This is a genomic window from Nonomuraea sp. B10E15 (assembly GCF_039871615.1).
GTDB lineage: Bacteria > Actinomycetota > Actinomycetes > Streptosporangiales > Streptosporangiaceae > Nonomuraea.
This window is the reverse complement of record NZ_JBDPMB010000001.1, coordinates 1,139,259-1,253,771: the sequence shown is the minus strand read 5'-3', so window position 1 is coordinate 1,253,771 and position 114,513 is coordinate 1,139,259. Positions and strand designations below refer to the sequence as shown.

The 114,513-nt window shown below is 70.7% G+C and carries 103 protein-coding genes and 1 pseudogene (2 of these 104 running past the window's edge); 45 read left to right on the top strand and 59 right to left on the bottom strand.

Annotated elements, in window-relative coordinates:
* On the bottom strand, positions 1–1,403 hold the 5' portion of the coding sequence (locus ABGB14_RS05695) for an MFS transporter (RefSeq protein ID WP_347642467.1). It extends 109 nt beyond the left edge of the window; only the first 1,403 of its 1,512 coding nucleotides appear in the window; its start codon is at positions 1,401–1,403; its stop codon lies beyond the left edge, outside the window.
* A gap of 159 nt (positions 1,404–1,562) precedes the next feature.
* Here ABGB14_RS05695 and ABGB14_RS05690 point away from each other — a divergent pair, with 159 nt between their 5' ends.
* Positions 1,563–4,835, top strand: coding sequence for a BTAD domain-containing putative transcriptional regulator (locus ABGB14_RS05690; protein WP_347642466.1), 3,273 nt, complete (start codon positions 1,563–1,565; stop codon positions 4,833–4,835).
* Here ABGB14_RS05690 and ABGB14_RS05685 read toward each other — a convergent pair.
* Positions 4,820–5,275: an STAS domain-containing protein gene (locus tag ABGB14_RS05685; protein ID WP_347642465.1), complete on the bottom strand. Its 456-nt coding sequence runs from the start codon at positions 5,273–5,275 to the stop codon at positions 4,820–4,822. The two genes, ABGB14_RS05690 and ABGB14_RS05685, sit on opposite strands and share 16 nt — an antisense overlap.
* Before the next feature lie 156 nt (positions 5,276–5,431).
* Between ABGB14_RS05685 and ABGB14_RS05680 the strand changes: the two genes are divergently transcribed.
* The 3 genes from ABGB14_RS05680 to ABGB14_RS05670 all read left to right on the top strand — a co-directional run bounded on the left by ABGB14_RS05680 (position 5,432) and on the right by ABGB14_RS05670 (position 7,989).
* Positions 5,432–6,064 carry a carbonic anhydrase gene (locus tag ABGB14_RS05680; RefSeq protein WP_347642464.1) on the top strand — a complete coding sequence of 211 codons (633 nt, stop codon included), beginning with the start codon at positions 5,432–5,434 and terminating at the stop codon, positions 6,062–6,064.
* 156 nt (positions 6,065–6,220) lie between these two features.
* Positions 6,221–7,507: an ISL3 family transposase gene (locus tag ABGB14_RS05675; protein ID WP_347642463.1), complete on the top strand. Its 1,287-nt coding sequence runs from the start codon at positions 6,221–6,223 to the stop codon at positions 7,505–7,507.
* A complete protein-coding gene (locus ABGB14_RS05670) occupies positions 7,504–7,989 on the top strand; it encodes a transposase (protein WP_347642462.1) in 486 nt (161 codons plus the stop codon). Before ABGB14_RS05675 ends, ABGB14_RS05670 begins: the two co-directional genes overlap by 4 nt.
* Before the next feature lie 381 nt (positions 7,990–8,370).
* On the opposite strand, the gene ABGB14_RS05665 is transcribed toward ABGB14_RS05670, so the two are convergent.
* Positions 8,371–9,213 (bottom strand): alpha/beta hydrolase, encoded by an 843-nt coding sequence (locus ABGB14_RS05665; protein ID WP_347642461.1) that lies wholly within the window; start codon positions 9,211–9,213, stop codon positions 8,371–8,373.
* Positions 9,214–9,285: 72 nt separating this feature from the next.
* The gene (locus ABGB14_RS05660) at positions 9,286–9,924 is read right to left on the bottom strand and encodes a helix-turn-helix domain-containing protein (RefSeq protein WP_347642460.1); all 639 of its coding nucleotides are present in this window, start codon (positions 9,922–9,924) and stop codon (positions 9,286–9,288) included.
* Between the two features lie 254 nt (positions 9,925–10,178).
* On the opposite strand from ABGB14_RS05660, the gene ABGB14_RS05655 reads away from it, so the two are divergent.
* Entirely contained in the window at positions 10,179–10,967 is a 789-nt protein-coding gene (locus tag ABGB14_RS05655) for an inositol monophosphatase family protein (protein WP_347642459.1), read from the top strand.
* Positions 10,968–10,994: 27 nt separating this feature from the next.
* Here ABGB14_RS05655 and ABGB14_RS05650 read toward each other — a convergent pair.
* The 12 genes and pseudogenes from ABGB14_RS05650 to ABGB14_RS05595 all read right to left on the bottom strand — a co-directional run.
* Positions 10,995–11,279 (bottom strand): annotated as a pseudogene (locus ABGB14_RS05650) (ISKra4 family transposase); the annotation flags it as partial.
* A gap of 89 nt (positions 11,280–11,368) precedes the next feature.
* Complete coding sequence (locus tag ABGB14_RS05645) at positions 11,369–12,469, bottom strand: integrase core domain-containing protein (RefSeq protein WP_347642458.1); 1,101 nt, start codon at positions 12,467–12,469, stop codon at positions 11,369–11,371.
* Positions 12,470–12,757: 288 nt separating this feature from the next.
* Entirely contained in the window at positions 12,758–13,381 is a 624-nt protein-coding gene (locus ABGB14_RS05640) for a nuclear transport factor 2 family protein (protein ID WP_347642457.1), read from the bottom strand.
* 16 nt (positions 13,382–13,397) lie between these two features.
* Entirely contained in the window at positions 13,398–14,825 is a 1,428-nt protein-coding gene (locus tag ABGB14_RS05635) for an aldehyde dehydrogenase family protein (protein ID WP_347642456.1), read from the bottom strand.
* 12 nt (positions 14,826–14,837) lie between these two features.
* The gene (locus ABGB14_RS05630) at positions 14,838–15,521 is read right to left on the bottom strand and encodes a 3-oxoacid CoA-transferase subunit B (protein ID WP_347642455.1); all 684 of its coding nucleotides are present in this window, start codon (positions 15,519–15,521) and stop codon (positions 14,838–14,840) included.
* Complete coding sequence (locus ABGB14_RS05625) at positions 15,518–16,180, bottom strand: 3-oxoacid CoA-transferase subunit A (RefSeq protein ID WP_347642454.1); 663 nt, start codon at positions 16,178–16,180, stop codon at positions 15,518–15,520. The genes ABGB14_RS05630 and ABGB14_RS05625 overlap by 4 nt, the downstream gene beginning before the upstream one ends.
* Positions 16,177–17,370, bottom strand: coding sequence for a thiolase family protein (locus ABGB14_RS05620; RefSeq protein WP_347642453.1), 1,194 nt, complete (start codon positions 17,368–17,370; stop codon positions 16,177–16,179). The genes ABGB14_RS05625 and ABGB14_RS05620 overlap by 4 nt, the downstream gene beginning before the upstream one ends.
* Before the next feature lie 28 nt (positions 17,371–17,398).
* Complete coding sequence (locus ABGB14_RS05615; protein ID WP_347642452.1) at positions 17,399–18,481, bottom strand: ABC transporter substrate-binding protein; 1,083 nt, start codon at positions 18,479–18,481, stop codon at positions 17,399–17,401.
* A complete protein-coding gene (locus ABGB14_RS05610) occupies positions 18,478–19,449 on the bottom strand; it encodes an LLM class flavin-dependent oxidoreductase (RefSeq protein ID WP_347642451.1) in 972 nt (323 codons plus the stop codon). The genes ABGB14_RS05615 and ABGB14_RS05610 overlap by 4 nt, the downstream gene beginning before the upstream one ends.
* A complete protein-coding gene (locus tag ABGB14_RS05605; RefSeq protein WP_347642450.1) occupies positions 19,450–20,541 on the bottom strand; it encodes an ABC transporter substrate-binding protein in 1,092 nt (363 codons plus the stop codon).
* Between the two features lie 15 nt (positions 20,542–20,556).
* Positions 20,557–21,423, bottom strand: a complete 867-nt coding sequence (locus ABGB14_RS05600; protein WP_347642449.1) for a hypothetical protein — start codon at positions 21,421–21,423, stop codon at positions 20,557–20,559.
* Positions 21,424–21,458: 35 nt separating this feature from the next.
* Positions 21,459–22,349: a DUF6282 family protein gene (locus ABGB14_RS05595; protein ID WP_347642448.1), complete on the bottom strand. Its 891-nt coding sequence runs from the start codon at positions 22,347–22,349 to the stop codon at positions 21,459–21,461.
* 211 nt (positions 22,350–22,560) lie between these two features.
* Here ABGB14_RS05595 and ABGB14_RS05590 point away from each other — a divergent pair, with 211 nt between their 5' ends.
* From ABGB14_RS05590 to ABGB14_RS05570, 5 genes are all read left to right on the top strand, one after another.
* Complete coding sequence (locus tag ABGB14_RS05590; protein WP_347642447.1) at positions 22,561–23,340, top strand: helix-turn-helix domain-containing protein; 780 nt, start codon at positions 22,561–22,563, stop codon at positions 23,338–23,340.
* A 65-nt stretch (positions 23,341–23,405) separates the two neighbouring features.
* Positions 23,406–24,194, top strand: a complete 789-nt coding sequence (locus tag ABGB14_RS05585) for an ABC transporter ATP-binding protein (protein WP_347642446.1) — start codon at positions 23,406–23,408, stop codon at positions 24,192–24,194.
* An 8-nt stretch (positions 24,195–24,202) separates the two neighbouring features.
* Entirely contained in the window at positions 24,203–25,090 is an 888-nt protein-coding gene (locus tag ABGB14_RS05580) for an ABC transporter permease (RefSeq protein ID WP_347642445.1), read from the top strand.
* 3 nt (positions 25,091–25,093) lie between these two features.
* Positions 25,094–25,855 carry an aldolase/citrate lyase family protein gene (locus tag ABGB14_RS05575; protein ID WP_347642444.1) on the top strand — a complete coding sequence of 254 codons (762 nt, stop codon included), beginning with the start codon at positions 25,094–25,096 and terminating at the stop codon, positions 25,853–25,855.
* Entirely contained in the window at positions 25,852–26,610 is a 759-nt protein-coding gene (locus ABGB14_RS05570; protein ID WP_347642443.1) for an SDR family oxidoreductase, read from the top strand. Before ABGB14_RS05575 ends, ABGB14_RS05570 begins: the two co-directional genes overlap by 4 nt.
* Before the next feature lie 327 nt (positions 26,611–26,937).
* Here the strand turns inward: ABGB14_RS05570 and ABGB14_RS05565 are convergent, their stop codons facing one another.
* Positions 26,938–28,176 (bottom strand): DUF5685 family protein, encoded by a 1,239-nt coding sequence (locus tag ABGB14_RS05565; protein WP_347642442.1) that lies wholly within the window; start codon positions 28,174–28,176, stop codon positions 26,938–26,940.
* Positions 28,177–28,368: 192 nt separating this feature from the next.
* Between ABGB14_RS05565 and ABGB14_RS05560 the strand changes: the two genes are divergently transcribed.
* Positions 28,369–28,749 (top strand): hypothetical protein, encoded by a 381-nt coding sequence (locus ABGB14_RS05560; RefSeq protein ID WP_347642441.1) that lies wholly within the window; start codon positions 28,369–28,371, stop codon positions 28,747–28,749.
* A gap of 258 nt (positions 28,750–29,007) precedes the next feature.
* Here ABGB14_RS05560 and ABGB14_RS05555 read toward each other — a convergent pair whose 3' ends face one another.
* From ABGB14_RS05555 to ABGB14_RS05545, 3 genes are all read right to left on the bottom strand, one after another.
* Positions 29,008–29,769, bottom strand: a complete 762-nt coding sequence (locus ABGB14_RS05555; protein WP_347643126.1) for a glucose 1-dehydrogenase — start codon at positions 29,767–29,769, stop codon at positions 29,008–29,010.
* A gap of 391 nt (positions 29,770–30,160) precedes the next feature.
* Complete coding sequence (locus ABGB14_RS05550) at positions 30,161–31,882, bottom strand: CocE/NonD family hydrolase (protein WP_347642440.1); 1,722 nt, start codon at positions 31,880–31,882, stop codon at positions 30,161–30,163.
* 321 nt (positions 31,883–32,203) lie between these two features.
* Positions 32,204–32,368: a hypothetical protein gene (locus ABGB14_RS05545; RefSeq protein ID WP_347642439.1), complete on the bottom strand. Its 165-nt coding sequence runs from the start codon at positions 32,366–32,368 to the stop codon at positions 32,204–32,206.
* A gap of 357 nt (positions 32,369–32,725) precedes the next feature.
* Between ABGB14_RS05545 and ABGB14_RS05540 the strand changes: the two genes are divergently transcribed.
* The gene (locus ABGB14_RS05540) at positions 32,726–33,181 is read left to right on the top strand and encodes a nuclear transport factor 2 family protein (RefSeq protein WP_347642438.1); all 456 of its coding nucleotides are present in this window, start codon (positions 32,726–32,728) and stop codon (positions 33,179–33,181) included.
* Between the two features lie 196 nt (positions 33,182–33,377).
* Here the strand turns inward: ABGB14_RS05540 and ABGB14_RS05535 are convergent, their stop codons facing one another.
* The 3 genes from ABGB14_RS05535 to ABGB14_RS05525 all read right to left on the bottom strand — a co-directional run bounded on the left by ABGB14_RS05535 (position 33,378) and on the right by ABGB14_RS05525 (position 35,638).
* Positions 33,378–33,509, bottom strand: a complete 132-nt coding sequence (locus tag ABGB14_RS05535; protein ID WP_347642437.1) for a hypothetical protein — start codon at positions 33,507–33,509, stop codon at positions 33,378–33,380.
* Positions 33,510–33,661: 152 nt separating this feature from the next.
* Positions 33,662–35,122, bottom strand: coding sequence for a ricin-type beta-trefoil lectin domain protein (locus ABGB14_RS05530; protein WP_347642436.1), 1,461 nt, complete (start codon positions 35,120–35,122; stop codon positions 33,662–33,664).
* 372 nt (positions 35,123–35,494) lie between these two features.
* Entirely contained in the window at positions 35,495–35,638 is a 144-nt protein-coding gene (locus ABGB14_RS05525) for a hypothetical protein (protein ID WP_347642435.1), read from the bottom strand.
* On the opposite strand from ABGB14_RS05525, the gene ABGB14_RS05520 reads away from it, so the two are divergent.
* Positions 35,621–35,878, top strand: a complete 258-nt coding sequence (locus tag ABGB14_RS05520) for a helix-turn-helix domain-containing protein (RefSeq protein ID WP_347642434.1) — start codon at positions 35,621–35,623, stop codon at positions 35,876–35,878. The genes ABGB14_RS05525 and ABGB14_RS05520 overlap by 18 nt on opposite strands.
* A gap of 76 nt (positions 35,879–35,954) precedes the next feature.
* Here the strand turns inward: ABGB14_RS05520 and ABGB14_RS05515 are convergent, their stop codons facing one another.
* The 6 genes from ABGB14_RS05515 to ABGB14_RS05490 all read right to left on the bottom strand — a co-directional run bounded on the left by ABGB14_RS05515 (position 35,955) and on the right by ABGB14_RS05490 (position 43,878).
* Entirely contained in the window at positions 35,955–38,243 is a 2,289-nt protein-coding gene (locus ABGB14_RS05515) for a phosphodiester glycosidase family protein (RefSeq protein ID WP_347642433.1), read from the bottom strand.
* Between the two features lie 10 nt (positions 38,244–38,253).
* Positions 38,254–39,060, bottom strand: coding sequence for a phosphatase (locus tag ABGB14_RS05510; RefSeq protein ID WP_347642432.1), 807 nt, complete (start codon positions 39,058–39,060; stop codon positions 38,254–38,256).
* Between the two features lie 4 nt (positions 39,061–39,064).
* Positions 39,065–40,192: an ABC transporter ATP-binding protein gene (locus ABGB14_RS05505; RefSeq protein ID WP_347642431.1), complete on the bottom strand. Its 1,128-nt coding sequence runs from the start codon at positions 40,190–40,192 to the stop codon at positions 39,065–39,067.
* A 20-nt stretch (positions 40,193–40,212) separates the two neighbouring features.
* A complete protein-coding gene (locus ABGB14_RS05500) occupies positions 40,213–41,919 on the bottom strand; it encodes an iron ABC transporter permease (protein WP_347642430.1) in 1,707 nt (568 codons plus the stop codon).
* A 4-nt stretch (positions 41,920–41,923) separates the two neighbouring features.
* Complete coding sequence (locus ABGB14_RS05495) at positions 41,924–42,961, bottom strand: ABC transporter substrate-binding protein (RefSeq protein WP_347642429.1); 1,038 nt, start codon at positions 42,959–42,961, stop codon at positions 41,924–41,926.
* A gap of 131 nt (positions 42,962–43,092) precedes the next feature.
* A complete protein-coding gene (locus tag ABGB14_RS05490) occupies positions 43,093–43,878 on the bottom strand; it encodes a GntR family transcriptional regulator (protein WP_347642428.1) in 786 nt (261 codons plus the stop codon).
* A 302-nt stretch (positions 43,879–44,180) separates the two neighbouring features.
* On the opposite strand from ABGB14_RS05490, the gene ABGB14_RS05485 reads away from it, so the two are divergent.
* Positions 44,181–45,353 carry an SGNH/GDSL hydrolase family protein gene (locus ABGB14_RS05485; RefSeq protein ID WP_347642427.1) on the top strand — a complete coding sequence of 391 codons (1,173 nt, stop codon included), beginning with the start codon at positions 44,181–44,183 and terminating at the stop codon, positions 45,351–45,353.
* Positions 45,354–45,590: 237 nt separating this feature from the next.
* Here the strand turns inward: ABGB14_RS05485 and ABGB14_RS05480 are convergent, their stop codons facing one another.
* Positions 45,591–48,410, bottom strand: a complete 2,820-nt coding sequence (locus tag ABGB14_RS05480; protein ID WP_347642426.1) for a glycoside hydrolase N-terminal domain-containing protein — start codon at positions 48,408–48,410, stop codon at positions 45,591–45,593.
* 136 nt (positions 48,411–48,546) lie between these two features.
* The gene (locus ABGB14_RS05475; protein ID WP_347642425.1) at positions 48,547–50,298 is read right to left on the bottom strand and encodes an RICIN domain-containing protein; all 1,752 of its coding nucleotides are present in this window, start codon (positions 50,296–50,298) and stop codon (positions 48,547–48,549) included.
* Positions 50,299–51,217: 919 nt separating this feature from the next.
* Between ABGB14_RS05475 and ABGB14_RS05470 the strand changes: the two genes are divergently transcribed.
* Both ABGB14_RS05470 and ABGB14_RS05465 read left to right on the top strand, forming a co-directional pair.
* Positions 51,218–51,370 (top strand): cellulose binding domain-containing protein, encoded by a 153-nt coding sequence (locus ABGB14_RS05470; RefSeq protein WP_347642424.1) that lies wholly within the window; start codon positions 51,218–51,220, stop codon positions 51,368–51,370.
* A 34-nt stretch (positions 51,371–51,404) separates the two neighbouring features.
* The gene (locus tag ABGB14_RS05465) at positions 51,405–53,039 is read left to right on the top strand and encodes a ricin-type beta-trefoil lectin domain protein (protein WP_347642423.1); all 1,635 of its coding nucleotides are present in this window, start codon (positions 51,405–51,407) and stop codon (positions 53,037–53,039) included.
* Positions 53,040–53,631: 592 nt separating this feature from the next.
* On the opposite strand, the gene ABGB14_RS05460 is transcribed toward ABGB14_RS05465, so the two are convergent.
* Positions 53,632–54,021 (bottom strand): metalloregulator ArsR/SmtB family transcription factor, encoded by a 390-nt coding sequence (locus ABGB14_RS05460; protein ID WP_347642422.1) that lies wholly within the window; start codon positions 54,019–54,021, stop codon positions 53,632–53,634.
* 57 nt (positions 54,022–54,078) lie between these two features.
* On the opposite strand from ABGB14_RS05460, the gene ABGB14_RS05455 reads away from it, so the two are divergent.
* The 6 genes from ABGB14_RS05455 to ABGB14_RS05430 all read left to right on the top strand — a co-directional run bounded on the left by ABGB14_RS05455 (position 54,079) and on the right by ABGB14_RS05430 (position 59,643).
* Positions 54,079–55,158: an NAD(P)/FAD-dependent oxidoreductase gene (locus ABGB14_RS05455; protein WP_347642421.1), complete on the top strand. Its 1,080-nt coding sequence runs from the start codon at positions 54,079–54,081 to the stop codon at positions 55,156–55,158.
* A 93-nt stretch (positions 55,159–55,251) separates the two neighbouring features.
* Entirely contained in the window at positions 55,252–55,401 is a 150-nt protein-coding gene (locus tag ABGB14_RS05450) for a hypothetical protein (protein WP_347642420.1), read from the top strand.
* A 25-nt stretch (positions 55,402–55,426) separates the two neighbouring features.
* A complete protein-coding gene (locus tag ABGB14_RS05445; protein WP_347642419.1) occupies positions 55,427–56,833 on the top strand; it encodes an FAD-dependent oxidoreductase in 1,407 nt (468 codons plus the stop codon).
* 100 nt (positions 56,834–56,933) lie between these two features.
* On the top strand, positions 56,934–58,163 hold the full coding sequence (locus ABGB14_RS05440; protein WP_347642418.1) for an MFS transporter: 1,230 nt from the start codon (positions 56,934–56,936) through the stop codon (positions 58,161–58,163).
* A 32-nt stretch (positions 58,164–58,195) separates the two neighbouring features.
* The gene (locus ABGB14_RS05435) at positions 58,196–58,579 is read left to right on the top strand and encodes a metalloregulator ArsR/SmtB family transcription factor (protein ID WP_347642417.1); all 384 of its coding nucleotides are present in this window, start codon (positions 58,196–58,198) and stop codon (positions 58,577–58,579) included.
* Positions 58,576–59,643, top strand: coding sequence for an ArsO family NAD(P)H-dependent flavin-containing monooxygenase (locus ABGB14_RS05430; RefSeq protein ID WP_347642416.1), 1,068 nt, complete (start codon positions 58,576–58,578; stop codon positions 59,641–59,643). Before ABGB14_RS05435 ends, ABGB14_RS05430 begins: the two co-directional genes overlap by 4 nt.
* 53 nt (positions 59,644–59,696) lie before the next feature.
* Here the strand turns inward: ABGB14_RS05430 and ABGB14_RS05425 are convergent, their stop codons facing one another.
* Positions 59,697–61,163 carry a SulP family inorganic anion transporter gene (locus ABGB14_RS05425; RefSeq protein ID WP_347643125.1) on the bottom strand — a complete coding sequence of 489 codons (1,467 nt, stop codon included), beginning with the start codon at positions 61,161–61,163 and terminating at the stop codon, positions 59,697–59,699.
* 575 nt (positions 61,164–61,738) lie between these two features.
* Between ABGB14_RS05425 and ABGB14_RS05420 the strand changes: the two genes are divergently transcribed.
* Complete coding sequence (locus tag ABGB14_RS05420; RefSeq protein ID WP_347642415.1) at positions 61,739–62,155, top strand: MerR family transcriptional regulator; 417 nt, start codon at positions 61,739–61,741, stop codon at positions 62,153–62,155.
* A gap of 88 nt (positions 62,156–62,243) precedes the next feature.
* On the opposite strand, the gene ABGB14_RS05415 is transcribed toward ABGB14_RS05420, so the two are convergent.
* Positions 62,244–63,452, bottom strand: a complete 1,209-nt coding sequence (locus tag ABGB14_RS05415) for a cytochrome P450 (RefSeq protein ID WP_347642414.1) — start codon at positions 63,450–63,452, stop codon at positions 62,244–62,246.
* 119 nt (positions 63,453–63,571) lie between these two features.
* Between ABGB14_RS05415 and ABGB14_RS05410 the strand changes: the two genes are divergently transcribed.
* Positions 63,572–64,213: a helix-turn-helix domain-containing protein gene (locus ABGB14_RS05410; RefSeq protein WP_347642413.1), complete on the top strand. Its 642-nt coding sequence runs from the start codon at positions 63,572–63,574 to the stop codon at positions 64,211–64,213.
* Positions 64,214–64,270: 57 nt separating this feature from the next.
* On the opposite strand, the gene ABGB14_RS05405 is transcribed toward ABGB14_RS05410, so the two are convergent.
* The gene (locus ABGB14_RS05405; protein WP_347642412.1) at positions 64,271–65,050 is read right to left on the bottom strand and encodes a DeoR/GlpR family DNA-binding transcription regulator; all 780 of its coding nucleotides are present in this window, start codon (positions 65,048–65,050) and stop codon (positions 64,271–64,273) included.
* Positions 65,051–65,188: 138 nt separating this feature from the next.
* Between ABGB14_RS05405 and ABGB14_RS05400 the strand changes: the two genes are divergently transcribed.
* The 6 genes from ABGB14_RS05400 to ABGB14_RS05375 all read left to right on the top strand — a co-directional run bounded on the left by ABGB14_RS05400 (position 65,189) and on the right by ABGB14_RS05375 (position 69,589).
* Positions 65,189–66,169, top strand: a complete 981-nt coding sequence (locus ABGB14_RS05400) for a sugar ABC transporter permease (protein ID WP_347642411.1) — start codon at positions 65,189–65,191, stop codon at positions 66,167–66,169.
* Positions 66,169–67,041, top strand: coding sequence for a carbohydrate ABC transporter permease (locus ABGB14_RS05395; protein ID WP_347642410.1), 873 nt, complete (start codon positions 66,169–66,171; stop codon positions 67,039–67,041). Before ABGB14_RS05400 ends, ABGB14_RS05395 begins: the two co-directional genes overlap by 1 nt.
* Positions 67,042–67,084: 43 nt before the next feature.
* Positions 67,085–68,422, top strand: a complete 1,338-nt coding sequence (locus ABGB14_RS05390) for an ABC transporter substrate-binding protein (protein WP_347642409.1) — start codon at positions 67,085–67,087, stop codon at positions 68,420–68,422.
* An 86-nt stretch (positions 68,423–68,508) separates the two neighbouring features.
* Positions 68,509–69,234, top strand: a complete 726-nt coding sequence (locus tag ABGB14_RS05385; protein WP_347642408.1) for a glycerophosphodiester phosphodiesterase family protein — start codon at positions 68,509–68,511, stop codon at positions 69,232–69,234.
* Positions 69,231–69,374 (top strand): hypothetical protein, encoded by a 144-nt coding sequence (locus ABGB14_RS05380; protein WP_347642407.1) that lies wholly within the window; start codon positions 69,231–69,233, stop codon positions 69,372–69,374. The genes ABGB14_RS05385 and ABGB14_RS05380 overlap by 4 nt, the downstream gene beginning before the upstream one ends.
* Positions 69,371–69,589, top strand: coding sequence for a hypothetical protein (locus ABGB14_RS05375; protein ID WP_347642406.1), 219 nt, complete (start codon positions 69,371–69,373; stop codon positions 69,587–69,589). The genes ABGB14_RS05380 and ABGB14_RS05375 overlap by 4 nt, the downstream gene beginning before the upstream one ends.
* A gap of 100 nt (positions 69,590–69,689) precedes the next feature.
* Here the strand turns inward: ABGB14_RS05375 and ABGB14_RS05370 are convergent, their stop codons facing one another.
* Positions 69,690–70,124, bottom strand: a complete 435-nt coding sequence (locus tag ABGB14_RS05370; RefSeq protein WP_347642405.1) for a nuclear transport factor 2 family protein — start codon at positions 70,122–70,124, stop codon at positions 69,690–69,692.
* A 39-nt stretch (positions 70,125–70,163) separates the two neighbouring features.
* On the bottom strand, positions 70,164–71,246 hold the full coding sequence (locus ABGB14_RS05365; protein WP_347642404.1) for an epoxide hydrolase family protein: 1,083 nt from the start codon (positions 71,244–71,246) through the stop codon (positions 70,164–70,166).
* Positions 71,247–71,357: 111 nt separating this feature from the next.
* Between ABGB14_RS05365 and ABGB14_RS05360 the strand changes: the two genes are divergently transcribed.
* Positions 71,358–71,831, top strand: coding sequence for a MarR family transcriptional regulator (locus ABGB14_RS05360; RefSeq protein WP_347642403.1), 474 nt, complete (start codon positions 71,358–71,360; stop codon positions 71,829–71,831).
* 141 nt (positions 71,832–71,972) lie between these two features.
* Here the strand turns inward: ABGB14_RS05360 and ABGB14_RS05355 are convergent, their stop codons facing one another.
* Positions 71,973–72,704 (bottom strand): alpha/beta hydrolase, encoded by a 732-nt coding sequence (locus tag ABGB14_RS05355; RefSeq protein ID WP_347642402.1) that lies wholly within the window; start codon positions 72,702–72,704, stop codon positions 71,973–71,975.
* Between the two features lie 206 nt (positions 72,705–72,910).
* Between ABGB14_RS05355 and ABGB14_RS05350 the strand changes: the two genes are divergently transcribed.
* From ABGB14_RS05350 to ABGB14_RS05340, 3 genes are all read left to right on the top strand, one after another.
* Positions 72,911–73,963: a protein kinase family protein gene (locus ABGB14_RS05350; protein ID WP_347642401.1), complete on the top strand. Its 1,053-nt coding sequence runs from the start codon at positions 72,911–72,913 to the stop codon at positions 73,961–73,963.
* Between the two features lie 141 nt (positions 73,964–74,104).
* Positions 74,105–74,854 (top strand): beta-phosphoglucomutase family hydrolase, encoded by a 750-nt coding sequence (locus tag ABGB14_RS05345; RefSeq protein WP_347642400.1) that lies wholly within the window; start codon positions 74,105–74,107, stop codon positions 74,852–74,854.
* Entirely contained in the window at positions 74,851–77,226 is a 2,376-nt protein-coding gene (locus ABGB14_RS05340) for a glycosyl hydrolase family 65 protein (protein ID WP_347642399.1), read from the top strand. Before ABGB14_RS05345 ends, ABGB14_RS05340 begins: the two co-directional genes overlap by 4 nt.
* 3 nt (positions 77,227–77,229) lie before the next feature.
* On the opposite strand, the gene ABGB14_RS05335 is transcribed toward ABGB14_RS05340, so the two are convergent.
* The 7 genes from ABGB14_RS05335 to ABGB14_RS05305 all read right to left on the bottom strand — a co-directional run bounded on the left by ABGB14_RS05335 (position 77,230) and on the right by ABGB14_RS05305 (position 86,374).
* Positions 77,230–79,149: an APC family permease gene (locus ABGB14_RS05335; protein ID WP_347642398.1), complete on the bottom strand. Its 1,920-nt coding sequence runs from the start codon at positions 79,147–79,149 to the stop codon at positions 77,230–77,232.
* 87 nt (positions 79,150–79,236) lie between these two features.
* Positions 79,237–79,497, bottom strand: coding sequence for a hypothetical protein (locus ABGB14_RS05330; protein ID WP_347642397.1), 261 nt, complete (start codon positions 79,495–79,497; stop codon positions 79,237–79,239).
* Between the two features lie 335 nt (positions 79,498–79,832).
* Entirely contained in the window at positions 79,833–81,395 is a 1,563-nt protein-coding gene (locus ABGB14_RS05325; RefSeq protein WP_347642396.1) for an amidohydrolase, read from the bottom strand.
* Positions 81,392–82,234: a nitrilase-related carbon-nitrogen hydrolase gene (locus tag ABGB14_RS05320; protein ID WP_347642395.1), complete on the bottom strand. Its 843-nt coding sequence runs from the start codon at positions 82,232–82,234 to the stop codon at positions 81,392–81,394. Before ABGB14_RS05320 ends, ABGB14_RS05325 begins: the two co-directional genes overlap by 4 nt.
* Positions 82,185–83,573, bottom strand: coding sequence for an MFS transporter (locus tag ABGB14_RS05315; RefSeq protein WP_347642394.1), 1,389 nt, complete (start codon positions 83,571–83,573; stop codon positions 82,185–82,187). The genes ABGB14_RS05320 and ABGB14_RS05315 overlap by 50 nt, the downstream gene beginning before the upstream one ends.
* A gap of 4 nt (positions 83,574–83,577) precedes the next feature.
* Positions 83,578–85,029, bottom strand: coding sequence for an aldehyde dehydrogenase family protein (locus ABGB14_RS05310; RefSeq protein ID WP_347642393.1), 1,452 nt, complete (start codon positions 85,027–85,029; stop codon positions 83,578–83,580).
* Between the two features lie 10 nt (positions 85,030–85,039).
* Complete coding sequence (locus ABGB14_RS05305; protein WP_347642392.1) at positions 85,040–86,374, bottom strand: aspartate aminotransferase family protein; 1,335 nt, start codon at positions 86,372–86,374, stop codon at positions 85,040–85,042.
* Positions 86,375–86,461: 87 nt separating this feature from the next.
* On the opposite strand from ABGB14_RS05305, the gene ABGB14_RS05300 reads away from it, so the two are divergent.
* On the top strand, positions 86,462–87,793 hold the full coding sequence (locus ABGB14_RS05300) for an aminotransferase class I/II-fold pyridoxal phosphate-dependent enzyme (protein ID WP_347642391.1): 1,332 nt from the start codon (positions 86,462–86,464) through the stop codon (positions 87,791–87,793).
* Between the two features lie 71 nt (positions 87,794–87,864).
* Here the strand turns inward: ABGB14_RS05300 and ABGB14_RS05295 are convergent, their stop codons facing one another.
* Positions 87,865–89,700: an alkyl sulfatase dimerization domain-containing protein gene (locus ABGB14_RS05295; protein ID WP_347642390.1), complete on the bottom strand. Its 1,836-nt coding sequence runs from the start codon at positions 89,698–89,700 to the stop codon at positions 87,865–87,867.
* A 644-nt stretch (positions 89,701–90,344) separates the two neighbouring features.
* On the opposite strand from ABGB14_RS05295, the gene ABGB14_RS05290 reads away from it, so the two are divergent.
* The 3 genes from ABGB14_RS05290 (at position 90,345) to ABGB14_RS05280 (ending at position 92,094) form a co-directional block, all read left to right on the top strand.
* Positions 90,345–91,025 (top strand): DUF998 domain-containing protein, encoded by a 681-nt coding sequence (locus tag ABGB14_RS05290; protein ID WP_347642389.1) that lies wholly within the window; start codon positions 90,345–90,347, stop codon positions 91,023–91,025.
* Between the two features lie 341 nt (positions 91,026–91,366).
* The gene (locus ABGB14_RS05285) at positions 91,367–91,768 is read left to right on the top strand and encodes a hypothetical protein (RefSeq protein ID WP_347642388.1); all 402 of its coding nucleotides are present in this window, start codon (positions 91,367–91,369) and stop codon (positions 91,766–91,768) included.
* On the top strand, positions 91,708–92,094 hold the full coding sequence (locus ABGB14_RS05280) for a hypothetical protein (RefSeq protein WP_347642387.1): 387 nt from the start codon (positions 91,708–91,710) through the stop codon (positions 92,092–92,094). Before ABGB14_RS05285 ends, ABGB14_RS05280 begins: the two co-directional genes overlap by 61 nt.
* 59 nt (positions 92,095–92,153) lie before the next feature.
* On the opposite strand, the gene ABGB14_RS05275 is transcribed toward ABGB14_RS05280, so the two are convergent.
* Both ABGB14_RS05275 and ABGB14_RS05270 read right to left on the bottom strand, forming a co-directional pair.
* Positions 92,154–93,296 (bottom strand): serine hydrolase domain-containing protein, encoded by a 1,143-nt coding sequence (locus ABGB14_RS05275; RefSeq protein ID WP_347642386.1) that lies wholly within the window; start codon positions 93,294–93,296, stop codon positions 92,154–92,156.
* Between the two features lie 303 nt (positions 93,297–93,599).
* Positions 93,600–94,793, bottom strand: coding sequence for a cytochrome P450 (locus tag ABGB14_RS05270; protein WP_347642385.1), 1,194 nt, complete (start codon positions 94,791–94,793; stop codon positions 93,600–93,602).
* Positions 94,794–94,867: 74 nt separating this feature from the next.
* On the opposite strand from ABGB14_RS05270, the gene ABGB14_RS05265 reads away from it, so the two are divergent.
* Entirely contained in the window at positions 94,868–95,476 is a 609-nt protein-coding gene (locus tag ABGB14_RS05265; RefSeq protein WP_347642384.1) for a helix-turn-helix domain-containing protein, read from the top strand.
* An 88-nt stretch (positions 95,477–95,564) separates the two neighbouring features.
* On the opposite strand, the gene ABGB14_RS05260 is transcribed toward ABGB14_RS05265, so the two are convergent.
* Entirely contained in the window at positions 95,565–96,062 is a 498-nt protein-coding gene (locus ABGB14_RS05260; protein ID WP_347642383.1) for a nucleoside deaminase, read from the bottom strand.
* Between the two features lie 14 nt (positions 96,063–96,076).
* Entirely contained in the window at positions 96,077–96,967 is an 891-nt protein-coding gene (locus ABGB14_RS05255) for a PhzF family phenazine biosynthesis protein (RefSeq protein WP_347642382.1), read from the bottom strand.
* 93 nt (positions 96,968–97,060) lie between these two features.
* On the opposite strand from ABGB14_RS05255, the gene ABGB14_RS05250 reads away from it, so the two are divergent.
* The 5 genes from ABGB14_RS05250 (at position 97,061) to ABGB14_RS05230 (ending at position 100,899) form a co-directional block, all read left to right on the top strand.
* Entirely contained in the window at positions 97,061–97,522 is a 462-nt protein-coding gene (locus tag ABGB14_RS05250) for an Lrp/AsnC family transcriptional regulator (RefSeq protein WP_347642381.1), read from the top strand.
* A 124-nt stretch (positions 97,523–97,646) separates the two neighbouring features.
* A complete protein-coding gene (locus tag ABGB14_RS05245) occupies positions 97,647–98,177 on the top strand; it encodes a hypothetical protein (protein ID WP_347642380.1) in 531 nt (176 codons plus the stop codon).
* Positions 98,177–99,115 carry a DUF4097 family beta strand repeat-containing protein gene (locus ABGB14_RS05240; RefSeq protein ID WP_347642379.1) on the top strand — a complete coding sequence of 313 codons (939 nt, stop codon included), beginning with the start codon at positions 98,177–98,179 and terminating at the stop codon, positions 99,113–99,115. The genes ABGB14_RS05245 and ABGB14_RS05240 overlap by 1 nt, the downstream gene beginning before the upstream one ends.
* Before the next feature lie 18 nt (positions 99,116–99,133).
* Positions 99,134–100,099 (top strand): ATP-binding cassette domain-containing protein, encoded by a 966-nt coding sequence (locus ABGB14_RS05235; RefSeq protein WP_347642378.1) that lies wholly within the window; start codon positions 99,134–99,136, stop codon positions 100,097–100,099.
* Complete coding sequence (locus ABGB14_RS05230; RefSeq protein WP_347642377.1) at positions 100,096–100,899, top strand: ABC transporter permease; 804 nt, start codon at positions 100,096–100,098, stop codon at positions 100,897–100,899. Before ABGB14_RS05235 ends, ABGB14_RS05230 begins: the two co-directional genes overlap by 4 nt.
* A 26-nt stretch (positions 100,900–100,925) precedes the next feature.
* Here the strand turns inward: ABGB14_RS05230 and ABGB14_RS05225 are convergent, their stop codons facing one another.
* The 8 genes from ABGB14_RS05225 to ABGB14_RS05190 form a co-directional block, all read right to left on the bottom strand.
* Positions 100,926–102,635: an ABC transporter ATP-binding protein gene (locus ABGB14_RS05225; RefSeq protein WP_347642376.1), complete on the bottom strand. Its 1,710-nt coding sequence runs from the start codon at positions 102,633–102,635 to the stop codon at positions 100,926–100,928.
* Positions 102,636–102,643: 8 nt separating this feature from the next.
* Positions 102,644–104,581 (bottom strand): TOMM precursor leader peptide-binding protein, encoded by a 1,938-nt coding sequence (locus tag ABGB14_RS05220; protein WP_347642375.1) that lies wholly within the window; start codon positions 104,579–104,581, stop codon positions 102,644–102,646.
* Complete coding sequence (locus tag ABGB14_RS05215) at positions 104,574–106,520, bottom strand: hypothetical protein (protein ID WP_347642374.1); 1,947 nt, start codon at positions 106,518–106,520, stop codon at positions 104,574–104,576. The genes ABGB14_RS05220 and ABGB14_RS05215 overlap by 8 nt, the downstream gene beginning before the upstream one ends.
* On the bottom strand, positions 106,517–107,872 hold the full coding sequence (locus ABGB14_RS05210) for a SagB family peptide dehydrogenase (RefSeq protein WP_347642373.1): 1,356 nt from the start codon (positions 107,870–107,872) through the stop codon (positions 106,517–106,519). The genes ABGB14_RS05215 and ABGB14_RS05210 overlap by 4 nt, the downstream gene beginning before the upstream one ends.
* The gene (locus tag ABGB14_RS05205; protein WP_347643124.1) at positions 107,869–108,936 is read right to left on the bottom strand and encodes a thiopeptide maturation pyridine synthase; all 1,068 of its coding nucleotides are present in this window, start codon (positions 108,934–108,936) and stop codon (positions 107,869–107,871) included. The genes ABGB14_RS05210 and ABGB14_RS05205 overlap by 4 nt, the downstream gene beginning before the upstream one ends.
* Positions 108,937–108,938: 2 nt before the next feature.
* Positions 108,939–109,793, bottom strand: a complete 855-nt coding sequence (locus ABGB14_RS05200; RefSeq protein WP_347642372.1) for a thiopeptide-type bacteriocin biosynthesis protein — start codon at positions 109,791–109,793, stop codon at positions 108,939–108,941.
* The gene (locus ABGB14_RS05195; RefSeq protein ID WP_347642371.1) at positions 109,786–112,281 is read right to left on the bottom strand and encodes a lantibiotic dehydratase; all 2,496 of its coding nucleotides are present in this window, start codon (positions 112,279–112,281) and stop codon (positions 109,786–109,788) included. Before ABGB14_RS05195 ends, ABGB14_RS05200 begins: the two co-directional genes overlap by 8 nt.
* 99 nt (positions 112,282–112,380) lie before the next feature.
* Positions 112,381–112,620: a thiomuracin/GE37468 family thiazolyl RiPP peptide gene (locus tag ABGB14_RS05190; protein ID WP_347642370.1), complete on the bottom strand. Its 240-nt coding sequence runs from the start codon at positions 112,618–112,620 to the stop codon at positions 112,381–112,383.
* A gap of 140 nt (positions 112,621–112,760) precedes the next feature.
* On the opposite strand from ABGB14_RS05190, the gene ABGB14_RS05185 reads away from it, so the two are divergent.
* Positions 112,761–113,525: an AfsR/SARP family transcriptional regulator gene (locus ABGB14_RS05185; protein ID WP_347642369.1), complete on the top strand. Its 765-nt coding sequence runs from the start codon at positions 112,761–112,763 to the stop codon at positions 113,523–113,525.
* Positions 113,526–113,552: 27 nt separating this feature from the next.
* Here ABGB14_RS05185 and ABGB14_RS05180 read toward each other — a convergent pair whose 3' ends face one another.
* Positions 113,553–114,513: the 3' portion of a BTAD domain-containing putative transcriptional regulator gene (locus ABGB14_RS05180; protein ID WP_347642368.1), read on the bottom strand. The gene runs 911 nt beyond the window's last position; 961 of the gene's 1,872 nt are visible here — the last part of the coding sequence; the start codon falls outside the window, past its right edge; its stop codon occupies positions 113,553–113,555.

Genomic DNA, 114,513 nt, shown 5'->3' with positions numbered 1-114,513 from the left:
GCGAAGGCGGCGCAGACAACGGCGACCACGTTCAGCCCGCTGGTGTACGCCTCCCGCGCGCCGGCAAGGAGTTGCCCGGCCACCGAGCCGGTGAGGTCCTGGGCGGCCCCGAGCGCCCCTTCGAGGCTATTGCGCACGGTCTCGGCGTCGGCCGCCGGCACACCGTCCGGAACGGTCACAGAGCTGCGGTAGACGATCGAGCCCAGGCTGCCGAGAGTGGCGATGCCCACGGCTACGCCGAGATGGCTGGCGGTCTCCGAGAGCGAGGCGGCAGAGCCGCTCTTCTCCGGCGGCGCCGCGCTGACGATCAGGTTGGTGCCGAGCGCGCCAATCGGGCCAGTGCCGAAGAACGCGATCACGAAGCCGATGACCAACAGTGGCAACCCGCCGACCGGGTCGACGAAGGCGATCATGACGTAGCCGGCCGCCGCGACAACCAGACCCACCGCGATGACAGCCGCCGTGGAGAACCGCTTGGCGAGGCCGGGGGCGAGCTGCGCGGAGACGATGGAGGCGATCGCGGAGGGCACCATCCACAGGCCTGCGTGCATCGGGGAGAGCCCCTGCACCATCTGCAGAAAACCGGTGATGAACAGGTAGCTGCCGGCGACGGCGACCATCAAGATCACCTGGATCAGCAGCGAGGCGGTAAAGGCACCGTTGCGGAACAGCGTGACGTCCACCACCGGATGCTCGAGCCTGCCCTGCCGCAACACGAACAGCGCGCCCATGATCAGACCGGCCAGGGCGACTGCGACCGGCATGACGTCGAAGCCATATTTGGCGATCTCCTTGATGCCGTAGATGACGGGCAGGATCCCCGCGAGCGAGAGGACGACGCTGATCAGGTCGAGCTTGCCGCCGACGGGGGCCTTGTACTCGGGCAGGAGCATCGGTCCGGCGACGAGCAGGATCAGCATGACCGGGACACCGAGCAGGAAGGCCGAACCCCACCAGAAGTGCTCGAGGAGCAGGCCGCCGACGACCGGGCCGAGCGCGGTGCCGACCAGGAAACAGCTCGCCCACAGCGCGAAGGCCCGGCCGCGCTGGGCTGGATCGTGGAACATGTTGCCGATCAGGGCAAGCGTGGACGGCATGATCGTCGCCGCGGCGACCCCGAGCAGCGCACGGCTGACGATCAGCATCTCGGCGCTGCCGGAGTAGGCGGCCAGCAGGGAAGTGACCAAAACGGCAGCGGCACCGATCAGCAACAGTCTGCGGCGGCCGATCCGATCACCGAGAGTACCCATGGTGACGAGAAAGCCGGCCATGAGGAAACCGTAGATATCCATGATCCACAACATCTGGTTCCCGGTGGGCCGCAGCGCCTCCGCCAGCGAGGGGAGTGCCAGGAACAGGACACTCTGGTCCAGCGACAAAAGCAGGGTGGGCAGGGCCAGCACGGCGAGCCCGGTCCATTCCCTGGCCCCTGCCTTCGGGGTGACATCGGACATCTCAACTCTCCTTCGCGATGCGCTCGTATACAGCGATCACCATGCACATGGCCGCTCCCGGGCCACTCTTGGTGCGCTCTTGGTCCACCTGGCCGGTAGCGTGAGCGCATGCGTTTCGGGGTGCTCGGTCCGTTGGAGGTGTGGACGGCCTGGGGCGATCCGGTGCGGGTTCCGGAGCTCAAGGTTCGTGCTCTCCTGGCGTGCCTGCTGGCGCACCAGGGACGCCCCGTCTCCGCCGATCGGCTCATCGACGAGCTCTGGCGCGGCGCATTACCCGCCAATCCGACCGGCGCGCTGCAGAACAAGGTGTGGCAGCTGCGGCGGGCGCTGGAGAGCTCGGAGCCGGACGGCCGTGCTCTCGTCGCCTGGCGAGGGCAGGGCTACCAGTTGCTGGCCGGCCCCGACGCTGTGGATGCGGGCCGGTTTCAGGCCCTGGTGGCCCGCGCGCGTACGATCGCCGACCTGCACGTGCGCGCCGGCCTGCTGGCGGACGCGCTGGCGATGTGGCGAGGCCCGGCGTTCGCCGATTTCGCCGACGAGGAGTTCGTCCGCGCTGCCAGGCAGCGGCTGGAGGAGCAGTGGCTCAGCGCTCTGGAAGAGCAGGCCGAGACCCGTCTGGAGCTGGGCGAGCACGCGCTGGTCGCCGACGAGCTGGGCGACCTGGTTGCGTCACACCCGCTGCGGGAGCGGCTGCGCGCCGCCCACGTGCGGGCGCTGTATCTCGCAGGGCGGCAGAGCGCCGCGTTGCGCAGCTACGCGGAGCTGCGCGAGCGTCTGGCCGACGAGCTCGGCCTGGATCCCAGCCCTGAACTGGCGGCGCTGCACCAGGCGATCCTCACCCAGGATCCCGGGCTGAACGCCGCTCTCCCGCCTGTCACCAGCGCGGCCCGTCTGGCGACGAACATCCCCGTCACGCTGACCGAGCTGATCGGCCGGAGTGAGGCCATTGACGAGCTGCTGGAGTTGCTCGGCACGCGCCGGCTGGTGACGCTGACTGGCTCGGGCGGGGTCGGCAAGACTCAGCTCGCGCTGGCGGCCGCCGCGCGGGTGGGCGCACGGTTCCCGGGCGGGGTGTGGCTGGTCGAGTTCGCCGCGCTGGACACCGTCCCCGGATCGGGCGTTCCAGGCCGACCCGCTGTCTCGGCCGCGACGCAGGTGCAGGAGGCGGTCGCTGCGGTCCTCGGCGTACGCGACCACTTCGCCTCCCGTCCGCGGCCGTTGACCGACCGGATGGCGCAGGCAATCGGCGGCCAGCCGACGCTGCTGGTCTTCGACAACTGCGAGCACGTGGTCGAGCCGGTCACCGAGCTGGCGGAAGAGCTGCTCACAATGAACCCGGGCCTGCGGATCCTGGCCACCAGCCAGACCCGGCTCGGCGTCACCGGCGAGCATCTGCGCGAGGTTCTGCCACTGCTGAGTCCCGAGCCGCCGACCGGCCTGTCCCCCGAGGCGCTCCTGCGGTTCAGCGCCGTGGAACTGTTCGTGACGCGGGCGACGGCGGCCGCGCCCAACTTCGTCCTCGACGAGTCCAACGCCGCGGCGGTCGCCTCGATCTGCCGGCGGCTGGACGGCGTTCCCCTCGCGCTGGAGATGGCTGCCACACGCGTACGGGCGCTGGGCGTCAAAGAGCTGGCCGCGCGGCTCGACGACCGCCTGCACCTGCTTGCCGCCGGGACACGCACCGCCCCGGCACGGCAACGGACGCTGCGTGCGATGATCGACTGGAGCTGGGAACTGCTGGGCGAGCAGGAGCGTGCGGTGCTGCGGCGGCTGGCCGTGCACGCCGACGGTTGCACCCTCGCCGCGGCCGAGGAGGTCTGCGCCGCCGACGACCTGGACCGCTTCGCGGTGCTCGACCGGCTGGTCCGGCTGGTCGACTGCTCGCTGGTGGTGGCGACCGAAGACGTCGAAGGCCTGCGCTACCGCCTGCTGGAGTCGGTCACCGCCTATTGCCTGGAACGGCTGCGTGAGACGGGGGAGTTGGAGGATCTCCAGCGGCGCCACCGGCGCTACTACACGAGCCTGGCCGAGCGCGCCGAGCCGCACCTGCGCGGCCACGAGCAGCGGCAGTGGCTGCGCAGTCTGGACACCGAGAACGCCAACCTGCGCACCGCCCTCGACAGTGCCGTACGCGCCCACGACGCCGAAAGCGCGCTGCGCCTGGCCAACGCGCTGACCTGGTACTGGCAGCTGCGTGGCCGCAACCACGAAGCTGATCGCGCACTGACCTCGGCGCTGTCGCTCGGCGCCCCGCCGGCCATACCGGTGGCCAGGGCCACCGCCTGGCGGGGTGGGTTCCGGCTGGCGCTCCGCGGCAGCGCCGACCCGCGCGGCGAGTACGAGGCCGCGCTGGCCCCGTACGAGGAGATCGACGACCCGCAGGGCCGGGCACGAGCGCAGTGGTTCGTCGGCTCCAATCTGTACGGCGTGGGCGATCTGTCGCAGAGCGAGGACCTGCTGAATCGCGCGCTGGAGACGTTCCGCTCGAGCGGCGACCGCTGGGGTACGGCGGCGGCACTGAGCACGCGAGCGTTCTACGCGAAACTGCGCGGGGATTTCGACATGCTGCGCCGTGACGGCGAGCAGAGTCTGGCGATGTTCCGGAAACTGGGCGATCAGTGGGGGCAACTCCAGGCCATGGTGCCGCTGGCGACACTGGCGGAGATCGTCGGCGACTATCCGCACGCCAGGCGGCTCTTCCGCGACGGGCTGCGGATCGCGGAAGACCTCAAGCTGTGGCCACAGGTCTCCTACCAGCTCGCCGGGCTCGGCCGGATCGCGCTGCTCCTGCGCGACTACCCACAGGCGCGGGAATTCCACGAGCGCGCGCGACGGCTCGCGATCGAGCAGTCGGACACTTTCGGTGAGCAGTTCGCCGAAATCGGGCTCGGCCTGGGCGCCCGACGGGAAGGCGACCTCGACACCGCCGAGACCCACATGCGCAGCGTTCTAGCACTGCACCGGAAGGCGGGATACGAGCCAGGCATGCCTGCGCTGATCCTCGCGGAGATGGGTTTCATCGCCGAACTACGGGAGGACCCGCACCTTGCTCGGGAGCTCCAGCTCGACGGCCTGGCCACCGCACGGTCCACCGGCGATCCACGCGCGGTGGCCCTGGCCCTGGAGGGGCTGGCAGGAGCCCAGGCACTGGCAGGTCACGCCGACCACGCGGCACGGCTGCTGGGGGCCGCCCACACCGCGCGAGCCTCGGTAGGCGTGCCGCTGCCCGAGGGAGAACGAGACGACGTCGACCGCATCACCAGGCGCGCACGGCAAGCCCTGGGTGACGCCTCATACGACGCCGCGTTCGCACGAGGGGCCACGCTGCAGCCCGAAGAGTGTCCTGACCACCTGTTCAGCGCCGCTCAATGTGAGGAATGATGGGCGAGCGCGCTGATGGACGCCGGCCGCACGTTGAGGACATGTGCTTGCGGTGGTGGTCGCTGCTTGCAGGCCAGTTCCAGCAGGTCCGGCACGCGTTTCACCTGGCGAGGGATGCGCCGGAGCTGGGCGCTGCGGCTGCCTCGGGTGACGTCGGCCAGTGACCGAGTGCCGGTCACGTCGGCGAAGGTGACGCGGCCGACGTCGATGACGACGTGGGCGTGCTGATGCCGGGTCTGCGTCAGGGTGGAGCGGACCGCCTCGCTGTTGGAGGCGTCGATCTGGCCGTCGAGCCGGATCAGCGACGTATCAGGCGTCCGGACACGGGTGATGTGCAGGACGTCGTCGTCATAGAGGGCTCGAGCGGCAGGGTCTGACGCGGCGGGAACGGGGTGGGGTTCGACATCGTGCCTCCTGCCACGATGTCGGTGGCCGAGCATGGTCGGTGCTGGGCCGGACCCAGCAGTGTCCAGAATACTGGAAGCAGATTTCCGGCATCGAGTGGGCCGCGTTGGTGGAGCCCGAGCGCGTGGGCGCGTACGGCCGGCGTCGGGACGGTGCGTGGGCCGTGGCCTGATACCCAGTAGCCTGCGGCCATGACCGAGATCCTGAGGCTGACGCCCGATGATGCGTTGGCGATGCTGCTGGAGGGTAACCAGCGCTTCGTCGCCGGCACGCCGGAGCACCCCAACCAGGATGCCGCCCGCCGCGCCGAGACCGCGCCGGCGCAGAGCCCGTTCGCGGTGCTGTTCGGGTGCTCCGATTCCCGGCTGGCCGCCGAGATCATCTTCGACCGGGGCCTGGGTGATCTGTTCGTGGTCCGCACGGCCGGGCACGTGGCCGGCACCGAGGTGCTGGGCAGCATCGAGTTCGGGGTGAGTGTGCTGGGCTGCCCGCTGGTCGTGGTCTTGGGCCATGAGTCGTGCGGAGCCATCGCGGCGGCCTGCGCCGCCGCCGACGGCGGCAGCACCCCGGCCGGGTTCGTCCGTGACGTCGTTGAGCGGGTGATGCCGAGCGTGCTGGCGGCCCGCGCCGCCGGACACGATCAGGGCGAGCAGATCCTGCATGAGCACATCCGGCACAGCGCCGGCCTGTTGCTGGAGCGCTCCCGGGTCCTGGCGGAGCGGGTGGCCGATGGCCGCCTGGCGGTGGTGGGCCTGTCGTATCGGCTGGCTGATGGCAGTGCGCGGCTGGTCGCCGCGCATGGCCTGAGCGGGGCTGCGGTCTAGATAGGCGTCTGGGTGGCGGCCCCGGATTGCCTGGGCGAGCAGGGCATTGCACGTGCCCGGGCAGAGGGCTGGGCCCTGAATGGGTGGTGGCGCTGCCAGGCTGCTCTACCTTGCGGGCGGGGCACCGGACCGTCACCTGATCATCAACGAGCGGCCGTGGGGTTCATTGTGCTGCATGCGCCGGCAGGTGAGAACACCTGCTGCCTTCGTTTGTTTTGCCCCGCTTTGCGGGAGATGGACGTCCTCAAGGTGGAGACCCTCGATGACACCATGCTGATCGCGGCGCGCACCGTGGTGAGTGAGGTCCCGTGCCCAGAGTGTGGGCTGCTTTCGACCCGAGTGCACAGCCGGTATCGCCGGACCGTGTGGGATCTGGCGACGGGCGGGCGGCCGGTCAAGGTCGAGTTGGAGGTGCGCCGCTTCTTCTGCGGCGAGCCCTCTTGTGATCGAGAGATCTTCGCCGAGCAGGTCGGCGGGCTGACCCAGCGGCGCGCCCGTCGCACCAACGCCTTACGCGCCCTTCTCACCTCGATCGCGATAGCACTGGCCGGGCGAGCTGGTGCCCGCATGGCAGGCCTGGTCGGCGTGCCGGTCAGCAGATCCACGCTGCTACGGATACTGCGGGCGCTGCCCGATCCCGAGATAGGGCAGGTCACAGTGTTGGGCGTCGACGACTTCGCCAAAAAGCGCGGAAACTCCTACGGCACCGTCCTGGTGGACATGGACACCCACCGTCCTATTGATCTGCTGGACGGCCGGACCGCCGATGACCTGGCCACGTGGCTGAAGGACCATCCCGGGGTGCAGGTGATCTGCCGAGATCGGGCCGGCTCCTACGCCGACGGCGCCCGTGAGGGCGCGCCCGACGCCACCCAAGTCGCCGATCGCTTCCACCTGTGGCAAAACCTCGCTACGGCACTGGAGAAGACGATCCGCGCGCACCGATCCTGCCTCCAGGAAGTCTCCGGCCAAGACGCCCCGATCAAGGACGACATCGGCAGCGGGACCGAACCCGTCCAGCGGCCCAAGACCCTGGACTCCTACGGCAACGAACGGCCGATGGTGGCGCGGACACACGAACGCTACGCCCAGGTCCAGGAGCTGAGGGCCAAGAGCCTGTCGCTGAACGCCATCAGCCGCGAACTCGGCCTGGCCTTCCCCGCACCGTCCGCAAGTACGCCAACGCCACCAGCGCAGACGAACTCCTGGCCCCGACCTTCGCTCGCTCCAGCAAGCTGGATGAGTTCAAGCCCTACCTCACCCGCCGGTGGAACGAGGGCTGCAGCAACGCCGTCCAGCTCTATACCGAGATCAAGGCTCAGGGATTCACCGGCAGCCGCCGGGCCGTCCAAGGCTGGCTCCAGCCACTGCGCGGATACCAGGAAGTACAGCAAGAGCCATGTCCACCGCCCAAACCCCGCCGCGTCACCGGCTGGCTCATGACCCATCCCGACCGGTTGGACACCGAGGAGAAGGCCAGACTGGAACAAATCCTGGCCCGCTGCCCCGAGCTCATCAACACCGCCGAGCTGGTCCGCAGCTTCGCCACGATGATGACCAACCGCGACGGCCACCTGCTCGACGACTGGATCGCCGCCGCCGAAGCCGGAGCCTCGCCCTACCTGGCCACCTTCGCCACCAGCCTCCGACGCGACCACGCCGCAGTGCAGGCCGGGCTGCCACTCGCTCACAGCAGTGGGGCCGTCGAAGGGACCGTCAACAAGATCAAATTCTTGAAGCGGCAGATGTTCGCCGCGCAAACTTCGACCTTCTACGGGCCCGAGTCCTCCGCAACTCCTGACACCCTGCACGTTCTGTCACCGAGATCATCGAGAGTGAGCCAGAGCCCCTTCTCTCATGCCGCTTGGCACGGGCTGCGTTCGGTCAACTTGGCCTACGTGAAAGAAGAGATCATCGTCCTCTGACCTGCTGGAAGGGTCCTCCAACCCTAGATAACGATGGCTCAGGTAGAAGGTGCCTGAAGTACATCCGAACCGGCGTGGACGGGTCGTGGGCTCGCGCTTCGGCGATGTGGATGGCCGGGATCCGCCAGTCCCGGTCGACCACGATGGTCCCGAGCAGTGCGGATGATGACATGCCCGGCCACGCCGACCGGTAGCAGTCGGGCTTGTCCGGACGCGTACTGGCGCACAAGTACGAGGTCGAGCGTCGTACAGTCGCCAAGGCGCTGCGATCGGCCTGGCCTGAGCTGCGCAACCCCCATTTGCCCCGTCTGTAGGTTTGCCGTCCTCGTGGGGTGCGGGCCGGTCGGCCATGCGGCAACAGTCCCCGCAAGGGCCGGCCGGTTACCCGGACCGCCGCGTGGCTCCGAAGAAATCGGTCAGTGCCTTGGCGAGCGCCTCGGGATGGGTCAGCGGGGCGGCGTGCCCGGCGCCGGGGATCTCGCGCACCCGCGCGTTGGGGATGTGGTCGGCCGCGTGCCGCGCGCTGGCGGGGTAGAAGGGCATGGTGTCGGATCCGTACAGCACCAGCACTGGAGCGGAGATCGCGCCGAGCACACCCGGATCCTCAGCGGTGGGGCCTTCGTAGGCCACCACTTGCTGAAGGAGGTTGAGCAGGCGCGGGACGTAACGGCCCGCGGCCTCGAAATAGCCGGCGTCCTCGGCCGCGGCGATCTCCTCATCGTTGAAGGGGCCGCTCGCGAACGCGCGGGCCGCGGCCGTCAAGTTGCCTTCAACGGCCAGCTTGCCCATCCGGGCGATGGCGTCGCTGATCACGGTTTGCTCCTGCTCGTTCATCAGGCTCCGCATCGGAGGTTCCAAGAGGGCCACCGCGTCCACCGTGTCCACCGCGTCGGGCCGCGCTGCCGCGCCGAGTGCCAGGTTGGCGCCGGCGGACCAGCCCACCAGCCCGGTCGGTTCCCCGATGCTGTCGATGTAGGCAAGGACGTCGTCGACCTGCCGACCCGGGCTGAGGTCGGGGTGATCGCCACTGAGGCCACGACCGCGCATGCTCAGCAGGTGGCAGGTGAATCGGCCGGTCAGGTGTCCCAGCAGCCGGTCCCAGTCGAGGTCGCCATCGCCGATGCCCCCGTGCAGGAACACGAGTGGCTGCCCCTGGCCGTGCACGGTCCCACCGATCGTGACGCCGTCGGTGGTGGTGACGTAGTGCGTGCGTTGTGTGCTCATGGGCAGGCTCCCTACGAAGTAAACATGTTTACATTCGTACGGTAGCGTCAGTCCGGCGGTAAGTAAACGTGTTTACTTACCGCCTTCCCCGGCACTGCCGTGCAGCAGCGCCCACACTCCTTGGCGGACGTACTCGACCACCTGCTCGGGCGGCGCGCTGGCCAGCCGTCCCTGCGGGGACGCCCACCGCAGCACCCTGATCCCCGCGAGAAGCGCGGCGGCCAGCTCCGCGCGCAGCCGCGGGTCGTCACCGGCCGCGACCGTGGCGAACGGCCCGACGACGGTGTTCTCGGCGTAGTCCCGCACCTTCTCGGGCGGCCCCTCCTGATCAGGGCTCTCCCCAATCAGCCGCCAGACCGTGAGCAGGTCGTCCAGGCCGAGCGAGCCCGCCGCACCGGACGCGCACAGCTCGGCCATCCGGTCAGGCAGCTCCTCGGCCGGCACGTCCAACTGCCCGAACATCGCCGAGTCCGCCGCCGCCACGGCGAACAACCCCCCCTTCGACCCGAAGTAGCGGTACACCAAGGCGACGTTGACGTCGACGTCCGCGGCGATGTCCCTGACGCTGACCGCCTCGTAGCTGTCACGGGCGAACCGCTGGCGGGCCGCCTCCAGCAGCGCCTGCCGCGTCGCCGCGGCGTCACGGCGTCGCCGCGGCTCCGCCGTGCCTCTCGGATCGCTTTTCTCCGCCACCATCACCGTCACCACCATGACTCGACGTCAACGGCGGTAACGTTAGCTGACGCCTGCCCTTCTCCCCCAAACAGTGGCCAGTCGTCCAGCACTGAAGCCGCGGCGACCAGTCTCAGCCCACGCGGCGGGCGGCGGGGTCGAAGAAACCGGTCCCAGAGGCTGTGCGATGTCAGTCGGGTCATCGGAGCATTCTGACTTGGGTGCGGCTCCTCTTAAGGGACTGGGCTGATCACGCCGTTCTGGCCGGTCTTGCCTGCCGTATCCTGCGATCCATGCTGATCGCAGACGTTGAGATGGCCCGTTCAGCGGCGCAGGCGGGGGCAGCTGTGGTGCGCACCATGTTCGGCGCGTCGCTGGCCCGCTTGGAGAAGAACGGTGGTGACTTCGCCACGGAGGCCGACGTAGAGTCGGAGAAGGCTATTCTCGGCGTAATTCACGCCGCCCGGCCTGGCGATGCTGTGACCGGCGAGGAAAGTGGGCGGACGGGCTCGGCGAACGCCGAGCGGATGTGGCTGGTCGACCCGCTGTGCGGCACGCTGAATTACGCCGTGCGCAGCATGCTGGTCGCGGTGAACGTTGCCCTGCGCGTGGGTTCGGAAACTACGGTGGCGGCCACGGCCGATCCGTTCTCCGGCGAGGTGTTCTGGAGCGACGGCTTTCGCGCGCATGTCCGCCGGAACGGGGTGGACGAGCCGCTCAAGCCGTCGCCGGATTCCGGCCTGGTAGACGTGAATCTCGACCCGCCGTTCCCGAACGCGCCTGAATTCCGTGCTACCGCTCTGCTGGCCGACCCCGGGTTCGCTGAGCGGTTTCGCCCGCGTGTCGTCTCGACCACGTTGGCGGTGGCCTGGGTCGCCGCCGGTCGGCGAGCCGCCTACGTCACTGACGGCCGACTGCATGACAGCGTGCATTTTGCCGCCGGGATTGCGCTGTGCCAAGCCGCCGGATGCGTGGTGACCGGCCTTGACGGTCACTCGCCGAACACCGGCACCGGCGGGCTGGTCGTAGCAGCCGACCATGAGACCCACATGGCGCTGCTGGACCTCATCGGTAATCAATAGTCCCGCAGGTCAGCCTGCGCCACGCCGTCAGGGCGGTCCAGTTGCGCCGTGGTGAATGCGTTGGTGCTCGTGGTGGAGGTGGTAGCGCCAGTAGCCGGTCAGGTCACCGTTGGCGATCATGACGCGGAGTTTCAGGATGGCTTCGGCACCGGCCAGGCCCCAGCGTGCGCCGGTGATGTCCAGGCGATCGTTGATGAGATGGCGGCATGCGCCTTCGATCACGCCGGTGGCGATCGGCCATCCCTTCTCCAGGGCCTGCTCGTAGCAGAGGAACTCGGCGTGGTCGGTCAGGTAGCGGATGCAGGCGTCGATCTCGCTGCGGCGGCTGGCAGGGAGCATGGCGGCTTGGGTCTCGAGGTCGGTGATGACCTTGCGCCTGCCGACAATTCCATCCATGCAGGTCACGCCGCTTGTGAGTACTCATGGAGGACGCCGCCGAGCCGGTCTCGTCGGCGGACATTCAGGTCGATGATTCGCTCTGGGTCCGTGATCGGATCGGGGACGGTGCGCAGCGGGGCTGCTTGGTTCAGGGCTTGATGTGCTCGGTGCTGGTTGTAGAAGTGTTCATATTCGCGCAGGGCGTGCCGCAGGTGGTGTTCGTTCCAGATCAGACAGCGGTAGAGAAGCTCGTGACGGCACGACTGCACCCACCACTCCATGATCGAGTTCATCCGCGGCATCCGGATACCGGTGAGCACCATCTTGATGTCGGCCTCGGCGAGCACCTCGTCCATGAGGGCAGGGAACTTCCCATCCCGATCGCGGAGCAGAAAGCGCGCCCGACAGCCCGCATCGTCCAGATCCATCACCAGATTCCGGATCGCTTGGATGACCCAGCCGGCGCTCGGGTGTGCGGTGGTGCCGAGCACACGGACCCGCCTCGTGGCGTGCCCGATCACCGCCAGAATGTACTGGCGTTGCCCGTTCAGGGTGATGGTCTCGATGAAATCGCAGGCCAGTAGGGCGTTTGCTTGCGAGCGCAGGAAGTCGGCCCACGTGGTGGCCGCCCGCTCGGGCGCCGGATCAAGACCTTCCTGCTTGAGGATCTCCCACACCGTGGACGGCGCGACCTTGATACCGAGTGTGGCGAGCTCACCATGCACCCGCCGATAGCCCCAGCCGGGGTTCTCTCGCACCAGGCGCAGGATGAGGGCGCGAATAGAGCGAACGGTGGGTGGGCGGCCGGGCCGCTTCGGCCGGCAGGTACGGGCATGACGACGTCGCATCAGATCGCGGTGCCAGCGGAGAACCGTGTCCGGACGGATGAGGAGCCGCAGCTGGCGCAGGACCTCGCGCGGCAGCGACGTCAGGAGCGCGGCAAGGAAGGCTCGATCCTCGGGCGCGAACCGCACTCTGGTGTCAGCGCCGAGCTGGCGTTCAAGGACGGTGATCTGGTGACGCAGAGCAAGTATCTCCACGTCCTTGCCCCGATCACCCATGGGCAGCAACCGCAGCGCGGCGAACGTGTTCGTGACGGTCAGGTAGGCCAGGCGAAGCAGCACAGCGGATCATCCTGCCGTACACGCTTCCCTCTCATGGGCAACCGGAGCTCGCGAACGCCACGCGAAGCCCTCGCAGAGTCATGACCTGGGTGGACGTGATTATCGGCAGGCGCAGCGTCACTGTGGCCCTGACCAGTCGAGATGGCCGCCCCCAACACCCATAATGGCCATAGTCAAGAATGCGTGGCTGCTCGGTGGTTGCTCGTGGGTTCAAGTCTCACCCGCCTTACTTTTCGACGCAGGTGCTACCTGCGGCTTCCTTGATCCCGTATCAGTGAGAACTTCGGACTATCCCCCGCCGGCGAGCCAGGCGGTCTCACCCTTGTGGAACGCGTCGAGCTCGGCCGGCCGGTCGTCGCCGAGCAGGTCCTGACTCACCGTCACGCCGCGGGTCGACTGGATCCAGGTGAGGAACCGGTAGGACGGCCGAAGCCCAGCCAGCTGGGCCACGTCCACCGGGAGCACCTCACCCGCGTGGACGGGGCGCAGCTCGTCGCGCTCCATCAGGACCTCGAAGCTCATCAGCCTCCACCGTCCTTCGTCCCGAACGGCACGTGAGAAGAACCGGCAGTAGGCGTGGAAGTCGACCCCCACTCCCTCCACCGTGGTCCGGTTGAAGATCTTCGCCGGGCTCTCGACGGTCGCCCGGTCGCCGTCGACCCGCGCGTAGGCGGGGAAGACCCAGTGCTTGCTGTTCCCGGTCCGCGCCATCCACGTCTTCGTCGCCTCGACGTAGGCCTCGCCGCCGCGCCCGTCGTACCACGTGGTCCGGACGTAGGCGTCGTCGTGGAAGCAGTCACGCATCACGTCGAAGAGTCGCTGGTCGCGGGCGAAGCGTTCCCGCCTCACCAGGTCGAAGAGCTCCGCGCGGTCCAGGAGGACTGCCAGCCGCTCGCTGTGGTCAGGGTTCACCAGGTCGTCCTCTCGTTCACTGGGGATAGCCGAGCACGGCCTTCACCTCGAGGTACTCCTCGAAGCCGAACCGCCCGAACTCTCGTCCGTTCCCGGACTGCTTGTAGCCGCCGAACGGCAGGCTGCGGTCGAACGGAGCGCCGTTGAGGTAGACGCGGCCCGCGCGGATGCGGTTGGCGACCCTGCGGGCGCGGTCGGGGTCCTTCGACTGCACGAAGCCCGCCAGACCGAACGGCGTGTCGTTCGCGATCTCGACGGCCTCGTCCTCGGTCTCGTAGAGCAGGATCGAGAGCACGGGGCCGAAGATCTCCTCGCGCGCGATCCGCATCTGCGGCGTGACGTCGCCGAACACGGTCGGGCGGACGTAGAACCCCTCGTCGAGCCCGTCGGGGCGCCCCGGGCCGCCGACCACGAGCGTCGCGCCCTCGTCGATCCCCGACTGCACGAGCGCGGTGATCTTCTCCAGCTGAGCCTGGCTCACCACGGGCCCCATCGTGGTCGACGGATCGAGCGGCTCCCCGAGACGGACCTCCTCGACCGCCCGTCGCGCAGCGGCGTACGCCTCGTCGCGCTGCAAGCGGTGCACGAGCATCCGCGTGGGCGACTGGCAGTTCTGGCCGGCGTTGGTGAAGCACGAGTGCACCCCGGTGACGACCGCGGACTCCAGGTCCGCGTCGGGCAGGATGATGTTGGCCGACTTGCCACCGAGCTCGAGCGCGACGCGCTTCACCGTGTCGGCCGCGAGCTTGGAGACCCTGATGCCGGCACCGGTCGAGCCGGTGAGCGAGACCATGTCGATGTCGGGGTGCGCCGCGATGGCCTCACCGACCGTGGGACCGTCACCGTTGACGAGGTTGAACACGCCGGGCGGCAGCCCGGCGTCGTGGATGACCTCGGCGAGCACCATGGCGCTGAGCGGCGCGATCTCGCTCGGTTTGAGCACCACGGTGCATCCCGTGGCAAGGGCCGGGGCCACCTTCGACGCGACCTGGTTCAGCGGCCAGTTCCACGGCGTGATGAGACCGCAGACGCCGATCGGCTCGCGCCGCACGATCCCGGCTCCCATCTCCTCCTCGAAGCGGTAGCCCACGAGCACGCGGGCCGCCTCCTCGAAGTGGAACAGCGCCACCGTGGCCTGGCGTTCCGTCGAGAACGTGATCGGCGACCCCATCTCGCGCGTCATCGTCCGGGCGATCTCGGGCAGCCGAGCCCGGAAGCCGGAGATGATCCGCTCGAGGTACGCCAGCCGTTGCTCCACGCTGACGTGCGAGTACGCGGCGAAGGCCGCGCGCGCCGCCACCACCGCGCGGTCGACGTCCTCGGCCGTCCCGAGGCTGATCTCCGCGAACGTCTCCTCGGTCGCGGGGTCGAGGACGCCCAAGGTCCGCGGCGCGGCCGGATCGACCCACGCGCCCCCGATGTAGAACTGGTGCCTGGTGGACACTCTCCTACCTCCTCATGGTGTCGCCGCAGCGAGCGGGACGTCGACGCGCGAGCGGAGCTCGTGGAACGAGATCCCCCACGTCTCCCGGACGAGGACCTGGTCCCCCCCGGTGATCTCGAACGTGGCGACGTCGGTATAGACCCGGTCCACGCACCGCAGCGCGGTGAGCGGATACGTGCATTCCCTGACGAGCTTCGGCTCGCCGGTCCGGGTGAACAGCGACATCAGCACGTAGACCTGCCTGGCGCCCACGGCGAGGTCCATCGCCCCGCCGACCGCCGGGATCGCGCCGGGCTCGCCGGTGTGCCAGTTGGCGAGATCCCCCGATGCCGAGACCTGGTAGGCGCCGAGGACGCACAGATCGAGGTGGCCGCCTCGCATCATGGCGAACGAGTCGGCGTGGTGGAAGTACGAGGCGCCGGGCAGCTCGGTCACCGGGAACTTGCCGGCATTGATCAGGTCGGGATCGATCGCGTCGCCCGTCGCCGCCGGCCCCATGCCGAGCATGCCGTTCTCGGTGTGGAGGATGACCCCCGACTCCGGGGGGAGGTGGTCGCCGACGGTCGTGGGCTGACCTATGCCGAGGTTGACGTACGCCCCGCGGGGGATGTCGCCCGCGAGCACCCGGGCCATCTCGTCCCGTCCGAGCGGGCCACGGTCGGTGTGCTCGACGATGCTCGGAGACACCATGCTCATGACGGCACCCGCACGATCCGGTCGACGTAGATGCCTGGGGTGACCACGGCCTCGGGATCCAGCGCTCCCGGCTCGACGACGTGCTGCACCTGCACGACGGTGGTCGTCGCGGCCGTCGCCATGACGGGAGCGAAGTTGCGTGCCGTCTTGCGGTAGACGAGGTTCCCGAGGGTGTCCGCGGTGTGGGCGAGGATGAGCGCGACGTCGGCGGCGATGGGCAGCTCGAGGACGTACGTCCGGCCGTCGATCTCGCGGGTCTCCTTTCCCTCCGCGAGGAGGGTCCCGGCTCCGGTGCGGGTGTAGAACCCGCCGATCCCGGCTCCGGCGGCGCGCATGCGCTCGGCCAGGTTCCCCTGCGGCGCGACCTCGAGCTCGATCTTCCCGCTGCGGTACAGCTCGTCGAAGACCCAGGAGTCCGTCTGCCGGGGGAACGAGCACACGATCTTGCTCACCCGCCCGGCCGCGAGCAGCGCCGCGAGCCCGGTGTCGGCGTTGCCCGCGTTGTTCGACACGACGGTGAGGTCTCGCGCTCCCTGCCGGATCAACGCGTCGATCAGGTCGAACGGCATGCCGGCCGTGCCGAAGCCGCCGACCAGCACCGTCGAGCCGTCGGCGATGCCGCTGACCGCCTCGTCGACAGAGGTGCAGAGCAGCGTCATGCGACGTTCTCCAGCACGACCGCCAAGCCCTGACCCACACCGATGCAGATGGCTGCCACGCCCCATCGTTCACCGGACTCCGTGAGCCGCGCCGCGAGGGTCCCGAGAACGCGCCCGCCCGAGGCACCCAGTGGGTGCCCGATGGCGATCGCCCCGCCCTTGGCGTTGACGACCTCGGCGTCCCGCAGCCCGAGCTCGAGCCAGGCGTCGACACAGGCGATCGACTGGACGGCGAACGCCTCGTTCAGCTCGACGGCGCCGATGTCGTCCCAGGTGATGCCCGCCCGCTGGAGCGCGCCGTTGGCGGCCTCGACCGGGGCGTAGCCGAACTGCTGCGGCTCCAGCGCCGCCCAGCCGCGACCGGCGATCCGCGCGACCGGGTCACGGCCGATGGTCGCGGCCGCGCTCGCCGAGCCCAGCAGGACCGCGCTCGCGCCGTCGTTCAACGGTGAGCAGTTGCCGGCGGTGATCGTCCCGTCGGGCCGGAACGCCGGCTTCAGCCCTGCCAGCGCCTCGAGCGAGGTGCCGGCCCGGATGCTCTCGTCCTGGACCAGGTCGGTGCCGGGGACGGGCACCACGAGGTCGTCGTAGAAGCCCTTCCGCCACGCCTCCGCCGCGAGGCGGTGCGAGCGAGCGCCGAACTCGTCCTGCCGCTCGCGCGAGATCGAGAACTTCTCCCGCAGCTGCTCGTTGCACTCGCCCAGCGAGGCCGTCCACTCGGCGGGCATCCGCTCGTTCACCAGACGCCAGCCCAGCGTCGTGGAGACGGCGGTGACGTCGCCTGCCGGGAACCGGCGCGACGGCTTCGGCAGGACCCACGGCGCCCGCGTCATCGACTCCACGCCTCCGGCGATCGCGATCTCCGCGTCGCCGACCTCGATCATGCGTGTGGCCATCATGGCGGCGTCCAGCGACGAGCCGCAGAGCCGGTTCACCGTGGTGGCGGTCACCGAGACGGGCATGCCCGCCAGCAGCACGGCCATCCGGCCGACGTTGCGATTGTCCTCGCCGGCGCCGTTGGCGTTGCCCCAGAACACGTCGTCGACCAGGCCGGGATCCAGGCCCGGCGAGCGGTCGAGAAGTCCCTTCAGCGCGGTCGCGGCCAGATCGTCGGTCCTCGTGTCGGCCAGGGCTCCGTTGAACCGGCCGAACGGGGTCCGGACCGACGCGTACACGAATGAGCTGCTCATTCGGGTCGTCTCCACTTCCTGCCCCATCTCAGGAGGCGTCCTTCGCTTGCTTGCGGATGTCGTCGTAGGGGAAGTCGTTGATGGCGTCGAGCAGGTCGGTCGTGTAGATCTCCGTGGCCGGGAACGCCTTGCCCACGAGCCCGGCGGAGGCCATGAACTCGACCATCCCGGTTGCCGCCTTCGGATCGATCCGGCCCCAGTCGCCGTCCTCGACGCCCTGGTCGGCCAGCCGGACCTGAAGGATCTTGACCTGGGACGCCATCGCGTCCCTCTCCGGTCCGGTGCCCCGGGTCTCCGGGTGGAGCTTCCACAGGTCGCGGATCGCGGCCTCAGGGTTGGCCTGGGCGAAGGCGAAGCCCTTCGCGATGGCGCGACCGAACCGCTCCAGGACGTCCTTCCTCTCGTCGATCGTCTTCCGCGTCGCCGCGAACCCGCCGCCCCAGATGCCGGCGGTCTGGGGCACCGGCAACGGGGTGAGCTCGATCCCTGCGTCCTCGACGATCGCGTACTGGGTGTCCCAGAGGGCCAGCGCGTCGACCTGGCCGCTCTTGATGGCGTTGATCTGCTGGGCGCCGGCACCGATCGGCACCAGGCCGGCGGCGTTCTCGCTCATCCCGTTGAGCTTTATCGCGGTACGGGCGAACGTCCCGCCCGAGCTGGCCACCGCGGTCACCCCGATCTTTTTGCCCTTCAGGTCGGCGACGCTCCGCACAGCCGAGCCCTGGGGCAGCTGCAGGCTGTAGATCCAGTGCGGGTAGTACGACGCGAAGTAGACCAGGTCCAGGTTCTTGGCGTGACCGATCGCGACCGGCTCACCGGTCATCAGCGCGACGTCGGCGCCCCCGCCGGCCAGCTGCTGCGCCGACTGCGTGCCGGAGGGGAACAGCTGGACCTCGACGTCGAGCCCCTCGTCCTTGAAGTAGCCCTCGGCCTCGGGGACCACCAGGGTGGTGTAGCCGGCGTTCCAGCTGGGCGCGCTCAGGGCGAAGGTGACTTTGTCGAGGCCGGCGCCGCCCGCCGGGTCGCTCCCCTCCGCACCGCACGCGCCCAGCGCGGCCACCAGCAGGACGCCCGCGAACAGGCCGGTCAGGCTCTTGAGCCGTCTCGTCATCGTCGGTCTTTCCCATCAGAGCTCGTGTTCGTGTCGTGCCAGTGCGGGAGGACGTGCCGCCCGACGAGGTCGAGCGTGTGGCGGGCGACCTCCGGCGGCGTGCCGAGCGGGGCGACCCGCAGCTGGACGGACGTGACCCCCGCCCGTACGTACCGGTCGATCGTCGCGTCGATCTCGTCGGGCGTGCCCACCATGGGGAGCTCGGGCTCGGCAGGGCCGCCCGCACCCGTCCACAGGCCCCGTCCGGTGTAGTAGCCGGTCGCGGCCTTCAGGTGGCGCGCGGCGAGTTCGCGGGCGGTGGCGGCGTCCTCGTGGACGACGCAGAACCTGGTGGTGGCGACCGTTCCCGCCGTCCCGCCGCGACCCGACCAGTAGGCGGCCGCCTGCTTGAACAGCAGGTCGTCGCGGTAGTTCGTCGCGCCGTAGAAGCCGTCGGCGAGCGTCGCGGCACGACGGGCCGAGGCGGCCACCTTGCCGCCCACCAGGATCCGCGGCCCGCCGCGCCGCACCGGGGGCGGGACCGCCACCGGCGCGCCGGCACCCGGGACGCCGGACCAGGCGTCGCGCAGCAGCTTCAGCGTGGCGTCGAAGGCCGCGCCGGCCGGACCTGACGCGGGCAGCCCGGCCCGTCGGGCGATCTCCGGGCTGCCGAGCCCGAGGCCGAGGGTGAGCCTCCCGCCGCACAGCTGGTCGAGCAGCGCGGCCTCGTAGGCCAGCTTCTCCGGACTGTACGCGCGCAGGAGCAGCACCGCCGATCCCAGCGCCAGGGACGTCCGCCCGGCCAGATGTCCCAGGACCACCAGGACGGACGGGAGGTGGAACGGCTGAGCGGCCGCGTGATAGCTCTCACCCACCCACGCGGAGTCGAAACCGTGCCGCTCCGCGCGGGCGAGCAGCGTGACCGCGCGATCCACCTGTGGGCGGACCGGCTCCTGGGAGCTCAGGTCGAGCGCGATCCCCAGCCGCATTCAACTGGCGCTCTCTGCTTGCTTGACGACGTCGTCGTAGGAGAAGTCGTTGAACGCCTTGAACATCTCGTCGGTGTAGATCTCCTTCACCGGGAACTTCTTGATCAGCCCGGCTGAGGCCATGAAGTCGAGCGAACGGGTGAACGCCGCCTCGTCGATCCGGCCCAGGGTCTTGTCGTCGAAGCCCTGTCCGTCCAGGCGTACCTCGAGGACCTTGACCCCGTCGGCCAGCGCCTTCTCCTCCGGTTCCGACCCGCGGGTCTCCGGATGGAGCTTCCACAGGTCGCGGATCGCGGCCTCGGGGTTGGCCTTGGCGAAGACGAACGCCTTCGCCACCGCACGGCCGAACCGTTCGAGGACGTCCTTCTTGGCCTCGAGGTTCTTGCGGGACGTCGCGAAGCCGCCGCCCCACGCGTCCGCCGTCTCCTTGACAGGAAGCGGCGTCAGGGTGACGCCGGCGTTCCTGACGATCTGGTACTGGATGTCCCAGAGCGCCAGCGCGTCGACCTGGCCGCTCTTGATGGCGTTGATCTGCTGGGCGCCGGCGCCGATCGGCACCAGCGTGGCTCCGTTCTGGCCCAGCCCGTTGAGCTCCATCGCGGTACGGGCGAACGTCGCGCCGGAGCTCGCGACCGCGGAGACGCCGATCTTCTTGCCCTTCAGGTCGGCGATGCTCCGCACGGCCGAACCGTCCGGCACCTGCAGGCTGTAGATCCACTTCGCCCAGTAGGAGCTGAAGTAGGCCAGGTCCAGGTCCTTGTCGTGGCCGATGGCCACGGGCTCGACCGTCATGAGGCCGAGGTCGGCACCGCCGCCGGCGACCTGCTGCGCCGCCTGGGTGGCCGACGGGAACAGGTTGGTCGTGACCTTCAGACCCTCCTGCTCGTAGAAGCCCTCGGCCTCGACGACGGCCATGACCGCGTAGCCGGCGTTCCAGCTCGGGGACGCCATCGCGAACGTCACCGGCGTCAGCTCGCCGGACTCGGCCGAGTCCCCGGATCCGCTGTCGGAACCGCACGCGCTCAGCGTTACGACCGCGCACAAGACGGCGACCGCACCACTGACGACTTTCACCGCTCGTCCGGTCTTCACGATGGAACCTGCCTCTTACTGGTTGGGGAGGGGGTAGGTGTCTTCGTTGAGCACTCGGCCCGGCGTCAGGGAGAAGTCCAGGCGCGGCGGGCAGAAGATGTCGATCAGCTGGTTGGTCCCCGGACCGACGGCCTCGCTGGTGTGGATCATGGGCGGCGGGATCACGGCCACGGAAGGACTGCCGCACTCCAGGTGCCGGTCCTCGCGCCACTCGCTGCGCCGCCTGGACCACGGCGTCCGCAGGTGGTGGACGTAGTCACCCTCCACGGCGAGCGAGCACTGCTCGAAGTCGTCGTGGTCGTGCGGCGAGAGGGTGTTCGGATCGCGCGGGCCGATCCTGGGCGCCAGGAAGTTGACCATGAAGGTGCTGCACCGCACGATCTGGCCCGGGCGGATGGCGTCCTGCGTCACCTGCAGGTCGGCCAGCCGGTAGGCCCGGATGCGGTAACCCTCCGGCGGGTCGGGCCACGGCTCGAACGGCTTGGTGTTCGGGTGGGGATCGGCGTACGCGTCCCGGTTGCGTGCCTTGTCCAGCATGTCGGTGGACCGGGAGCTGAACAGCCGTACGACGGTGCAGTCGTCGACGCCGACGATCGCGCTGCTGCCCGGCGGGACCATCACCACGGCCTTGCCCGAGACCGACTCGGACTCCCGCGACGCACGGATGACGACGCTGCACTCCTCGTACGGGAGGATCGCGACGTACTCGTCCGGCTGATCATCCCGATCCAGCACGTCGCCGGCGACCAGCGTTGTGTAGGCGAGCACGAAGTTGTGTCCGCGGAAGTACCACGACGACGATCCGCCAGGGGTCGTCTCGTCGGGATCGCCCGTACCGAGGTCGGAGAACTCCACGTCGGGCGGGGTGGCCAGGGTGGTCATCGTCTGTCCTTTCTGGTCAGCGGCAAGATGCCGGTTCAGTCGTCCAGGCCGAGCAGGAAGGCCGGGTTGTCGCAGAAGATCCGCCGCAGCGACCTCTCGTCCAGGCCGAGGTCCAGCAGCGCGGTCGCGACCCGGATGTAGGAGTCCACCGGCAGCGGCCGGTCCTTCTGGCCGAGGTCGGAGGCCATCACGGTGTGCTCGGGGCCGATCCTCTCGATCCAGTTGAGGAGGAGTCTCGGGTCCCACTTCTTGGTCCCCTCGGGGTCGTAGAAGCCGGTCTCGTGCTCGATGAACGCTCCGTAGCCGACCAGCTCACGGCACTTCGCCTCGTCCGCGCCGATGACGTAGTCGGGATGGTTGAGCAGCATCCTGGTGACGCCCTTGTCCTTGGCCGCGGCGAACAGCTGGGCGATCGACTCGGTCTCCATGTGCCCGCCGGTCACCATCGCGCCGGTCTCCTTGACCAGGTCGAGCACCTCGTAGACCTCGGGGATGAGCTCGCCGTTCTCCTGGTGGACGTCGACCTTGGACGACGGCACCTCGACGCTCGCCGTGGGGAAGCCGACGCCCTCCGGATGGCATTCGATGTGCCGGCCGGCCGAGAACGTCGGAAACCACACGGCCTTGCCCCCCATGCGCAGGCACATGGCCACCGCCTGGGGGTTGATGCCGCCGATCATGCTGTTCAGGGTGATGCCGCCGAAGACCGGGGTCTTGATCTTGGCCAGCCGGTCGTTCATCGCGAGCAGGTCCATGACCGTGTTGTGGTGGTGGGACTTCACCAGCACGCCGCGCATGCCGAGCCGCTCGCCGTCCTTACCGGCCTCGGCGTGGTCGATCCGTCGGGGGAACGGGTTCGGGCCGGAATGGCAGTGCAGGTCAACGCAGCCGTCGAGCAGCTTGATGATGGCGGGGGTGTCAGTCATGAAGTCTCCGGGTGTCGGCGGAAGTTCACATCACCGTTCGCATCACAGACTGAAAGTTCGCTATCCGGTCTGTCAATAGGGTGCGTACCGAAACACTTGCCTGAAACACCTGGAAAACCTTGCAGCAATCCCGAGGGCGTGCATACCCTCTGTCCGTACTGCGAACTACGAGAACTCTTTACGGACACCAACTGCGACGGGGTGGGGGCCGATGACGGAGCGCCAGGACGACAGACAGGTGACTGCTCGCGAGCAGGACATCCAGGCGGTGAGCCGGACCGCGCAGATCCTCGGACTGTTCGGTCCTGAGACTCCTGAGCTCTCCGTCGCGGAGGCCACCCGCCGGCTCGGCCTGAACCGGACCACGGTGCACCGCTACTTCAGCTCGATGATCGGCTGCGGGCTGCTCGAGCGCGTGGAGGACTCCGCACTCGTCCGTCCAGGACGGTCGATCCTGCAGCTCGGCAGCTTCGCGCTGGGCCGGCAGCGCATCATGCAGATGGCGCCGGCCCACATGCGCGAGCTCGTCCGCGAGATCAAGGTCAGCACCGTGCTGTCGCTGTGGGGCACCTCAGGACCGGTGGTCTCGCTGGTGGAGGAGGCCGAGCACCCCACCCTCGTGACGGTGCGCGTGGGCTCGCAGCTCGCGCTGGACTCCTCGCAGGCCAAGGTCTTCCTGGCCTTCCTCCCCGACCAGTTCAACGCCGACCGGCTCACCGGCAGCCTCCCCGAGCCCCAGCGCACCGAGACGCGCCAACGCATCGAGGAGATCCGGCAGGCCGGCATGAGCAGGCACGTCAACCACCGCGGCATCTGCGTCGTCGCGGCGCCGGTGTTCGCGGCGACCGGGATCTGCGCCACGATCGCGGCCGTCGGCACCGAGCGGATGCTGCCGGCGGCGCTGGACTCCCGGGAGGCCACGGCGTTGAAGGCCGTCTGCAAGCGACTGACCAAGGAGATGGGCGGCACGTGGCCCGAGAGGGCCGGCTGATCGCTGCCGGCACGACAACCGAGGCGCGGGCAGCCTGCGCTCGAACCAGGTGAGGAATGACAGACATGCCGACCAGTACCGACACCGACTACGTGATCCGCCTGGACTCGGTGTCCATGCTCTACCCGACGAAGTCCGGCGGGACCGTCCAGGCTCTCGACGACGTCTCCCTCAGCGTCCGAGCCGGTGAGTTCATCTCCATCGTCGGTCCCAGCGGCTGCGGCAAGAGCACGCTGCTGCGGATCATCATGGGGCTGTCCCGCCAGACCTCAGGACAGGTCACCTTCGGGCCGTCGGACGACACCCACCGCAACCAGCTCGGGATGGTCTTCCAGCAGCCGCTGCTGCTGCCCTGGCGTACCGTGCGGAAGAACCTGCTGACCTCGCCTGACCTGCACCAGCGCCGGGACGCCGGCACCCACGCGAAGGCCGACGAGCTGCTGGTGATGCTCGGCCTGGAGGAGTTCGGCGACCGGTACCCGAACGAGCTGTCCGGCGGGATGCAGCAGCGGGTCGGGATCGGCCGCGCCCTGATGCACGACCCGCGCATCCTGCTCATGGACGAGCCGTTCGGCGCCCTCGACGCGATGACCCGCGACCAGATGGGACTGGACCTGCTGAAGATCTGGGACCAGGACCGCAAGACCGTGCTGTTCGTGACGCACAGCATCCCCGAGGCGGTGCTCCTCGCCGACCGCGTCGTGGTCATGACACCGCGACCCGGCCGGTTGGCGGACGTCGTCGAGGTCGCGCTCCCTCGGCCACGGCGGCTCGAGAACATCAACACGCCCGAGTTCGGCGAGATCGTCCTGAAGATCCGCAAGCTGCTCGACTCCGAGCACAGCGCCCACTAGGAGACCTCATGTCCACCAACACCAAACGCCACGCAGCCGGCCGAGAGGCACCCGCCGTCCCGGACGGCGAGACCGTGCCGGTGGAGGCGCCCACGAACTCGGACACCCCGGCCCGACGCCGCCGAATGCCGGAAATCACCTACAGCGTGCTGGTGTTCATCGGGCTGCTGGTGGTCTGGCAGGCCGTCGTGGAGATCTTCGACGTCTCCAACATCCTCGTCCCCGCGCCCACGGCCGTCGCCGCCTCCCTGGTCGAAGGCTTCCAGGACGGCAGCCTGATCACCCACTCGCTCGTCACCCTGAAGGAGATCCTGATCGGGTTCGGCATCGCGGTCGGCTCCGCACTGGTCTCCGCCGTGCTCATCACCCAGTTCAGGACGGTGGAGCGGGTGCTCTTCCCGCTGCTCATCCTGACCCAGACCATCCCCAAGGTCGCCATGGCGCCGCTGCTGATCGTCTGGTTCGGCATCGGGATCAGCTCGAAGGTGCTGACCGTGGCCCTGATCGCGTTCTTCCCCCTCCTCATCAACGCCATCCTGGGATTCCGGTCCGCCGCCTACGAGCAGGTCGAGATGCTCCGGTCATTCGGCGCGTCCCGCATGCAGGTCATGCGGCACCTGCAGATCCCGTCGGCGCTTCCGCACATCTTCGCGGGGCTGGAGGTCGCCGTCATCCTGTCCGTGACCGGCGCCGTGGTCGCGGAGTTCGTGGGCAGCTCGGAAGGTCTGGGCTACCTGATCCAGGCGACCAACTTCACCCTGGACGTGGCCAGGACCTTCGCGGTGATCGTCGTGCTGTCGGCCGTCGGCATCGCCCTGCATGCGGTCGTCGTACAGCTCGGCAAGTGGCTGGTCTTCTGGACCTCCACCCCCAACGAGACCGCCGGTGAGGTCTGAGCCATGACACGGATGCGCGACGGAATCAACGGCGGCACGCTCGGGACCTGGATCAAGCTCGCCAGCCCCGAGAGCGTCGAGATCATGGCGTACGCGGGCTTCGACTTCGTGGTCATCGACCTCGAGCACACGACACTCGACCTGGGCGCCGCCTCGACCCACATCGCGATGGCCCGCGCCCTCGGGGTGGACCCCCTCGTCAGGGTGCCCGACCACGGCCTCAGCGTGATCCAGCGGGTCCTGGACGCCGGCGCGGCCGGTGTGATCGTGCCGCACGTCGACACGGTGGAGCAGGCCCGGGCGGTCGTGCGGGCCACCCGCTTCCCGCCGCGCGGCGACCGCGGGTCCGGCGGCACCAGCCGAGCGGGTCGCTGGGGGCTGCTGCCACGGGCGGACTACCTCGACGAGCGGGTTCTGTGCGTCGTCCAGCTCGAAAGCGAGCCGGCGATGAAGAACGCCAGGGAGATCCTGGCCCTCGACGGCGTCCGTGCCGCGCTGGTCGGGACGGCCGACCTGTCGATGTCGATGGGCGTCGCGGCGGGCGGCGACGAGGTGGACCGGCTCGTCACGGCCGCGCTGGAAGCCGCCGCCGCGGCAGGCGTACCCATCGGCACCGCGTCAGCCACGAGCGACCAGGCCAGGGCCGCGCTGGCCCGGGGCTACGACTACGTGGTGGTCAGCAACGACACCTCGATCCTCGCCGGCGGAAGCCGGGCGATCGTGAACGCGGTGAAAGCGCCCGTAACCGAGGGAGCCGCCCGATGAGCGCGCCACGTGTCGCCATCGTGACGGGCTCGAGCTCCGGCATCGGCGAAGGCATCGCCCGCGCGCTCGCGGCCGACGGCTTCACCGTCGTGGTGAACTCGGCCACCTCGGTCGACGCCGGTGAGCGGCTCGCGGCCCAGCTCCCGGGGGCGAGCTACGTCCAGGCCGACATCGCCGATCCCTCCGACGCCGTGCGCCTGGTGGAGACGGCCGTGGAGCGGCACGGCCGGCTCGACCTGCTGGTGAACAACGCCGGGGTGTCGCGACCCGTCCCCCACGCCGACCTGGACGCGATCACCGCCGACGACTGGCACCGGATCCTCGGCGTCAACGTCGTCGGGACGTGGCAGGTCTCCGTCGCCGCCGTGAAGGTCATGGAGCCCGGCGGCCAGATCATCAACATCACCTCGGTGGGCGGCTCGCGCCCCCTCGGCAGCTCGATCCCCTACTCCGTCAGCAAGGCCGCGCTCGACCACCTGACGAGGCTGCTGGCCAAGGCCGTGGGTCCGGACGTCCGGGTGAACGCGATCGCCCCGGGGCCGCTCCAGACCCGGCTGACCTCGGACAGCCTCGCCACGCGGGCGGCGCGCACCGGGGCAATGACACCGCTGGGCCGGCTCGGGCAACCATCCGACGTCGCAGCGATGGTCCTGGCGCTCATCAAGGCCCCCTTCGTCACCGGTGAGGTGATCCACGTCGACGGCGGCATCAACCTCGTCACCCACCTCGACGTGCCTCGCAACGACGACGCGTGATCCGTCCCGGCCCGTGAGGTCAAGCGGTGCGCTGCGCTGCGATCGGCAGGCGCAGTGCCCGATCCACCAAAGCCCTTGATCCCCATGGGGAATTCAGGGGCTTTTCGCATTTCTCCCCCTGTTCACCTGAAAGCGGTCCCGCATCGAGGGGCCGACCTCCCCGTACCGAGGGACTGCAGATTGAGGACTAACGCTTCGATCTGCTGCAAGGCACTGACGTTGGCCTCGGCGGCATCAAGTCCTCTGACCGGGACCGGTTCGCGGTGCCGCGTGTCCTCAACCGGGTTCCCCGGCGTGCCTGGCCCCGGCAGTGAGCAGTCGCGGCCGTCAATCGCAGCCGCAGCTGCAGCCGTCGCACCCGCAACCGCCGTCCTCGCCCGAGCAGCAGGAACAACAATTACCGCAGTTGCCGCAGCACTCGTAACCGGAACAGTCGAAGCGCTCGCAGCAGGAGCCCTCGCGGCCCTCGTCCCAGGCGGGCCGGTACAAGCCGCAGGTGCAGCAGGTCAACGCGCCGCACGCCAGCGACAGCAGCCCGCCGGGATCCCGCTTCGGCGGCCGTCGTCCCGGCGGTGCGCCGGGATCGCCGGGCGGGTGACCCGGTGAATGACCTGGTGAATGACCCGGTGAATGACCCGGCGCGTGACCGGGGCCGTGACCGGGGCCGTGCGTGCCTGCGGCGGCTTGCGATCCGGCGGTGGCGAAGGCTCGGGAGACGGCGTTGCCGGTTTCCCGTACCAGCAGGGCGCGGGTCAGGGCGCGGCGAGGCAGGTCGAGCGCATTCACGGCGGCGCGCAGGTCGGCGTGCGCGGCGTCGCAGTGGCGGCGCGCCTCGTCCAGGTCGGTGCCGGTGGCGGCCAGCGGGTTGTACGCCCCGGACTCCCGGTCGTCGGCCAGGTCCTCCACCGCGTCGATCAGGTGGGCCAGTCTTCCGAAACCGCGACCGGCCGCCGCCAGGGCCTCGCGGTTGTGGGGCTTGCCCGCGAGCACCCCCGTGTGCGCGAACGCCGCCGCTACGGCGTCCTCGGTGGGCCCCGTCAACTCTCGCAATCCGGTCGCCGCGCCGCTGCCCGGGGGCCTCTGGGCGGGGATGCGTTCCAGGAGGGCCTGGCGGGCGGCCGCCGCCGTCAGCGGGGTGGGATCGAAGCCCAGCGTGCCGGCCGTGGCCGTACCGGCGGAGGACCAGCGGCCCGCCAGGCGGGTGGCGCCGGCGGCCAGGGGGCGGCAGGCGTACATGCCGTCGCCGTCCGCCACGTGGTCGTTCACCTTGCCGGCCGCCAGGAGCAGCGACACCGAGGCCGCCAGCCGTACCCCCTCGGACTCCACCACGTCGGCGCCCTTGAAGCCGCGCAGCGCGCACGGGCCCGCCTTCCGGCGCGACGTGGGCGCGGACGTCTGGGCCTCGGTCAGGACGGACACGAGCAGGCCGTCGTAGTTGGTCACCAGACGGGACAGGTGTCCGTGCTCGTCGCGGAGGGCCAAGCAGAGTCCGCACAAGTGGCCCATCCAGGCCGCGTAGAGGCCCTTGCACAGGACGTGCTGGCATGGGCGGACAATGCCGAACATACGTCCCCTTATGGTCATAATGGAGAGCCAACCGTAGCAGCAGGCCGTCAGAAGATGCGGCAACGGCGGGAGAATCCCCAGGAAACGCCGCTCCGGAGCACCGCGGTCGCCGAGGCCGCGGCACCGTGGAACCCTGCCTCGCCGCGACCCGACCCGGCAGTGCGGGGCCAGGCGGGCTGGTAGAAATGCGGCATGGGCGAATCTGTCGGGTATCCCCCGCAGCCGAACGTGCCGCCGGTCCAGCGGATCTACAGCCGGACGTACCGGGTGTGGGCCCATGTGCTCCTGTGGACACCGATCGCGATCACGGTGACCGGTGTCGTCGGCGGCCTGGGGCTGTTCGCGGTCGCCGACGCCGACCCAACGTACGGTTCGTCCGGTCTCGGCTATCTCGGCCTCGTCGTATGGGGCGCCCTCACGGTCGGGTCACCGGTCCTGCTCGGGTCGTTCAGCTTCGCTGACACGCCGACGACGGCCGGCAAGCACACGTACGTCATCCAGCTGGTGGGGAACTCGGCAACCGAGCCGGCGAAGACCACCCACGTGGTCGTCGTCTCCCAGCCCTCCGTGTAACCTCCCGGGGTGACGGCGATCCGGATCGCCGTCACCCATGTCGTTGGGCACGCCGAACCACGGAACTCAGCCCGCTTGGGTCTTCCCGCCACGACGTGCACCGGCGACTTCATCGAACCCAGGGCACACCAAAGTCTCCATCAGTCCCGACGCGGTTCTTGTCCGACGCCTCCGGACAGACGCTGGTGCAGGTGTCCCGGGTGAAGGTGGAGGAGACGTCGGCGACCCGACCTCAAGGGAATCGACTTGACCCGAGGGTCAGGTGTCGGGGTGCTGCGTCATCATGGCCCGTCCGGACGTCCAGCCGCCGTCCACCGTGATTTCCGCACCGGTCATGTACGAGGCCGCGTCCGAGATGAGGAAGGACACTGCCTCGCCGATCTCCTCCGGGACGCCGATCCGGCCCAGCGGGGCCGGCGGGAAGTTGCCTTCTCCCAACTGCGCGTTACGCTCCATGGTGATCGGGGTGTAGATCACGCCCGGGTTCACGGCGTTGACGCGAATCCGGTGGCGGCCCAGTTCCGTCGCGGCAATCTTGGTCAGGCCGCGGACGCCCCACTTGGACGTCCCGTACCCCGAGGCCCCAGGAAGCCCGATCAGGCCCGAAACGGAGGCGATGTTGACGATCGAGCCGCCGCCGGCCGCCCGCATCGCTTCGATGACCGCCTTCAGCCCGAGGAACACCCCGGTCAGGTTGACCTTCAGCACGCGTTCGAACTGCTCCAGCGTCTCGCTCTCGAGAGGTGCCCCCGCGGCGATTCCGGCGTTGTTGACCAGGCCGTCCACCCGGCCATAGCGCTCGAGAGTCGCCTCCGTCACGCTCTTCCAGCCATCCTCGCTGGTCACATCGTGGCGGAGGAACAGGCCCCGGATCTCGGAGGCGGTCTTCGCTCCCTGTTCGTCGAGCAGGTCGGTGACCACCACCGTGGCTCCGTCCCGAGCCATGCGGGTGGCCACGGCCGCACCGATCCCGCGGGCGCCACCCGTCACGATCACTACCTTGTCCTGCAGATCAGACATCTCATCCCTTCCTGTTGTTCGTCGATTCGTTGAGCTGAGTCGCCGGGAAACGCGGCTGTCAGGCGTTCGAGCCGCCGGTGGCCGCGGTTTCACGGGTGTAGTCGGAGAAATCGGGTGCCCGGTGACCACCGTGACACCAGCCCAACAGGTCCTGAGCTGCGCAATCAGCTTCCGCTTCCGGCTCGGCTCGCACCGTTCGCTGTCCGACGGCAGGACGGCTCGTTGGCCCGTCCAGCGGGTCGCTTCTGCGCTCTCGGAACACCGCCGATGCTCCCCGGGCATCTCCGCATCCGCCCCGCAGACCAGTGGAGGCACGCGTACCCATCCCCCTCGCCACATGCATGGCGATCAAGGGAAAACCGCGAGACACGAGCTTTCCCAGGTGTCTCGCTTATCGCCGGATCAATGGCAACGTCACCCGGCTCGGATGATCCGGTCCGGTGAGGATGGCGTTATGGGCGACCACGGCGTCGTCGACGGCCTCCCGGCTGATAAAACCACCGGTGTTCGTGTTCCGGTCGAATCGTGGGAAGTTGCTGCTGGAGATATCGATGCGGATCCGGTGGCCGGCCAGGAACACCATGGAGGTCACCGACATGTCCACCTCGATCTCATACACCTGGCCGGGGTTGATCAGGGTGGGCGTTTCGAGCCCGTCGCGATAGCGCATGCGAAGGATGCCGTCACATACGTGGCGGGCGCTACCGTCGGGGTGGACGTCGACCAGCTTGGCTGTGAAGTCGGTGTCAGGAGCGCTGGAGTGCACGAACAGCGTGGCCCGTACGTGGCCCGTAGCCTCGGTGTTCTGCGTCAGCGGCTCCGTGGTGAAGGACAGCACGTCGGCTCGTTCCTCGATGTGCCGCTGGTCTACTGGTCCATCCGTGCGATACGACCCGTTGTAGTTGCCCCCGCGGCTCGGGACAGGGTTCTTGGGGTCGTAGTCGTACTCGGCGGAGTTCCGGCTCGCCGCGGGAGACCTGCGAAGCGAGCCGTCACGCCCGCAAGCGGCGGCGTCCAGGTAGAGGTCGGTGTAGGCGGTGTCCGGTAGCGGCCAGTCCTGCTCCTCACGCCACTCGTTGACGCCCATGACGAAAATCTTGACGGGTGCCGCCGGCTGAGAGACCGCGTCGCCGACTGGAAGCCACTGCGCGAAATGGCGGAGGTGCTCTCCAATGAGGTCGGCTCCCTGCGCGGTCGCCGCCATCCCGAAATCGACCTCGGGAAAGTTGTTCTCCAGCGGCCAGTGCGCCCAGGGACCGATGATGATCCGTGTCCCTCGCCGTGCTTGCGGAGTCGCCGCGGTCGTGCGGTAACGCGCGAAATCACGAATCTGCCCGTTGATGAAGAAATCGAACCAGCCGGCGATCATGAGAATCGGCTGCGTCATGTCGGGGAAGGACCGCGACCTGTCGAGGGCCTTCCAGTAGTCGTTGTTTTCCGGGTTGTCGAGGATCTTTTGCAGGCGCTCATCGCCGGCGACCAGCGATTGCTGATGGAGCGGAACATCGTCATAGGTGTTCGGACCGCTCCTTAGCTGGGCGCCGAGGTCGGCCACGAGCGTCTGGTCGCCGCCGCCCGAGGCCATCGCACGGACCTGCTCCTGCATCCGCATGCCGAAGTGCCAGGTGAGGGCGAGCTGATGGAACATCGCCCCGCCGGGGTGATACCAGAGGCCGGTATACCAGTCGGCGGCCGACACCTCGACAGCGAGTGCCTTGACGGCCGGGTGCCGGGAAGCTGCGATCGCCCATTGCGTCTGTCCGGCGTATGACGCGCCGTAGGTCGCGACCCTGCCATCGCTCCACGGCTGACGCACGAGCCAGTCGACGGTGTCGTAGCCGTCGTCGCGTTCGTCCTCGATGCTGCGGAAGTCCCCGTCGGAGCCGTACGTTCCCCGGCACGCCATCCACGCGACGTTGTATCCCGCCTTGAGAAAGAACAGATACTCCGGCACGCTGATCATGTTCGTCTTGTCGACGCCGTAAGGCGTCCGCAGGAGAAGCGTCGGTCTCGGCTCGTCCTGGCTCCGGTACAGCAGACCCTCGACCTTGACACCGTCGCGGAGGGGGACGGTGACACGCTCGAAGATAAGGGCCATGTTGGTTCGCTCCATTGCTTGAAGGTGCTGGGTCGTGGTCGGGGTGGTCAGGTCCTGGTCTGCGCCGCCCGGATGGGCAAGCGATGTTCGCGGGGCGATCTGGGCCGCTCTTCGGGGCGGTCATGGGGTGCTTGGCCTGTGCGTCCTCGGCTCAGCGACGCTCACGGCCGGCGGCCGCACCGGGTCAGCCTTTGAGCGGGGCATCCCTAGCGCTCACATGAATGCGATCACTCGTAGGCGACGTCGATGCCGGGCACGCGGAAGGCTGGGAGGGTTGTCGCTCATATCCAGGCGACGGACGAGCAGCCGCCTGGGGGACAAACCTGTCCCCCAAGCTCAGAGCTGTTCGAGGGTGCCCAGGTCGAAGCGGCGCAGCCAGGCGGTAATCGTGTGGCGGCGAGCGGTGGTGATCTCGCTGGAGCGGCCTGGCTCGGCGGAGGAGATCCAGATCAGGTTGCCGTGCTCGTCGGCAACTCGCCACTGCGGTGTGAGCCCCATCACGTTCGCCGGCCGTCCCGGCGCGCCGGACTCGTTCGTCGATGATCTGTAACCGCCACTGCGGCGAGAAGGCCACCATGGACGATCGCTCCTGCTACGTCGGCAAGCGGATCGGGGCAGATGGCGCGGCGAACTGGGAGGCAGGCCCGTGAGCACAACCGCCGAAAGGCCAGAGCGAGTATCCGGACCACGACGAATTCTGGACCCCAGCAGAACACGCCGCCCGTCCCCTCCACATCACCGATACGCCACCAGACCTAGACGTTCAGTGAAGCGCCGCTGGTGCGGACGCACCCCGCGGCACCCTCCGGCAGGAGCCCGATGCCGTCATCCATCACGTTCGCAAGAGAGAGGAAACCGATGAGAGATCTGCAGGCCATCGCCGACCGCGTCGAGATCGAGGCGCTGCGGGGCGACCACGCCGACGCGGCAATGATCGGCGACTATGACCGTTTCGCGTCGCTGTTCACCCGGGACGCGGTGTGGCGGATACCCCCCGCCGACGTCGAGTTCGCCGGGCGGGAGGAGATCCGCGCCGGTATCGAACGGCTGCAGGGTGCGTGGGAGTTCTGGGTGCAGAACGTGCACCCGGGCACGATCCAACTCGACGGTGACACCGCGACCGGCCGGGAATCCATCTTCGAGATCGGTCGCCAGCGCGACGGCAGGTCGGTCCTCATGTACGGCCTGTTCCACGACCGCTACCAGCGCACCCCGGATGGCTGGAAGTTCACCGAGCGCGTCCTCGAGCCCAGGTACCTCGACACCACTGCGCTGCCGGGTTCGCCTCATGTGACCTGGGACCCCGCCGGCTGATCCGGCAACGCGACATCTCAGAAGGTGAGGCGCCCTGTGGGGCGACGCGCCAGCCTCTGTCGCGGGAGGCGGCGCTGCCCCGGCCGGTTACCTCCGACCCGGGCCAGGCGGCGGTCGCCCGGTCGGACGAGGCGATCGGCACGGGCCAGGATCTCGGCCTTCCCTCAGCGCTCGCAGACGGCGATCTCCTGGTTCATCACCAGCCCGCTCTGGGCCAGCTGTTAGCGTTGGGCGGCGAAGCAGCACCTCCCAGCTCGCGCGGGCTCAGCGCGACGTCGTCCATGGTGGGCCCGCCGAGCACCCTCCGGCGTTCGATCCGGTCTTCCACCGGTACGACGGTCTGCTCACCGTGTTCGGCCGGCTGCTGCGTGCGGTGACCCGGGCTGGACGGCGCTCCAGGGCGCCGTCCAGGATCACGTAGGCTGCTCGCCGCTCGTGGCCCGATGCCTTCGTGTTCACGTGCTCCTGTCCGGTGTGGCCTCAAGCGTCCCAGCGCTGGTTGGCGCCGCCCCAGCAGGTGTACTGCTGGAGGCGGGCGCCGTTCGCCGTCGACTGGCCGGACACGTCGAGGCACTTGCCCGAGTGCCGGGCGACGATCTCGACGTGGCTCGTGCCGGACACGGTGCGGAGTTCCCACTGCTGGTTGGTGCCGCTGCCGCACGTGTACTGGATGACGGCCGCGTTGTTCGCGGTGGAGGCGTTGTTGACGTCGAGGCACTTGCCGGAGTGCCGCGCCACGATGTTGTGGTAGCCGTTGCCCAGATCGCGCAGTTGCCACTGCTGGTTGGCGGCCCCGGTGCAGGTGTACTGGATGATCTCGGCGGCGTTCCCGGTCGAGCCCTCCAGGACGTCGATGCACTTGCCGGAGTTCTGATTGACGATCTGGGTCGTCGTTGCGTCACCGCCGCCGTCGACGTCGTCGCCCCAGCCGTAGCGCAGGCGGTTCGCGCCGGACTGGTTGCGGATCGTGAGGTTGAGGTCGGTGCCGCTGCCGCTCTTGGCGTACATCGAGTACCAGTCGTAGCCGATGTCGCCCGGCTTGCCGCCGATGGCCGGCCAGTAGGTGCCGCCCATAGCGTTGTCCCGCATCACCTGAGTGACGGCGCGGATGTGGCGGACGAAGTTGTCCGTGCTGTTCGGGTCGGCGTAGTTCAGGCCGTTGTTCATCGGAGCCCCGAACTCGGTGGCGACCGCACGCGAGGCGCAGTTGCCGAGGCGGGTCCGTACGTGGGACCGCCAGCCGTCGTACGTGTTCGCCGGGTAGAAGAACGCGTAGTGGTGGAACGAGAACAGCGTGCCGGCGAAACGCGAGTCGTCGCACAGGTCACGGAGGTCCTGGCTGTAGCCGGCACCGCCGACGAGCACCCGGTTCGGCGGGGCCGAGTAGTGGTGGTCCAGCCAGCCGGCGGCGATGTCGCGCCACTCGGCCGAGCTGTAGCCGTGCGGCTCGTTCATCGGCTCGAAGTACACGAGGCTGTTCGATCCGTACTGGGAGGTCACGGCCGACCACATCGCGTTCCACGCCGGCAGGTCGGTGATGCGGCCCCCGGAGGCCGCGCCGTCCTCCCAGTACGCGAGGATCACCTTCCACCCGCGCGCCGTGGCGGCGTCGATGGCGCCGCGGTAGGCGTTCCACCAGGTGGTGCCGACGGTGTGGGTGTTGATCGGCAGCCGGACCGTGTTCACACCCAGTGTCGACTGCATGTCGTCGTACAGCGCGTTGGCCTTGGCCTGTACGGTGGCGTGGCTGTCGGAGCTGCTCAGCCCGTCGACGACGAGCGGGCCGGTGCTGAAGTTGTCGCCCGGCACCGCCCAGTTCATGCCGCGGAACTGGCTGGTCGCGGCCGACGCGGGCGTCGTCCATAAGCTCACCGCGACGATCGGCGGGAGCAGCAGGGCTGCCAGCCCGGCGAGCAGCCGCCTGGCCCGGAATGTGTCCATGAGGGAACCCTTCTGGTGCGTCGTCACGTGGTCTGCTCACGGGCCGGAAGGTCGCGTCGGCCGCTCCGGCCGAGATGGTCCTGGTACCTGGCGTGGTCGCGCGCGCTCGAGCGGGCACGACGAGACGTGGTGCTTGTCATGGTTCTCTCCTTGAGGGCATGCGCCATGGACCGGCGGCACTGCCGGTTCGCGCACGCTCACCGCGTGATCGTTGACGCCCGCCCGGAGAGAAATCCGTCTACCAAGCCCAAGTTAGCGTTAACACATCGCCGGGAAAAGGGCGTGCGAGAACCGATCCCGGCAGGAGCAATTCACTGGCACGCAGCACGAGGTCGAACGGTTGCCGGGCGCGACCTCCACGAGCCCCTGCGGTCATCCCTCGGCGGCGTCCGCCAGCGCCGTCCCGTACCGCTCGACCCCGAGGTAGGGGTTCAGCTGCGGGTGGCGGCTGCCGACGGCGACGTCCCGCCAGCGCTGCTCGATCTCGTTCTGGTGGAGGTGCTGCGCCAGTGGCACGAGGAGCACGACGCGCCCGGCTGGCCACGGGCCGACGACCCCGGGATCGCCGCCGCGCTGCGCGCCGCGATCCTCCTGCGCGAGTCCGACGCGCCCCTCGCAGCGATCGCGCGGCAGGTCGGATACTCCACGGAGTTCGCCTTCTCGGCCGCGTTCCGCCGCGAGTACGGGATGTCGCCCGGCGGTTTCCGCAGGACGCCGGTCATGCTCGCCGAGCGGGCCTCATCCGGCGGCCGCTGACCCACCCGGTTCATCGCACCGCGCCCGGGCGTCCCGTGCGGGATCGACGACGCCCGGGTCCGGGTGGGGCGCGGGGTCAGCTCGCGACCACGGCGGTCAGTTCGTCCAGGACCAGGGTGCCGACGTAGCCGGCGTCCGGATCGAGCTCGTTGAAGAAGATCCGGCGCAGGCTCACCGGATAGGTCACGGTGTCCGGCACCTCATAGGTGATCTGCTGCCAGCCCGGTTCGGTGATGAACGCGGGCTCGATCGTGTGCAGGGTGCCGTCGCGGTCGACGACCTCGAGGCGCGTCCGGTGGACGTGTCCTTCCGCGTTCACCCAGATCTTGAACGCCGTCGGCTCGCCGGCCACCGGAAGGAGGTTGGCGGCCGGCCAGATGCCGACGCCGCGCGTCTCGGTGCTCTGGGTGAAGTCGTAGTCCAGCTTCAGCCCGTCGCCGACGTGGCCGTCCGGGGTGGACGAGACGGTTCCGGTCGCGCGCAGGCTCCAGAAGCGCCAGTTCGACGTGTCCTCGAAGGTGTCCACCACGTCCTGGGACGTCCCGATGCCCACGATGAGCTCGGTCGTCACGCCGCCGGCGGACACCGAGACGACGTGCTCGCCGGCGTCGGCACGGGCGGTGACGGTGAACGCTCCGGTGCCGTCCGCGGTCACCTTCAGCGCGGCGTCGTCGTAGGCAAGGGTGACGTCGGCGGGGTCGATGGGGGCCGCGTACCCGGTGGAGTCCGAGCCGTTGACCTCGAAGGTCCCCTTGGCGCCCTTTTCGAGGAGGTTGAGCCGGCCGGAGCCGGTGTCCAGGCGGGCCAGCTCACCCAGCACGGTCAGCTCGATGTCCCCGGTGGCCCTGCCCCGCTTGGCCGTCACGGTCGTGCTGCCCGGCGACAGCGCGCGGAAGACACCATCGCGGTCCACCCGGCCGATCCGGTTGTCCGCGACCCGCCACTGTGGCCTGGCCTTGCCGGGCAGATCGGCGGGACCGTACGTCTCGTCGAACGCGTCCGCCCTCAGCCGGCGGGTCAGCCCGGGGAAGACCCGCTCGGTACGCCATGACGCGGCCGGATCCGGACCCGGGAACCGGTCTCGTTCCGTCGCCGTGCTCACCCAGAAGCCCGTGGCCCTGCCGCTGCCCTCGGGAAGGAACATGGCCAGCCCGGTGGGCACCGGGCGGGTGCCCGCGGCGTCGGACGGCCGGTTGACGAGTTCGGCGTCCTCCTGGCCGGGGTCGCGCGCGACGAGCGTCGTCGAGCCCCCGCCGTCGAGGTTCAGCGCGCTGTGCGCGCCCAGGTCGACCATCATCCGCGCCAGCTCGTTCAGCCCGATGCCGCGGGAGAACTGGGGCTGGCGGCCGTCCACCGCGACCAGCCACATCCTGGTCCCGTCCGCGGAGAAGCCGACGGCGGTGCGCGGCTCCGGCGTGTTGTTCTCCGCCGGGAGCTCGAGCGGCTCGCCGTCAGCGACGAGGAGCTGACGGCCGCTCATGGCCGCCTTGACCTTCATGTCGCCCGGAGCGCGTACGTCGTAGTCGACGGAGACCGGGTCGCCGACCCGCAACGAGGACAGCGCGTCCGCCCCGGCCTCCCGCCCCACCAGCACGAACGCGCCCTCGGCGATCGCGCCCTCGCGGGGGACGTCCACCACCTCGGCCACGACGCCGCCGCGCACCACCACCTCGATGGTCCGCTCGACGCCCTTGACCGGATGGCAGCGGCAGTACGTGCCCCACACCGGGGTGAACATGCCGATCTGGCCGTCGAGCAGTTCCGCCTTGTTCAGCGCGTCCAGGGGGACGGTCCGGCCACCGGGCAGCTCGACGGTCCCCTCGAAGACGATCTCGCCGATGGCGCCCACCTGGTCCTCGGAGAACATCACCGCGGTCCGGTCGGTCTGCGTCGCCTTCGTGTTGGGCAGGGGCGACTGCAGGAGCTCGCCGTCCTGGATGGCCACACCCCACGGCGCGCCGGATGCGGAGATGTCGAAGTAGTCCGCGTTCACCGCGGCGACGGCGCCCGCTTCCCGCGCCATGTCGAGGAGCGGACGTCTCGCCGCGACCCGGCCGGGAAAGAGCCGGCCGATCTGTACGCCGGACGTCAGGTCCACGGACATCTGGTACGTCTGCAGCCAGCCCGGCTCCCCGGTGGCGCCGTCGGGACCGTGCAGTTCGACCGTGCTCAGCTCGACCCCCGGAGCGACCGGCCGGGTCTCGCGGTAGGTCTCGGTGCGGCCGGTGGCCCGCGGCGCGTCGAGCGTGGCCGCGACGGCGGGCGCCTCCGTCCGCGCGTACGCCGGGCCCGTCAGCACAAGGGCGAGAGCCGCCGATAACAGGGCGGAGGGAACTTTCCATCGCATCGAACCGCGACGAGACATACTCATCTCCTTATCCAGCGATGCCGGCTGCGCGCCGGAGCATGAACTCGGTCACCGGGGCGAACTCGGCGGGCGTGAAGTTGTCCTCGATGGGGAGCACGGGGTCGTGCCGTCCCCGGGCCCGGGCCAGGAACAGGGCGATGTCGTTGGCGTCGGCTATCGACAGCGTGTTCAGGCCGGCGGCGATCGCCGCGCCGGCCATGCCGTGGTCGGCGATGACGAGATCGATCCGTACGCCGTCATCGGCCGCCGCGGCGATCATGGCCTCCATGTACTCGGGCCGGTGGGTGTGCAGGATCGCCTCGTCGTGGAAGGCGCACCCGACCCCGCCGAAGAACCGGATCCCCGACTCACCGGCGGAGTGGGCGCCGACGGCGAGGCCGAGACGGTGGTCGTCGAGGACGCGTACGATCCGGTTGCCCGCGTTCCGCAGGGCGCGCGCCAGCTCGGCGTAGTGCTCCAGCAGCCCGGTCGGGTGCCCGGTCGCCAGCAGCACCGCGGCGCCGCCGTCACGCAGGAAGGGAGCCAGGGCGTCGGCATGGGCCCGGATGCCGGCCAGCGTGTTCTCCGGCGCGATGTACCCCAGGTCGGGATCGCCGTGCGTGATGCGGTCGCCGATGCCGGCGTCGACGGCGGTCACGACCTCGTCGACGGTCGCCGTACGCCAGTCCTGCAGCCCGAAGGTGTTGTCCGGATCTCCTCCGAGCATCTTGAGCGCGTACGCCAGCGACTGCCGGCGGGTGGTCCGGATGTCGCCGGACAGGCTCCGCTCGACGAGCAGCTCGCGCAGGTCCGCCTCTCCGTGTGCGGTGCGCATGCCGTCAGCTCGCCGCGGTCGCGACGGCGCTCCCGGGCCGGGCGGCGGCAGCCGGTGGGCGCCACGCCCCCTCGGTCCTGGCGAACGCCCGCGCCGCGCCGTTCCCGACGGCCAGCCGGACGGCCGCTCCGGGAGACCAGTCGCTCTGAGCCGAATGCACGATCACGACCGAGCCGTCGACGTCGACGTACGTGCGGACGACCGGGCCGAGGAACTGCACGTCGCGGACGACGCCGCGCAGCGCCCGCCCGTCGGTGGCGTCCTCCTCGGTGAGGGACACGTCCTCAGGGCGTACCGACACGTCGACGAGCGAGCCGGGAGCGACGGAGGACGACGCGCCCGCGGGCGTCGCCGGGAGCGCCGCGCCGGCGACGTCGACCTCCCATGACCCGGCCGACTCGCCGGCGAACTCCCCCACCAGCCAGTTCGTGATGCCGACGAAGTCGGCGACGTACCCGCTGGACGGGGCCAGGTAGATCTCGTGGGCGCTGCCGAGCTGTTCGAGCGAGCCGTCCCTCATGACGGCGATCCGGTCTCCGAGGGCCAGCGCCTCCTCCTGGTCGTGGGTGACGTAGACGATCGTCGTCCCGGTGTCGCGCTGGATCTCGCGCAGCTGGGTGCGTAGCTGGATGCGGGTCTTCGCGTCGAGGTTGGACAGCGGCTCGTCCATGAGGAGCACCGACGGCCGGATCGCCAGCGACCGGGCGACGGCGACGCGCTGTTGCTGCCCGCCGGAGAGCTCGTTCGGCCGCCGGCCGCCGAGGCCCGTGAGGCCGACGAGTTCGAGCGCCTCCTCGGTGCGGCGGGCCCGCTCGTCCCTGGCGAGCTTCTGGGCCTTCAACCCGAACTCGATGTTCTCCGCGACGGTGAGGTGCGGAAAGATCGCGTAGTCCTGGAACACCATGGACGTCGGCCGGGCGTCCGGGCCGAAGCCGGACACGTCGACGCCGTCGATGAGCACGGTCCCGCTGTCGGGCCGGACGAAGCCGGCGATCATCCGCAGCGTGGTGCTCTTGCCGCACCCGCTGGAGCCGAGGAGGCAGAGGAACTCGCCGCGGCCGACGACGACGTCGAGGTCACGGACGGCCGGCACCCCGTCGAACGACTTGCACAACGACTTCAGTTCGATCATGGAATCTCCATCAGCAGGTGTCACAGGTCGTAGAGCCGCAGCCGGGAGCCGAGGGCGAGCTTGGCGACGGCGAGCCCGGCGAAGCTGACCACCATCAGGCCGGCCGCGACGCCGGTCGCGGCGCCCCACTGGCCGAACTCGGCGAGGTTGACGATGGTGGGGGCGCCCAGGCCGATCCCCGGCGACGTCAGGAAGATCACGGCACTCAGCGTGTTGATCGCGTGGAGGAACCCGAACACGAGCGACGTGGTGAACGCGCCGCCCAGCAGGGGGAACATGATCTGGACGATGACCCGGGCCCGCGAGGCGCCGAGATCGGTGGCGGCCTCGTCGATCGACGGGCTGATCTGGTTGATCGTGGTCACGGCGGTCCGGTAGCCGACCGGGATGGCGCGGACCACCATGACCAGCACCAGGATCAGCGCGGTGCCGGTCAGAGCGAGCGGGGCCTCGTTGAACGTGAGCAGCCACGAGATGCCGATCATCGTCCCGGGGATCGCCGACGGCAGCACCGCGAGCCCGTCCATCACGCCACGGCCGACGACCTTCGTGCGGTGCACGACGTAGGCGGCGACCAGGGTGCTGATCGTCGTGATGATCGCCGCCGTGGCGGAGAACAGCGCGGAGTTGCGGATGTCGTCCCCGCGCAGGAGAGCCGTCTGCCAGTGGTCCAGCGTGAGGCTCCAGTCCGCGCCCCACGCCCGGGTGAACGAGCCGACCAGGATGCTCCCGTAGATGAGGATCATCAGGACGCTGACCATGCCGAGGACGGCGAGGAGCCCGCGCCGCACCGTCGCGGGGAGCGGCGCGGGAGGCAGGCTCCCGGTCTTCCCCGACACGGTCACCGCGGAGCGCCGCGCGAGGACGCGGCGCTGGATCAGGAAGAGGACCAGCGTCGGCACGAACAGCAGCACGCACAGCACCGCCGCCATCCCGAAGTCCTGCCTGCCCACGGCCTGCACGTAGGCCTCGACCGAGAGAACCTGGTACCCGGCGCCGATGAGGACGGGGTTGCCGAAGTCGGTGATGACGAACATGCCGACGAGGAGCAGCGCGTTCAGGATCGTGGGGAACGCCAGCGGCAGCGTGACCCGGCGGAAGGTCTGGAACCACGTCCAGCCGAGATCCCGGCTGGCCCACTCCAGGGTGGAGCCGATGTTCTTCAGCGTCGGCAGCAGGGTCAGCGTGGCCATGGGGAAGAAGGCGAGCGTCTGGACGAGCCAGAGACCGCCGAGTCCCAGGAGGCTGACGTCCAGCCCCAGCAGCTCGTGCGTGACCAGCCGCTGATCCCGCCGCCCGAACAGCAGCAGCACCGCGAGACCGACGACGAACGGCGGCGAGATCAGCGGGAGGAGGGCCATCACCCGCAGCACGGCCCTGCCCCTGATGTCGGGCCGGCTGAGGGCGTAGGCAAACAGGAAGCCGACCACGGTGGCGCTCAGCGTCGAGGCCACGCCGATGACGACGGTGTTCTTCGCGGCCTGGGCCACGCGCGGCTCGGCGAGCCCGCTCCATGCCTCGCCGTCGGGCTCGAACAGCATGGCCACCGTCGGCACCAGGACGAGGAGGACGAGCAGGCCGCCGACGTAGACCGCGAGGGTGCCGACCGTGATCCGGTCGGCCAGGAGCCGCCTGCGGCTGCGCCGCTGCCAGTCCGGGCGGGTCCCGGGGGCCGGCTCCTGCTCGGTCCGCTGTTCCTGGACGGCGCGTCGGGTCGTCGAGGGCACGGCGTCAGACCCCGTACCGCTTGGCGAACTCCTTCGACACCGCGTCGCGCATCTCGCCGGCGCGCACCGGGTCGTAGTCCACGAGGTCGAGCTCGGCGAGCCCCTGCGCGCCGTCGGGGAGGTCGACGTCGTTCCGCACGGGGTACGAGTGGACCAGGTCGACGATCATCTGGGACGCCTTCCTGCCCTGGAGCCACTGGATGAACTTCTCGGCTCCCTGGGGATTCGGCGACCCCTGGACGAGCGCGTTGCCGGAGATGACGACGCCGGTGGGCTTGGGGTAGACGAGTTCGATGGGGAACCCGGCCCCGCGCACGTTGAGCAGGTCGTGGGCGAAGGACACGCCGGCCGCGTACTCGCCGGTGGCGACCAGCTGGGACGGCGCTCCCCCGCTGTCGGTGTACTGGCCGACCAGCTCGTGGAACGAGTCGAGGAACTTCCACGCGGCCGCGTCGTCGCCGTGCCGGAAGAACTGCGTCGCCACGAACGTGTACCCGGTCCCGGACAGCGTCGGGTTCGGCATGACGAGCTGGCCCTTCAGGTCGGGGCGGAGCAGCTCGTCCCACGTCTTGGGGAGCGGGGCCCCGCCGGTCTCCTCCTTCCACCGCTCGGCGTTGACGCCGACGGTCATCAGGATGAGCTCGTTGGCGTGCCAGTAGCCGGCCGGGTCGACGAACCGCTTGTCGACGCCCTCGACGGTGGACTTGTGGGGCCGGATCAGCTTCTCCTTGGCGAGCGGGCCGGCGTCCCCGCTGGCCAGGCCGATCACGTCGGCCGCCGGGCGGCCGGCCTCGGCCTTCAGCCTCGCCAGGAGCTCGCCGGCGCTCTGCCGCAGCACCTCGACCTCGATCCCCGACTCGGCCTCGTACGCCTCGGCCAGCCGTCGAGCGGGTTCCTCGGGCATCGGCGTGTACCACGTCACCGGGCCGCCGGACGCGGACGCGGCGTCATCGTCGCCGCCGGATCCGCAGGCCGCCGACCCGAACATGAGGAGTGCGAGAGAGAACGCGCCTGCGGCGACGCGTAACAGGGGTGTGCGCATGAGTGACCGCCTTCGGATCGATAGGCCCGCGAAGAGAGGGGCGCAAGGTCACGCTGCACGAAATGGTGATATCTGAGGCTCTAGGTGTCAATACCTCTTGTACACCAATTGCAGTCGCCGGAGGGCCGCCGTCAGCCCAGGGACGTCGCGGTGTGCGTCACCCCGCGGGGGTGCCCGAGGTCCTCTTCCGGCGTGGCCGTCAGGTCCAGCTCCGATGTGATCATGTACCGGTCGCCTCTGAACAACGTCCGGGTGAACTCGACGGGAACGCCGTCCGACGTGCGGGTCGCGGTCCGGAACAGGAACGCGGGAGAGTAGGGCGGCGCGTCGAGCATCGCGGACTCCTCCGGGCTGAGCACCGTCGGCTCGATGGTCTGGGTCCCCGAGGCCACCTTCAGCCCGTACCGATCGGCGAGCAGCCGGTAGAGGGACTTCTCCTCCAGCTCTCCGGCGGGCAGGCCGGGGACCAGGGCGTCCGGCAGCGTCGTGGTGGCGATCGCGATCGGATCGCCGTCGGCCAGCCGCAGCCGCCGTACGGTCACGATCGCGTCGGAGGGCGCGATCTGGAGCCGCCAGCTCAGCCGGACGCCCGCGTCCGAGCGCTCCACCCCGACGACGCGGGTCGACGGCGTGATCCCCCGCTGACGCAGGCTCATCGAGAACGACGACGCCGCCGGCGACTGCGTGATCGTGGGCCGCGCGACGTAGGTCCCGCTGCCCTGCCTGCGGATGAGATGACCGTCCCTGACCAGGTCGTCGACGGCTCGCCGCACCGTGAGCCTGGAGACCCCGCAGTCCTCTTCCAGCACCCGCTCCGGCGGGATCGGATCGCCCACGTTGAGGTCCTCGAGCAGGCTCATGATCCGCTCCCGGACCATGTTGTGCTTGCGCCCGCGACGAGCGTCTGCGTCGCTCACGTCCACCCCCTCCAGCCCTTCACGGCGGCACCCTCGCTTATCCCGCATTTTACGCCACGGCCATGAATTGGTATTGACGACTTGTATACCAGCTCATAAAGTCACCGAGGAATCATGACCTCCCGGTGAACCATGGCGGAGCGCCGACGCACCGCCACTCCTCCGTCCCACGGCTGGCCGCGACCGTCAGGCCGGGTCCGATCATCGTCGCATCAGGGCCGACGCATGACCACCCTGCCTCGACCAGCGCCTTCCCCGTCCGGCCCGAGCCCTGAGAAACATCGATCGACAAGGGAGCACCGATGGGAAACCACATGGTCAATCGCCGTCACCTCCTCGGACTCGCCGGCGCCGGCGGAGCCGCCCTCGCGATACCCGGCCTGTTACCCACGCCGGCCCACGCCGCCCCGCAACCGCCCGCGGCGTGGCCCACGGAGTTCGTCGAGGTGACGCCCACCGTCGAGGGCGACGTCGCCTGGTACGACGTGTCCCACTGGGGCGTCGAGGGCAAGGGCTGGTCCGACACGGCAGCCTTCTACGACCGGCTGCCGGCCAGGGCCGAAGGCCTCGTGACCCCTGAGGTCTGGGTGCGGAGCAGGAACTCCTCCGGGCTCTCGACCCGGTTCGTGACCAACTCGACGATCTTCCGAGCCCGCTACCGGCTCAACCTGGCCACCACCGCGATGTACCACATGCCGGCCATCGGCCACAGCGGCGTGGACCTGTACGCGCGCACCGGAGCCGGGCAGGACGCCTGGCTGGCCAACACGCACCCGACGGCGCAGACCGTCGACCAGCAGATGGGCCTCGCGGTCGACCCCGGAGAGCGCCTTTACACCGCCTACCTCCCGCTGTACAACAGCCCGCAGCAGCTCCAGATCGGCGTCGAGGCCGGCGCCTCGTTCGCCGGGGTCGCCCCGCGCACCGCCAGGCCCGCGGTCTTCTACGGCAGCTCGATCATGCAGGGCGGGGTGGCGTCCCGGCCCGGCATGTCCATCACGGCGCTCCTGGGCCGCCGCTTCGACATGCCCACCATCAACCTGGGATTCTCCGGCAACGCGAGGATGGAACCCGAGATCGCCGAGCTGATGACCGAGCTCGAGGCGTCGGTCTACGCCGTCGACAGCTCCCCCAACATGAACCCGCAGCAGATCTCCGAACGCGCCGAACCCTTCGTCCGCATCCTGCGCGAGGCGCGCCCGGACACCCCCATCCTCCTCGTCGAGGACCGCCGGTACGGGGACGGTCAGTTCGTCCAGTTCCGCCGGGATCGCAACGCCCAGAACGCGGCCGCCCTCCACGCGGCGTACATGAACCTGCGCGCCTCCGGCGTCAAGCACCTCTGGTACCTCAAGGCCGACAAACTCCCGCAGGCGGAGGAAATGGTCGACGGATCGCATCCGAGCGACCTGGGCATGGTCACGTACGCCAAGGCGTACGAGAAGGTCCTGCGCCCGATCCTCCACGACAGGTGAGACGGACCGCGCCGATGACCCCGGTGAACTTCGGGTTGTGCCGGTAGCCGGCCTGGAGAACGCTCCCCGGCCGAACTCCGCACCGGCTTCGATCCACGCCCCTGGTTCGCCGACCGCCCCGCGTCGCACGCCCGCCGGACCTGATGGCGAGGCGACGCTCTCCCAGCCCGGCACCGGCTCCCGCGACGCCCCGCGCTCCGCCACGTCCACGGCTTCGCCGCCTGGCTTGCCGGGCCCTCACGTGCCCGTGACGGTCCACTGGTTGTTGGTGCTGCTGTTGGGCGTCCACATCGCCACGGTGGAGCCGACGGTGCTGTTGCCCATCCCGTCCAGAGCGGTCCCCGTGCCCCGGTTGATGATCTGACAGCGCCCGCTGCTCACCGCGTTGAGCCGCCACTGCTGGTTGTTGCCGCCGTTCCAGGCCGCCTGCCGCGCGCTCGCGCCGTTGGCGGTGTCGCCCCAGCTGTCGATGACCATGCCGTTGGTGCGGTTGACGATGCGGTACCAGCCGCCGCCCAGGTCCAGGAGCTGCCACTGCAGGTTGGGGCTGCCGTCATAATTCCACTGTTTGAGCACCGAGCCGGAGGCGACGTTGCCTCCGCTGTCCAGGACGAGGCCGGTGGAGACGTTGGCGAGGCGGACGTAGGCGGCGGGCGGGGCGGACGCCGTCACGCGGTAGGCGCGGCCGGCCTGGCCGGTCAGGGCGACGACGTCGGGCTCGGGTCTGGTGACGGTGACGGCGCCGCCGGTCGTGGTGTCGGTCACCTGGATGGTTCCGGCGAACGAGCGGCTGCGGACGTTGATCGTCGCGTCGCGGTCGAACGTGACGAGGGTCTCGGTGGCCACGCCGGAACTCCAGGTCACGTCCACCGTGTAGCCGCCGCGTCCCCGCAGGCCTCGCACCGTGCCGGTCGGCCAGGCCGCCGGCAGGGCCGGCAGCACGTGCAGCTCGCCGGCGTGGCTCTGCAGCAGCATCTCGGCGATGCCGGACGTGGCGCCGAAGTTGCCGTCGATCTGGAACGGGGGATGCAGGTCGAACAGGTTCGGCGCGAGCCGGTCCGTCCGCACCAGGAGGCGGAGCAGCGCGTGCGCCCGGCTGCCCTCCTCCAGCCGCGCCCAGTAGTTGATCTTCCAGGCGAGCGACCAGCCGGTGCCGTCGTCGCCGCGCAGTTCGAGGGTGCGCCGGGCGGCGGTGTGCAGGGCCGGGGTGCCGCGTCTGGTGATCTGGTTGCTGGGGTGCAGGCCGTAGAGGTGGGAGACGTGCCGGTGGCTGGTCTCGGGCTCGATCCAGTCGTGGAGCCACTCCTGGACGTTGCCGCGCGAGCCGATCTTCATCGGCGGGAGCCGGTCCCGGGCGGTCAGGACCCGTGTCCGGAAGTCGGCATCGGTGCCCAGAGCCTGGGAGGCCCGGGCGCAGCCGTCGAACAGGTCACGCAGGATCTGGTTGTCCATCGTGGGGCCGGCGCAGACGCTGACGCCCGAGTGGTGGGCCAGCTCCGGGGAGTTCGACGGGTTCGTGACCAGGTAGCGCAGGCTCGGCTCCTCCACGAGGGTGTCGAGGAAGAACTGCGCGGCGCCCTTCATGGCCGGGTAGTGCCGCCGGAGGAAGTCGAGGTCGCCGGTGAAGGTGTAGTGGTCCCAGACGAGGGTCGCCAGCCACGCGCCGCCGGTCTGCCACATGCCCCAGAACGCGCCGTCCACGACCGATGTCCCCCGCCAGGCGTCGGTGTTGTGGTGGGTGACCCAGCCGCCGGCGTCGTACTGCACCCGGGCCGTGCGGGCGCCGCTGGCGGCGAGGTCGTTGATCATCTCGAACACCGGCTCGTAGCATTCCGCCAGGTTCGTGGTGTCGGCCGGCCAGTAGTTCATGGGCAGGTTGGCGTTGATGGTGTATTTGGAGTCCCACGCCGGCGTCAGCGAGTCGTTCCAGATGCCCTGCAGGTTGGCCGGCTGGGTGCCGGGCCGTGAGGAGGAGATCAGCAGGTAGCGGCCGTACTGGAACAGCAGCGCGGAGAACTGCGGGTCGTCGGTGTTCGCGTGCTGCGCGATGCGCACGTCGGTCGGCTGGTCGGCGGCCGCGGTGCGGCCGAGGTCGAGCGTCGTGCGCCCGAACAGCCGCTGGTGGTCGGCGACGTGCCGGTCGCGCAGGTCGTCGTACGCGCTGCCGGCCGCGGCGTCGAGATGGCGCCGGGCGATGCCCCGGTGGTCGCCGCCGACGTCGTCGTAGCTCACGTAACTGGAGCCGATGGAGATCAGCAGGGTCACGCTGTCGGCGTCGGACACCTGGAGCGTGCCGCCGGAGCTGGTGACGGTGCCGCCCTCGGCGACGGCCCTGGCCAGTGCCAGGAAGCGGACGGAGCCGGTCACTCCCTCGAAGTCGCCCGAGACGCCGTCGAGCGCGACCGTCGCCGCGTCGGGGCTGGAGCGGGTCGTCCGCTGAGGGCTGCCGAACGTCGCGGAGAACGTGATCGAGCCCGGCCGGTCGGCGGTCAGGCGGACGGCGATCACCTGGTCCGGCGCGCTCGCCAGCGCCTCGCGCCGGTGGCGCACGCCGTTCCGCAGATAGGACACGGACGTGATGGCCGTGGTGAGGTCCAGGTGCCGGGTGTACTCCGAGACGCCGGCGGTGCCGCCGAAGGCGAGCCGCAGGTCGCCGACGGTCTGGTAGGCCAGCTGGCCCGCGGGCCTGCCGAGCATGTTCTCGTCGATCAGGGTCTGGGCCTGGTTCCACTGGTTCTGGAAGACCAGTTGCCGGATCTGCCCCAGCGCCGCCGCCCCCCGGGGGTTGCTCTGGTCGTAGGGACCGCCGGCCCAGACGGTGTCCTCGTTGAGCTGCAGGCGCTCGGTGCCGGCGTTGCCGAAGACCATGGCGCCCAGGCGGCCGTTGCCGATCGGCAGCGCCCTCAGCCAGTCCGTGCCTGCCTCCTCGTCGTACCAGAGCGCCAGGTCGTTCGCGGCGCGCACCTCCGCGGGGGGCGCCGAGGCGGCTCGGGCGGCGGCCGTCCAGGACAGCGGCAACATCGCGGCTCCGGCGCCGGCCGCGCCGAATCTCAGCACTTGTCTTCGCGATAGATCAGACATCTCGCTTCTCGTTCCATGAGGGGTTGCGCTCGGCTCAGTCCTTCGGCACCAGCCCGCCGGACACTCCTGGAGGTCGGGTGGTCCGTGTGCCGTCACGGGTGGCGGGAGGGCGTCAGCCGACCCGCACGAGTTGCCATTGCTGGTTGGCGCCGTTCCAGTCGTCGTACTGGACGATGCTGGCGCCGTCGGCGGTGGAGGCGTTCTGGACCTCCAGGGCCTTGCCGCTGTGCCTGCTGATGAGGCGGAGGTAGCCGCCGCTGTCCGCGGTCCGCCACTGCTGGTTGGCGCCGTTGTGGTCGGCCCACTGGACGATGGCGCCGCCGTTGGCGGTGGAGAAGTCGTAGACGTCCAGGACCTTGCCGGAGTGGCGGGACTTGACGCGGTAGTAGCCGCCGCCGGAGTCGACGAACTGCCACTGCTGCTGGTTGCCGTTGTTGCGCGACCACTGGGTGATGCGCCCGCCGTCGGCGGTGGACAGGTTGTACACATCCAGGGCCTTGCCGCTGTTGCGGTTGACCAGCGCGTACCAGGCGCTGGTGTCGATGCCGCCGGGGGTCTGGGTCACGCCGGTCACGAAGGTCGTCACGCTGCGGGCGGGCAGCGTGGCGGTGAAGGAGCCGTTCGACACGCCGGTCGCGCCCTGGGAGGCGAGGTTCCTGCTCCCGTCGGTCAGCCAGGACGAGACGCTGGACGCGGTGCTGTTCGCCAGGCTGAACTGCTGGCTCGTCGCGGAGGTGCCCTTGTTGACGGCGACGATGACGACCGTGGAGTCACCGCCCGCGTACGCCGAGACGTAGACGTTCGACGCCGGGTTCGCCGTCGCCTCGATCCGCGCGTACCCCGGCCGGACGAACCTGGCGAAGTGCGCCATGCAGGCGCCGCGCTTGCTGATCTGGCCGTCCTCCCGCAGGGGCCCGTAGCTACGCCGGATGTACCACCAGATGTACGCCTGGAACTCGGCGTCCACCATGGCGTGGTGGATGTGCTCCCCCACGTCGAGCGCCTGCGGCCACAGGTCCGCCGAATCGGAGCTGTTGGGGTGGTAGACCTCGGTCATCCAGAGCTCCTTGCCCGCGCCCCTCTGCTGGAAGAGGGGGTAGGGGAAGTTCGCGTACGGCGTGCCGTAGAGGTGGGCCCCGATGATGTCCACGTTGGCGAGCGCCGCGGAGTCGTTGAGGATCGGATCGGAGATGTTCTTCAGGTACTGGAAGGACTCGGGCGCGATGACCCTGGTGCTGATCGAGCCGGCGTTCTCGCGTAAGAACCGCACCATTTCGGTGGGGGTCCACCACGTCCAGTCGTGCGCGTAGTCGGGCTCGTTCTGCACGGATATGCCGTACAGGTTCACGCCGTTGTTCCGCATGTGGGCGGCGAAGTCGTTCAGGTGCTGGGCATAGGCGCCGTACATGTCGTGCCTGAGGCGTCTGGCGTCGGTCTGGCTGCCGCGGACGAAGGTCTCGACCATGGAGGCGGGGGGATTCCAGGGCGACGCGATGACCGTCGCCCCTAGCTCGACCGCGCGCCTGGCCGTCGCCAGGTCACGGCTCCAGTCCGCCTGGTTCTCGGGGACGGGGATCCTGAGCACGCTGAACCCCAGCCGGCCGTCGCCTGTGCCGAACGCCGTCTCGCGCTGGGCGGCCGTCAGGTCGCCGATCCACGCCGCGTGAGCCATGCCGCCGAAGCCCCGGATCGTCTGCCGCCGCGCCGTCGGATCGATGACCGCCGTGGCCGCCGCGGCCGGCGCGGCGGTCGCGGCCGAGGTCAAGGCCGTGAGGACCGGCAGGGCCCCCATCGTGGCCAGCACGCTTCTCCGGCTCGGCCACATCCGCTCCCTGCTCGCGGGCTCTTTCCGGACATGCGTCATGTCTCCTCCTCTGGCTTGTCGGCGCTGATCCGCGCCCCCTTGGCGCCCGTCGGTTCGGGTGATCGCGGGCGACACCGGTCTCGGGAGCGCTCCCATCCGGAATGGCCCGCGCCGGTTCCCAGACGGGGGATGCTGTCGAACGATGTCTCGGCCGGGCCCGCAGAACGCGAACAACAGGTCCGGCACCGGGCGTCGCGGACGAGCGACTGTCTCCCTGGCACCGTTGTTCGCGCCAACGCTTTCTGCAGGGAAGGTAAAGGCCCCTGACGCGGCTCGTCAACCGTTCGCCCGACAGAAACTTAATGAAGATCATCCACCCTTTCTGTCCCGCGCGCTGTTGAACGCCGCCGCGCCACTCCTGACGTCGCGATAGGACGCGCACCGACGGATTCGCCGAAGCCGCCGCGCCGGCGACGGCACCACGCTGCGGTATCGGCCCGGCGGAAGAGCCGCTGACCTTTTGCTCGGCGACCGCGGTGACACGCCTGCCGGACCGCCGGGCAGGGCCGGTGCCCCGGCGTGGGCGGCAGCAACTTAACTCCAGATCCGCCACAAGCTATAGGGCGCCGACGGGTGAAACTTTCACCTGCACGGTCGGTGCGACGCGTTCTCCGTGGAGACGAAACTCCTGGCGAGAGGCATTCCGGCGGCAGCGTCTGGGATCGGCAGGGGTTCACCCTCGTTGACGACCAGCCGGCCGGTCGGATGTACTCCGCGGCAACACGTCACCGGAAGATGCCCATGCGTCCCTGCAGGACAAGATGTTAGCGTTAACATTTCCCCTTGCGCCCCCTGATCCGTTGAAAGGGATTCCGTGCCCCTGAGCGCAGAGCCCGCCCGAGCCCGCCGAGGGCACCCTGACCTCCCGGAACCTGCACGGCGACCATCCGCGTCACCAGCACCTGGCAGGGCGGGTTCCATGACGGTCCGCAACGAGTCGTGGAACGGCTCGCTCGCGGCCGGCACGAGCACCACCTTCGGCTTCACCGCCACCGGCAGCGCGGCGACTCCCCGCACTCACCTGCGCCTGACCGGCGGGCTCAGGGGACGGATCCACAGCCCCGTCCCCTGAGCCGGCATTTCCGACCCGTTGAGGAGAGACATCGATGAGCAGGAAACGACTCGCCTTCAGCGTCACCGTGCTGCTGGCCCTGACGACGGGCGCCGCGGCGGCCGGCTCGGCTCTTCCGGCACAGGCGCTGGACAACGGCGTGGGCCGCACCCCGCCGATGGGCTGGAACACCTGGAACACCTTCGGCTGCAACATCAACGAAACGCTGATCAAACAGACGGCCGACGCGCTCGTCAGCTCCGGCATGCGCGACCTGGGATACGAGTACGTCGTGGTCGACGACTGCTGGTTCGACCCCAACCGCGATTCGGCCGGGAACCTCCAGGCCAACCTGTCGCGGTTCCCCAGCGGCATGAAAGCGCTCGGCGACCACCTGCACGCCAGAGGCCTGAAGTTCGGCCTCTACCAGGCGCCGCTGGACAAGACCTGCGCCCAGTACTTCGGCGCCTACCCGGGCGCGACCGGCAGCCTCGGGCACGAGGTCCAGGACGCCCGGCAGTTCGCCGCCTGGGGCGTCGACTACCTCAAGTACGACTGGTGCTCCCCCACCGGCACCATCGACGACCAGGTGCGCACCTTCGCCAAGATGCGCGACGCGCTGGCCGCCACCGGCCGGCCGATCCTCTACAGCATCAATTCCAACAGCATCCACGACAAGACCGGCCCACAGCGGAACTGGGGCGACGTCGCCAACATCTGGCGCACGACCGAGGACATCACCAACGCCTGGAACACCGGTCAGACCAACGGCTACCCGATGGGCATCCAGAACATCGTCAACGTCAACGTCCCCCTCGCGGGCAACGCCCGGCCCGGGCAGTTCAACGACCCCGACATGATGGTCGTCGGCCGGGGCGGCATGAACGACACCGAGATGCGCAGCCACTTCGCCCTCTGGGCCGTCATGGCCGCCCCGCTGATCGCCGGGAACGACGTCCGGAACATGGACGACGCGACCGCGACGATCATGAAGAACCAGAATCTGATCGCCATCAACCAGGACCCGCTCGGCCTCCAGGCCACCCAGGTCACCAACGACGGAACCCGCCGCATCCTGGCCAAGCGGCTGAGCGACGGCGACGTCGCGGTCGCCCTGTTCAACCAGGGCGGCAGCACCACCACGATCAGCACCACCGCCTCCGCCATCGGCCTGACCGGCGGCCCGTTCACACTCCGCGACGCCTGGACGAACGCCGTCACCACGACAACAGGGAGCATCTCGGCGAGCGTCCCCGCGCACGGCACCATCGTGTACCGGGTCAGCGGCGGCACCGCCACCCCGCCCGCCACCCGCGTCCAGGGGGTCGGCTCCGGCAGGTGCCTCGACGTCAACGGCGCCTCCCAGGCCAACGGCACCCAGGTGGTGATCTGGGACTGCCACCAGCAGAGCAACCAGCAGTGGACCTCCACCACCGCCGGCGAGCTGCGCGTCTACGGCAACAAGTGCCTGGACGTCAACAACGCCGCCACCGCCGACGGCACCAGCGTCATCATCTGGGACTGCAACGGCCAGAGCAACCAGCAATGGCGCTTCAACACCGACGGAAGCATCACCGCCGTCGGGGCGGGCAAATGCCTGGACGTGGCGGGCAACGCCACGGCCAACGGCACCAGGCTGCAGATCTGGACCTGCACCGGCGCGTCCAACCAGCGATGGACCCGCACGTAGGGACTGCCGCTCGGCGACACCGACAGTGCGTTCACCGTCACGCTGTCGCCTCCCTCGGACGGCGGATCCCATCCGTGGCAGGCCATGGAGCCGGTCCTGACCGGCCGCGAAGGCACACCGGCACACCGATGTCCGGACGCACCCGGCCCGTCGGACGTTCCCGCCGTGACCACCGCGACCGCGAACGATCCGGTGGGAGCGGGCCGCCACACCAGCAGCCGGGCCGCGGGTTCGTAGGCTCCTCCCGGCACGACCGCCTGCCTGGAAGATCAACTACTGGGCCAGGCTGGAGGAGGGCGGGCGAGCTCACGACATGGTCCGCGCCCTCGTCACGCCGGCCCGGCTCGCGCCCGACAGGTTCGACCCGCACCCCCCGTTCCAGATCGACGGCAACTTCGGCGCGACGTCCGGCATCGCCGAGATGCTGCTGCACAGCCACACCGGTGAAGTGCACCTGCTGCCGGCCCTGCCGGAGACCTGGCCGAACGGCAGGGTGCCGGGCCTTCGCGGCCGTGGCGGCCACACCGTCGGGGCGGCGTGGAGCGAGGGGCAGGCCGACGAGTTCTGGCGACCGTCCCCCGGCCGGGCCTGGTCAGCAGCAGTAGCGCAGGTATTCCTGCAGGTCGGCGAGCGCTTGGACGACGCGCTGTTTGTCCGCGCGATAGAGCACGACCTTGCCGTGCTTGCGGGAGGTCAGGATGCCGCCGCGTTTGAGCTCGGCGAGTTGCTCGGAGGCGCGGGGCTGGCCGATGTGAGCCAGCTCGGCGACTTGGTTGACCGACAGTTCGGCGCCGCGGGCGAACAGCAGCATGATGCGCTGGCGGGCCGGGTTGGCCAGGGCCTTGAGGAAGGCGTGCACGGCCGGGCTGATCTCGGCGGTCGCCTCCGGCTGCGGGGCGGCCGGGCAGCACTGAGCGCTGTCCGGCGCGGCTTCGGCGCCGGGCGCCGTCTGCTGGGCCATCACCACCTCCTGCCGAGTCATTCCACCACCATATCCATGCTTTGACATATCTGAAAACAGAGATATATAGTCCCGGTCATGCACAGATCCCCTGACCCGGTCGCCATCGTGGGCGGCGGCCAGTCCGGCCTGGCCGCCGCCCACGCCGTCCGCGACGCCGGCCTCACCCCGCTCGTCCTGGAGGCCGGCGACCGGCCGGCCGGCTCCTGGCCCGGCTACTACAACAGCCTCACCCTGTTCTCGCCCGCCCGCTTCAGCGCCATGCCCGGCCTGGACTTCCCCGGCGATCCCGACCGCTACCCCCGCCGCGACGAGGTCGCCGACCACCTGCAGAGATATGCCGCCGGCCTGGACGTGGAGATCCGCACCGGCACGCGGGTGCAGGCGGTGGAGCGAGACGGCCGGGCGTTCGTCGTGCGCACCGCCGACGGCCAGGAGGTGAGGGCCGGCGGCGTGGTGGCCGCCAGCGGCTCCTTCTCCCGGCCCGTTCGTCCCGCCTGGCCGGGCCAGGACGGCTTCACCGGCCAGGTGCTGCACGTGGCCGACTACCGCGACCCGAGAGACCTGGCCGGGCTGCGCGTCGTGGTGGTGGGCGGCGGCAACTCCGCCGTCCAGGTGGCCTACGAGCTGGGCGAGGTCGCGCGGGTGAGCATCGCCTCGCGCCGGCCGCTGGCCTTCCTGCCCCAGCGGCGCGACGGCCACGACGTGCACCACTGGCTGACCAGCAGCGGATTCGACGACCTGCCGCCCGAATGGCTGATCCACAGCGTGCGGCAGACGCTGGTGATGGACACCGGCGACTACCGCGCCGCGCTCGAGTCCGGCCGGCTGGAGCGGCGGGAGATGTTCACGGGCTTCGACGGCGACGCCGTCGTCTGGCAGGGCGGCGAGCGCGAACCGGTGGACGTCGTCCTGCTGGCCACCGGCTATCTGCCGAGCCTGGACTACCTGCGCCCGCTCGGCGCCCTCACCCCCGAAGGCCTGCCCGTGCACCAGGGCGGCGTCTCCACAGTGCTGCCCGGGCTGGTCTATCTGGGGCTGGAGTTCCAGCGCTCGTTCGCCTCCAACACGCTGCGCGGCGTCAGCCGGGACGCCGCCTACGTCGTCGGCCCGCTGGCCGCTCACGTGCGGGACGCCCCCGCGCAGGCCGGCCTCTGACCATCTGCTTCGACGCTCGGCTAATTTGACAATCCTCTAATCAACGGAGCATGATGGCCACTGGTTAGATGAACTTCTATTCAGGAGGTGGCGATGCGCGCTCTGTTCACCCTCCCGCGCCGGAGCGCCTCGCCCACCTCGGACGTCATCTTCGACGCCAGGGCCGCTCAGGCGTGCGACACCACCCGCCGCGCCGGTGCCGCCGGCGAGCGCGCCCTTACCTACAGCCTGTCGTACCGTTAACCCGCCGCCTGCATGGAGAGCAGTCATGAGCAACAGTTGCTGTGGCACCACCGCCATCGAGATCGAGCAGTTCACCACCCCGCAGCAGACCGGCGCGCTGCCGGTCGTCGTGATCGGCGCCGGTCCGGTCGGCCTGGCCGCCGCCGCCCATCTGGCCGAGCGCGGCATCGACTTCCTGATCCTGGAGGCGGGCGACCAGGTCGCCGCCTCGGTCGCGCAGTGGGGACACGTGCGCGTGTTCAGCCCGTGGAAGTACAACATCGACGCCGCCGCCCGCCGCCTGCTGGAGGACGGCGGCTGGACCGCTCCGGACGGCGAGTGGCTCCCCACCGGCGCCGAGCTCATCGATGACTACCTCGCCCCCTTGGCCGAGCTGTTCGGCGACAGGGTGCGCCTCGGCGTGAAGGTCACCGCGATCAGCCGCCTCGGTTACGACCGCGTGCGCACGGCAGGTCGCGAGGAGGTGCCGTTCCTGATCCGCATGGAGAGCGGCGAAGAGCTGCGGGCGCGGGCGATCGTCGACGCGTCCGGCACCTACACCCGTCCGAACGTGCTCGGGGCGAGCGGCCTGCCCGCGCATGGCGAGGGTGCGGTGTTCGTCGACCACGCCCTGCCCGACGTGCTCGGCGCGGACCGTGACCGCTACGAGGGCAGGCACACGCTGGTGGTCGGGGCTGGGCACTCGGCCGCCACCACCCTGCTGGCCCTGGCCGAGCTGCCGGACACGCGGATCACCTGGGCGATCCGCGGCGGCAGCGCGAGCCGCACGTATGGCGGCGGCGACGCCGACGCGCTCCCGGCCCGCGGGGCACTGGGCACGCGGCTTCGTGCTCACGTCGAATCCGGCCGCATCACCCTGCTGACCGGTTTCTTCACCCATCGCGTGAACGCCACGGCGGAAGGCGTCGAGGTGGTCAGCCGCGACCCGTCCGGGCACGAGCAGAGCGTGACGGCGGACCGCATCATCAGCGCGACCGGCTACCGCCCCGACCACTCCATCGCCTCCGAACTGCGTCTCGACCTCGACCCGGTCCTCGGCTCCACCCGGCAGTTGGCACCGCTGATCGACCCCAACCAGCACTCCTGCGGCACCGTCCCGCCGCACGGCGCGGACGCGCTCGCGCACCCGGAGCCCGGCTACTACGCGGTCGGCGTCAAGAGCTACGGCCGCGCCCCCACGTTCCTCATGGCCACCGGGTACGAGCAGGTCCGCTCCGTGGTCGCCGCCCTGGCCGGCGACTGGGAGGCCGCCCGCGACGTCCAGCTCGACCTGCCGGAGACCGGCGTGTGCTCCTCCAACCTCGCCGAAGCCCAGGAGCAGCGCGTCGGCCTGGCCACCGGCATCAGCGGCGGGCTGCTGTCCGCCCCGCTCCCGCTCGCCACGGTGGGCGCCACCGCCCCGGCGGAGTCCGGCGGCGGCTGCTGCGGCTGAAGGGAACGCTGAGCATGTCCGACGGACACCCCACCGGCAACGGCGTGTGGGCGGCGACCGCCGGCGGGCGGGGGTCCATGTCCTGCTCCAGCGAGCGCGCGTGAGCGCCACAGCCGGCAGCGCCGTCCCCGCCGTCGGGGGCGGCGCTCCGTCGCGCGGCAGGTCGGTGGTGGCCGCGCTGGCCGTCACCCAGACCATCGGCTACGGCGTGCTCTACTACGCCTTCTCCGTCTTCCTCGCCCCGATGGCCCGCGACCTGCGCGCCACCAGCGCCCAGGTCGCCGCCGCCCTCACCCTGTCCGTCCTGATCGCGGCCCTGTGCGCGCCGCTGGTGGGCCGGTGGCTGGACGCCCGGGGCGGGCGCGCCCTGATGACCGCCGGGTCGTTGCTGGGCACCGGAGCGGTGCTGGCCTGGTCCAGGGTCGAGAGCCTGCCGCAGCTGTACGCGGTGTTCGCCGCCATCGGCGTCGCCTGCTCCATGGTGTTGTACGAGGCCGCCTTCGCCGTCATCGTCTCGATCTTCGCCGGCGACGAGCGCGGCCGGGCGAACGGGCTGCTGGCGCTGACCGTCGTCGCCGGGTTCGCCTCCTCGATCTTCCTGCCGCTCACCGGCCTGCTCGTCGACCGCCATGGCTGGCGTACCGCGCTGGTCCTCCTCGCCCTGATCTACGGCGTGGCGGCGATCCCGCTGCACGCGTTCGTCGTGCGCCGTCGCACCGTGACCGGCAGGGCGGAGGCGTCCGCCGCGGCCGAGGAGCGGGCGGGGATCGTCGGAGAGGCCACCCGTGGCAGGCCGTTCTGGCTGCTGGTGATCGCCTTCACCGCCAGCGGCGGCGCAGTCGCCGTCATGGCCGTGCTGCTCATCACCTATCTCATCCACCTCGGGCACTCGCCCGTCCTGGCCGCCACCCTGGCCGGGCTGCTGGGCGTGCTGTCGGTGACCGGCCGGGTGATCATCACCGGCCTGCGGACCCGCCTGCCCGCCGCCCTCATCGCCGCCGTGATCTTCGCCCTGCAGGGGGTCGCCGCGGTGCTCCTGCCGCTGATCGGGCACACCGTGACGGGCGCGATCGGTGCGGTGCTGCTGTTCGGGCTCGGCTTCGGCATCGCCTCCGTCACCCTGCCGCACCTGCTGGTCGAACGCTACGGCACCGCCGCCTACGCCTCCCTGGCCGGCCGGATCGCCGTCTTCTCCGTCTCGGACAAGGCCCTGGCTCCCCTCGGCGCGGTCGCGCTCGCCCAGGCCGCCGGGTACGGGTGGGTGATGGGCGCGGTGTCCGCGGCGTGCGCGATGGCGGCGTTCGCGCTGCTCGCCTACCACCGCCTATGATTTAGACCGGCATCGAATTAAGGAGTAGCGTCATGGCCGCCCCCGTAACCATCCAGTGCTGCGCGCCCATCGCCCGCGAGCCGCTCTCCGAGAACGACGCCGCCGAGCTGGCCGCGCTGCTCAAGGCGGTCGCCGATCCGGTGCGGCTGCGCCTGCTGTCGATGATCGGCTCGCACGCCGGCGGCGAGGCATGCGTCTGCGACCTGACCGACGCCTTCGACCTGACCGCCCCCACGATCTCCCACCACCTCAAGGTCCTGCGCACCGCCGGGCTGATCGACGGCGAACGCCGCGGCACCTGGGTCTACTACCGCATCATCCCTGAGGTGGTGAACAAGCTTGGAGCGCTGTTCGCCCCGCTCGCCGCGACGGCTTCGGCCTGCGGTTCGGTGGACGTGGAACCCCTCACCGTATGACTGCGGCACCGCGGCCGGCCGATGTCGTGATCATAGGGGCCGGGCAGGCGGGGCTGGCTGCCGGCTACCACCTGCGGCGAGCAGGCGCCGACTTCGTCATCCTGGACGCCCAGCAGGTCCCCGGCGGCGCCTGGCAGCACGCCTGGCCGTCACTGCGGCTTTTCTCGCCCGCGCAGTACAGCTCTCTGCCCGGCCGCATGATGCCGATCCCGGCCGGCGGAGGCTATCCGGACGCCGCCCATGTCGTCGCCTACCTCACCGACTACGAGCAGCGCTACCGGCTGCCGATCATCCGCCCCGCCACGGTGCGGACCGTGCGACGCGCCGGCGCGCGGCTCGCCGTCGAGAGCTCTGCCGGCACCTGGCACGCCCGCATCGTCGTCAGCGCCACGGGCACCTGGTGGCGCCCCTTCGTGCCGCACTACCCCGGCATGCGCGACTTCCGCGGAGAGCAGGTGCACACGGCCGGCTACCGCGGCCCCGAGCCTTTCCACGGCCGCAGGGTACTGGTCGTCGGCGGCGGCAACTCCGCCGCGCAGATCCTCGCCGAGCTCTCCCAGGTCGCCCGGACCACCTGGGCGACGCTGCGCCCGCCCCGGCTGCTGCCCGACGAGGTCGACGGCCGCGCCCTGTTCGACCTGGCCACCCGCCGCCACCGGGCCACCTTGGCCGGGCAGCACCCCGTAGGCGCCGGCGGCATCGCAGACCTGGGCGACATCGTCGCCGTCGCGCCTGTTCGGGAAGCCCGCGACCGCGGTGCGCTCAAGGCCGAGCCGATGTTCTCGGGCATCACCACCACCGGGGTGGCGTGGGCCGACGGCAGCACCGCGGCCTTCGACGCGATCCTGTGGTGCACGGGCTTTCGGCCCGCCCTCGCCCACCTGGCCCCGCTGCGGCTGCGCGGCCCCAGCGGCCTGATCGGCACCGACGGCACCCGAGCCCTGGCCGAACCGCGCCTGCACCTGCTCGGCTACGGCGACTGGACCGGTCCCGCCTCGGCCACCCTCATCGGCGCCGGCCGCACCGCCCGGCGGCTGGCCGGCGAGATCACCGCCCAGTTGTAGGGCACGACGGCGGCTCCGTGGCAGGACGGGCCGGTGCGGGAGCGGTGTGGGCGTCAGTGGCTGCCGGACAGTTCGCCGGACAAGGTGGCGTGCATCTTGGCGCTGGCCTGGTTCAGCCCGATGATCCGCACGGTCTTGCCGCGGGCGGCGTACCTGGACTCGACGGCGTCCAGGGCGGCCACGGAGGAGGCATCCCAGATGTGGGCGTCGGTCAGGTCGATGACCACGTCGTCGGGGTCTTCCGCGTAGTCGAACTGGGAGACCAGGTCGTTGCTGGAGGCGAAGAACAGCTCACCGGTGACGGCGTAGACGACCTGGCCGCCGTCCGGGTCGATGACGGCGGAGACCTGGGCCAGGTGGGCGACGCGGCGGGCGAAGATGATCAGGCCTGTCAGGGAGCCGACGACCACGCCGATGGCCAGGTTGTGCGTGGCGACCACGACGGCGACCGTGATCACCATGACGGTGATCTCGCCGGCGGGCAGCCGCCTGAGCGTGGCGGGGGCGACGGAGTGCCAGTCGAACGTGCCGAACGAGACCAGGATCATGACGGCGACCAGGGCGGCCATCGGGATCTGCGACACCCAGGGGCCGAAGACGATGCACAGCACCATGAGCATGACGCCGGCGGTGAAGGTGGACAGCCGGGTGCGGGCGCCGTTCTTCACGTTGATCATGGTCTGGCCGATCATGGCGCAGCCGCCCATGCCGCCGAAGAAGCCGGTGACGATGTTGGCGATGCCCTGGCCGATGGACTCGCGGGTCTTGGAGGAGCGGGTGTCGGTGATGTCGTCGACCAGTTTGGCGGTCATCAGCGACTCCATCAGCCCGACCAGGGCGAAGGCCAGCGCGTACGGGGCGAGGAGGGTCAGGGTGTCCAGGGTGAAGGGCACGTCGGGCAGGCCGGGCACGGGCAGCGCGGACGGCAGCGCACCGCGGTCGCCCACGGTCGGCACGGCCAGCGCGGCACCGACGGTGATGGCGGTCAGCGCGGCGATGGACACCAGCGGAGCCGGGACCGCCCTGGTCAGCCGGGGGAAGAACACCATCAGCGCCAGCCCGGCGGCCACCAGCGGATACACCGTCCACGGCACGTCGACCAGTTCGGGCACCTGCGCCATGAAGATCAGGATGGCCAGGGCGTTGACGAAGCCGACCATGACGCTGCGCGGCACGAACCGCATCAGCCTGGCCACGCCGAGCGCGCCGAGCGCGACCTGGACGAGGCCGCCGAGGATGACGGTGGCGATCAGGTGGCCGAGGCCGTATTCGCGCGCCAGCGGCGCGACGACCAGCGCGATCGCGCCGGTGGCGGCCGAGATCATGGCGGGGCGGCCGCCGGCGACGGCGATGACGACCGCCATGGTGAAGGAGGCGAACAGGCCGACGCTGGGGTCCACCCCGGCGATGATGGAGAACGAGATCGCCTCGGGGATGAGGGCGAGCGCGACGACCAGGCCGGACAGGATCTCGGTACGGGCCACCGAGGGTGTCAGCCAGGCCGGGCGGCCGGGCCGCAGGCGCCCGGCCGGGGAAGCAGACGGGCGGGCGGGCACAGGGGAACTGGGCAACAGACGTCCTTCAACATGGATCGGCCCCGCACGGGCCGGCGGGCGACACGCCACCAGGCACGGTGGCAGCGGGTGAGGGAGCGGCCGGGCAGAGGGCCGCCCGCCGTCGATTCGGGCAACTCGCGGTGCGTGCCCCGAATCAGAGGCGGGCGGCAGGCCGGGGGATGCGGGCGGTGCTATCGCAGGCGGGTCACGGCGGGAAGCAGGCGGTGGCGATCAAGGACATGCGCGCGTCGATGTTCCTTACCGTGTGAGGAAGGGGCGCTCGGATGGCGCCGATGCAGGTCGTCGGGCCGGCGATGTGCCAGAGTGAAGGGCTGCCCGGTCTGCGCCGAGACATCCGGCTTGGCTCGCCCATGGACGACTCTACCCTAACGTTAGGGTAGAGATTCGGCGGGGAGCGGGCGTGGCTACCCGTACCGCCCTACCAGCTGAGCAGTGAGGTCGTGCAGAAGATGGACGGACCGGCGCTTTCCGCCACCGGAGGCGAAGTCCCGGCTTCGCCGGACGGTGGCCGAGATCACATGCACATCGGGCAGGTGGCGGCGCGAACCGGGCTGTCACTGCGGACCATCCGGCACTACGACGAGGTGGGGCTCGTGCGGCCCTCGGCGCGCAGCCGGGGCGGCTTCCGCCTCTACACCGAGGCCGACGTCGCCCGGCTGATGGTGATCCGCCGGATGAAACCGCTCGGCTTCACCCTGGAGGAGATGGGCGAGCTGCTGTCCATCACCGACCGGCTCGACGCCAGCGGCGCGACGGCCCCGGAGGCGGCCGAGCGCGAGCAGATGCTGGCCCGGCTCGGCCACTTCGAGCAGGCCACCCGCGAGCGCTGTGAAGCCTTGCGCGCACAGCTGAGCAAGGCCGAGGAGTTCGCCGCCGACCTGCGGCGCCGCGCCGGCCAGCTGACCGGCGGCCGGGCTGACCAGGGGCCGGGCTGACCTGACCGGTGGCCTCGAGGACGGCGGCAGGACGTCATCGGGCAGATCCGTGCGGTCCGGCTGACGACACCGCGGCGCCCGGCAGGTGTCACCAGGTCACGGGCAAGGAGGTCACGCCTCCCGTCAGCGTCGGGCGCACTTCGAGGTCGTCGAGTTCCGCTGCCAGGCGCAACTCCGGGAGCCGTCGGGCCAGGGTCGCGAACACGATCCGCAGTTCGATGCGTGCCAGGCTGGCACCGATGCAGAAATGCGCGCCGTGCCCGAAACCCAGGTGTCCCTGCTCACGGCCGGGGGCGAACCGCTCGGCCTCGGCGTAGACCTCGGGATCGCGGTTCGCGGCGTTGATCGACAAGATCACCGCGTCTCCACGGCGGATGGTGACCCCGGCGGCCTCCACGTCGGTGCGAGCGTAGCGGAGCAGTCCGAGATCGCCTGGAGCTCCCAGCCGCATGATCTCTTCGACGCAGGCGTCGGTGCGCCCGGCAGGATCGGCGACCAGGCTCTTCCACGCGTCGGGACGGGTCAGCAGGAACAACGTCCCGAGGCCGATGCGGTTGACCGTGGTTTCATGGCCGGCGAACAGCAGCCCGACACACAGCCTGACCATGTCCGCGTAGGTGAACCCCGCATCCTCGCTCTGCGCCGCGACCAGGTCGGAGATCACGTCTTCCCCCGGCTGCGCCCGCTTGGCTTCCGCCAGGCCGGTCATGTAGCCGGAGAACTCCCTGCGTGCCGCCTGCGCATCTTGCTGGTCTGTCACCCCTGCCATCCGCTCGGACAACGAGCGGAACCGTTCCCCGTCGTTCTCCGGCACGCCGAGCAGGCGGCAGATCACCGCCACCGGCAGCGGGAGCGCCACGCCGGCATGCAGGTCGACCACCCCGTCCGGTGCCGCGTCGTGCGCCCGGACGAGGTCGTCGACGTAGCCGTCAACCAGGTGCTGAACGTGTCCGGAGAGCATCCGCATCCGCTTGGCCGAGAACGCCGGCGTCAGCAACCGCCGCATCCGCGTGTGGTCGGCTTCCTCCGTCTCGTAGGAGCCTGTGGGCCCGTCCTGTATGGCCGCGGTGCTGATGCGCGCGGCCTTGTCCGGCTCCGGGTGTGACCTGCCCAGGCGCTTGTCGCTCAGCAGTTGCCGGACCTCGCTGTATCGCGTCACCAGCCAGGCGGGATCGCCGGCCGGGGTGGTGACCGGGGTGATGGGCGCCTCCCGGCGTAGCACCTCGTACAGCGGGGAAAGATCGAGGACGTTCGGGCGGGGGAACGGCAGGTGCGGTCGTTCAGAGGTCACGGTCATGGTTCTCTCCTAAGCCGACGGAAGCCGTTACGGACCCTAACACGTTTATGGCACTAACTGCCAATAACCTCGATGGGGTAGTCTCCCAGCACACTCATCAGGCATCGAGGGCGGTAGCAGTGACTTCTGGGCGCGGCGGCACGGCCAACCTCGGGGGGCGCCCGCCACTCAGCGACGAGGCCCGGCGCCGGCAGGGTCTGAAGATCTCCCGGGCGGCGGTCCGGCTCTTCCGGGAACACGGGGTCGCGGGCACCTCCGGAGCACAGATCGCCAGGGCGGCCGGCGTCTCCGAGCGCACCCTGTGGCGGCTGTTCCGCACCAAGGAAAGCTGTGTCGAGCCCCTGCTGACCAAGTCGCTTGACGCCTTCCGCGAGGTGTTACGGACCTGGCCGGCCGACCGCGATCTGCCCGACCATCTGCGCGCGAACTACACCTTCGTGCCGGAGGACTCCCGCGCCGACATCGACGACCTGCTCGCGGTGGTTCGCATGAGCCGCAGCGAGCCCGCCCTGCGCGCCGCATGGCTCGTGCTCCAGGAGCGCGCGGAACCGACCCTGGCCGACGTCCTCTCCGGCCGTCTCGGGCTGGCGCCGGACACGCCGGAGGTCCGGCTCGCCGCCGCGACCATGAACGCCGCCCTGCGCCTGGTCACTGACGACTTCGCCTGGGCCACCGCCAACGGCGTCACCGCCGACGAGGTCACCCGGCACCGCAAACGCCTGGCCGACACGCTCCGCGCGTACACGTCCCGCATGCTCTAGCGGGAGACCTTCCCGCCTGTCCGGCTACGGCACGCCGTTGATCGCACACTTCGGAATCTAGACGCGCAGCACCCTGGGGCCGGATGCGCCGTAGCGCTGCGCGGTGGCTCGGGACAGCTGCTTGCCGGTGATGACCCAGGCCAGCTGCCCGATGTCGGCGAACTTGGCGAAGCTGGCCACGCCGAACCGGGTGTGCTCGCACACCAGCACGGTCTGGCGGGCCGCCTGGATCGCCGCCGTCTTGGCCTGCGCCACGGCCGGGTCAGGAGTGGTCAGCCCACGGTCGATCGACAGCCCGTTGGTGCCCATGAACGCCAGGTCGACATTCAGCTCTGCGAGCATCGCCGTCGCCCATCGATCGACGGTGCCCATGGTCGTCGTTCGTAGCCGGCCGCCGACGATGATGACGTCGTGGTCGGTCTGGCTGCAGAGTTCGGCGGCGATGGTCACGGATCGGGTCACGACGGTCATCCGCTGCAGCCGGCGCATCGGCCCGACCAGGTCCTCCGGCAGCGCTCCCTCGTCGAGGAACACCGTGCCGACGTCGGCCATCATGGCGACCGCCGCTTCGGCGATCACCAGCCGTTCCTCGGTCTTGGCCTTGCGCCGGTGCTCCACCGGCGTCTCGTAACGGCCGATGTCGGTGGGGTAGAAGACGCCGTAGGACCGGGCGATCAGCCGCTGCGCCTCAAGCGCCCGCAGGTCCCGGCGCAGCGTCGCGGGCGAGATCGCGAACAGGTCGGCGATGTCGGAGACGACCGCGCGGCCTTCGCTCCGGACATAGCTGAGGATCCGCTGCTGACGATCGAAGGCACGGCCGTGAAACGAGCTCGACATCCTTGCTGACACCCTTGCACATGTGGTGGAAACGTTCGCGCAATGGTCACAGATTTGCCGCCATATGAACAGATTTGAGCACGAGACCGCCAGTAAAGTCTCGACCTGTTCGACCTCGATGCGGATGGGTGGTAGCCCGTGAGCAGTGGAGCAAGCGATCTCGATTCGAGATCAGCACTCTCCGACAGCCCCCGCCAACCGGCCGATGCCGGGGGAACGACGTCCGCGGGGCGGCGCGCCGCGGCCCGCCGCCGCCGGCGCGGGTACCTGCTGTTCGTCGCCTTCGCACTGCCCAACCTGGCGTTGATCGCCGTGTTCTCCTACTGGCCGATCGTCGAGAACGTCTATCTGAGCCTCACCACCTGGGACTTCATCTCGCCGCGGGCCGAGTGGGCCGGCCTGCTCAACTACCAGGCCCTGTTCAGCAGCTGGTCCTTCCCCGAGGTCCTGTTGCGCACGCTGGTGTGGGTGGTCGTCCTCGTGGTCGTGACCCTGGTGCTCGGCCTGGCGCTGGCGATGCTGTTCGCGCAGCGCCTCCGGGGCAGCACCGCGGTGCAGACGCTCGCGTTCGCCCCGCACGTGCTGTCCGGGGCGGCGATCGCGACCATCTGGCTGTTCATCTTCGATCCGAATCACGGCCTCAGCCGGCTGGTGTTCGAGGCGTTCGGGACGAGCTCGCCCGCCTGGACGACCGACGACGACTGGGCGCTGTGGGCGTTGATCATCGTGTCCATCTGGAAGGGGCTCGGCTTCGTCGCGATCGTCTACCTGGTGGGCATCCAGCAGATCCCGGCGGAGGTGCTGGAAGCGGCCCGGATCGACGGCGCCGGCCGGTGGACGCAGTTCCGGCGCATGATCTTCCCGCTGCTCTCCCCCACCACCTTCTTCCTGGTGATCACCCAGACGATCTCGGCCTTCCAGGCCTTCGACGTGATCGCCATGATGACCGGCGGCGGACCCGCCCGTTCCACCACCACGTTGAGCTGGTTCATCTACGACGAGGCGTTCAACCGCAGCAACGTCGGTGTCTCCAGCGCGGCTTCCATGATCATGTTCGTGGTGCTGATGGCGATCACCGTGTTGCAGTTCCGATTCGTCGAGCGGAGGGTTCACTACTGATGACGGTCATGCCGGCCGCTGCGGCGACCGGGCCCGCCCCGCGAAAGTCCGGCTCTCGCCGTACACGCTGGTGGGGCGTGCTCTCCCTGGTGATCACGGCCCTGGTCTTCCTGATCCCGCTCTACCTCTTCGTCAGCACGGCGTTCAAGACCAACGCCGACATCAACAGCTGGCCGCTGCGGCTGATCCCGCGATCGCTGACCCTCGAGAACTTCGTCAACGCCTGGACGCTGGCCCCGTTCGACCAGTTCCTGGTCAACTCGGTCGTGGTCGCGGCGATCGGGACGGCGCTCAAGGTGGTGCTGGCCATCTCCACCGCCTACGCCTTCGCCTTCCTGCCGTTCCCGGGAAAGCGCTACCTGTTCGTCTTCATGCTCGGCGCGCTGATGGTTCCGGGGCACGTGACCCTGCTGGTGAACTACATCACCGTCGGCCAGATGAACCTGCTGAACACCTATGCCGGCCTGATCCTGCCGGGTGTGGCGTCGGCGTTCGGCACCTTCCTGCTGCACCAGTTCTTCCGGTCGCTCCCGTACGAGGTGCTGGAGGCGGCGCAGCTGGACGGCGCCGGCCACCTGCGCACGATCTTCTCGATCATCGTGCCGATGTCCCGGCCGGCGATCATCACGGTCGGGCTGATCGCCCTGATCGACGAGTGGAACGGCTTCGTCTGGCCGCTGATCGTGACCAACTCGGTCAACATGCGGACGTTGCCGATCGGGCTGCTCTACCTCAAGGAGAACGACGGCATCAACGACTGGGGGGCGCTGATGGCCGGGACCCTGTTCGTCGTCCTGCCGGTGGTGATCGTCTTCCTGCTGGCACAGCGCTACATCGTCGCCGGTCTGGCCGGCAGCGCGGTTCGCCGGTGATCACCATGTGCGTGCGATCCGGTTCGATCAGAGAGGACCCAGCGTGACCGGGACGAGTTTCAGCCGGCGCCGGCTCCTGACCGGTGCCACCGCGGCCGTGGCCAGTCTGGCGCTGACCGGCTGCGTCGGCCGCATGGAAGGCGACTACGCCCAGGTGAGCGGCCAGGTGCCGGAACGGTTCGCCCGCCGCCGGCGGGTCGTGCTGTGGAGTGCGTTCACCTCGCACAACGCCGCGGTCCTGCAGTCGATCATCGACGGGTTCAACGCCTCACAGCAGGACATCTTCTGCGAGATCCAGCTGTTTCCCGGATACCCCGCGCTCGACTCGAAACTGGCCGCCAGCTTCGCCGTCGGGCAGGTTCCCGACATCGTCACGCTCAGCGACGTGAACTGGAACCGCTACTTCCTCGCCGAGACGCTGGAACCGCTGAGCGGCTACTTCGACGCCGGCTTCGGCGCGGACGCGTTCCATCCGAGGTTCCTGGCCGAGGGCACCATCCGGGACCAGGTCTACTGGCTGCCCTGGGCTCGCTCGACGCCCCTCTTCTACTACAACAAGGAGATCTTCGCCGGCGCCGGGCTGCCCGACCGCGGGCCGAGGACGTTCACCGAGCTGCGGGAGTGGGGACGCGAGCTCAAAGGCTTCAAGTACCACGGTTCCCCGATCAAGATGCGCGGCTACACCGGCAAGGACGACTGGTACTTCCAGGGGTCGAGCTGGGCCTTCGACGGCAGCTACTCCGAGGGCATGGCGTCGAGGCTGGACTCCGAGCAGACCGTCGCCGCCCTGGAGTTCGACCGGGCGTTCATCCACGACGACCAGATGGCCTACCTGGCCGACGACATCAACGGAGACTTCGCGGCCGGCGTGACGGCGACCATCTGCAACTCCACCGGTGCGCTGACCTCGCTGCTCAAAGCGGCCACGTTCGAGTTCGGCGCGGCCTTCCTGCCCGAGCAGGACGCGCCCGGCGTGCCGACCGGAGGCAGCGGGCTGGCGATCATGCGCAACGCGACCAAGGCGCGCAAGCAGGCGACCTGGGAGCTGGTCAAGTACCTGGCCGAGAAGGGCGCGCCCGAGTGGAGTCTCAACACCGGCTATCTCCCGGTGACCACCAGCTCGCTCAACTCACCGGAGATCAAGGAGCGCAACGCCGCGACGCCCGCGTACCAGGTCGCCCAGGATCAGCTGAGCCGCGCCCGCCAGGCGGACGTGATGCGCCGGTACGTGAACGAGACGATCTCCGACATGCTGATCGTGCTGCAGAAGGTGTACGCCTCCAACGCCGACCCGGGCGAGGCGCTGCGCGAGGCGAACCGGAACCTCGCCCCGGCCGTCCAGCGGGTGCTGCCGAAGTATCGGCGGCTGGTGGCGTCCTGACCCCCTGAACCTTTCGTGCCGCCGCTCCGCCGGCCGCCGGCACGAGATCCCACTGGCAAGACAGATCACAGCGAGAAAGGAAGATCGTGGCATTTGCCATCGTCGGACACCGCGGCGCCATGGCCGAAGCACCCGAGAACACCATCGCGTCCTACCGCGTGGCGGAAGAGGTCGGCGTCGACGAGCTGGAGACCGACGTACGGATCAGTTCGGACGGGCAGCTCTTCATGCTGCACGACGCCACCCTGGACCGGGTCGCGGCCGATCCGGCCGGCCGGGATCTGGGCCCCGTCGCGGAGCTGACCTGGTCGAAGATCAGCTCGGTCGACGTGGGCGGGGGTGAGCGGGTGCCCACGCTGGAGCAGATGTACCAGGCGACGACGCGGTTCGTCCAGCTGGAGATCAAGGATCTGGCCGCCATCGACGGTCTGGCCGACTTCCTCCCCCGCCATCCCGGCTACGCCGAACGCACGATCCTGACCGGCTTCTCGGTCGAGGCGATGGCCACCGTGGCCGAGAAGCTTCCGGAGATCCCGCGGGGCATCATCGTGTCCAAGTGGACCACCGCCGAGTCCCACCCGGGCGGTTACCGCAAGCTGATGGAGGACACCGGGTCCTGCCGGATCCACAGCGGCGCGGAAGGGCTGACCGCCGGCGTCGTCCGGCAGCTGCACGACGAGGGCTTCCCGGTGCACGGCTGGCCCACCCGCGACGAGGACGATCTGCGGCACTGGCTCGAGCTCGGCGTGGACGGGACGACCAGCGACGATCCCCGTACGGCGCAGCGCTGGCTCGCCGAGGCCCTCCGGTGACGACGGACACGGCCGCACGGGGCGCGGGCCCGCCGGCGGCGGCGCTGTTCGACATGGACGGCACGCTGTTCGACAGTGAACCCCTCTGGGACGTCAGTCTCGCCGATCTCGCCGAGAAGCTCGGCGGCACGCTCCCTTGACGGCGGCCGGACGGCTGGGCGTCGATCCGCGCGACTGTGTGGCGCTGGAGGATTCCCGGCCGGGCATCGCTTCGGCGCTCGCCGCGGGCTGCCTGGTCGTGGCCGTGCCCGGGAATGGCGAAGCGCTGGGCGACGGTCACGGTGCCGTGGTGGTTCCGCTGGAAACCGTCACCGTCGATCGGCTGGTCTCGCTGCTGGCTGCCCGGATCGGCTGAACGGACGGAACACGGACGGAACGCTGCGCGACGCCGGCGCGGACGTCGCGATGGCCGCGGAACTCCTGGGTGTCCGGGAGCCCGCGGCCTGCGGTGTCTTCTAGAGGGCCCGGTCGAGGGCTTCGGTCAGTGCGACGGGGGTGACCACGAGGCGGTCGAAGCGCCAGCCGTCCTCGGTGCGGCGCGCCCGGTAGCGGTGGAACCCGGCCGCCAGGGCCTCGGTCTTGTCGTCGATGACGAACACGGCGATGTCGTGGGCCCGCACCGTGGCGGTCTCGCCGTCGACCTCGATCACGAGGTTGGACTTGCTGTGCAGAGTGCGGACGTACGTGTCGTGGCCCCTGCGCACGAGTTCGACGAGCTCCTCGATGCCGCGGGCCTTCCCGCGCGGGGACTCGACGACGACATCCCCGGTGAAGAGCCGGTCGGTCTCGCCGTAGCGGCGCTCGTCGATCCACAAGCTGTGACGGGCGACCAGGTCGGTGAGTTCGGCGCGGTCGGCGAGTGCGCGGATCAGGGTTTCGGTGCTGGTCATGATGGCCTCCTTGAGTGGTTGGACCGGCTGGCGTCCGGGTCACCTGACGTGGTCGAGGAAGAAGTCGCGGATGTCCTCGGCGAGCAGGTCCGGTACCTCCATCGCGGCGAAGTGGCCGCCGCGCTCGAACTCCGACCAGTGCCTGATGTCGTACAGCCGCTCGGCCAGCGGTCGTACCGACTGGGTGATGTCGTGCGGGAACACCGCCACGCCGACCGGCACCGGGCACGGCTCGATCCGCCGCGGGGTCTCGCGCGACAGCCGCGCCGACGAGGCCGCGGTGGCGGTCAGCCAGTACAGCGAGATGTCGGTGAGCATCCGCTCGTCACTGATCGGCGAGCGAGGATCCGTCCACTGTGCGAAGCGCTCGGCGATCCAGACCAGCTGGCCGACCGGCGAGTCGGTCAGCGCATAGCCGATGGTCTGCGGGGTGAGGGCCTGCAGGGCCTGGTACGGCGGACGGTTCGCCATCAGCTGCCTGACCTTGTCCAGCCGGGCCTCATCAGTTTCGGACAGCTCGAGATCGGCGTCCGGGACCGGCCGGGTCGGCAGGTAGTTGACGTGTACCCCGGCCACCTGCTCGGGGGCCTCCGCGCCGAGCGCCAACGAGATGCCAGCACCGAAGTCGCCGCCCTGCGCGCCGTAGCGCTCGTACCCGAGACGGCGCATCAGCTCGGCCCAGGCCCGCGCGACCCGGACGATGTCCCAGCCGCGCTCATGGGTCGGCCCGGAGAAGCCGAAACCCGGGATGGACGGAATCACCAGGTGGAAGTCGCGCGACAGCGGCTCGATCACGTCGAGGAACTCCAGGAAGGAACCGGGCCAGCCGTGGGTGAGGATCAGCGCGAGCGCGTCCGGTTTCGACGACCGGACGTGGACGAAGTGGATGTTCTGGCCCTCGATCTCGGTGGTGAAATGCGGAAGCTCGTTGAGCTCGGCCTCGTGCTCGCGCCAGTCGTAGCCGGCCCTCCAGTATTCGGCCAGTTCCTTGAGCCGCGCCAGCGGGAAGCCGTAGTCCGACCCGGCGTCGGCGACCTCGTTGGGCCAGCGGGTGCGGGAGAGCCGGTCGGTCAGGTCGTCGAGGTCGGCCTGGGGGATGTCGATGCGGAACGGCTTGATCATGCTGTCAACTCCAGAGAATCATTCGTTGGATAAACGTTCATGATACAAACGTTTACTACCCGAACGATACCACGATCGTTCGGGACTCTAACGATTCGCTAGACTTGCCACGTGGAGAACCCGTCCGAGAAGACGCCTGGCAGGTGGGAGAGCCTGCCCAGCTGGCTGCTCACACAGACCGCCGGCCACGCTCAGCGCCTGGTGGGCGACGGATTCTCGGCGGTGCAGGCGCGCGGCTACCACTACCGCCTGCTGGCGACGCTGGAGGAGTTCGGCCCGGCCAGCCAGGCCGCGCTCGGCCGCCGTAGCGGCATCCACCTCAGCGACATGGTCGCGGCGATCAACGAACTCGCCGAGCGCGAGCTGGTCGAGCGCGCTCCGGACCCCTCCGACCGGCGGCGCAACATCATCTCGCTGACCACCGGGGGCAGGCGGCAGCTGCGGCGGCTGGAGAAGCAACTGGCCGAAACCCAGGACGAGCTGCTGGCTCCGCTGTCGCTCGAGGAGCGGCAGCGGTTGACCCGGCTGCTGTCCAGGCTGCTGGACTACCACGACCGGCGCACCGGCACCCCCGATGAGCTGTGACGCTGACGGGGGAAGCGCACCCGGAAATTCCCTCGAAGGCCCGCCGCCGGTCCACCACGACCCCGTCACACGCTCTCGGCTACCGGGGTGACCTGCGCGCCGCCGCCGAACTCCTCGCTCCACCCATGCCGGGCAGGACCTTCACCTTCTGTCGGCCAGGATCCGGGCGAACAGGTCGGGGCGCTGCAGGGGTATGCCATGGCCGCATCCCGGCACGGAGGTCATCTCGCTGCCCGGGAGGGAATCGTGGATGTCGCGTGCGGAGGCGTGCATCAGCTTCCGCTCGTGCTCGCCCACCATCACCAGCGCCGGGTTCGTGAAGCCGGCCCAGCCGGCGGGGAGGGTGAAGCGGATGTTCTCGCCGACGCCGGCGAGCAGAGTCTCACGGCTTGTGCGAGCGCTGTCGCGAAGGTAGTCGGTCAGGAGCTCGTCCGGGATGAACAGGTGCTTCGCCTGGAGCTTCGCGAACCACCGTCGTCGTGCGAGCGGTGCGGTCGCGGCGAGGAGCCCGAGAGTCGCCTGGGGGAAGCGAAGAGGCTTCGCCTGCGCGCTCACGACGACGGCACTCGTCACGAGATCGGGCCGGGTTGCGGCGAGCAGGATCGTGAGCTGCGCACCCAACGAGAACCCCGCGACCATCGCGCCGTGCGGCGCGCGTTCCTCCAGGACGACCGCCAGGGCCTGGGCGGTCATCTCGTGCGATCGATACGCTTCGGCCGCGCTGCGGCCGTGGCCGGGAAGATCGGGAATGATCACTCGGGCGTTCGTTCCGAGCCGCTCCAGCGTCGGGCGCCACATCCATCCCGCGACGCCGCCGCCGTGCAGTAACAGGATGGGAGAAGCGTGCGCGTCACCGGCCTCATGGACATACATGCCCCGCATCCTCCCGCACTGCCGCGGGGCTCGCCGAGGCGGCGGCACAAGTATCGCTGGAAGGGCCGCCGGGTGCGCGACCTGCCGGCACCGGTCGCCGGGACGGCGCGGCTCGGGACCGCCGAGAGGTCAGCCAGCTCGCCGAGCGGTGCGGCGGGGCGGCCGCCAGGCGAGGGCGGCCGTCATCGGCCAGTAGAGTGATCACGGTGACGGAGACGCGAGTGACCACGCACCGCGCCGTTTCCGCGGCCCTGGCCCGCTACGACGACCGGGAGCTGGCCGAGCTGCTGGAGCGCGAGGCCGTGCCCCTCGGCACCGGCATCGGCGGGACGTCCGCGCGGCTCGAGGTCGGCGGCGCCCCGGTCTTCGTCAAGCGTGTGCCCGTCACCGAGCCCGAGCTGCGCCACCCGCACTCGACGGCCGACCTGTTCGGGCTGCCGCCCTTCTGCCAGTACGGCATCGGCTCGCCCGGATTCGGCGCCTGGCGCGAGCTGGCCGCGCACTCGATGACCACCGGATGGGTGCTGACCGGCCGGTTCCCCGGCTTCCCGCTGCTGTACCACTGGCGGGTGCTGCCCGACGCCGAGCCCGCCCCGCTGTACGCGGAGCTGGCCGACATCGATCGGGCGGTCACCTTCTGGGAGGGCGCGCCCGGCGTGCGCCGCCGCCTGGAGGCGCTGGCAGGGGCTCCGGCGAGCCTGACGCTCTTCCTGGAGTACTTTCCCCACAACCTGCACCAGTGGCTGGACGAGCAGGTGCGCGCGGGCGACGCCGACCGGGCCTGCGCCCTGGCGGACCAGGGGCTGCGTGAAGCAGTGACCTTCATGAACGCGGGCGGGCTCCTGCACTTCGACGCGCACTTCGGGAACATCCTCACCGACGGGCGCCGCTTCTACCTGACCGACTTCGGGCTGGCCACCTCCACCCGGTTCGACCTGTCAGAGGAGGAACGGGCCTTCTGTCGCCGGCGCCTCACCTTCGACCGCACCTACACGCTGACGTACTTGGTGAACTGGCTGGCCGGCGCCTTCCACGGCGCCGACTGGCCGCGGCGTCGCGAGCTGGTGCGGGAATGGGCGGCGGGAGAGCGGCCCGCCGGCGTGCCCGGCGGGGTCGCGGCCCTGCTGTCGCGGCACAGCCCGCTGGCCACCGTGCTGAACGACTTCTACCACGCCCTGCAGAGCGAGAGCAGGAAGACGCCGTACCCGCTGGAGGAGATCCGCCAGGTTGCCGGACGGCACGCCCTGCCGCTCGAGTAAAGGGTCACCACCGCTCGAGGGACGCGCACGCCGCTCGGGTGCGGCTCACTCGCCGCGGGGGCGGTGTCCTTCCCGCCGCCCGGTCCGACGCCCGACGGGTATTCGCAGGTCATGCGGGTAGTGCCTCCCGCAGGGGGACGAATGCTGGGGTTGCCTGAGGGGATTCGCGGGTGCCTGTTCGACATGGACGGCGTGCTGACGCGCACCGCCACCGTGCACGCCGCGGCGTGGAAGACGATGTTCGACGAGTTCCTGCGGGAATGGGCCCGCATCTCGGGGACCGCCTTCGTGCCCTTCGACGCGACCGCCGACTATGACCGCTACGTCGACGGCAAGAAGCGCGTGGACGGGGCGCGGAGTTTCCTGCGGGCGCGCGGCATCAGCCTGCCGGAGGGGACGCCGGACGACCCGCCCGACGCGATGACCGTGAACGGGCTGAGCAACCGGAAGAACCGGCTCGTCCAGGCGATCATCGACCGGGACGGCGTGCATGTCTTCCCCGGCTCCTCCCGCTACCTCGCCGCGGTCCGGGACGGGGGACTGCGCAGGGCCGTGGTGTCGTCGAGCGCCAACGCCGTTCACGTCCTGACCGCCGCGGGGCTCGTCTCGCAGTTCGACGCCCGGATAGACGGCGTCGTGGCCCGGGAGCGGCGGCTGGCGGGAAAGCCGGCCCCGGACATGTATCTCGCGGCTGCCGAGGCTCTGGCGCTGAAGCCGGCGGAGGCGGCGGTGTTCGAGGACGCACTGGCGGGAGTGGCGGCCGGCCGCGCGGGAGGGTTCGGCTTCGTCGTCGGCGTCGACCGGGTGGGGCAGGCCGAGGCGCTGCGTCAGCACGGCGCGGACGTCGTGGTCACCGACCTGGCCGAGCTGCTGGGGCAGGGCGCCAGATGATCCGGCACCCCGCGTTCGAGGTCGGGCCATGGACGCTCCGGGAGCGCCGGCTGGACCTGGACGTGCTGGCGCAGAGCGAGTCGGTGTTCGCGCTGTCCAACGGGCACATCGGTTTGCGCGGCAACCTGGACGAGGGCGAGCCGCACGGGGAGCCGGGCACCTACCTCAACGGGTTCTACGAGCTGAGGCCGCTGCCGTACGCGGAGGCGGGCTACGGTTACCCGGAGTCGGGGCAGACAGTGGTGAACGTCACCAACGGCAAGCTGATCCGGCTGCTGGTCGGCGACGAGCCCTTCGACCTGCGGTACGGGACGTTGCACCAGCACGAGCGGGTGCTGGACCTGCGCGCCGGCACCCTCACGCGCACGGCGCACTGGAGCTCGCCGACCGGGACCTCGGTGCGGATCAGGTCCACGCGGCTGGTGTCGTTCACCCATCGCGCGATCGCCGCGATCCGCTACGAGGTCGAGGCCGTGGACCAGCCGACCCACCTCGTCGTCCAGTCGGAGCTGGTCGCCAACGAGACCCAGACGTCCGCGGGCGGTGACCCGCGGGCCGCCGCGCCGCTGCGGTCCCCCTTGGTCCCGGAGGAGAGCGTCGTCGACAGGGACGGCCTGGCGATCATGGTGCACCGCGCCCGGGTCAGCGGGCTGCGGGTCGCCGCGGGCATGTGGCACGAGATCGACGGGCCGGACGGCACGCTGACCGAGGCGCAGGGCAGCGACGACGTCAGCAGGGTGACCGTGGCCACGCGCCTGTCACCTGGCCGGACGCTGCGGCTGGTCAAGTTCTTCTCCTACGGGTGGTCGGCCAGGCGGTCACGGCCCGCCCTGCACGATCAGGTGGCCGCGGCGCTGGCGGCCACCCGCCTGGTCGGCTGGGACGGCCTGTGCGCGGGCCAGCGGCGCTTCCTGGAGGGGTTCTGGGCCGGTGCGGACGTGGAGGTGGAGGGCGACGCCGAGGTGCAGCAGGCCGTGCGTTTCGGGCTGTTCCACCTGCTGCAGTCCGCCGCGCGTCTGGAGGAGCGCGCCATACCGGCCAAGGGCCTGACCGGGTCCGGCTACGACGGGCACGCCTTCTGGGACACCGAGATCTTCGTGCTACCCGTGCTCACCTACACCTATCCGAGAGCCGTCGCCGACGCGCTGTCGTGGCGGCGGTCCACCATTCCCCTGGCGCGGGCGCGCGCCAAGCAACTGGGGCTGCGCGGCGCCACCTTCCCCTGGCGGACCATCCACGGCGAGGAATGCTCCGGCTACTGGCCCGCGGGAACCGCGGCCTTCCACGTCAACGCCGACATCGCGCACGCGGTCGCCCAGTACGTCGACGCCTGCCAGGACGTCACGTTCGACGGCGACGCCGGCCTGCACGTGCTCGTCGAGACGGCCCGGCTGTGGTGCTCCCTGGGCCACCATGACGTCTCCGGGCGGTTTCGCATCGACGGCGTGACCGGACCGGACGAGTACACCGCCGTCGTCGACAACAACGTCTACACGAACCTGCTGGCCCAGCGGAACCTGCGCGAGGCCGCCGAGGCGGCGGACCGCCATCCGGCCCGTGCGGAGCGGCTCGAGGTCACGGCGGAGGAGATCCGCCGCTGGCGCGAGGCGGCGGAGGCGATGACCGTCCCCTGGGACGAGCAGTTGGGGGTGCATCCGCAGAGCGAGGACTTCACGCAGCACGCGCTCTGGGACTTCGCCGCCACCGGTCCCGATCGTTATCCGCTGCTGCTGCACTTCCCCTACTTCGATCTCTACCGGCGGCAGGTGGTCAAGCAGGCGGACGTGGTGCTCGCGATGCATCTGCGCGGAGATGCCTTCACGCCTGACCAGAAGGTCGCGAACTTCGCCTATTACGAGGCTTTGACGGTGCGCGACTCGTCCCTGTCCGCCTGCACCCAGGCGGTTATCGCCGCCGAGGTGGGACATCTCGAGCTCGCCTATCGCTACCTCGGCGAGGCGGCGCTGATGGACCTCGCCGACCTGGAGAAGAACACCGTGGACGGTGTGCACATGGCGTCGCTGGCCGGCGCGTGGATCGCCCTGGTGGCGGGATTCGGCGGGATGCGCGCGGGCGGGGGACGGATGTGCTTCGCGCCCTCTCTGCCCTCCGGCATCACCCGGCTCGCCTTCCGGCTGCGTTACCGCGGCAGCCTGGTGAGCGTCAGCTCCACGAAGGAGGCGACGGCCTACCGGCTCCTGGAAGGGCCGCCGATCGCGCTGAGCCACCACGGGGAGCAGTTCGACCTGGGCCAGGAGGAGGTCACCCGGCCCAATCCGCCGCGGCCGGCGCCGGAGCGGGAGGTGCGCCAGCCACCCGGCCGCGAGCCCCTCCCGCGCCGTCCCCACGCCGGCGGCCGTTTCGGCGGGTGACGCTCAGCTCCGGACGCGGAACGGCACGAAGCACACCATCGCGCTCGTGTGGTCGCGCAGGGACGCCGCCAGGAGCAGATCACGCTGCGTGTGCAGGAGCCGGTAGCGGGGATGGGGCGGCTCGATGCGCGGGATCACCACCGCGATCCACCGGCCGCTCGCCTCCTGGCGGCGCACGTACTCGACGACGGGGCGGACCACCGCGTGACGGGGACTGTCCAGGATCTTCAGCCGGGCCTGCGGGTTCCATCGCTCCCACTTCGCGCGCAGGTCGCCGAGCTCGTCGGGGGTGTCGGAGACGACGACGGCGACGATCTCCCCGCCGAGGGCCAGTGCCGCGCTGAGCGTCCGTCCGGACAGGGCGCTGATCGCCGACGCCGGGCTGAGCGGGACGATCACCAGCCGCTTGCCCGGCTCGGGGCGGTGCGGCGCCGCCGGCGGCCGGCCGAGCCCGAGCGCGGCCGTGATCCGGCCGTAGTAGCGCTCGACGCTCCTGAAGAGCAGGATCAGCAGCGGGACGGCCACGAGCACCGCCCAGGCGCCTTCAGTGAACTTCGTGACGAGCAGCACCAGCGTGGCCACCGTCGTCGCGACAGCGCCGGCGCCGTTCAGCAGCGCCTTGCGCGCCCACCCTGGCGGGCGTTCCCGCGTCCAGTAGCGGACGAGCCCCGTCTGGCTGATGGTGAACCCGGTGAACACTCCGATCGCGAACAGCGGGATCAGCCGGTGGGTCTGTGCGTCCAGCGTGATCAGGAGCAGCGCGGCGAGGACGGCCACCGCGACGACGCCGTAGCGGTGGACAGGCCGCTCGGAGCGCAGAGTGAACAGGTGCGGGAGCCGGTGGTCCTTGGCCAGCAGAGCCATCAGCACCGGCAGGCCGCCGAAGCTGGTGTTGGCGGCCAGCCCGAGCGCGAGGGTGACGATGATGTTGACCGCGAGGTAGAGCCAGCCCGTGCCGTAGGCGCCCGCGGTGAGCTGGGCCAGGATGGTGACGCCCGAACGCGGCACGACGTCGTCGCGCCGGATGAGCAGCGCCGTCCCGATCAGCATCGTCCCGAGCAGCAGGCCGAGCATCAGCTCCGTCCGCTGGGCCCGGCGCACCCGCGGCCGGCGGAACATCGGCACCCCGTTGGCGATGGCCTCCACGCCGGTCAGCGCCGAGCAGCCCGAGGAGAACGCCTTCAGGATCAGCAGCACGCTGAGCGCCTCGTGCGCGGGCAGGGGCTCGGGGGTGCCGACGATCGCCGCCGGGTGGGAGCGCGCCAGTCCTATGACGACCATGCCGAAGATGCTCGCGATGAACAGCAGGGTCGGCGCCATGAGCCAGCGGGCGCTGTCGGCTATGCCGTACAGGTTCAGCGCGGTGAGCACGGCCAGCCCCACCAGGCAGGTCCCCAGGAGATGCGGACGGAGGACGGGGAAGGCGGAGGCGAGGCTCGCGGCGCCGGCCGCCAGGCTCACCGCGACGGTGAGCACGTAGTCCACGACCAGCGCGGCGGCGGCCAGCAGGCTCACCATCGGGCCGAAACTACGCTTGGCCACCGCGTAGGAGCCGCCGCCGTCGGGGAAGGCGGCGATCACCTGGCAGTAGGAGGTCACCAGCAGGACGAGCAGCGCGGCGATGGCCAGCGTGATCGGCAGCGTGTGGCCGACCGCGGCGCTTCCCGCGGCGACGAGGACGAGGGCGATCGCCTCCGGACCGTAGGCGACGGAACTCAGAGCGTCGAGGGAGAGCGCCACCAGCCCTTGGAGGCTGGTCAGGTGGCTCTTGGCGCCCTCACCGTGCCGGAGCTGGACCTTGGGCGCCCGCTTCGTTGACAGGAGCGCGCCCGTGGTGGCGACGGCGCGGTCCGCCGACAGGCTCGCCTGCCGCCGGGGGCGGGCTGCCGGGGCGTCGTCGGCATCCGGTTCGCGATTGGTCACCGAGCGTCCCTTCGTCAGCCCCATCGGCTGTCCGGCGGCCCACCCGCGCGGAGATCTCGCTGTGTCCGGCCCCGGGAACCGTCCTGCTCAGGGTTTGCGCCGGCCGGGCGCGGGATGTCCCACGATCAGCCGCCGGGCGAGATCCCACAGCTGCCTCGACGGGCTGACCTTGCGGCCGATGTTCAGCGGGCCGGGTGCGCGGGTGGTGCCGCGGGTGCCGTCAGCAGCGGGTCCAGCGCCGACGTAAGCACCCTGTTCGTGATCGTCCGTCCGGTAGCCGGACCGGGGGTCGACCTGGCTGACACCTCCGAGGGTGCCGAGAGGCATGCCCGAGACCTTTTCGCGCATGCCCGTCCACTCCTTCTGTCCTTCGCGGCTTGAACCATCGACGTCGTTCCCGCAGTTCTGTCCGGAGAAAGTCGTATGACGGTCGAGAGATTCTCTGATCGCGGCATTCTTCAGATCGACCGGCCCAGCAGACAGCACGGGGTCACGGCGGCCAGGCCCGGACGAGGTTCATGGCGATGTCGATCAGCGCGCCGCTGTCTCACCGCCGGGGGGACGTTCGGTTGCGGCGGTGTTGACCGCGCCTGCGGCTCGTGGTTGGCCGCGCCCAGATCCGAGGGGCGCCGGCCGGACCCGGCGGCGGACGCGCTCGAACGTCGGCGCGCCCGCGGCCGTGGTCATCCGGAGGCCCACACCCGCTCGCCGCCCACCCAGGTCGAGCGCACCCGGGTGGCCGCGATCTCGTCGGGCTCGACGGCGGTCAGGTCGGCGTCGAGGACAACGAAGTCGGCCACCTGGCCGGGAGAGAGCCGGCCCCTCCGGCGCCCGTCGCCGGTGGCGTGCGCCGAGCCGTGCGTGTAGACGCCGAGCGCCTCGATCACGCCGAGCCGCTGGGCGGGGCCGAAGTCCAGGCCCGCGGCCGACCTGCGGGTGACCATGCTCTGCACGCCGAGGAGCGGGTCGATGGGCACGATGGGGTAGTCGGACGAGCCGGCGACCTCCAGCCCGGCGTCCAGCATCGACCGGTGCGCGCAGATCCGGCCGGCCCGCTCCTGGCCGTAGAAGCCGGTGAGCGCCTCGCCGTACAGATGGGCGAAGGCGGAGAACGGCACCGGCGTGACGCCGAGCGTGACCAGCCTGGCGATGATCTCGTCGTCCACGATGCTGCAGTGCTCGACGCGATGGCCGGCCCCGGTGGCGGGCAGCGATGCGAAGACGTCGAGCAGCTTGCTGATCGCCAGGTCGCCGTTGGCGTGCACCGCGATCCGCGCTCCCGCGGACGCGACGGCGCGCACCCGGCCGGCGAACTCCTCGTCGGTGAGGATCTGCAGGCCGTTGTCCGTGCCCGTGCCGCTCGGGTAGGGGTGGCGGCACAGGCAGGTGCCGCCGGTCAGCGCGCCGTCGTACATCAGCTTCACGCCGCTCAGCTGCAGCCGCTGGTCGGCGTCCTGGCCGGGCCAGGTCGCCGGGTCGAAGTAGGCGTGCCACAGCAGCATGCTCACCCGCGGCGTGAGCGCGCCACGGTCGCGTGCCGCGGTGTACATCCGCTGCTCCACCGGGGTGACGATCGCGTCGCAGTAGGAGGTGATCCCGGCCCTGTGCAGCCCGTCGTTCACCTCCGCCAGCGCGGCCACCTGCGCGGCGAGTTCGCCGGCGGGCGCGATGGTGTCGCGCCGCGGTCCTGGCAGCCACGGGTCGAGCCAGGCGCGCTCGATCAGCCGGCCGTCGAGCCGGCCGGCGGCGTCGGTCATGAGTTGCCCGCCGTCCGGCGCGTCCGCGGCGGTGCGGTAGCCCAGCAGTTCGAGCGCCCTGCTGTTCACCACCGCCCGGTGGAAGGAGTAGTGGATCAGCACGACGGGGTGATCGGGCGAGACGGCGTCGAGGAAGTCGCGGTCGACGCCGGGGATGAGGCGATCGTCCAGCGGCTGCCCGACGACCCACTCGCCGGGCGGCGTCCGTGCGGCCCTGGCCCGCAGGGCGGCGGCGACCTCGGCGGCGCCGGCCGCGCCGGCCAGGTCGACGCGGACCCTGGCGAGCGCGGCCTGCGAGACGTGGCAGTGCGCGTCGTTGAACCCGGGCACCACCAGCGCGCCGTCGAGGTCGACCCGTTCCGCGTGCGGATGCCGCCGGGTCAGGCCGGCCCGCGTCCCCGTCGCGACCACGACGCCGTCCTCGACTGCGAACGCCTCGGGCTCGGTGCCGTCCAGGGCCAGGATCCGCCGCGCCGTGAACAGCTTCACGGCGCCACCACGGCGCCGTAGGACTCGGGCCTGCGGTCGCGGTAGAAGGCCCAGCGATCCCTGATCCGCCTGATCTCGTCCAGGTCGAGGTCCTGGACGACGAGGTCGGGGTCGGTGTCGCTCGCCGTGTCGCCGATGACCTTGCCCTCCGGGCCGACGAAGTAGGAGGTGCCGTAGAAGTCGTTGTCACCGTACTCCTCGACGCCGACCCGGTTGATCGCGCCCACGAAGTAGGCGTTGGCCACGGCCGCGGCCGGCTGCTCCAGCTGCCAGAGGTATCGCGACAGCCCGCGATGCGTCGCCGACGGGTTGAACACGATCTCCGCGCCGCCCAGCCCGAGCGCCCGCCAGCCCTCGGGGAAGTGCCGGTCGTAGCAGATGTAGACGCCGATGCGGCCGACCGCGGTGTCGAACACCGGGTAACCGAGATTCCCCGGCCGGAAGTAGAACTTCTCCCAGAAGCCCGGCAGGTTCGGGATGTGGCTCTTGCGGTATTTCCCGGCGAAGGAACCGTCGGCGTCGATCGCCGCGGCGGTGTTGTAGAGCACCCCCGGCTGCTCCTCCTCGTACACCGGGAGCACCATGACCAGGCCGAGCTCCGCCGCCAGCGCGCGGAAACGCTCCACCGTCGGCCCGCCGGGCACGGCCTCCGCCCAGTCGTAGAACCGTTGGTCCGTCACCTGGCAGAAGAACGGGCCGTAGAACAGTTCCTGGAAGCAGATCACCTTGGCACCCCGCTCGGCGGCGCGGCGCGCGGCGTCCTCGTGCTCCCGGATCATGCTCTCCCGATCACCTGTCCACCGCGTCTGGTACAGCGCTGCCCGGACGACCCTGCTCATCGTGACGGCTCCCTTCGTCTGTGACTTCACGGTTCTCGATGTTCTCCCCGTCGAGTGGCTTCGCCGGCGCGGCGGAGACCGCCACCAGGGTGATCACCGCCACCACCGACAGGTATGCGCCGACGGCGAGGCTGTTTCCCGTCGACTCGAAGAGCCAGGTCGCGAGGAACGGCGCGGGCGCCGATGCGACGATGCCGCTCAGCTGGTAGGACAGTCCGGCGCCCGTGTAACGCACCCGGGTCTGGAACAGCCCGGGGATGAAGCTCGTCAGCACCGCGCTGGAGAAGGCGTGGCCGATCGGCAGGGCGAGCACCGTGGCCAGCAGGATGCCCCAGGCGGTGCCCGTGGCGAACAGCGCGAACATCGGCACCCCGATGACGATCCCGATCACCGCGCCGAGTTGCATCAGCCGCTTGCGCCCGATCCGGTCGCCCAGCATCGCGACCAGCGGCAGCGAGACGATGTCCAGCGCCGCGGCCAGCATGAGCATCAGGAGGATCTGGCCACGGTCGAAGCCGAGGTCCTGCGGCCCGTGCGCGAGCATGAAGACGGTGGACAGGTAGAAGACGGTGTTGCCGACGCCGACGGACAGGGTGCCGATCAGCACCGCCCGCTTGTGCTCGCGCAGCACCTCGAGCAGCGGCACCCGGCGCTGCCGCTTGCGCCGAGCCTCCGCCGCCCGCATCTCGGTGAACTCCGGCGACTCGCTGACCTTGCTCCTGACGTAGAAGCCGACCGCGATCATCGCTGCGGACGCGAGGAACGGCAGCCGCCAGCCCCAGGACTGGAACTGCTCCTCCGGCATGCTCTGCACGAGGAAGAACGCGCCGTTCGCGAGCAGCAGCCCGGCGGGCACCCCGGCCTGCGGCCAGCTCGCGAAGAAGGCCCGCTTGCGTCGCGGCGCGTGTTCGAGCGCCATCAGCGCGGCGCCTCCCCACTCGCCGCCGACGGCCACACCCTGCACGATCCGCAGGATGACCAGGATGAGCGGCGCGGCGATCCCGATCGTGTCGTAGTTCGGCAGCAGGCCGACCAGGACCGTGGCGATCCCCATGCCCAGCAGCGACCAGATGAGCATCTTCTTGCGGCTCATCCGGTCGCCGAAGTGGCCGAACAGCACGCTGCCGAGCGGCCGGGCGACGAACGCGATCGAGAACGTGGCCAGCGAGGCGAGCGTGCCGGCCGCCGGGCTCAGCGTGGGGAAGAACTGCCCGTTGAGCACGAGCACCGAGGCCGTGCCGAAGAGGATGTAGTCGTACCACTCGATGGTGGTGCCGACGAAACTGGCGAACGCCACCCGCACCGGAGGCACGGCAGGCGGGTTGGAGGTGGAGGACATGTGGTCACCTCTGCAAGCTCACGGATATGTGTTTGCGCTGGGTGTAACTGTCGAGCATCCCCTCGAGGGAGAACTCGCGACCGATTCCGCTCTGTTTGAAACCCCCGTAGGACTGCCCGAGGACCTGCCCGCCCCCCTGGTTGACCTGCACCCACCCGGCCTCCAGCGCGTGCGCGGTGCGCAGCGCCCTGCTCACGTCGTGCGTCCAGACGAACGCGGCCAGCCCGTACGGCGTGTCGTTGGCCATCGCGATCACCTCGGACTCCTCGCGCCACGGGATCGCGCACACGACCGGTCCGAAGATCTCCTCCTGCGCGATCCGCCAGTCGTTGGCGACGCCGGTGAAGACCGTGGGCTCCACGAAGTAGCCCTTGGACAGCGGGCCGTGCTCCGGGGGCAGGCCGCCCAGGGCGATCCGCGCCCCCCGCTGATCCATGCCGTCGCGGATGTAGCCGCAGACCTTGTCGAACTGTCCGGCGTTGACGATCGCGCCGATGTCGGTGGACTCGTCGAGCGGGTCGCCCACCGTGAGCGAGCCCAGCCGGGTGGTGAGCTTGCCGACGAACGAGTCGAAGACCGTCTCGTGGACGAACAGCCGGGAGCCCGCCGTGCAGGACTGGCCCTGGCGGAAGAAGCGCATGCCCGCGATCACGCCGTCGACCACCCAGTCCTCGTCGGCGTCGGGGAAGACCAGTTGCGGGCTCTTTCCGCCGAGTTCGAGCGAGACCGGGGCGACGCGGTCGGCTCCGGCGCGCATCACCTGCCTGCCCACGGAGGTCGAGCCGGTGAAGCTGAGCTTGGCGACGCCGGGATGCGCGGTCAGCGCCGCGCCCGCCTCCTCGCCGTAGCCGGTCACGACGTTGAGCACGCCGGCCGGCAGGAACTCCTGGCAGATCCTGGCCACTTCCAGCACCGCGAGCGGGGCGTCCTCGGCGACCTTGAGCACCAGCGTGTTGCCGGTGGCCAGCGCGGGGGCGATCTTCAGGGCGGAGAGCATCAGCGGGGCGTTCCACGGGACGATCGCGCCGACCACGCCGAGCGGCTCGCGCCTGGTGTAGTCGAGTACGGCGTCGCTGAGCGGGATCGTCTCCCCCTTGGCCTCGCCGGCCAGACCGCCGAAATAGCGGAAGCAGTCGACGACGAACCGGGCCTCGCCGCGTGACTGGGTGCGCAGCGCGTTGCCGTTCTCCAGCGAGACCAGCCGGGCGAGCTTCTCCACCTCCGGTTCGAGGCTGTCGGCCACGCGGCGGAAGAGATCGGCCCGTTCGCGCGGCGGGCGCACCCGCCAGGCGGGGAGGGCGCGGGCGGCCGCGTCGACCGCGCGCCCGACGTCGGCGGCGTCGCCGCGTGGCACGCGGGCGACCGTGGTGCGGTCACCGGGGCTCTCCACCTCGATCCACCGGCCGTCGCCTGCCGTGACCCACTCGCCGTCGATCAGCATCGGTCGCTCGGACACGTGCTCCTCCTCAGCCGGTGACGTACTCGTCGGCGATCTTGAGCGCCGCGTCGTAGACGGCGAGCCCGCGGTCCAGCTCGTCGTCCTCGATGATCAGCGGTGGCGCGACGTGCAGCCGGTTGAAGTGGGTGAACGGCCACACGCCGCCCTCGCGGCAGGCAGCGGCGACCCGCGCCATCGGCTCGTTGGCCTGCCCGGCGGCGTTGTACGGCACCAGCGGCTCGCGAGTCTCCCTGTCGCGGACGAGTTCGATCGCCCACATCAGGCCCATCCCGCGCACCTCACCCACGCTGGGGTGCCGCTGCGCGATCTCGGCCAGCCGGGTTTCCAGCCGCTCGCCGAGTGCGCGCACCCGGGGCAGGATCCGCTCCTCCTCCAGGACCTTCATGTGCTCGACCGCCACCGCGCAGGCCAGCGGGTGACCGCTGTAGGTGAGCCCGCCGGGGTAGGCGCGGTCGCCGAAGAACCCGGCCACCTCGGCCGAGATGATCACACCGCCGAGCGGGACGTAGCCGGAGTTGACGCCCTTGGCGAAGGTGATCAGGTCGGGCCTGACGTCCCATGCCTGGCAGGCGAACCAGTGCCCGACGCGGCCGAATCCGACCATGACCTCGTCGCAGATCAGCTGGATCCCGTGCCGGGTGCACAGCTCGCGCACGCCGCGCAGGTAGCCGGGCGGCGGGACCAGGACGCCGTTGGTGCCGACCACGGTCTCCAGGACGACCGCGGCCACGGTGTGCGGTCCTTCGAGCGTCACCACCTCGTCGAGGTGACGCAGCGCCCGCTCGCTCTCCTCCTCCGCGCTCGTTGCGGAGAACGCGGAGCGGTAGGGGTAGGGGCCGAAGAAGTGCACGGCGCCGGGCAGGCCCGGCTCGCTCGGCCAGCGCCGTGGTTCGCCGGTCAGCGAGATCGCCCCGGTGGTCGCGCCGTGGTAGGAGCGGTAGGTGCTGAGCACCTTGTGCCGGCCGGTGAACAGCTTGGCCATCCTGACCGCGTTCTCGTTGGCCTCGGCTCCGCCGTTGGTGAAGAAGACCTTCGCCATGCCCTCGGGTGCCCGCTCGACGATCATCCGGGCCGCCTCGCTCCGCACGTCGACGGCGAACGAGGGCGCGGCGTAGGCGAGCCTGGCCGCCTGGTCGCCGATCGCGGAGATCAGCCGGGGATGGCCGTGTCCGAGGTTGGAGTTCACCAACTGGGAGGAGAAGTCGAGGTAGCGGTTGCCCCCGTAGTCCCAGAAGGTCGACCTCTCCGCGCCCGCCACTGGCAGGGGGGAGATGTGGTCCTGTGCCGACCACGAGTGGAAGACGTAGCGGCGGTCGTCGTCGGTCACCTGTCGCGCGGTCACTGATACGCCCTTTCGCTGGTGGGTGGCATGAGATTACGTGCAGTAATGCCGGTAGACAATAGAAAGTTTGTTATAGTACAAACAGCTGTGGACATTTCTGCGTCGGTGAGCGACCGCACGGCGGCCGGCATCGCCAAGACGGTCGGCCGCCTGATCACCAGCGGAGAGCTGCCGGCGGGCGAGCGGCTGCCGACCGTCAGGCAGCTCGCCGAGGCGCTCGGCGTGAGCCCGGCGACCGTTTCGCAGGCGTGGCAGCGGCTGCTCAGAGCGGGCCTCGTCCGCACCGACGGCCGGCGTGGCACGGTGGTGCGCACCCCGGCGAATTTGACCGGCCCGACCAGATACAGCCGGCTGCGGGCCGAGGGCTTCGCCGGCCTGCTCGACCTGTCGGAGAGCTGGCCGGATCCCGCGCTCCTGCCACGCGTGGAGTCCGTGCTGGAGCAGCTGAGCAGGGATCAGCGCACGAGCAGCTACTTCGACCCGCCGCTGCTGCCCGGCCTGGAGGAGGTGTTACGGGCGGACTGGCCGTTCCCGCCCGCGGTGCTCGCGCTGGTCGACGGGGCCATGGACGCGGTGGACCGGCTGCTGTCCGGGCTCGTCCGGCCCGGCACCAGGGTCGTGGTCGAGAACCCGACCTTCCCCCCGATCCTCGACCTCCTCGAGCTGTTCGGAGCCGAGGTCGTCGCGCTGCCCGTCGACGACCGCGGCATCGAGCCCGGCGACCTCGGCGCCGCGCTGCGCGAGGCCGACGCGGACGCCGTCATCCTCCAGCCGCGCGGGCAGAACCCCACCGGTCACAGCATGGACGAGCCGCGCGCCGCGGAGCTGGCGGCGGTGCTGCGCGACTCCACGGCACTGATCATCGAGGACGACCACTCGGCAGGGATCGCCGTGGCCGAGCCGGTGAGCCTGGGCCACCACCTTCCCGAGCGGACCGTGCACATCCGCGGCTTCTCCAAGTCGCACGGCCCCGACCTGCGGATGGCCGCCGTCGGCGGCGCCGAGGGACCCATCATGTCGCTGCTGCGTCGCCGGATGCTCGGCTCCGGCTGGACCAGCAGGCTCCTGCAGAACGTCCTGCTGCGGCTGCTCACCGGTCAGAAATCCCAGGAGCAGGTCGCCGCGGCACGGAACGAGTACGCCGCGCGGAGATCGGCGCTGCAGCGGGCGCTCACCGCACGCGGCGTGACCGCCCACGGCAGGGACGGCACCAACCTCTGGGTCGGCGTGCGCAACGAGCAGCAGGCGCTGGTGTCGCTCGCGCTCAACGGCGTGGCGGTCGCGCCCGGATCGGCGTTCATGGCGACGCGGCTGCCCGGTGACTTCCTCCGCGTCGCCTGCGCGCCGCTCGACCAGCACGACGTCGACGGCGTCGCCGAGACCATCGCCGAGGCGGCGCACGCCACCCGCCGCCGCTGAGCCGGCCCCTGATTTCGCGCGTCGGCCGCGAAGCTGCGCGGGCCGGCGGGGTCCTGAACGCCCTCGCAAGGTCAGGGCGTGACGATGGCGAAGTCCCGCGTGGGCTCCTCCAGGACGGCGGTCAGCCGGTGCAGGACGGTCATGTCCCCGTCGTGGTCAATGCCGTCGTGGTCAATGCCGTCGTGGTCAATGCCGTCGGCGCCGCCGTCTCCGGCGAGCAGGCCCATCAAGCGCTCCTTGGTCAGCCGGATGGCGAGGTCGGCGCCCCCGCCGGATGGCGACGTCTCGTGGATCAGGACGCCGTTGGACATCGATGTGCGGTGGCACTCGTCGAGATCGGTGAGGTGCCAGTCGATGGCGAAGCGCTCATTCCAAGCATCGGGGCCGTTGACGCGGATGGACAGCGAGTCAAAGATCTGCTCCGCGGTGAGCGCGCCGAGCATGTCCGGCGAGGCCGTGTCGGTCGCGGACTTCGGCGGCCGGCCGGTCAGCTCGCCGGCGCCGGTGAGGTAGAAGTTGCGCCATGTGGCGTTCTCGGCGCCTTGGCCCAGCCGGGTGTACACCTCGGCCAGCAGCCGGCGCGCCTCCGCGTTGCCCTCCTCGGCGAACACCGCGTGGTTGAGAAGCGTCGCCGCGAAGCGCAGGTCGCCGTCGCGGATGTAGCGGCCGGCCAGCCCGACGACGGCGGAGGCGCCGCCGAGGCATTCGACGTAGCGGCGGGCCTGGTCGACGGGCGGGTGCTCCCACAGGTGGGCGGGGTTGCCGTCGAACCACCCCAGGTAGCGCTGGTAGATCGCCTTGACGTTGTGGCTGACCGAGCCGTAGTAGCCGCGCGTGTGCCATGACTGCTCCAGAGCGGGCGGCAGCTGCATGGTCTCGGCGATCTCGTTGCCGGTCATGCCGCGGTTCAGCATGCGCAGGGTCTGGTCGTGCAGGTAGGCGTACAGGTCGCGCTGCTGGGACAGGAAGGTGACGATGCGCTCCCTCCCCCAGGTGGGCCAGTGGTGGGAGGCGAAGGCCACGTCCGCGTGGTCGGCGAACAGCGCGATGGCCTCGGTCAGGTAGCGGGACCAGACGCGGGCGTCGCGGACCAGCGCGCCGCGCAGGGTCAGGACGTTGTGCAGGTTGTGGGTGGCGTTCTCGGCCATGCACAGGGCACGGTGCTCGGGGAACAGGAAGTTCGTCTCCGCCGGAGCCTCGGTGCCGGGGGTGAGCTGGAAGACGATGCGTACGCCGTCGACCGTCTCCTCCTGTCCGGTGCGGATGATGTCGACGGTGGGCGGGATGAGGGAGACGGTGCCCGATGAGGCGCCCATGCCGAGGCCGCAGCCGAGCTGGCCTTCGGGCGAGCGCGGGAGGAACTCCCCGTACATGTACACGGCCCGGCGGTTCATCGCGGTGCCGACGTAGACGTTCTCCGCGACGGCGTGCTCCATGAAGTGCGCCGGCGCCATGATGGGGATGCCGTTCCCGTTGGTGACGCCGCGGGCGCCCCCGAAGTGGTCGGCGTGGGAGTGGGTGTAGATCAGGCCGGTGACCGGGCGGTCGCCCCGGTGGTCGCGGTACAGCCTGAGCGCGGCGGCGGCGCACTCGGTGGAGATGAGCGGGTCGATGACGATGACGCCGCGCTCGCCCTCCACGATCGTCATGTTGGACAGGTCCAGTCCGCGCACCTGGTAGATGCCGTCGGTCACCTCGAAGAGCCCCTGCTTGGCGCACAGCTGGGCCTGCCGCCACAGGCTCGGGTTCGCGCCGGCCGGGCACTCGCCGGCCAGGAAGGCGTACGCATCGTTGTCCCAGACGACCTTTCCTTCTGCCGCCCTGATCACGGCGGGGGTCAGCTGGGAGATGAAGCCGCGCTCCGCGTCGTCGAAGTCGGTCCGGTCGTGAAAGGGAAGGTCTGCCATACGACGCTGCTGCCCCGCAGCGTCCTTCGCTAGGGCCAGTGGCGGTTCAGGAAAGCCCAGATCAAGGTGCGGACACGTTACCTGCCCGGCCACCGCGCCGGCCACCCGGTGGATCACCGATCCCCGCCCGGACAACATCAGCCCCACACGCCAGCCGCCCAGTCGCGATATCTATCAGCATTGACTTATATAAGTAGCAGCTGAGATTATCGGCCCGTGCACGCGGTCGATGTGCTCGGCGGCGTGGCCGGCACCTCCGGCGCCTGCACGGCGTCGTCCCCGCACCACTCAGGAGGCCCGCATCCGGCTGGAGCGTTGTCACCGGTTCTGGAGTCGGCGCCTTGACGCGCTGGGCACCGAACTCGCGCGGGCCCAGCGCGAGCGCCACCACCCGCTTGACGAGAGGCCGTCCGCGGAGCGACGACCGTGCCCGAAGGACGAGGAGGAGGGAGCGAACGAATGATCGACGTCGTCGGCCAGATCAACGCCGCCCAGCCGGTCGCCGCCGGAGCAGGACGCTCGCACCGCACCGACGGCCTGGGGCTTCGGCAGCGTCCAGATCACCGAACGCGGCCGGCGCGGCGGCCACCAGGTACCGAGTCCGCCGGACGGCGACTCGCCGACACTCATGAGGAGTAGACCCGATGACCGAGAACCTCACCACTACGGCGTCCGGCGGGGCGGCGCGGACGCTGCTGCTGTGCGGCATCGCCGCAGGCCCCCTCTACATCGTCGTGGTCCTGCTGCAGATGCTCACCAGGGACGGGTTCGACATAAGCCGGTACCCGGCCAGCATGCTGAGCAACGGTGACCAGGGATGGATTCAGATCGCCAACTTCGCGGTCAGCGGCCTGCTGTTCATGGCGGGAGCGGCCGGCCTGCACCGGGCACGCGGTTCGGCAGGCCGGGCCGGCACCTGGGGGCCGCGGCTGGTCGGCGTCTTCGGCGCCGGGATGGTCGCCGCCGCCTTCTTCTCCGCCGACCCTGCCGACGGCTTCCCGCCGGGGACGCCCCTCGGCGCGCCCACGAGCATGAGCACGCAAGGGATGGTTCACTTCCTCGTCTCCGCGGTCGCCTTTCTCGCGCTGATCGCCGCGTGTTTCGCGTTCGGCCGACAATTCGCGGCGACCGACCGCCGCGGCTGGGCCGCCTTCAGCATGGTGACCGGCGCGCTCTTCCTGGCGGCCTGGATCTCGATCTTCGCGACGCAGGGCTCCCGGGTGGCCAATGTCGCCTTCGCCCTCGCCATCGCGCTCATCATGGTGTGGGCATCGCTCCTGGCCGCGTACCGGCTGATTCGGCCCGGCGTGGCGGCACCGGCCTGACCTTCCGAGGGCGGCGGCGACGCCCGGACAACAGCGGAAAAGCCTATGGACGCTTTGAGTGACGTGATGAATACTCTACGTGCCAGGCTCTTTCGCCCTCGCAACCACTTCCTCCAGCACGGCATACGCCCCGCTCGACACGTCAGCGGCCGCGCAGCAGGGCCGGATCAGGCTGCCGACCCTGGATCCGGACCTGGCCTACCGCATCGAACCCGTCCCGCTCTCGGCCGGCGCCCTCGTGCGCACCCACGGCGGGAAGCCCTCCTGGTGGCTCGACCGTCCCGTCATCTCCGGCAGGGCGCTGGAGGCCGTCGGGATCGTGGGGTCACCAGTCGAAGGCCGTGCGCCCGGTCGGGTACGCCAGGGAGCGGCTCCTGCCCGGCGTCGAGCCGATGCTGGGCGACGTCCGTTCGCTGCACGCGGACCGCACGCAGCGGCTCCCGTCAGACCCCGCGCACCGGCTCAACAACCCCGACCTGGCCGGCGGCTGCCTGCTGGACGTCGGCGTCTACCCGGTGTCCTTCGCCCACGACATCCTCGGGGATCCCGTGGAGGTCACCGGGCGCGGCACCCTGAGCGACACCGGCGTCGACGTGTGCGTGGCGACGGCCCTGCGTCACCGCAACGATGCCCTCTCGACGTCGTACTCCTCCATGGAGACCAGAGGCCCAACACCTCCGTGGTGCTCGGGACCGAGGGCCGGATCGAGATCGACTCGGTCTGGTACTTCCCCGCGGTGGTGACCGTCAAGAACGTGACGGGGCAGGAGCTGGAACGGTTCGACCAGCCGGTGAGCGGCAGAGGCATGCAGTACCAGGCCGCGGAAGCGGAGCGGCTGATCGCTGAGGGCGAGGTCGAGAGTCCGCTGATGACCCACGAGCAGTCGGTCGCGGTGGTGGCCACGATAAACGCCGTCCGCGAGGAGATCGGGGTGCGCTGTCCCGGCGGACAGCGCCGGCAGAAGCCGGCCGGGTGGCCGGGACGGCGCGAACGCCGCCCCGGCCGCTGCTGGGCTGGGGTGAGCGACGTGGCGGCGACCGGCGTGGGACGAAGCCCGCCAGCGCGGTGAACCGCCGGTCTCGGCGATCAAGATGCGGCGGACCCGGGTCCTTTCCGGACCGCGTGGTGCTAGTTCGAGGGGCAGAGGATCGCTTCGGCGGCCTTCTCCATGAGGGGATCCAGCTCGGGATCGAGGTTGGAGGCGGCCAGGGTGGCCGACAGGGCGAACTGCACGCGGCCGTCGGGGGTGTTGTAGGTGGTGGACTTGTTTCCTGGGCCGCCGCCCGTGACGCCGAAGTAGCCGCCCTTGCCGTCGCAGATCCGGCCGTTGGCGGCCGGCTTCGACGCGGTCTTGGCCGGTTGCTCCTTGGGCAGCAGGCGGCCCAGCAGCACCTGGGTGAGTTCCTTGGGCAGCAGCTGGTTCTTGACCAGGGCGCGGTGGAAGGCGCTGACGTCGTCGGAGGTGGAGATGACCCCGGCGGCAGCGTAGCCGTGGCTCATGTTCTGGCGGTCGACGTCGCGCAGCTTGCCGTCCTTGTCGGGGTAGTAGCCGTGGCCGTGCGGGCCCTTGATGCCGCCGGGCGGTTTGACAGGCAGGTAGGTCTTGTCCATGTCGAGCTCGTCGAACAGGCGTCGTTCGAACTCCGCCGCCACGGTGTGCTTGGTGTACCTCTCGATGATCAGCCCGAGCAGGAAGTAGTTGGTGTTGGAGTAGCTGAACTGGGCGCCCGGCTCTCCTGTCCGTTCCAGGTCGCTGGTCTGTTTCACCATCTCCAGCGGTGTGCGGTAGGTGGTGTCGCCGAAGACGTCCGCGGCCGGCAGGTTGGGGATGCCGGAGGTGTGCTGGAGCATCTGCTGCAGGGTGATCTGGTCGGCCAGCTTGACCAGGTCCTGTTCGACGACGACGGGCAGCAGCTCGCTCAGCTTGGTGTCCAGGGCGAACTTCTTCTCCTTGACCAGCTGGAGGATCACGGTGCCGGTCATCAGCTTGGTCTGTGAGCCGATCCGGTAGCGGGCGGTGGGAGGGATCTTGCCGCCCTTGTCGTCCAGCAGGCGGGTGCCACCGGTGCCCTGGTCGACCCGCCTGCCGTCGACGTAGACGGCGCCGATCGCGCCCACGACCTTGGAGCTGGCGGCCAGTTCTGTGAGCGCCTTCTGCACGTCACCGAACCGGGGGCGATCCGAGCCGGTGGCGGCGGCGGGTGCGGTGACGCCGAGCGTCAGCATCGCGCATGCCAGACCCGCCAGGCCGACTGCTGTCGTACGATTCACGATGGAAATTTCCTCCTGTCCAGACGCGCAAGCATGGGTGGCTTGATCGCCTTCAGCGCGTGGTCCATGTGTAGTCCTGACAGGGTTTCCTCCGCGTTTCCGACCGGCGCGGTCAGCGATCGGCCGCCGTCGGCGTGCGGTGATCGTGGCACCTGCAACGGCCACTGCGGCCGCTATGGAGGCGAGTTCGCGCCGCATGCGTCCGCCTGATCGCCTGATGCTCCAGCGGCCTCGCGGATGAGCAGCGCGCCGGCTCCGTACGAGGGAATCGTGAAGACGTCGGTGCAGCGCCCGGAGGCGCCACTACCAGGTGACCGGGAGGGCGGCCACGCCGTAGATGGTGGCCCGCGGCCGCAGCGGAACCTCCGCAGCGGGTACGGCCAGCCGCAGCCCGGGGAAGCGGCGGAGCAGCGCCGGATAGGCCAGCCGCATCTCCAGCCGGGCCAGCTGCTGGCCCAGGCACTGGTGGATGCCGTGGCTGAAGCCCAGCTGCGCTCCCGCCTGGCGGGTGACGTCGAAGCGGTCGGGGTCGGGGAACCGGGTCTCGTCCCGGTTGACGGCCGGGATGGAGATCGTCACGGTCTCCCCTGCCTTGATCGTCCGCCCGGCGAGCGGCACGTCGGCCCTGGCGACCCGGATCGGGCCGATGTGGGTGATGCTGAGGTACCGCATCAGCTCCTCGACAGCGCTCGCCGCGACGCCGGGATCGGTGCGTACCAGCTCCGCCTGTTCCGGGCGGCACAGCAGCAGGAACGCGCCCAGGCTCAGCATGTTCGCGGTCGTCTCATGCCCGGCGGTCAGCAGCAGCGTGGCCACGCCGGTGAGCTCGTCGTGGGTGAGTTCGCCGCCGGCGGCCAGCTCGCTGATCAGGTCCTCGGCGGGTTCCGCCCGCTTGCGCCCGACCAGCTGGGACAGGTAGCCCATCAGCTCGGCGTGCGAGGCGCCCCGCTGTTCGGCGGAGTTGTCGAGGTTCACCGCCCGCGCGGTGGTGTCCTGGAAGTGCGCGCGATCGCCGTACGGCACGCCGAGCAGCTCGCAGATCACCAGCGACGGGATCGGCAGCGCGAACGCCTGGACCAGGTCGGCGGGAGCTCCACCGCGGGCCATCTCCTCGAGCCGGCCGTCGATGATCTCCTGGATCCTGGGCTCCAACCGCCGCATCTTGCGCATGCTGAAGTGCCCGGTCAGCAGCCTGCGGAAGCGGGAGTGCCCGGGATCGTCCATCGCGATGAAGAAGCCCGGCGGGATCACCCAGTCCGTCAGCCCTTCGGGCGGCATCAGCTCCTTGATCGGCGGCGCGCCGCCCCCGCCCTGCGTGCTGTTGCTGAAGCGGGGGTCGTCGAGCACCGCGCGTGCCTCGGTGTAGCCGGTGACCAGCCAGCCGGGCCGTCCGTCGGCGTAGGTCATCGGGTGCAGCGGTCCCTGGAGCTCTTTCAGTACGGCGGGCGGCTCGAATGGGTCCGTCCGATCGAGGGGCAGCGTGTCGAGGGTTTCCATACCTCACAGAAAAGCGCACAGACTGCGAATTTGCAACATATGCATAAACGCAGAGCCTGCGATAGGGTGGCGCCGTGGAAGGCCATCGCGAACGCAAGAAGATCCGCACCCGCCGTGCGCTGCTGGAGGCCGCGGTGCGGCTGTTCAGCGAGCGGGGCTACGAGCAGACGACCGTCGCCGAGATCGCCGCGGCGGCCGACGTGGCACCCCGCACCTTCTTCGCGTACTTCGCGAGCAAGGAGGATGTGCTCTTCCTGCACGTCGAGGATCGCGAAAAGGACATGCTCGACGTGATCGCCGGGCGGCAACCGGGCGAGCCCTTGGGAGCTCTGCTGGGCCGGATGTTCGACGCGCTGGTGCGCAGCATGGGCGAGGACGATGAGCTGGACTTCGCGCTGTCACCGCTGCGGGCGCAGCTGATGTTCACCGAGCCCGCGCTGCGCGCACGCGGGCTGACGATCATGATGGAGGTGCAGCCCCGGGTGGCCAGGGCTCTGTGCGAGGTCTATCCCGGGCTGGATCCCGTGTCGGCCGGGGCGGCGGTCGGGAGCTTCATGGGCGCGCTGGCCACCGCCGGCCTGGTCGCCCAGCAACAAGGCGCCTCCAATCAGGACGTCCTGACCGCCGGACGACGCGGCATCCAGATCGCCGTCAACGGGCTGTCCAGCCTCGACGACTCGTGACACACGCCCCCGGCCACGCTCTCACCCAGGAGAGGACGTGGTGACCGACCGGGAGAGCAGCCGGTCGATGCCGGCGGGCGCCGTCGGCTCAGCCGGAGCGTCCGGCCGCGCGGGTGTGCAGGTCCCGCATCTCCTCGTCGAGAGGGGGCACCGGTCCTGTGACCGGGATGCCGGGTGCGATCTCAGCGATCGGCAGGCTCCGCACGGGTGAGGCGGGGCGCCCGAGCGCCGCCCGCCACTCGGCGAGTTGTGCGGCGGAGTGGACGTAGACGATCCGGCCCAGCCCGACCCAGGCGTGCGCCGCCGAGCACATCGGGCAGTGTTCGCCCGACGTGTACACCGTGGCAGTCGATCGTCGCCGTGGCGTGAGGTTCGCCGCCGCCCATCGGGACAGGGCGATCTCCGGGTGGGCGGTCGGGTCATCGGTGGTGGCCTCGCGGTTGCGTTGCTCGGCCAGGACGGCTCCGTCGGCGTCGGCGAGAACCGATCCGAACGGGTCGTCGCCCCACTCCAGAGCCTCGGTGGCGAGCTCGACGCAGCGGCGCAGATGCGTCAGATCTGTGGGTGTGAGGTCATCGACGGACATCGTGGTCCCCCCGTTCACGCGAGCCGGAGTTCTCCACGGCCGGTGACGATCCCGGACCCGGAGATCCGCACCCGGTCGCCGTCGACCTCGAGCTGGATCCGGCTGGGCCGCCCGAGCCGGTGGCCCTGCTCGATGACGACCAGCCCGCCATCGGCCCGTTGATGACGAGTGAGCAGGGCGGCGAGCGGACCCGCGGCCGTGCCGGTGGCCGGGTCCTCGACGATGCCCACGGTGGGATTGAAGAACCGGCTGTAGGCGTCCGCTTCGGGCTCCCCGGCTGCGGTGGTGTAGACGTAGCAGCCTTCGGCGCCCGCCTCGGCCAGGATCGCGGCCAGGGGCCTGCTGTCGGCGGCGGTGCGGTCGACAGCGGGACGGTCGGCCAGCGGGACGAGCAGGTGAGCCACTCCCGTGGAGACGACCTGCGCCTGCCCATCGGCGGACAGGTCCGCAGGCTCCAGTCCGAGCGCGGCGAGGAGGCGCCCTGCGTCCTCCACCACGGGCCCGAACACGGGCGCCGACTGCTCCATCACGATGCGGACGTCGCGCCCGGGCCCGCGGACCACCTCCACCGGCAGCACGTCCCCGCCTATTTCCTGCATCAGCGTCCGCGACGGCTCGTCTCCGGTCAGCCCCTGGTCGGCGAGCCACAGCCAGGCGCCGAGCGCGTTGTGGCCGGCGCCGTCGACCTCGGCGCCGATCGGGGTGAACGACCGCAGCCGCCATGCGGCGCCCGGCCGGGTGGGCCGCAGCAGGAAGGTGGTCTCGGACTGGTTGAACTCGCGGGCGATGTCGCGCATCTGGTTCACCGTCAGGTGGTCCGCGTCAGGAACCAGCGCCAGCGGGTTACCGGCCAGCGGGCGCTCGGCGAAGACGTCGATGAAGAAGAACGGTGTCGTAGTCGTCATGAGGACAACGCTAGGGAGCCCGAATCGCGGTTCACACGCGCAATCGTTCGACCATTGGGGATATCGACGCAGAATATGCGGAATCCTGCACCTATGACGAACACGCCAGACGTCAGGCCACTGGATGACGTGGACCGCGCCCTGATCGCCGCCATCCAGACCGACGGACGCGCGACCCTGGCCAGGCTCGCCGAGATCATCCAGCTCAGCGTCTCCGCCACGCGGATCCGGCTGCGCGCGTTGGAGGAGCAGGGAGTCATCGCGGGCTACCGGGCCCGTGTCGAGCCCGAAGCCCTGGGCTACACCCTGCGCGCGATCGTCCGGATGAAGGTCCACGGCTCCCTCTACGACAAGGTCAAGGCCGTCCTGGCCGACCGGCCGCAGATCGTGCGCTGCCTGCGCGTCACGGGAGAGTCCTGCTACGTGATGGAGATCGTCGCCACCGGCATGGGCGACCTCGAGCAGATCACCTCCGAACTCGCCCGTGTCGGCTCCATCACCACCGACCTGGTCTACGAGATGGTCGTCGACCGCCCCGTCCCCCTGCTCACCTGACCCTGCTCACCTGACTTCGGCGCCGGTCGCGCCCGCTCGTACACGCCTGCCTCGCGTCTTCATGACGCCATGAACAGCCCTCTCATGCGTTGCCATGACGTCATAATGATGCCACTATGACGTCATGGACCTTGCGCCGTATGTCGATCACCTCCGCCGCGAGCTCGCGATCGCCGCGGGGGCGGGCGGCGAGGAAGCGCGTGCGCTGGCGGAACGTCTCGCCGCGACGCTCGAGTCGGCCGCCCGGCTCGCGCTGCTGGAGGCTCTGTCAGCCGCCGCGGACGAGATCACCCAGGACCTCGCACCAGGCTCTGTCGAAGTGCGCCTGCGCGGGCGCGACCCCGCTTTCGTCGTGACGCCACCGCCGGACGCCCGTTCGTTCGCGGAGGAAGGCGGGACCGGGCAGGCCGACAGACCGCCCGCCCCGTTGCCGCCCCCCGACGCCGACGACGGCGGCACGTCCCGGATCTCGCTCCGGGTCCCCGAGCACCTCAAGCCGCGCATCGAGGAGGCCGCCACCCGGGACGGGCTGTCGGTCAACGCCTGGCTCGTCCGGGCCGTCTCCGCCGCACTCGATCCCGGTGACGCCGATCGCCGCTCCGGCCGGCGCCCGGCGCAGCGGAGCGGCAACCACTACAGCGGCTGGGTGCGCTGATGACCATGCCGACCCACGACAAGGGGACCGCCGTGCCGACCTTCGACACCCCCGAACCCATCTCTGCCGTCATCGACCTGCCGGCCGCCACCATCCGGATCAACGCGAGCGACCGCACCGACACGGTCGTCGACGTCCGCCCGAGCGACCGGCTCAACGACGCCGACGTGCTGGCCGCCGAGCACACCGAGGCCGACTACGCCGGCGGCAGGCTCCTCGTGCGGACCGGCAGGGAGCATGCCGGCCCGGCCTCCGGCTGGGGCCTGTCGCTCGACAGGCTCGTCGAGTCGCCCGCGACCTGGGCACGTTCGCTGCTGCACGGCCCTGGCTCGGTCGACGTGACGATCGACCTGCCGGCCGGCTCCCGCCTGGATGCCAGGACGGCGTCGGCCGTCCTGTGCCGGGGATCGCTCGGCGAGGTGACGATCAGCACCTCGCATGGAGACATCCGGATCGAGCAGGCCGGCCGGCTACGGCTGAAGAGCACCTATGGCGACATCTCGGTCACCCGCGCGACCGGGCACGCCGAGGTCACCACGACCCACGGTGGCATCCACATCGGCGAGATCGACGGCACCGCCGCGGTCAAGACCTCCCACGGCGACGTCCGCCTCCGCGAGGTGACCGGCGACCTGCGGCTGAACAGCGCCCACGGCGACATGACCGTGGACCGCGCCCTGGCCGGCGTCACCGTCAAGACCGCGTACGCCGGCGTGGAGATCGGCGAGGTGGTGTCCGGCTCGATCACCATGGAGACCACCGGCGGCGGCCTGGATCTCGGCATCCGCGACGGCACCGCCGCCTGGCTGGACGTGAGCTCCACGTACGGCGCCGTGGACGTCTCCCTCGACCCCGGCGACGCCCCCGCCGAGACGGACCAGGTCGTCGAGGTGCGGGCCCACACCACCCACGGCGACATCGTCATCCACCGTTCCTGACCGACCGAGGAGATTCTCATGCCTGACGCGATCGTGGCCGAGGGACTGGTCAAGAAGTACGGTGACGTGGCCGCCCTCGACGGGATGGACCTGGCCGTTCCCGAGGGAACGGTGTTCGGGCTGCTCGGCCCGAACGGCGCCGGCAAGACCACCACGGTGCGCATCCTCACCACGCTGCTCAAGCCGGACGCGGGGCACGCCACGGTGGCCGGACTCGACGTCGTCCGCGACGCGCGCCGGCTGCGCGCCCGCATCGGCGCCTCCGGCCAGTACGCCGCCGTCGACGACCACCTCACCGGCGCCGAGAACCTGGAGATGGTCGGCCGCCTCTACCATCTGGGCACCAGGCGCAGCCGGCAGCGCGCCCGCGAGCTGCTGGAGCGCTTCGACCTGGCCGACGCCGCCGATCGCCCGGTGCAGGGCTACTCCGGCGGCATGCGACGCCGCCTCGACCTGGCCGGCGCGCTGGTCGCCGACCCGCCCGTGCTGTTCCTCGACGAGCCCACCACCGGCCTCGACCCCCGGGCCAGGATCGGCCTGTGGGACGTCATCGCCGAGCTCGTCGCCGCGGGCACGACGGTGCTGCTCACCACCCAGTACCTGGAGGAGGCCGACCAGCTCGCCGACCGCATCGCCGTGGTCGACCACGGGCGCGTGATCGCGCTCGGCACCGCCGACGAGCTGAAGGACCAGGTCGGCGGCGACCGGATCCAGCTGTCGGTGACGAACGCGGCGAACCTGGAGACCGCCGCCAGAACGCTGGCGCCGCTGGCCCTCGGGGACATGCAGATCGACGCCGCCGCCCTGCGGGTGACGATCCCGGTGGCCGGCGGCGCGGCCGCACTGACCCGGGCGCTCGGCCGCCTGGCAGCCGAGCGGATCACCGTACGCGATGCCGGCCTGCGCCGGCCGACCCTGGACGACGTGTTCCTGAGCCTCACGGGACACCAGTCCGGCGAGACGACCGAGGAGAGCCTCCGATGAACGCTTTGCGGCTGGCAGCCGCTGACGGCATGACGATCGCCAAGCGCAACGCCCTGAAGATCCGCAGAGCTCCCGACCTGCTGGGCGGCGTGGTCATCCTCCCGATCGTGTTCGTGCTGCTGTTCACCTACGTCTTCGGCAGCATGATCAGCCTGCCCGGCATGTCGTACGCGGAATACATGCTCCCCGGGATCTTCGTCATGACGATCACCACGAGCGCGCAGATCACCGGCTACACGCTGACGCAGGACCTGCAGAAGGGCATCTTCGACCGGTTCAGGACACTGCCGATGTCGCCCTCGGCGGTGCTCACCGGCCAGACCGTCAGCGACGTCATCATGAACCTGACCAGCATCGTCACCATGACGCTGGTCGGGCTGCTCGCCGGGTGGCGCATCAACAGCTCGCCGTTGGAGGCCGCCCTCGGCTTCCTGATGTTGCTGCTGTTCGCGTACGCCTTCTCCTGGGTGACGGCCACGGTCGCGCTGGCCCTGCGCACGCCCGAGGTCTTCAACAACGTCGCCACCATCGTGTCGCTCCCGCTGGTCTTCCTGTCCAACGCCTTCGTCGACAGCGCGCGGCTGCCCGGACCGCTGAAGCCGATCGCCGAGTGGAACCCGGTCTCCACGCTCGTCCAGGCCGCACGCGAGCTGTTCGGGAACACCAGCCCGGCCATCCCCGCGCCCGGTGCCTGGCCGCTGCAGCACGCGGTGCCGGTGTCGCTGCTGTGGTCGGTCCTGCTCCTGGTCGTGTTCGTGCCGCTGGCGACGCGGCTGTACACCAGGGCCGTCAGCCGGTGAACCACGACGTCGTCGGCGGGCGCGGATCAGGGCGCCCACTCGTACGACATCGCGGGACGCAGCCGCCCGTCCTCGACGACCAGCAGCCGGTCGCCCGGCTCCGCCGACGGGGACCGGTGGGTGATGACCACCAGCGCCCTGTCGCGGCAGTGGCGGCGGAGGACGGAGAAGACGTGCTCGGCGGTCACTCCATCGAGCGCGCTCGTCACCTCGTCCACGATCAGCAGGCCGCACGGGACCAGCAGGGCGCGGGCGACCGCCAGGCGCTGGCGTTCGCCGCCGGACAGCTGGTGGCCGTCCTCCCCCACGGGGGTGTCGAGACCGTCCGGCATCGCGTCGACCAGGCTGTCGAGGCTGACAGCCGCGAGGACGGCGCGCATCTCCTCCTCGGTCACGCCGTCCCGGGCGAAGGCCAGGTTCTCCCGGATCGACCCGCTGAACATCGTCGTGTGCTGGGGGACGAGCGTGGCGACGTCGCGCAGCCTGGCGGCGCCGTCGACGAGGACCTCGCCTCGTGCGGGGGTCAGCAGGCCCGCGAGGACGAGCCCGAGCGTGCTCTTGCCGGAGCCGGTGCGGCCGGTCAGGACGGTGACCGTCCCGGCGGCCACCACGAGGTTGACGTCATCGAGGACCGGGCGGCGGCCACCGCCGTAGTCGTGGCCGACTCCGACGAGGACCGCCGACACGCCGGTCACGGCCTCACGACGAGGCGGTCCGGGGCGGTCGATCGGCTGCGCCTCCGGGATGTCCAGATATTCGGCGATGCGCTCGAACTTGGCCACCGCGGCCTGCACGGACCCGCTGAGCAGCAACAGCGTCTCGATCGGCGACGACAGCCGCATCTGCAACAGCGCCATGACCACCACCGTGCCGACGGACAGCCCGTCGAGCACCGTCCCGGCCAGCCAGAAGATCATCGGTGGCACGCAGGCGAAGGACGCGCCGATGGCCATGTAGGCGAGCGCCCCCGTGACGCGCTGGCGGATCGTCACGTCACGCACGTCCTGGCACACCTGCGCGAAGCGCTGCCGCTGTGCCGCCGTACGGCCGAGCGTGCGGCCCAGCAGGACGCCGCCGGCCGACAGGTCCTCCGCCGCGTACCGCATCAGCGTGGTCAGCAGCCGTTGCCGTTGCCGGGCCAGCCCACGGCGGCGCAGCGTGAAGCGGCGGTTGAGCAGGCTCAGCAGCCACGCCAGGGCCAAGGACACCAGCGCGAGCGGCCAGCTCAGGATCGCCATCGCGAGGGCGGCGGCGGCGAGTGAGGTGATCGCGCCCAGCGCCTGCTGCGCCGTACCCGTCACCAGCTTGTCGACCCCGTCGACGTCACTGATCAGCCTGGCCTGCGTCTCCGCGGCCGACCGTTCGGAGTAGAACCCGAGTGGCCGCGAGGTGACACGGTCGTACAGGTCCATGCGCAGCTGTGCGCTCACTCGTTGCCCCACCCAGTTCGACCAGGCGATCTCGCCGACCGCGAGGACGCTGCCGAGCAGGCCGAGGGCGACGAGCAGGCCGCACAGCAGGGCGAGCGCCGCTGCGTCGCGGCTGGGTAGCGCCTCGTCGATGACGACCTGGATGAGGAGCGGCGACGCCACGCTCACCGGCACGGACACCAGCACCAGGGACAACGACCCGATGACATGGCGCCGGTACGGCCGGAACCAGCCGCCGATCCGGCGGGCGGCCCCCCAGGTCGTGAGCTCGGGCCCCGTCACAGGCGCGGTCATAGGTTCGGTCATGGGCGCGGTCATGGGAACGGATGGGGATGCGGGTTGACCTCGTCGGCGCGCAGCGGCCGGTCGAGGTGGCCGAGCAGGCGCGGCACCTCGTACAGCCGGGGCAGGCCGTCGACGCGCCGATGGTCGTGGCCGAAGGTCATCGGCAGCGTGCCGGGCACGATGACCTTCACGGAGACGAGGCCGGCCGCCCGGTGCTCGGCCGCGGTCTGGTCGACCACGATCACGTCCATGCCGCGGTCGAGGTAGCGGCGTGCGGCGTTCATGGCGTCGTCCCGCAGGTCCGTTCCGCCGTACTCGGTGATCTGCGGCATCTCGGCCAGCGTCCGCCTGCCTGGCGAGTCCGTCAGGAACGACAGGCGGCCGGCGGTGCCGGGGTCGCCGTACACGAGTGCGTGATCCTCCATCTCGCGGACCTGGCGCGGGTCCGCGGCCATGGTGCGCGCACGCGCCTCCTGCCCGGGGTAGCGGGCCAGCAGCGACCGCGTCCCGGGTCCCAGCTCGGTCAGCGCGTTGCGCACGGCACGCACCGGATCCGGGTGGGAACCGGCCGCGCACGCCAGCGCCGGGCCGGCCGGGTCCGGGTTCACGGCCATCGCCCACACGCACGGGATGCGCTGCTCGACGGTGATGTCGAACAGGTGCACCTCGAAACCCGTCTCGGCTTCGATGGACGCCCGGATCAGGTCCGATTCGGCATCGTCCCCGCGGGTGACGAGCCGTGGCGCGGGAAGCCTTGCGTACCAGGTGAGCAGGAACGCGTCGCGCTCGGCCACCTCCATGAGCCCGAACAACACCGCCTCCTCCAGGCAGGAGCCGAGCGCGCAGCCGTTCGACACCTCGTAGACCAGGCCGTGCTCGTGCCTCCCTCCGGTGTGCGCCGCGGCGAAGTAGGCGTGCGAGCGCGGCACCAGGATGGGCCGCCCGCGCGCCAGGGAATGCCCCCACACCCAGGTGATGGGCTCGTCCTCGGTGAACGGCCGGAACCCGAAGCCGTCGAGCGCGTACCGCTCCGGCGGGTAGAGCCCGAGGGCGCGCGGGTCGAGCGCCCTGTCCGAGACGTCGGCGTAGGCGGCGTGGACCGTGCGCGGATGGGAGGGGGACGCGCCTCCGTACCGCTCAAGCGCCTCGAGCAGGGCGACGAGGCGGCTGTGCCGTACCGTGCCCGCCCGGCCGTAACCGTTCTCCGTCTCGCCGCCCCGCAGGCCGACGGGGGCTTCGGTGAGCACCAGCCCCTCGCCCGCGAAGGTGTCCAGCGAACGCACGAGTCCGGTGACGGGGTCGACGTAGAGCTTCTCCAGGGCTTCCAGCCGCTCGTCCATCGGGCGGGCACGAAAGGTGTGGAGCCCGTGCGCGGACCTGGCCGACAAGGACACCGGGTCCGGTTCGTCCGCCCCGCCGCACACGCGGCACAGCGGGTCGGGGAGCACGGGGTGCCGGCTGACGGCGAGCGTCTCCAGGTCGAGCAGCAGGAGAGCGCCCTCCGTTGCCGGTCGCCCGCCCGTCCCGATCCGCATGGCGTCCTCGGCCACGAGGGTCGCCGCCGCCTCGGCGCCGAGCGCGGTGAGCGAGGGCGACGGCCGGGTGCTCAGCCGCGCGCGGTTGCGGCGGAGCACCTCGCGCTGGACGCGCCGGTGGGGGTTCGCCCGCCGTCGCCGGGCTTCCGCGCAACTCACGCATCCGGGCCGGCCGGCGCTCTCCAGCGGCCCGATCACGATGCGGCCGAGTTCGGCGCGCACCCGGAGCCAGGGGAGGCCCAGGCGGGCGCCGGTCGCGCGCGCCGCCGCGGTGCGCGCGGTGTTCCATCCGTCGTCGGCGGCCACCAGCAGGTACGGCTCACCCGCGGCCCCCGGGGTGGCGGGGCTCGTGGCGATCCCCTGTTCCTTCAGCGCGGTCGCGATGCTCGTGCTCAGCAGGCCGTCGCCGGTGAGCAGCACTTCGTCAGGCATCGCACAACACCACGTGCACGAGATAGGGCATGAGTTCGGCGACTTTCCTGTCGTGGTCGAGTGGTACGGCGACCGGGACGCGCCCGGCCGCGCGCAACCGGGCCGCGGCCTGCGCGGGGCCAAGCGCGGGACGGACGGGCGAGGCCGGGTCGCCCGGCGAGGCGCGGCGGGATGCGGGCAGGTCGGGTACGCCGGGCGGCGCGTACGCGGGCCGGCCGTCCGCCTCGGACTGGATGGCCTGGAGCACCTTGCGCAGCCCGTCGCCCAACGCGGCGGCGGGATCGAGTGCGGCGGCGGCCAGCGCGGTCCCGGCGCGGCGCAGCACGTACACCGGCACGCCGAGAGGCCCCGTGACGTCGTAGATCTCGACGTCCTCCCCGAGCACCCGCAGGAACGCGCGGGCGCGTTCGCCTTCCGCGTCCAGTGCCGCCCTGTCGAGGTCGACGCGCGGATGGCGGGCGGCGGTGTGCGGCAGGGCGGCGAGCGTGAGCCTGGCCGCCTGGGCGGCCAGTGCCGCGCCCACGGCCTCGGCCCAGTCCTGGCCCGCCGCCACGCCAGGACGCGGCCAGCCGCCGGTCACGTCGGGGACGTCGGGGAAGCCACCGGCTTTCGCGAGCGGATGGCCGGGGAACACCTGGCCCGCCGGAACCGGCCGGACCCGTTCCGGCTCGTCCGGCTCGTACCCGTGGATCAGGCCGTCGGCGGTGAGACGCCGCGGGTCGCACACCAGGGAGCCGTAGGCGGCCAGCGCCCGCAGCGTCATCCGGGCACGCGCGTGGTCGTCGTGGAATCCGGAGCCGTCCACGACCAGCGGGCCGTCCCTGCCCGCCGGGTCGGGGACCAGGGCCCTGCGGACGCGCAGCGGGAGCTGCGCCCAGTCCGTCTCGACCGGCGTGAAGCAGCCGAGCAGCCGGTCTCCGGCCTCCGCGCCCGCCTCCAGCACCCGCGCCCGGCTGAGCCTTTCCCCCGACGGCGGCGCGGGCGTGCGGCGCGCGGCGTCCGGAGCGGTCGCGGGACGCGCGAGGGGATGAGGCGCGCAGCGGTGTTCCGTGCTCTCCATGGAATCGGTGGCGACCCTGGTCAGCAGGCCGCGCGAGGCGGGGGGAACGGCGCCGGTCAGCGTGCGGAACGCCGCCTGCACGAGTCTGAGCGTCAGCAGGCGCCCCGCATGCGCGGGCGGCTCGGCGCGGGAGTCCGGGCGTTCGCCCCCGACCGCGCGCAGCCGCGGCCAGGCACCGGCCCAGTCGGCGTCCGGCGGGACCAGCCACGCCTCGTCCCGGCGGCTCAGCACGAGCTGCGCCAGCGGTACGCGCGCCTCGCGGCAGGCCTCCGACAGGCGGGCCGCCCGTGCGGCGTCGGACGTCACCTGAAGCACCAGTCCGGTCTCCGGGGGCAGCTCGGCGAGGGGGTCCCCGGTCCAGCACCGCAGCCTCTGGCCCGCGTCGCGGACCGCGATGTCCCGGCGGGGCGCCTCGCCCTCCCCTGGCGGCTCCTCGGCGACCGTGACGCTTTCCAGGCCGGAGGCCAGTGCGGCCGCGGCCAGCTCCTCCAGCAGGCGGCCGGCCCCCGTCACCAGGGTCGCCGTAGCCCGGTAGCCGAGGAAGGCCCGGCGGTCGTGGACGCCGTGCGCGGCCAGGAAGCCGATCTCGCGGGCGTACTCCCGGCTCAGCGGGGTCGGCGCGGGGTCGTCCGGCGGTTCCGTGACGATGCCGCTCTGCCGCAGCGCACCCACCAGGCGCTCGACGTACGACGTGCGGTCCGGATCGAGCGTGGCGGTGAGGTCGGTCAGGGTGCTCCGCCCGTCGAGGCGCGGCACGAGCCGCTCGATCCACCGCCCGACCGCGGCCCCTTCGAACCGCACCTCCCCTCTGGAGGTGAGGAAGCAGGCTCCTTCGTCCGTGACGGCGTAGTAGACGTCGTCCCGCAGCCAGAGTTTCACGACACGGCCCTCCGCTCCGGCAGGCGGCTGCCGAGCGCGAACTCGCCCACGCTGCCCTCGACCATCGGATCGAGCCCGGTGGCCGCCTCGAAGGCTCCCGCGTCGCCCACCCCGAGCGCGCAGGGCGCCAGCCCCATCGCGGTGGCCACCAGGTACATCGTCTGGAAGAGCACGCCGACGTCCTTGAGGATCAGCGAGTAGGACATCTCCCTGTAGGTCCACATGACCCGCCCGAACCGTGCCGCCACCACCAGCACGACCTGCGGGTCGGCGGCGACCCGCCCGTGCAGTGACACCGAGGCGTCGCGCAGCAGCCGGCGTACGGCGTTCGTCATGGCGCCGGCCTGTTCGAGCCGGTGAGCCTGCGGGTCGTAGCGGTACAGGCCGGGCTCGACCCCGGCCACCAGCCTGATCACCGGATAGATCTCCAGGGGGTACGCCATCCCGCCGGACGGATAGGGCCGCCGCACGTGCTCCTCGTCCGTCGTCGGCTGGTTGCGCCCGCACCTGAACAGGAACTCGCCGAGCTCGGCGGCGGTGAGCGGCCGCTGGTCGTCGTGTTGCCTGATCGAGCGGCGGCGGCCGATCACGGCGGCGAGCGGCGGGTCTCCGGCCCCCAGCGCCGTCGTGTCGGGCCGATGCAGGGCGACCCCCGGCCCGGGGCTCGACTCGCGGACCGGAGGGGGGACCGGGAAGTGCCCCGCCGCCCAGTCGGTGCGCCCGTGCGTGCGTCCGAGCCCCGTCGTACGGCGGCTGCGGCCGTGGAACCACAGCTCGTGCGCCGACCACTGGCTGAGCGGCAAGGTGTCGCCTTCGGTGCCCGGCAGGGCCAGCAGCCCGGCGCGCCACAGCCCGGCCCTGAGCAGCCGTCCCGCCCGGGACCGGGGCTCGGGGTCGAACGCGTCCGGCAGGCACGACATGTCGTGCAGCAACGAGGTGCAGCGGGCGCGTGGCGACTCCGCTTCCATGCCCTCCCTGCTCCGCCGGATCACGGCGAACCGCGACAACACCGCCTCCGGCGGCACCGGCTGCTCCGCCTGGACCGGCGGCATGGGCGTCAGCGTGTACAGCGGGCGGCCGTCGAGCTCCACCGTGACGCGCAGCCACCCGCCCGCGCGCAGCGTGGCGAGCAGCTCGTCGTCGTCCTGGCCGGCCGGGACGTCCTCGTCGGCGAGCCGCAGCAGCAGCGCCCGCTGCCGTGGGGTGATCACGCCGAGGTCCTGGGCGTGCGGCCAGCGCACCAGGACGTACCCGTCGTCGGTGACCGTGCCGGTCACACCGTGCCGCAGCCGTACCCTCTCCTCGGTCCGATCGCTCACGTCCGCGCCGATCGGGCTCGCATCGTGGGTCATGCGTCCTCCCGCCGCTCGCCGCCGGTCGACTGGCGCAGGGCGTCCAGGGCGGTCACGCCGCAGACCCTCTCCCCCGCACCGGCCGCCAGGTGGCAGAGCAGGAAACGTTCCGCGGGGGTCACGCCCAGCCGCGTGAGCTCGCTGTAGGTGGCGTTGAGAAGCAGCCTGTTCATCGCGAACGTCGCCGAGTCGCGCAGCTCGGGCCACCCTCGTTCCGCCGCGAGGGCGCGGTGGAACGGGCTGCCGGGCTCCGGGCCTTCCCACCCGCTGTCGTCGCCGTCCACCCGGAGCCGTCCCGCGCGCAGCTCCGCCCGGGCACGGCGGGCATAGGCGGTCAGCGCCCGGCTCCACGCCCGTGTGAAGGGGGCGGCGCCGGGCGTCGCGAGGCGCCGGGTCCGCTCCACCAGGTCGGCTTCGTGCGCGGCGAAGTGCCCGTCCCACAGGTCGCGCCGGCCGTCCCCCTCGGGCCAGGTCGCCAGGAAGGCCTCGGCGTGCGAGCGGAACGACACAAGCCCCGCGCTCAGCCCGCCGCCGAGCAGGCCGGCCGTCGTGATCATCAGGTCGAACGCCACGGCCAGCCTGCGGCCACCGGCCATGACATGACCGGCGATGTCGAAGGCCAGCGGGGTGGTCGCCGCGAGGTGCTCGGCCAGCAGGCCGGCCGCCACCGACGCGCCCCCGTAGGTCCGCGGCCCGGCGTACGGCGCCTCCTCGACGCTGTTGTCCGGTGCCCACGGCGCCAGCGGGCCGGGTTCGCCCTCCAGCTCCGCGAGCCTCCGGTGCAGGGCCATCTCCGCCTCCGGCCGCCGGGGCGCCGTGGAGGGCGCGGCGGCCAGGAAGGCTTTCATGTGCTCGTCCACCGCCTGCCGTGCCAGGTCCGTGCCGCCGGGCCGGGTGAGCAGGTTCAGCCGCAGGTGGGGCCCGCGACGCCAGTGCCTGACGAAATAGGCGCGGTGTCCTGGACCGAGCTCCCCGGCGAGTGCGGCGAACAACGGCCGGACACCTTCGGCGACCAGGCGGTCCTGGTCGCCGCCGTAGAACACGTGGAAGCTCTGCCAGCGCATGCTCACCCCTTCTCCCTGGCAAGATCGGTGACGGCTCGCGCGGCCAGGTAACGCAGGAGCGCTTCGGTGCTCACGTCCACTCCGAGGCGGTTGCAGGCCAGGTGGGCGCACGAGTTGAGGATGGGGAAGAGCGCTCGTGGTTCGTCCACGTGCGCCGCCAGCGCGTCGACCGAGGTGGTCCACGCGGTGAGCGGCCCCTCGTCCCACCGCCCGTCCGCTGCTCTCCGCGTCAGCTCGGCGATCGCCTCGCGCCGCTGCTCGTGGACCTCGGCGAAGGCCGGGTCCACGTCCAGGGCGCCGACCACCTTCTTCGCCCGGGCCAGCCGGGCCGGATCCGGCCGGCAACGCCACCAGGTGCTGAGGATCATGGACAGCGCGACGGTCATCCGCCGGGTACCGCTGAGCCCGCCGGCCACCAGCGGCAACACGATCCGGCTCGACTCGGTGAAGTGGCGCTCCACGGCGGCCATGTAGGCGCGGCCGTACCTGACGTACTCCGGCTCGTAGCCGACGAACGCCAACGTGTTGTTGGCCGCCGGCTCCGCCGCGTAGGCGGTGACCTGCTCCAGCCTGGCCATCTCGGCGGCCTCGCGGGCGTAGTCGGCGGGGTCTGGCGTGAACCTGGCCGGCCGGTCCCTGAACAGATCGGCGCACCGGCGTTCCAGCTCGCGCCGCACTCCGGCGGTGGTGTGCGGCTCGGTCGCCACGCGTACCCTCACGTGCGGCCCGCCGTCCCAGTAGCGCAGGAAGAACAGCTCGGCTCCCGCGCGAGCCAGGGGGGCGACGATCCGGACGATCACCTCGTCCAAATTGTCGTGGTAGTAGATGTGGGCGCTGAGCCACTGGCGCTCACTCATGGCGCATCCTCGGATCGGAGATCTCCAGCAGGACTTCCGCCACCTGGCGCGTCCCCTCGCTCCCGGCCGTCGTGGCGGGGTCGGGAAGCGCCTCCTCGAAGGCGACGGTCCCGGTCGCGCGTCGCAGCAGCGACTCGAAGACCTGGACCAGCGGCCAGGAGCGGAAGTCGATGTAGAAGGGCTTCTCGGTGTTGCCAGGGGCGCGGCGCCGCGACGAGGCGCGCACGAAGCAACGGTCGGGGAGGCCGTGCCGCCGGCGCCAGGCCGTGAGACGCACCAGGTAGGCGGCGTCGGACTCGCCTCGCGTACGCGCGGGCACCTCGCCGGCCGGGGACTCCCAGCGGGCACGCCAGACGACGACGTGCCCGGCGGTGAGGCGCGGCACGACCCGCGTCGGGCTGCCGGGCACGGGTTCTGAGGGGGCCAGCCGGGCGGGCGTGAGCGGGGCCTGCTCGCCGAACGCGCCGAGCAGCACCCGCGCCACCGGCGGCAGGATGGACGTGGCGCACATGCCCAGATGCAGCACCCGGATGTCGTCCGGACCGGCCGGGTGGCTCAGCCGGAGCCGGCCGCTCTCCTCCTCGCGGGTGACGAGCAGGTCCCTGAGCGGCAGCCGGACCACGCCGGGCCGCGGTACCGTCCCGAAGGGGTAGTCGAGCTCGTACGGCAGGCTGGGCAGCCGCTCGTTGAGCGAGAACCCGAACGTTCCGCCGAACCCGGCGAAGGCCGGGCCGTCATCGAGGCGGCTCCGTCCCTGCCCAGGCCAGCGGCCACCGCCGGTGCGCACCAGGTGCCCGACACGAGCGCGGCCCCGCCCGAATCCGATGTCGACCGCGTTGACGGCGAACTCCGTGGCTCCTCCGCCGGGCAGGAGCTGGCCGTAGACGCCGATGGAGTGCAGGCGGCCGGCCCAGCCGGGACGCCGCGCCGCGGCGGCGGCGAGGACGCCCGGCTCGACCCGGCCCGCTCCCGCGACCTCGGCGATCTCCTTCATGCGCAGCCCGTCGAGCTGCTCGATGACGGGAAAGGCCTGGTGGTCCTGATCGGAGGCGCGGGCCGACAGCAGGGAACGCAGCGCCCGACCGGCGGGCGAGCCGGATCGTGTCTCCTCCGCGACGGCGCGGTAGAAGGTGATGAACGGGACGGGGCCGCCACCGGGGAGGGCGCCACGGGCCCACTCGGCCATCGCGAGCCGCGCCCCGAGGCCCAGGTCGAACAGCGACAGCCAGGCCCGCACCGCCTGCAGGTCGTCGAGCACCGGCTGCCAGGCGGTCAGCGCGAGGCCGGCCAGCGGGCGGTGGCTGACCGCGGTCTCCAGCGCCACCCCCGCGTGCTCGCGTCCGGCCCCCCGCACCGTGACGCCCCGCAGGGCCACGCGCTCGCGCAGGTCACGGTGCCTGCTCCGGTGTCCCGCGAGGTCGGCGACGGCGGTCTCCGCGCCCGCCGGCTCGACGGACGGCACGTATCGCAGCAGCCCGACGGCGAGCAGGCGATCCAGGAAGGCGACCACCTTCTCGGGCGGCGCGCCGCCGGTGGCCGCGAGCCGGTCGCGCAGCCGTGCGAGGGGAACGGGTTCGGCCGCGGCACGCAGGCACGCCCTCAGCGCGGGTGTCTCCTCGACGCGCACCACGGGCTCCTCCGGCGGCGACCCGACGTAGCGGAGAACGTCGCCGTCCCGCGTCCAGGCCGGCGTGGCCAGCACCGGTGTCGTCTCGCGCACGGCGGGATCGCTCAGCCGCGCGGCCACCAGGTCGGCGCTGACCTGGTCGAACAGTTCCGTGACGCAGTGCGCCGAGTGCCAGGGATCGCCCGTGACCGTCAGGGGCGCGCCGTCGCGGGTCCACTCCCCCGTGCCCGACACCATGAACGTGCCGTACGGGCTGGTCTTCGTGGCCGCACGGACGGCGTAGCGGGTCAGCGCCGTGATCGACTGGTGGCGCGGGGTCCGGGACTCGTCCGCCAGCCACCTGTCCAGCTCCGCCGACAACGCCGGGCTGGAGTGCCACAGTGCCCGGCGGAAGTTGGGGGCGGCGACGATCTCACGCAGCCGAGCGGGCACCCGGTCGGTTTCCGCGGCCAGGGCGAGGGCGATCTCCGCCTCGCCACGTCTCCACGCCGCCCGCCGGGCGATCCAGACGCCCACCCGGGCCGCGACGTCGTCCGGCACCAGAGCGGCCGACCCGTCGCCCCACTCGCGCGGCCCAGGGGCCCGCCGTCCGTGCAGCGCGCGCCGCAGGCCCACCAGCGCCGGCCTGCCCGGGTCTCCGGGCGCCAGCCGGCCGATCACCTCGTGCAGCAGATCGCCGAGTGCGCCGCCCTCGGCCGCCAGCCAGTCTCCCAGCGCGAGATGCTCGTCGACCGCTCTCGCCGTGTCCACCGTGCGGAGCCCGTCGAGAAGCGTCGCCGGCAGGCCTGCCAGGCGCACGACCGGCGCGACCGGCGCGGCCGGAGGAGCTGGGGACGCTGGGGGCGCGACCAGGCGGTCCACCAGGCACTCGTCCCGGCTCGGGACCGTCCGCCCTGACCGGGCAGCAGCGCCGAGACCCCGGAAGGAATTCACCGGATCGCGCCCTCCGTTCGCGGGGACCTATTCCTCTTCGCCCTCGTCCCAGTCGACGCAGTTGCCGTTCGAACTGGCGCAGGCGCCGCAACTGCACACCATGCTGCAGGCCGCGCATCCACCGCAGATGCCGCAGCTGGACGCGCCGTTGTCGAACATGCCGTGGCCTGTGGTGAGCGAGTCCAGTCCCAGCCCGGAGCCGCTCACGTCGAAGACGTCCACCGGCAACTGCCGGACATCGAAGTCCAGCGCTGTCATGGCATCCATGTCATGCCTCCTTGCATCGGTACATGTGACGCCCACTCTGCTGCGGCGACCTCGCCGCAAACCTTGACGAAACCTGACGCGACGTGCGGCTCAGCCGGATCGCAGCAACTCCTCACCCGCCCGCGACCAGGGTGGTGTCCATGGAGATCCGACTGCTCGGCCCCGTGGAACTCGTCGGCACGCCGCGACGGGTCGCGCTGGGCACGCCCCGGCAGCGATGTGTGCTCGCCGTACTCGCGATGACGCCAGGACAGGTGGTGCCCATAGAGGCGATCGTGGGCCGGGTCTGGGGGCAGGAGCCGCCCATGCACGTCAGGAACGTCGTCTACACGCACGTGTCGCGGTTACGCGGCGCGCTGAAGGGCGTCTCCGCGCACATCGTCAGGGAGGCCGGCGGTTACGTCCTCGCCCTCCCGCCGCACCGCGTCGACGTGTACCGGGCACGCAATCTGGCCGCGCGAGCACGTGTCGAGAACGACCGCACCCGCGCCGCGACGCTGCTCGCCTCCGCCTGCGCTCAGTGGACGGCCACCCCGCTGGCGGGCATCGACGGGGATTGGGCGGCGGCCACCAGGCAGGCACTCAGGCGCGAGCACGCGACGCTGCTGTTGCGGAGATTCTCCGCCGAGCTGAAGCTCGGCCGTACAGGCTCGCTGATCGGACCGCTGTCGGAGGCCATGATCCAGCATCCGTTCGACGAACCGCTGGCGGGTCTGCTCATGGTCGTCCTGTACCGGACCGGGCGGCGCGCCGACGCGCTCGCGCTCCATGATGAGGTACGGCGGCGGCTGCGTGACTGCCTGGGCGTCGAGCCGGGCCACGCCCTGGAGCGCCTGCACGTCCAGGTGCTGCACCGTGCACCGCACCTGGAGGATCAGGACGCGCCGCTGCTCACGGGCGGCTGAGGTGCCGTGCGCCGGCACGCGGCCCGGTCAGTCCAGCACAGGAGACCGGCCGGCTGCCGCACGGCGCCCTTCGAGCCGGGGCACCCCCAGCAGGGCCGCGACGCCGCGCGCGCGGGCCGCGCGTCGTTCCGGCTCGGGATCCTCGGCTTCGGCGCGCTCCAGGGCGAACAGGCGTACCAGGTCGTGACAGCGGTAGCGCGCTCCGGTCACGTCGTGGCCGGCGTACTGCAGCAGCTGGGCGTCGGCCAGATCGCCCGCCAGGGCTTCGGCCTCGTTCTGGGAGACGTCGAGCAACGCGGCCAGCAGCCATGGTGCGACGCCGTCGAGTCTGGCTGCGATCGCGAAGCGGCGCAACGCGGCCCGCTGCCGGTGATCGAGACGCCGGTACGACGCCAGCAGGCTGCCGCGCACGCCGATCTCGCCCAGGTCCAGCTCGTTCAGCCGGTCACCTTCGCCGTCGAGCCGGTCGGCCAGCTCGGCGAGGGTCCACGAGGGACGGTGCGACAGCCGCGCGGCCGCGATCCGCAGGGCGAGCGGCAGCAGGTCGCACAGGTCGGCGACCCGCCCCGCCGCGGCGGTGTCGAGCGTTCTGCCGGTTCTGTTCAGCATCGTCACGAGCAGATCGCGAGCCTCGCCGGACGTGAGGGCGCCGAGGTGGACGGCGCGGGCTTCCTCAAGCGCGGTGAGCGCGGGGAGGATGTGCCTGGAGATCACGATCACGCGGCTCGGCCCGCCTCCGGGCAGCAGCGGGCGGACCTGGGCGGCGGAGTCGGCGTCGTCCAGGATGATCAGCAGCCCGCGTTCACGGGTCAGGGAGCGGAACATCGCCGACCGGTGCTCGGTGTCGGGCGGGATCACGTGCGGCCGCACCCCGAGGGCCCGCAGGAACCCGTCGAGCACCATGCCGGGCTCCGCGGGTGATGTGGTGTCGTCGCAGGCCCGCAGGTCGGCGTAGAGCTGTCCGTCCGGGAACGCGCCACGCTCGCGC

Coding starts and splice junctions, on each gene's coding strand:
- ABGB14_RS05495 (WP_347642429.1), bottom strand. CDS start 42,961: ATGCGCACACCCCTGTTACGCGTCGCCGCAGGCGCGTTCTCTCTCGCA.
- ABGB14_RS05200 (WP_347642372.1), bottom strand. CDS start 109,793: ATGAGTGAGCGCCAGTGGCTCAGCGCCCACATCTACTACCACGACAAT.
- ABGB14_RS05295 (WP_347642390.1), bottom strand. CDS start 89,700: ATGGCAGACCTTCCCTTTCACGACCGGACCGACTTCGACGACGCGGAG.
- ABGB14_RS05550 (WP_347642440.1), bottom strand. CDS start 31,882: ATGGAGCGAACCAACATGGCCCTTATCTTCGAGCGTGTCACCGTCCCC.
- ABGB14_RS05590 (WP_347642447.1), top strand. CDS start 22,561: ATGACGGAGCGCCAGGACGACAGACAGGTGACTGCTCGCGAGCAGGAC.
- ABGB14_RS05515 (WP_347642433.1), bottom strand. CDS start 38,243: ATGTCTCGTCGCGGTTCGATGCGATGGAAAGTTCCCTCCGCCCTGTTA.
- ABGB14_RS05415 (WP_347642414.1), bottom strand. CDS start 63,452: ATGACCGTGACCTCTGAACGACCGCACCTGCCGTTCCCCCGCCCGAAC.
- ABGB14_RS05270 (WP_347642385.1), bottom strand. CDS start 94,793: ATGGAAACCCTCGACACGCTGCCCCTCGATCGGACGGACCCATTCGAG.
- ABGB14_RS05225 (WP_347642376.1), bottom strand. CDS start 102,635: ATGACCGAACCTATGACCGCGCCTGTGACGGGGCCCGAGCTCACGACC.
- ABGB14_RS05430 (WP_347642416.1), top strand. CDS start 58,576: ATGACTGCGGCACCGCGGCCGGCCGATGTCGTGATCATAGGGGCCGGG.
- ABGB14_RS05670 (WP_347642462.1), top strand. CDS start 7,504: ATGACCCATCCCGACCGGTTGGACACCGAGGAGAAGGCCAGACTGGAA.
- ABGB14_RS05370 (WP_347642405.1), bottom strand. CDS start 70,124: ATGACCAGCACCGAAACCCTGATCCGCGCACTCGCCGACCGCGCCGAA.
- ABGB14_RS05235 (WP_347642378.1), top strand. CDS start 99,134: ATGCCTGACGCGATCGTGGCCGAGGGACTGGTCAAGAAGTACGGTGAC.
- ABGB14_RS05435 (WP_347642417.1), top strand. CDS start 58,196: ATGGCCGCCCCCGTAACCATCCAGTGCTGCGCGCCCATCGCCCGCGAG.
- ABGB14_RS05510 (WP_347642432.1), bottom strand. CDS start 39,060: ATGCGCACCGCACACGGAGAGGCGGACCTGCGCGAGCTGCTCGTCGAG.
- ABGB14_RS05245 (WP_347642380.1), top strand. CDS start 97,647: ATGGACCTTGCGCCGTATGTCGATCACCTCCGCCGCGAGCTCGCGATC.
- ABGB14_RS05255 (WP_347642382.1), bottom strand. CDS start 96,967: ATGACGACTACGACACCGTTCTTCTTCATCGACGTCTTCGCCGAGCGC.
- ABGB14_RS05560 (WP_347642441.1), top strand. CDS start 28,369: ATGGGCGAATCTGTCGGGTATCCCCCGCAGCCGAACGTGCCGCCGGTC.
- ABGB14_RS05315 (WP_347642394.1), bottom strand. CDS start 83,573: ATGTCCTCCACCTCCAACCCGCCTGCCGTGCCTCCGGTGCGGGTGGCG.
- ABGB14_RS05540 (WP_347642438.1), top strand. CDS start 32,726: ATGAGAGATCTGCAGGCCATCGCCGACCGCGTCGAGATCGAGGCGCTG.
- ABGB14_RS05355 (WP_347642402.1), bottom strand. CDS start 72,704: ATGTATGTCCATGAGGCCGGTGACGCGCACGCTTCTCCCATCCTGTTA.
- ABGB14_RS05345 (WP_347642400.1), top strand. CDS start 74,105: ATGCTGGGGTTGCCTGAGGGGATTCGCGGGTGCCTGTTCGACATGGAC.
- ABGB14_RS05330 (WP_347642397.1), bottom strand. CDS start 79,497: ATGCGCGAAAAGGTCTCGGGCATGCCTCTCGGCACCCTCGGAGGTGTC.
- ABGB14_RS05240 (WP_347642379.1), top strand. CDS start 98,177: ATGACCATGCCGACCCACGACAAGGGGACCGCCGTGCCGACCTTCGAC.
- ABGB14_RS05530 (WP_347642436.1), bottom strand. CDS start 35,122: ATGGACACATTCCGGGCCAGGCGGCTGCTCGCCGGGCTGGCAGCCCTG.
- ABGB14_RS05260 (WP_347642383.1), bottom strand. CDS start 96,062: ATGTCCGTCGATGACCTCACACCCACAGATCTGACGCATCTGCGCCGC.
- ABGB14_RS05595 (WP_347642448.1), bottom strand. CDS start 22,349: ATGACTGACACCCCCGCCATCATCAAGCTGCTCGACGGCTGCGTTGAC.
- ABGB14_RS05505 (WP_347642431.1), bottom strand. CDS start 40,192: ATGATCGAACTGAAGTCGTTGTGCAAGTCGTTCGACGGGGTGCCGGCC.
- ABGB14_RS05210 (WP_347642373.1), bottom strand. CDS start 107,872: ATGACCCACGATGCGAGCCCGATCGGCGCGGACGTGAGCGATCGGACC.
- ABGB14_RS05365 (WP_347642404.1), bottom strand. CDS start 71,246: ATGATCAAGCCGTTCCGCATCGACATCCCCCAGGCCGACCTCGACGAC.
- ABGB14_RS05685 (WP_347642465.1), bottom strand. CDS start 5,275: ATGCTCGGCCACCGACATCGTGGCAGGAGGCACGATGTCGAACCCCAC.
- ABGB14_RS05250 (WP_347642381.1), top strand. CDS start 97,061: ATGACGAACACGCCAGACGTCAGGCCACTGGATGACGTGGACCGCGCC.
- ABGB14_RS05570 (WP_347642443.1), top strand. CDS start 25,852: ATGAGCGCGCCACGTGTCGCCATCGTGACGGGCTCGAGCTCCGGCATC.
- ABGB14_RS05610 (WP_347642451.1), bottom strand. CDS start 19,449: ATGCGGCTGGGGATCGCGCTCGACCTGAGCTCCCAGGAGCCGGTCCGC.
- ABGB14_RS05615 (WP_347642452.1), bottom strand. CDS start 18,481: ATGACGAGACGGCTCAAGAGCCTGACCGGCCTGTTCGCGGGCGTCCTG.
- ABGB14_RS05465 (WP_347642423.1), top strand. CDS start 51,405: ATGAGCAGGAAACGACTCGCCTTCAGCGTCACCGTGCTGCTGGCCCTG.
- ABGB14_RS05475 (WP_347642425.1), bottom strand. CDS start 50,298: ATGACGCATGTCCGGAAAGAGCCCGCGAGCAGGGAGCGGATGTGGCCG.
- ABGB14_RS05455 (WP_347642421.1), top strand. CDS start 54,079: ATGCACAGATCCCCTGACCCGGTCGCCATCGTGGGCGGCGGCCAGTCC.
- ABGB14_RS05585 (WP_347642446.1), top strand. CDS start 23,406: ATGCCGACCAGTACCGACACCGACTACGTGATCCGCCTGGACTCGGTG.
- ABGB14_RS05340 (WP_347642399.1), top strand. CDS start 74,851: ATGATCCGGCACCCCGCGTTCGAGGTCGGGCCATGGACGCTCCGGGAG.
- ABGB14_RS05230 (WP_347642377.1), top strand. CDS start 100,096: ATGAACGCTTTGCGGCTGGCAGCCGCTGACGGCATGACGATCGCCAAG.
- ABGB14_RS05665 (WP_347642461.1), bottom strand. CDS start 9,213: ATGAGCACACAACGCACGCACTACGTCACCACCACCGACGGCGTCACG.
- ABGB14_RS05620 (WP_347642453.1), bottom strand. CDS start 17,370: ATGAGCAGCTCATTCGTGTACGCGTCGGTCCGGACCCCGTTCGGCCGG.
- ABGB14_RS05395 (WP_347642410.1), top strand. CDS start 66,169: ATGACGGTCATGCCGGCCGCTGCGGCGACCGGGCCCGCCCCGCGAAAG.
- ABGB14_RS05420 (WP_347642415.1), top strand. CDS start 61,739: ATGCACATCGGGCAGGTGGCGGCGCGAACCGGGCTGTCACTGCGGACC.
- ABGB14_RS05470 (WP_347642424.1), top strand. CDS start 51,218: ATGACGGTCCGCAACGAGTCGTGGAACGGCTCGCTCGCGGCCGGCACG.
- ABGB14_RS05185 (WP_347642369.1), top strand. CDS start 112,761: ATGGAGATCCGACTGCTCGGCCCCGTGGAACTCGTCGGCACGCCGCGA.
- ABGB14_RS05405 (WP_347642412.1), bottom strand. CDS start 65,050: ATGTCGAGCTCGTTTCACGGCCGTGCCTTCGATCGTCAGCAGCGGATC.
- ABGB14_RS05485 (WP_347642427.1), top strand. CDS start 44,181: ATGGGAAACCACATGGTCAATCGCCGTCACCTCCTCGGACTCGCCGGC.
- ABGB14_RS05450 (WP_347642420.1), top strand. CDS start 55,252: ATGCGCGCTCTGTTCACCCTCCCGCGCCGGAGCGCCTCGCCCACCTCG.
- ABGB14_RS05460 (WP_347642422.1), bottom strand. CDS start 54,021: ATGACTCGGCAGGAGGTGGTGATGGCCCAGCAGACGGCGCCCGGCGCC.
- ABGB14_RS05660 (WP_347642460.1), bottom strand. CDS start 9,924: ATGGTGGTGACGGTGATGGTGGCGGAGAAAAGCGATCCGAGAGGCACG.
- ABGB14_RS05565 (WP_347642442.1), bottom strand. CDS start 28,176: ATGTTCGGCATTGTCCGCCCATGCCAGCACGTCCTGTGCAAGGGCCTC.
- ABGB14_RS05600 (WP_347642449.1), bottom strand. CDS start 21,423: ATGACCACCCTGGCCACCCCGCCCGACGTGGAGTTCTCCGACCTCGGT.
- ABGB14_RS05625 (WP_347642454.1), bottom strand. CDS start 16,180: ATGACGCTGCTCTGCACCTCTGTCGACGAGGCGGTCAGCGGCATCGCC.
- ABGB14_RS05320 (WP_347642395.1), bottom strand. CDS start 82,234: ATGAGCAGGGTCGTCCGGGCAGCGCTGTACCAGACGCGGTGGACAGGT.
- ABGB14_RS05575 (WP_347642444.1), top strand. CDS start 25,094: ATGACACGGATGCGCGACGGAATCAACGGCGGCACGCTCGGGACCTGG.
- ABGB14_RS05555 (WP_347643126.1), bottom strand. CDS start 29,769: ATGTCTGATCTGCAGGACAAGGTAGTGATCGTGACGGGTGGCGCCCGC.
- ABGB14_RS05220 (WP_347642375.1), bottom strand. CDS start 104,581: ATGCCTGACGAAGTGCTGCTCACCGGCGACGGCCTGCTGAGCACGAGC.
- ABGB14_RS05580 (WP_347642445.1), top strand. CDS start 24,203: ATGTCCACCAACACCAAACGCCACGCAGCCGGCCGAGAGGCACCCGCC.
- ABGB14_RS05690 (WP_347642466.1), top strand. CDS start 1,563: ATGCGTTTCGGGGTGCTCGGTCCGTTGGAGGTGTGGACGGCCTGGGGC.
- ABGB14_RS05680 (WP_347642464.1), top strand. CDS start 5,432: ATGACCGAGATCCTGAGGCTGACGCCCGATGATGCGTTGGCGATGCTG.
- ABGB14_RS05445 (WP_347642419.1), top strand. CDS start 55,427: ATGAGCAACAGTTGCTGTGGCACCACCGCCATCGAGATCGAGCAGTTC.
- ABGB14_RS05190 (WP_347642370.1), bottom strand. CDS start 112,620: ATGGATGCCATGACAGCGCTGGACTTCGATGTCCGGCAGTTGCCGGTG.
- ABGB14_RS05290 (WP_347642389.1), top strand. CDS start 90,345: ATGACCGAGAACCTCACCACTACGGCGTCCGGCGGGGCGGCGCGGACG.
- ABGB14_RS05630 (WP_347642455.1), bottom strand. CDS start 15,521: ATGAGCATGGTGTCTCCGAGCATCGTCGAGCACACCGACCGTGGCCCG.
- ABGB14_RS05655 (WP_347642459.1), top strand. CDS start 10,179: ATGCTGATCGCAGACGTTGAGATGGCCCGTTCAGCGGCGCAGGCGGGG.
- ABGB14_RS05205 (WP_347643124.1), bottom strand. CDS start 108,936: ATGCGCTGGCAGAGCTTCCACGTGTTCTACGGCGGCGACCAGGACCGC.